103 protein-coding genes, 2 tRNA genes and 2 pseudogenes are annotated in these 115,280 nt (G+C 62.3%); 49 read left to right on the forward strand and 58 right to left on the reverse strand.

Annotated elements, in window-relative coordinates; translation table 11 throughout:
- Positions 1-92: 92 nt before the first annotated feature.
- From QHC67_RS06970 to QHC67_RS06985, 4 genes are all read left to right on the forward strand, one after another.
- Positions 93-512, forward strand: coding sequence for a nuclear transport factor 2 family protein (locus QHC67_RS06970; RefSeq protein WP_319292626.1), 420 nt, complete (start codon positions 93-95; stop codon positions 510-512).
- Positions 513-550: 38 nt separating this feature from the next.
- A complete protein-coding gene (locus QHC67_RS06975) occupies positions 551-1,330 on the forward strand; it encodes an SDR family NAD(P)-dependent oxidoreductase (protein WP_319292628.1) in 780 nt (259 codons plus the stop codon).
- A 298-nt stretch (positions 1,331-1,628) separates the two neighbouring features.
- Complete coding sequence (locus tag QHC67_RS06980; RefSeq protein ID WP_319292630.1) at positions 1,629-2,243, forward strand: TonB-dependent receptor plug domain-containing protein; 615 nt, start codon at positions 1,629-1,631, stop codon at positions 2,241-2,243.
- Positions 2,240-3,835 (forward strand): TonB-dependent receptor, encoded by a 1,596-nt coding sequence (locus QHC67_RS06985; RefSeq protein WP_319292632.1) that lies wholly within the window; start codon positions 2,240-2,242, stop codon positions 3,833-3,835. Before QHC67_RS06980 ends, QHC67_RS06985 begins: the two co-directional genes overlap by 4 nt.
- Positions 3,836-4,104: 269 nt before the next feature.
- On the opposite strand, the gene QHC67_RS06990 is transcribed toward QHC67_RS06985, so the two are convergent.
- From QHC67_RS06990 to QHC67_RS07020, 7 genes are all read right to left on the reverse strand, one after another.
- A complete protein-coding gene (locus QHC67_RS06990; RefSeq protein WP_319292634.1) occupies positions 4,105-5,130 on the reverse strand; it encodes an IS110 family transposase in 1,026 nt (341 codons plus the stop codon).
- Positions 5,131-5,292: 162 nt separating this feature from the next.
- A complete protein-coding gene (locus QHC67_RS06995) occupies positions 5,293-6,366 on the reverse strand; it encodes a phosphotransferase (protein ID WP_319292636.1) in 1,074 nt (357 codons plus the stop codon).
- Positions 6,363-7,559 carry an acyl-CoA dehydrogenase family protein gene (locus QHC67_RS07000; RefSeq protein WP_319292638.1) on the reverse strand — a complete coding sequence of 399 codons (1,197 nt, stop codon included), beginning with the start codon at positions 7,557-7,559 and terminating at the stop codon, positions 6,363-6,365. The genes QHC67_RS06995 and QHC67_RS07000 overlap by 4 nt, the downstream gene beginning before the upstream one ends.
- The gene (locus QHC67_RS07005) at positions 7,556-8,311 is read right to left on the reverse strand and encodes a glucose 1-dehydrogenase (RefSeq protein ID WP_319292814.1); all 756 of its coding nucleotides are present in this window, start codon (positions 8,309-8,311) and stop codon (positions 7,556-7,558) included. Before QHC67_RS07005 ends, QHC67_RS07000 begins: the two co-directional genes overlap by 4 nt.
- A gap of 30 nt (positions 8,312-8,341) precedes the next feature.
- Positions 8,342-9,388, reverse strand: coding sequence for a phosphotransferase family protein (locus QHC67_RS07010; RefSeq protein WP_319292640.1), 1,047 nt, complete (start codon positions 9,386-9,388; stop codon positions 8,342-8,344).
- A 36-nt stretch (positions 9,389-9,424) separates the two neighbouring features.
- Positions 9,425-10,516, reverse strand: coding sequence for an acyl-CoA dehydrogenase family protein (locus QHC67_RS07015; RefSeq protein ID WP_319292816.1), 1,092 nt, complete (start codon positions 10,514-10,516; stop codon positions 9,425-9,427).
- Between the two features lie 23 nt (positions 10,517-10,539).
- Positions 10,540-11,727: an acyl-CoA dehydrogenase family protein gene (locus QHC67_RS07020; protein WP_319292642.1), complete on the reverse strand. Its 1,188-nt coding sequence runs from the start codon at positions 11,725-11,727 to the stop codon at positions 10,540-10,542.
- Positions 11,728-11,922: 195 nt separating this feature from the next.
- On the opposite strand from QHC67_RS07020, the gene QHC67_RS07025 reads away from it, so the two are divergent.
- Positions 11,923-13,125, forward strand: a complete 1,203-nt coding sequence (locus tag QHC67_RS07025; RefSeq protein WP_319292644.1) for an acetyl-CoA C-acyltransferase — start codon at positions 11,923-11,925, stop codon at positions 13,123-13,125.
- A complete protein-coding gene (locus tag QHC67_RS07030) occupies positions 13,125-15,215 on the forward strand; it encodes a 3-hydroxyacyl-CoA dehydrogenase NAD-binding domain-containing protein (protein ID WP_319292646.1) in 2,091 nt (696 codons plus the stop codon). Before QHC67_RS07025 ends, QHC67_RS07030 begins: the two co-directional genes overlap by 1 nt.
- 26 nt (positions 15,216-15,241) lie before the next feature.
- On the opposite strand, the gene QHC67_RS07035 is transcribed toward QHC67_RS07030, so the two are convergent.
- Positions 15,242-16,003: an SDR family NAD(P)-dependent oxidoreductase gene (locus tag QHC67_RS07035; protein WP_319292648.1), complete on the reverse strand. Its 762-nt coding sequence runs from the start codon at positions 16,001-16,003 to the stop codon at positions 15,242-15,244.
- A 274-nt stretch (positions 16,004-16,277) separates the two neighbouring features.
- Here QHC67_RS07035 and QHC67_RS07040 point away from each other — a divergent pair, with 274 nt between their 5' ends.
- From QHC67_RS07040 to QHC67_RS07075, 8 genes are all read left to right on the forward strand, one after another.
- Positions 16,278-16,940, forward strand: a complete 663-nt coding sequence (locus tag QHC67_RS07040) for a TetR/AcrR family transcriptional regulator (protein WP_319292650.1) — start codon at positions 16,278-16,280, stop codon at positions 16,938-16,940.
- 135 nt (positions 16,941-17,075) lie between these two features.
- The gene (locus tag QHC67_RS07045) at positions 17,076-18,293 is read left to right on the forward strand and encodes an acyl-CoA dehydrogenase family protein (protein ID WP_319292652.1); all 1,218 of its coding nucleotides are present in this window, start codon (positions 17,076-17,078) and stop codon (positions 18,291-18,293) included.
- Positions 18,294-18,343: 50 nt separating this feature from the next.
- Entirely contained in the window at positions 18,344-19,141 is a 798-nt protein-coding gene (locus tag QHC67_RS07050; RefSeq protein ID WP_319292654.1) for an enoyl-CoA hydratase/isomerase family protein, read from the forward strand.
- A gap of 27 nt (positions 19,142-19,168) precedes the next feature.
- Positions 19,169-19,876: a CoA transferase subunit A gene (locus QHC67_RS07055; protein ID WP_319292656.1), complete on the forward strand. Its 708-nt coding sequence runs from the start codon at positions 19,169-19,171 to the stop codon at positions 19,874-19,876.
- Positions 19,876-20,511 (forward strand): 3-oxoacid CoA-transferase subunit B, encoded by a 636-nt coding sequence (locus QHC67_RS07060; protein ID WP_319292818.1) that lies wholly within the window; start codon positions 19,876-19,878, stop codon positions 20,509-20,511. Before QHC67_RS07055 ends, QHC67_RS07060 begins: the two co-directional genes overlap by 1 nt.
- 39 nt (positions 20,512-20,550) lie before the next feature.
- A complete protein-coding gene (locus QHC67_RS07065; protein ID WP_319292658.1) occupies positions 20,551-21,543 on the forward strand; it encodes an NADP-dependent oxidoreductase in 993 nt (330 codons plus the stop codon).
- Positions 21,540-23,489, forward strand: coding sequence for an FAD-dependent oxidoreductase (locus tag QHC67_RS07070; protein WP_319292660.1), 1,950 nt, complete (start codon positions 21,540-21,542; stop codon positions 23,487-23,489). The genes QHC67_RS07065 and QHC67_RS07070 overlap by 4 nt, the downstream gene beginning before the upstream one ends.
- Positions 23,490-23,519: 30 nt before the next feature.
- Positions 23,520-24,278 (forward strand): SDR family NAD(P)-dependent oxidoreductase, encoded by a 759-nt coding sequence (locus tag QHC67_RS07075; RefSeq protein WP_319292662.1) that lies wholly within the window; start codon positions 23,520-23,522, stop codon positions 24,276-24,278.
- A 70-nt stretch (positions 24,279-24,348) separates the two neighbouring features.
- Here the strand turns inward: QHC67_RS07075 and QHC67_RS07080 are convergent, their stop codons facing one another.
- The 7 genes from QHC67_RS07080 to QHC67_RS07110 all read right to left on the reverse strand — a co-directional run bounded on the left by QHC67_RS07080 (position 24,349) and on the right by QHC67_RS07110 (position 31,373).
- The gene (locus QHC67_RS07080) at positions 24,349-24,543 is read right to left on the reverse strand and encodes a ferredoxin (protein WP_319292664.1); all 195 of its coding nucleotides are present in this window, start codon (positions 24,541-24,543) and stop codon (positions 24,349-24,351) included.
- A gap of 19 nt (positions 24,544-24,562) precedes the next feature.
- Positions 24,563-25,780, reverse strand: a complete 1,218-nt coding sequence (locus QHC67_RS07085; protein ID WP_319292666.1) for a cytochrome P450 — start codon at positions 25,778-25,780, stop codon at positions 24,563-24,565.
- Positions 25,781-25,877: 97 nt separating this feature from the next.
- The gene (locus QHC67_RS07090; RefSeq protein ID WP_319292668.1) at positions 25,878-27,197 is read right to left on the reverse strand and encodes an MFS transporter; all 1,320 of its coding nucleotides are present in this window, start codon (positions 27,195-27,197) and stop codon (positions 25,878-25,880) included.
- A gap of 35 nt (positions 27,198-27,232) precedes the next feature.
- Positions 27,233-27,565 (reverse strand): YciI family protein, encoded by a 333-nt coding sequence (locus tag QHC67_RS07095; protein ID WP_319292670.1) that lies wholly within the window; start codon positions 27,563-27,565, stop codon positions 27,233-27,235.
- 39 nt (positions 27,566-27,604) lie between these two features.
- Positions 27,605-29,248 carry an AMP-binding protein gene (locus tag QHC67_RS07100; RefSeq protein ID WP_319292672.1) on the reverse strand — a complete coding sequence of 548 codons (1,644 nt, stop codon included), beginning with the start codon at positions 29,246-29,248 and terminating at the stop codon, positions 27,605-27,607.
- A gap of 70 nt (positions 29,249-29,318) precedes the next feature.
- Positions 29,319-29,813 carry a MaoC family dehydratase gene (locus QHC67_RS07105; protein ID WP_319292674.1) on the reverse strand — a complete coding sequence of 165 codons (495 nt, stop codon included), beginning with the start codon at positions 29,811-29,813 and terminating at the stop codon, positions 29,319-29,321.
- 75 nt (positions 29,814-29,888) lie between these two features.
- Positions 29,889-31,373 (reverse strand): aldehyde dehydrogenase family protein, encoded by a 1,485-nt coding sequence (locus QHC67_RS07110; protein ID WP_319292676.1) that lies wholly within the window; start codon positions 31,371-31,373, stop codon positions 29,889-29,891.
- A 363-nt stretch (positions 31,374-31,736) separates the two neighbouring features.
- Here QHC67_RS07110 and QHC67_RS07115 point away from each other — a divergent pair, with 363 nt between their 5' ends.
- Complete coding sequence (locus tag QHC67_RS07115) at positions 31,737-32,597, forward strand: SDR family oxidoreductase (RefSeq protein ID WP_319292678.1); 861 nt, start codon at positions 31,737-31,739, stop codon at positions 32,595-32,597.
- Positions 32,594-33,424, forward strand: a complete 831-nt coding sequence (locus tag QHC67_RS07120; RefSeq protein WP_319292680.1) for an SDR family NAD(P)-dependent oxidoreductase — start codon at positions 32,594-32,596, stop codon at positions 33,422-33,424. The genes QHC67_RS07115 and QHC67_RS07120 overlap by 4 nt, the downstream gene beginning before the upstream one ends.
- 18 nt (positions 33,425-33,442) lie before the next feature.
- Here QHC67_RS07120 and QHC67_RS07125 read toward each other — a convergent pair whose 3' ends face one another.
- A complete protein-coding gene (locus QHC67_RS07125) occupies positions 33,443-34,294 on the reverse strand; it encodes an alpha/beta hydrolase (RefSeq protein WP_319292682.1) in 852 nt (283 codons plus the stop codon).
- Between the two features lie 308 nt (positions 34,295-34,602).
- Here QHC67_RS07125 and QHC67_RS07130 point away from each other — a divergent pair, with 308 nt between their 5' ends.
- Genes QHC67_RS07130 through QHC67_RS07140 form a run of 3 tightly spaced genes read left to right on the forward strand, consistent with a single transcriptional unit; the run spans position 34,603 to position 37,009 of the window.
- Entirely contained in the window at positions 34,603-35,436 is an 834-nt protein-coding gene (locus tag QHC67_RS07130) for an enoyl-CoA hydratase/isomerase family protein (RefSeq protein WP_319292684.1), read from the forward strand.
- Positions 35,433-36,614 (forward strand): thiolase C-terminal domain-containing protein, encoded by a 1,182-nt coding sequence (locus tag QHC67_RS07135; RefSeq protein ID WP_319292686.1) that lies wholly within the window; start codon positions 35,433-35,435, stop codon positions 36,612-36,614. The genes QHC67_RS07130 and QHC67_RS07135 overlap by 4 nt, the downstream gene beginning before the upstream one ends.
- Positions 36,611-37,009, forward strand: a complete 399-nt coding sequence (locus QHC67_RS07140; protein ID WP_319292688.1) for a Zn-ribbon domain-containing OB-fold protein — start codon at positions 36,611-36,613, stop codon at positions 37,007-37,009. Before QHC67_RS07135 ends, QHC67_RS07140 begins: the two co-directional genes overlap by 4 nt.
- Before the next feature lie 154 nt (positions 37,010-37,163).
- Here the strand turns inward: QHC67_RS07140 and QHC67_RS07145 are convergent, their stop codons facing one another.
- The 3 genes and pseudogenes from QHC67_RS07145 to QHC67_RS07155 form a co-directional block, all read right to left on the reverse strand.
- The gene (locus QHC67_RS07145; RefSeq protein WP_319292690.1) at positions 37,164-38,816 is read right to left on the reverse strand and encodes a thiamine pyrophosphate-dependent enzyme; all 1,653 of its coding nucleotides are present in this window, start codon (positions 38,814-38,816) and stop codon (positions 37,164-37,166) included.
- A gap of 105 nt (positions 38,817-38,921) precedes the next feature.
- Positions 38,922-39,071: pseudogene (locus tag QHC67_RS07150) on the reverse strand (CoA transferase); the annotation flags it as partial.
- Positions 39,071-40,255, reverse strand: a complete 1,185-nt coding sequence (locus tag QHC67_RS07155; protein WP_319292692.1) for an acyl-CoA dehydrogenase — start codon at positions 40,253-40,255, stop codon at positions 39,071-39,073. The pseudogene QHC67_RS07150 and the gene QHC67_RS07155, both read right to left, overlap by 1 nt.
- 271 nt (positions 40,256-40,526) lie before the next feature.
- Here QHC67_RS07155 and maiA point away from each other — a divergent pair, with 271 nt between their 5' ends.
- Positions 40,527-41,183, forward strand: a complete 657-nt coding sequence (maiA, locus tag QHC67_RS07160; RefSeq protein WP_319292694.1) for a maleylacetoacetate isomerase — start codon at positions 40,527-40,529, stop codon at positions 41,181-41,183.
- A gap of 56 nt (positions 41,184-41,239) precedes the next feature.
- On the opposite strand, the gene QHC67_RS07165 is transcribed toward maiA, so the two are convergent.
- The 7 genes from QHC67_RS07165 to QHC67_RS07195 all read right to left on the reverse strand — a co-directional run bounded on the left by QHC67_RS07165 (position 41,240) and on the right by QHC67_RS07195 (position 53,165).
- The gene (locus tag QHC67_RS07165) at positions 41,240-45,763 is read right to left on the reverse strand and encodes a beta strand repeat-containing protein (RefSeq protein ID WP_319292696.1); all 4,524 of its coding nucleotides are present in this window, start codon (positions 45,761-45,763) and stop codon (positions 41,240-41,242) included.
- 133 nt (positions 45,764-45,896) lie between these two features.
- Complete coding sequence (locus QHC67_RS07170; protein WP_319292698.1) at positions 45,897-47,711, reverse strand: hypothetical protein; 1,815 nt, start codon at positions 47,709-47,711, stop codon at positions 45,897-45,899.
- Positions 47,712-47,720: 9 nt separating this feature from the next.
- On the reverse strand, positions 47,721-49,025 hold the full coding sequence (locus tag QHC67_RS07175) for an O-antigen ligase family protein (protein ID WP_319292700.1): 1,305 nt from the start codon (positions 49,023-49,025) through the stop codon (positions 47,721-47,723).
- Positions 49,022-50,239: an acyltransferase gene (locus tag QHC67_RS07180; RefSeq protein ID WP_319292702.1), complete on the reverse strand. Its 1,218-nt coding sequence runs from the start codon at positions 50,237-50,239 to the stop codon at positions 49,022-49,024. The genes QHC67_RS07175 and QHC67_RS07180 overlap by 4 nt, the downstream gene beginning before the upstream one ends.
- Positions 50,240-50,320: 81 nt before the next feature.
- A complete protein-coding gene (locus QHC67_RS07185) occupies positions 50,321-51,331 on the reverse strand; it encodes an NAD(P)-dependent oxidoreductase (RefSeq protein WP_319292704.1) in 1,011 nt (336 codons plus the stop codon).
- Entirely contained in the window at positions 51,328-51,696 is a 369-nt protein-coding gene (locus QHC67_RS07190; protein ID WP_319292706.1) for an EamA family transporter, read from the reverse strand. Before QHC67_RS07190 ends, QHC67_RS07185 begins: the two co-directional genes overlap by 4 nt.
- Positions 51,693-53,165: a UbiA family prenyltransferase gene (locus tag QHC67_RS07195; RefSeq protein ID WP_319292708.1), complete on the reverse strand. Its 1,473-nt coding sequence runs from the start codon at positions 53,163-53,165 to the stop codon at positions 51,693-51,695. The genes QHC67_RS07190 and QHC67_RS07195 overlap by 4 nt, the downstream gene beginning before the upstream one ends.
- Before the next feature lie 249 nt (positions 53,166-53,414).
- On the opposite strand from QHC67_RS07195, the gene QHC67_RS07200 reads away from it, so the two are divergent.
- On the forward strand, positions 53,415-55,037 hold the full coding sequence (locus tag QHC67_RS07200) for a glycosyltransferase family 39 protein (RefSeq protein WP_319292709.1): 1,623 nt from the start codon (positions 53,415-53,417) through the stop codon (positions 55,035-55,037).
- Here QHC67_RS07200 and QHC67_RS07205 read toward each other — a convergent pair.
- Both QHC67_RS07205 and QHC67_RS07210 read right to left on the reverse strand, forming a co-directional pair.
- Complete coding sequence (locus QHC67_RS07205) at positions 55,027-56,241, reverse strand: glycosyltransferase family 4 protein (protein WP_319292710.1); 1,215 nt, start codon at positions 56,239-56,241, stop codon at positions 55,027-55,029. The genes QHC67_RS07200 and QHC67_RS07205 overlap by 11 nt on opposite strands.
- Positions 56,196-57,068 (reverse strand): hypothetical protein, encoded by an 873-nt coding sequence (locus QHC67_RS07210; RefSeq protein WP_319292711.1) that lies wholly within the window; start codon positions 57,066-57,068, stop codon positions 56,196-56,198. The genes QHC67_RS07205 and QHC67_RS07210 overlap by 46 nt, the downstream gene beginning before the upstream one ends.
- A 162-nt stretch (positions 57,069-57,230) precedes the next feature.
- On the opposite strand from QHC67_RS07210, the gene QHC67_RS07215 reads away from it, so the two are divergent.
- Positions 57,231-58,652 (forward strand): lipopolysaccharide biosynthesis protein, encoded by a 1,422-nt coding sequence (locus QHC67_RS07215; RefSeq protein WP_319292712.1) that lies wholly within the window; start codon positions 57,231-57,233, stop codon positions 58,650-58,652.
- Here QHC67_RS07215 and QHC67_RS07220 read toward each other — a convergent pair.
- From QHC67_RS07220 to QHC67_RS07260, 9 genes are all read right to left on the reverse strand, one after another.
- A complete protein-coding gene (locus QHC67_RS07220) occupies positions 58,582-60,879 on the reverse strand; it encodes a GumC family protein (protein ID WP_319292714.1) in 2,298 nt (765 codons plus the stop codon). The two genes, QHC67_RS07215 and QHC67_RS07220, sit on opposite strands and share 71 nt — an antisense overlap.
- 79 nt (positions 60,880-60,958) lie before the next feature.
- Positions 60,959-61,546, reverse strand: coding sequence for a response regulator transcription factor (locus QHC67_RS07225; protein WP_319292717.1), 588 nt, complete (start codon positions 61,544-61,546; stop codon positions 60,959-60,961).
- 416 nt (positions 61,547-61,962) lie between these two features.
- The gene (locus QHC67_RS07230) at positions 61,963-62,646 is read right to left on the reverse strand and encodes an HAD family hydrolase (protein WP_319292720.1); all 684 of its coding nucleotides are present in this window, start codon (positions 62,644-62,646) and stop codon (positions 61,963-61,965) included.
- Positions 62,643-63,677, reverse strand: a complete 1,035-nt coding sequence (locus QHC67_RS07235) for an ATP-grasp domain-containing protein (RefSeq protein ID WP_319292722.1) — start codon at positions 63,675-63,677, stop codon at positions 62,643-62,645. Before QHC67_RS07235 ends, QHC67_RS07230 begins: the two co-directional genes overlap by 4 nt.
- Positions 63,674-64,360: a PIG-L deacetylase family protein gene (locus QHC67_RS07240; RefSeq protein ID WP_319292724.1), complete on the reverse strand. Its 687-nt coding sequence runs from the start codon at positions 64,358-64,360 to the stop codon at positions 63,674-63,676. The genes QHC67_RS07235 and QHC67_RS07240 overlap by 4 nt, the downstream gene beginning before the upstream one ends.
- Entirely contained in the window at positions 64,357-65,280 is a 924-nt protein-coding gene (locus QHC67_RS07245) for a formyltransferase family protein (protein WP_319292726.1), read from the reverse strand. Before QHC67_RS07245 ends, QHC67_RS07240 begins: the two co-directional genes overlap by 4 nt.
- Positions 65,252-65,854: a sugar transferase gene (locus QHC67_RS07250; RefSeq protein WP_319292728.1), complete on the reverse strand. Its 603-nt coding sequence runs from the start codon at positions 65,852-65,854 to the stop codon at positions 65,252-65,254. The genes QHC67_RS07245 and QHC67_RS07250 overlap by 29 nt, the downstream gene beginning before the upstream one ends.
- Positions 65,845-67,041, reverse strand: a complete 1,197-nt coding sequence (locus QHC67_RS07255) for a glycosyltransferase family 4 protein (RefSeq protein ID WP_319292730.1) — start codon at positions 67,039-67,041, stop codon at positions 65,845-65,847. The genes QHC67_RS07250 and QHC67_RS07255 overlap by 10 nt, the downstream gene beginning before the upstream one ends.
- On the reverse strand, positions 67,038-68,207 hold the full coding sequence (locus QHC67_RS07260) for a glycosyltransferase (RefSeq protein ID WP_319292732.1): 1,170 nt from the start codon (positions 68,205-68,207) through the stop codon (positions 67,038-67,040). Before QHC67_RS07260 ends, QHC67_RS07255 begins: the two co-directional genes overlap by 4 nt.
- 355 nt (positions 68,208-68,562) lie before the next feature.
- Between QHC67_RS07260 and QHC67_RS07265 the strand changes: the two genes are divergently transcribed.
- From QHC67_RS07265 to QHC67_RS07285, 5 genes are all read left to right on the forward strand, one after another.
- Positions 68,563-70,593 (forward strand): nucleoside-diphosphate sugar epimerase/dehydratase, encoded by a 2,031-nt coding sequence (locus tag QHC67_RS07265; protein WP_319292734.1) that lies wholly within the window; start codon positions 68,563-68,565, stop codon positions 70,591-70,593.
- A 13-nt stretch (positions 70,594-70,606) separates the two neighbouring features.
- Positions 70,607-71,830: a DegT/DnrJ/EryC1/StrS family aminotransferase gene (locus QHC67_RS07270; protein WP_319292736.1), complete on the forward strand. Its 1,224-nt coding sequence runs from the start codon at positions 70,607-70,609 to the stop codon at positions 71,828-71,830.
- Entirely contained in the window at positions 71,820-72,677 is an 858-nt protein-coding gene (locus QHC67_RS07275) for a sulfotransferase (RefSeq protein WP_319292738.1), read from the forward strand. The genes QHC67_RS07270 and QHC67_RS07275 overlap by 11 nt, the downstream gene beginning before the upstream one ends.
- A 56-nt stretch (positions 72,678-72,733) precedes the next feature.
- A complete protein-coding gene (locus QHC67_RS07280; protein ID WP_319292740.1) occupies positions 72,734-73,285 on the forward strand; it encodes a polysaccharide biosynthesis/export family protein in 552 nt (183 codons plus the stop codon).
- A 78-nt stretch (positions 73,286-73,363) separates the two neighbouring features.
- The gene (locus tag QHC67_RS07285) at positions 73,364-74,548 is read left to right on the forward strand and encodes an outer membrane beta-barrel protein (protein WP_319292742.1); all 1,185 of its coding nucleotides are present in this window, start codon (positions 73,364-73,366) and stop codon (positions 74,546-74,548) included.
- Here the strand turns inward: QHC67_RS07285 and QHC67_RS07290 are convergent.
- The 3 genes from QHC67_RS07290 to QHC67_RS07300 are packed head-to-tail and all read right to left on the reverse strand — an operon-like array spanning position 74,496 to position 79,287.
- A complete protein-coding gene (locus QHC67_RS07290; RefSeq protein WP_319292744.1) occupies positions 74,496-75,653 on the reverse strand; it encodes a glycosyltransferase family 4 protein in 1,158 nt (385 codons plus the stop codon). The genes QHC67_RS07285 and QHC67_RS07290 overlap by 53 nt on opposite strands.
- Before the next feature lie 2 nt (positions 75,654-75,655).
- Positions 75,656-77,050, reverse strand: a complete 1,395-nt coding sequence (locus tag QHC67_RS07295; protein ID WP_319292746.1) for an HlyD family type I secretion periplasmic adaptor subunit — start codon at positions 77,048-77,050, stop codon at positions 75,656-75,658.
- Positions 77,047-79,287 (reverse strand): type I secretion system permease/ATPase, encoded by a 2,241-nt coding sequence (locus QHC67_RS07300; protein ID WP_319292748.1) that lies wholly within the window; start codon positions 79,285-79,287, stop codon positions 77,047-77,049. Before QHC67_RS07300 ends, QHC67_RS07295 begins: the two co-directional genes overlap by 4 nt.
- A 240-nt stretch (positions 79,288-79,527) precedes the next feature.
- Between QHC67_RS07300 and QHC67_RS07305 the strand changes: the two genes are divergently transcribed.
- Complete coding sequence (locus tag QHC67_RS07305; protein ID WP_319292750.1) at positions 79,528-79,821, forward strand: hypothetical protein; 294 nt, start codon at positions 79,528-79,530, stop codon at positions 79,819-79,821.
- A 40-nt stretch (positions 79,822-79,861) separates the two neighbouring features.
- Here the strand turns inward: QHC67_RS07305 and QHC67_RS07310 are convergent, their stop codons facing one another.
- The 5 genes from QHC67_RS07310 to QHC67_RS07330 are packed head-to-tail and all read right to left on the reverse strand — an operon-like array spanning position 79,862 to position 85,750.
- Positions 79,862-80,599, reverse strand: a complete 738-nt coding sequence (locus tag QHC67_RS07310) for a PP2C family protein-serine/threonine phosphatase (protein WP_319292752.1) — start codon at positions 80,597-80,599, stop codon at positions 79,862-79,864.
- 2 nt (positions 80,600-80,601) lie between these two features.
- A complete protein-coding gene (gene tagH / locus QHC67_RS07315; protein ID WP_319292754.1) occupies positions 80,602-81,612 on the reverse strand; it encodes a type VI secretion system-associated FHA domain protein TagH in 1,011 nt (336 codons plus the stop codon).
- Positions 81,613-81,621: 9 nt separating this feature from the next.
- Positions 81,622-83,325: a protein kinase domain-containing protein gene (locus QHC67_RS07320; RefSeq protein WP_319292756.1), complete on the reverse strand. Its 1,704-nt coding sequence runs from the start codon at positions 83,323-83,325 to the stop codon at positions 81,622-81,624.
- Positions 83,322-84,071, reverse strand: coding sequence for a LysM peptidoglycan-binding domain-containing protein (locus QHC67_RS07325; RefSeq protein WP_319292758.1), 750 nt, complete (start codon positions 84,069-84,071; stop codon positions 83,322-83,324). Before QHC67_RS07325 ends, QHC67_RS07320 begins: the two co-directional genes overlap by 4 nt.
- Positions 84,068-85,750 carry a putative bifunctional diguanylate cyclase/phosphodiesterase gene (locus tag QHC67_RS07330; protein ID WP_319292760.1) on the reverse strand — a complete coding sequence of 561 codons (1,683 nt, stop codon included), beginning with the start codon at positions 85,748-85,750 and terminating at the stop codon, positions 84,068-84,070. The genes QHC67_RS07325 and QHC67_RS07330 overlap by 4 nt, the downstream gene beginning before the upstream one ends.
- 211 nt (positions 85,751-85,961) lie before the next feature.
- On the opposite strand from QHC67_RS07330, the gene QHC67_RS07335 reads away from it, so the two are divergent.
- Positions 85,962-86,168 (forward strand): DUF2945 domain-containing protein, encoded by a 207-nt coding sequence (locus QHC67_RS07335; RefSeq protein ID WP_319292762.1) that lies wholly within the window; start codon positions 85,962-85,964, stop codon positions 86,166-86,168.
- Between the two features lie 160 nt (positions 86,169-86,328).
- Here the strand turns inward: QHC67_RS07335 and QHC67_RS07340 are convergent, their stop codons facing one another.
- Complete coding sequence (locus tag QHC67_RS07340) at positions 86,329-88,713, reverse strand: TonB-dependent receptor plug domain-containing protein (protein ID WP_319292764.1); 2,385 nt, start codon at positions 88,711-88,713, stop codon at positions 86,329-86,331.
- A 195-nt stretch (positions 88,714-88,908) separates the two neighbouring features.
- Between QHC67_RS07340 and QHC67_RS07345 the strand changes: the two genes are divergently transcribed.
- The 10 genes and pseudogenes from QHC67_RS07345 to QHC67_RS07385 all read left to right on the forward strand — a co-directional run bounded on the left by QHC67_RS07345 (position 88,909) and on the right by QHC67_RS07385 (position 97,309).
- Positions 88,909-89,991 carry a phytase gene (locus QHC67_RS07345; protein ID WP_319292766.1) on the forward strand — a complete coding sequence of 361 codons (1,083 nt, stop codon included), beginning with the start codon at positions 88,909-88,911 and terminating at the stop codon, positions 89,989-89,991.
- Positions 89,992-90,324: 333 nt separating this feature from the next.
- Positions 90,325-90,981, forward strand: a complete 657-nt coding sequence (locus QHC67_RS07350) for an isochorismatase family protein (RefSeq protein WP_319292768.1) — start codon at positions 90,325-90,327, stop codon at positions 90,979-90,981.
- A gap of 186 nt (positions 90,982-91,167) precedes the next feature.
- Positions 91,168-91,407: pseudogene (locus tag QHC67_RS19180) on the forward strand (alpha/beta fold hydrolase); the annotation flags it as partial.
- Positions 91,408-91,432: 25 nt separating this feature from the next.
- Positions 91,433-91,882: an alpha/beta fold hydrolase gene (locus QHC67_RS19185; protein WP_413818503.1), complete on the forward strand. Its 450-nt coding sequence runs from the start codon at positions 91,433-91,435 to the stop codon at positions 91,880-91,882.
- Between the two features lie 24 nt (positions 91,883-91,906).
- A complete protein-coding gene (locus QHC67_RS07360) occupies positions 91,907-92,155 on the forward strand; it encodes a XapX domain-containing protein (protein WP_319292770.1) in 249 nt (82 codons plus the stop codon).
- Positions 92,152-94,080: an amidohydrolase gene (locus tag QHC67_RS07365; protein WP_319292772.1), complete on the forward strand. Its 1,929-nt coding sequence runs from the start codon at positions 92,152-92,154 to the stop codon at positions 94,078-94,080. Before QHC67_RS07360 ends, QHC67_RS07365 begins: the two co-directional genes overlap by 4 nt.
- Before the next feature lie 150 nt (positions 94,081-94,230).
- Positions 94,231-94,731, forward strand: coding sequence for a hypothetical protein (locus QHC67_RS07370; protein WP_319292774.1), 501 nt, complete (start codon positions 94,231-94,233; stop codon positions 94,729-94,731).
- Positions 94,728-95,156 (forward strand): DoxX family protein, encoded by a 429-nt coding sequence (locus QHC67_RS07375; RefSeq protein WP_319292776.1) that lies wholly within the window; start codon positions 94,728-94,730, stop codon positions 95,154-95,156. Before QHC67_RS07370 ends, QHC67_RS07375 begins: the two co-directional genes overlap by 4 nt.
- On the forward strand, positions 95,149-96,510 hold the full coding sequence (locus tag QHC67_RS07380) for an alginate export family protein (RefSeq protein WP_319292778.1): 1,362 nt from the start codon (positions 95,149-95,151) through the stop codon (positions 96,508-96,510). Before QHC67_RS07375 ends, QHC67_RS07380 begins: the two co-directional genes overlap by 8 nt.
- A gap of 103 nt (positions 96,511-96,613) precedes the next feature.
- Entirely contained in the window at positions 96,614-97,309 is a 696-nt protein-coding gene (locus tag QHC67_RS07385) for a YoaK family protein (protein ID WP_319292780.1), read from the forward strand.
- On the opposite strand, the gene QHC67_RS07390 is transcribed toward QHC67_RS07385, so the two are convergent.
- Positions 97,306-97,917 carry a TMEM175 family protein gene (locus tag QHC67_RS07390; protein WP_319292781.1) on the reverse strand — a complete coding sequence of 204 codons (612 nt, stop codon included), beginning with the start codon at positions 97,915-97,917 and terminating at the stop codon, positions 97,306-97,308. The genes QHC67_RS07385 and QHC67_RS07390 overlap by 4 nt on opposite strands.
- Positions 97,910-98,839: a LysR family transcriptional regulator gene (locus QHC67_RS07395; protein ID WP_319292820.1), complete on the reverse strand. Its 930-nt coding sequence runs from the start codon at positions 98,837-98,839 to the stop codon at positions 97,910-97,912. Before QHC67_RS07395 ends, QHC67_RS07390 begins: the two co-directional genes overlap by 8 nt.
- Positions 98,840-98,950: 111 nt before the next feature.
- On the opposite strand from QHC67_RS07395, the gene QHC67_RS07400 reads away from it, so the two are divergent.
- Positions 98,951-99,649 (forward strand): pirin family protein, encoded by a 699-nt coding sequence (locus QHC67_RS07400; RefSeq protein WP_319292783.1) that lies wholly within the window; start codon positions 98,951-98,953, stop codon positions 99,647-99,649.
- Between the two features lie 241 nt (positions 99,650-99,890).
- On the opposite strand, the gene QHC67_RS07405 is transcribed toward QHC67_RS07400, so the two are convergent.
- Together QHC67_RS07405 and QHC67_RS07410 are read right to left on the reverse strand one after the other, a co-directional pair.
- Positions 99,891-99,966, reverse strand: a tRNA-Ala gene (locus QHC67_RS07405).
- 123 nt (positions 99,967-100,089) lie between these two features.
- Positions 100,090-100,428 (reverse strand): TIGR02300 family protein, encoded by a 339-nt coding sequence (locus QHC67_RS07410; RefSeq protein WP_319292785.1) that lies wholly within the window; start codon positions 100,426-100,428, stop codon positions 100,090-100,092.
- Positions 100,429-100,575: 147 nt separating this feature from the next.
- On the opposite strand from QHC67_RS07410, the gene aroA reads away from it, so the two are divergent.
- From aroA to QHC67_RS07440, 6 genes are all read left to right on the forward strand, one after another.
- Positions 100,576-101,925 carry a 3-phosphoshikimate 1-carboxyvinyltransferase gene (gene aroA / locus QHC67_RS07415; protein WP_319292787.1) on the forward strand — a complete coding sequence of 450 codons (1,350 nt, stop codon included), beginning with the start codon at positions 100,576-100,578 and terminating at the stop codon, positions 101,923-101,925.
- Positions 101,922-102,182, forward strand: coding sequence for a CBU_0592 family membrane protein (locus QHC67_RS07420; RefSeq protein ID WP_413818504.1), 261 nt, complete (start codon positions 101,922-101,924; stop codon positions 102,180-102,182). The genes aroA and QHC67_RS07420 overlap by 4 nt, the downstream gene beginning before the upstream one ends.
- On the forward strand, positions 102,179-102,805 hold the full coding sequence (cmk, locus tag QHC67_RS07425; RefSeq protein ID WP_319292789.1) for a (d)CMP kinase: 627 nt from the start codon (positions 102,179-102,181) through the stop codon (positions 102,803-102,805). Before QHC67_RS07420 ends, cmk begins: the two co-directional genes overlap by 4 nt.
- A gap of 181 nt (positions 102,806-102,986) precedes the next feature.
- Positions 102,987-104,705 carry a 30S ribosomal protein S1 gene (rpsA, locus tag QHC67_RS07430; RefSeq protein ID WP_319292791.1) on the forward strand — a complete coding sequence of 573 codons (1,719 nt, stop codon included), beginning with the start codon at positions 102,987-102,989 and terminating at the stop codon, positions 104,703-104,705.
- Positions 104,706-104,949: 244 nt separating this feature from the next.
- On the forward strand, positions 104,950-105,231 hold the full coding sequence (locus QHC67_RS07435) for an integration host factor subunit beta (RefSeq protein WP_319292793.1): 282 nt from the start codon (positions 104,950-104,952) through the stop codon (positions 105,229-105,231).
- Positions 105,232-105,365: 134 nt separating this feature from the next.
- Positions 105,366-105,449, forward strand: a tRNA-Leu gene (locus QHC67_RS07440).
- 162 nt (positions 105,450-105,611) lie between these two features.
- On the opposite strand, the gene QHC67_RS07445 is transcribed toward QHC67_RS07440, so the two are convergent.
- Positions 105,612-105,911 carry a plasmid stabilization protein gene (locus tag QHC67_RS07445; RefSeq protein ID WP_319292795.1) on the reverse strand — a complete coding sequence of 100 codons (300 nt, stop codon included), beginning with the start codon at positions 105,909-105,911 and terminating at the stop codon, positions 105,612-105,614.
- 177 nt (positions 105,912-106,088) lie between these two features.
- On the opposite strand from QHC67_RS07445, the gene QHC67_RS07450 reads away from it, so the two are divergent.
- The 3 genes from QHC67_RS07450 to QHC67_RS07460 all read left to right on the forward strand — a co-directional run bounded on the left by QHC67_RS07450 (position 106,089) and on the right by QHC67_RS07460 (position 109,010).
- Entirely contained in the window at positions 106,089-107,018 is a 930-nt protein-coding gene (locus tag QHC67_RS07450) for a DUF808 domain-containing protein (protein WP_319292797.1), read from the forward strand.
- A 77-nt stretch (positions 107,019-107,095) separates the two neighbouring features.
- Positions 107,096-108,568 carry an ABC transporter substrate-binding protein gene (locus QHC67_RS07455; protein ID WP_319292799.1) on the forward strand — a complete coding sequence of 491 codons (1,473 nt, stop codon included), beginning with the start codon at positions 107,096-107,098 and terminating at the stop codon, positions 108,566-108,568.
- Between the two features lie 19 nt (positions 108,569-108,587).
- Positions 108,588-109,010 (forward strand): DUF4112 domain-containing protein, encoded by a 423-nt coding sequence (locus QHC67_RS07460; RefSeq protein WP_319292801.1) that lies wholly within the window; start codon positions 108,588-108,590, stop codon positions 109,008-109,010.
- A 3-nt stretch (positions 109,011-109,013) separates the two neighbouring features.
- Here QHC67_RS07460 and QHC67_RS07465 read toward each other — a convergent pair whose 3' ends face one another.
- The 7 genes from QHC67_RS07465 to QHC67_RS07495 all read right to left on the reverse strand — a co-directional run.
- Positions 109,014-109,733 carry a ribonuclease T2 family protein gene (locus QHC67_RS07465; protein WP_319292803.1) on the reverse strand — a complete coding sequence of 240 codons (720 nt, stop codon included), beginning with the start codon at positions 109,731-109,733 and terminating at the stop codon, positions 109,014-109,016.
- A complete protein-coding gene (gene nadC / locus QHC67_RS07470; protein WP_319292805.1) occupies positions 109,726-110,571 on the reverse strand; it encodes a carboxylating nicotinate-nucleotide diphosphorylase in 846 nt (281 codons plus the stop codon). Before nadC ends, QHC67_RS07465 begins: the two co-directional genes overlap by 8 nt.
- The gene (gene nadA, locus QHC67_RS07475; RefSeq protein WP_319292807.1) at positions 110,568-111,563 is read right to left on the reverse strand and encodes a quinolinate synthase NadA; all 996 of its coding nucleotides are present in this window, start codon (positions 111,561-111,563) and stop codon (positions 110,568-110,570) included. The genes nadC and nadA overlap by 4 nt, the downstream gene beginning before the upstream one ends.
- 83 nt (positions 111,564-111,646) lie before the next feature.
- Positions 111,647-112,528, reverse strand: a complete 882-nt coding sequence (locus tag QHC67_RS07480) for an MBL fold metallo-hydrolase (RefSeq protein ID WP_319292809.1) — start codon at positions 112,526-112,528, stop codon at positions 111,647-111,649.
- Positions 112,529-112,588: 60 nt separating this feature from the next.
- Positions 112,589-114,088 (reverse strand): M56 family metallopeptidase, encoded by a 1,500-nt coding sequence (locus tag QHC67_RS07485; RefSeq protein ID WP_319292811.1) that lies wholly within the window; start codon positions 114,086-114,088, stop codon positions 112,589-112,591.
- Positions 114,085-114,453, reverse strand: a complete 369-nt coding sequence (locus QHC67_RS07490) for a BlaI/MecI/CopY family transcriptional regulator (protein ID WP_319292824.1) — start codon at positions 114,451-114,453, stop codon at positions 114,085-114,087. Before QHC67_RS07490 ends, QHC67_RS07485 begins: the two co-directional genes overlap by 4 nt.
- A 310-nt stretch (positions 114,454-114,763) precedes the next feature.
- Positions 114,764-115,280 (reverse strand): hypothetical protein (locus QHC67_RS07495; protein WP_319292813.1); only part of this gene is annotated, 517 nt, incomplete at its 5' end.

Raw genomic sequence — 115,280 nt, forward strand, 5'->3', positions numbered from 1 at the left:
ACGCTTCAAATGACCGACGTCAAACTGTCGAAGTCCTCAGATCGATCCCCGAACGACCCTATTTCCGCACCCTGTTAGAGGGGAGGTTAAGCATGTTGAATAGACCGCAGGGAGAGCAGGAGAGCGCGATTGCCAAGATCCTGAGCGCCTATGCCCATGCGATCGACGACGGTGATGTGGACGCTGTTCTGGCTTGCATGAGCGACGATGCCGTCATCGAATATGAAGGGGGCAAACACAGGCTGAGCGGTCCTTCTGAAATACGGGAATTCCTGAGGCGCGCCCTGATCGGCTCCTCCACGCATCTTGTTTCCAACATACTGGTGGAATGGGGCGAGGACGATGCCAACGTACGAGCGTCGGCGATCGTCTGTGTGACGCGTCTGGCCGGATCCGTGCAGGTCCGGGGCGTGGTCTACCGTGCTCGTGTCATTCCTTCCGGCGACGCTTGGCTGATCGCGTCTCTGGCCCACAAATCGACATGGCAATTTTCCGCGCCTGCCGATCCTTAAATCAACAATTTTCCGCTATTTCCACGAGGAGTTATAATATGGCACGTCTAATCGGCAAAGCTGGCCTGATCACTGCTGCGGCTTCGGGCATGGGGCGCGCGGGGGCGCTACGCTTCGCGGCAGAGGGCGCGAAGGTCGCCGTGGTGGACCGCGACGCGCAAAAGGCGGATGAAACCGTCGACGCTATAGTTGCTGCGGGCGGCACGGCCTTTGCCATTGCCGGCGACCTTACCGACGACGCATTCGCCCGATCCATAGTGGCAGAGACCATCGCACGGTTCGGCGCACTGAACTATGTCTGGAACCATGCCGGCCATCCTGGTCCTTCGGCATTCGAAGATGTCGACATGGCGATCTACGAACTGGCGATGGACCTCAACATCCGGGTGCCGACGGTGGTCGCCGGCGCCGCCATTACGCATATGCGCGAACATGGCGGCGGCAGCATCGTGTTCACCGCATCGGGATCCGGTATCGTCGCCTCGCCGTTCAGTCCGATCTATTCGGCCGCCAAATTCGGCGTGGTTGGGTTAACCCGCGCCCTCGCCAAACGGTATGGCAAGGACAATATCCGGTGCAACAGCGTCTGTCCTGGCGCCGTCGACACCCCCATGCTGCGCGAATTCCAGCAGCGGCCCGATGCGCCCAAGACCGGCGTCGACGTTGAAGATACGATTGCCAAATTTGGTTCGATGAATCCGATGGGGCGCAATGGCAGGCCTGACGAAATAGCGGCAGCGGCGTTGTTCCTGGTTTCGGATGACGCATCATACGTGAACGGCGCGACATTGGCCGTCGACGGCGGAATGACCGCCTGATTTCTTGAGCGATGATGCGGGAGGCGGTGGCGTAGGCTACTGCCTCCCGTGTGAGGCTGTCGACGGGCGTTTTCCCATGACGCGATTGCTACCCCGACACGGAAGTTGCCTCCCCATTCAGGTCTTGGATCAGGCTCCGTCTACACTTAAATTAAACTACCGACCGTCGGTTCGGTTGATTTTTGTTTGACATCACCACCCTGCGTTTAATATAACCGATCGGTCGGTTTGGCATTTACCGAATCCGGGCCAGCGAGAAACAAGCGCGCGGCCCAAGATAATCCATGGAGGGGAAGAAATGAGTAACAGACTGAGCCGGTTACATCGCCAGGGCACGACAGGTGCCGCGCTGGTCTCGTTGGTCGCTGGCGGTATGGCCTTGTGCGTGACGCCCGCCAGGGCTCAGGAGGCCTCTCCCCCCGCAGCCGATCAAGCCACCGAAACGGAAGCCATTGTCGTGACGGCCCGCAAGCGCGCCGAAACGCTTCAGGATGTCTCGGCTCCGCTATCGGTCGTCGACTCTTCTCTTCTGGAACGACGCCAGGTCAACGATGTGGGCGGATTGCAGACCCTCGTCCCTACCGTGACGATCGGCGAAACGGTCGGTATGTTGAAGATCAACGTGCGCGGCCTTGGCAACACCACCAACACACGTTCGGAGGATTCTGACGTCGTCATGTATGTTGACGGCGCGGTCGTTTCCCGCATGGAGGCGCAGGCACTCGCCTTTTTCGATCTGGAACGGGTCGAAGTGTTGCGCGGCCCTCAGGAACGCTCTATGGCCGCAATTCCACCGGCGGCACGATCAACGTTATCACGCGCAAGCCCACGGACAGTTTCGAGGGCTATGTCAGTGCGACGCTGGGCAATTACGATCTGGTCAAGATCGACGCTGCGGTCGGCGGTCCGTTGACCGACAAGATCAGCGCCCGCGCGGCAGTGACGTCAACGCAACGTGGCGGCTATGGCAAGAACATCGTCACGGGCAATGATATCGAAGACCAGAAACGATATGCGGCGCGCCTGCATCTTCTGTTCGAGCCCACCGAAAACGTCAAATTCCTGCTGAGCGGCGAATATGGCAAGCAGGATGATTCAAGCGGCCTGTTCGGCTATCTCGCGCCCCTCTTTCCGTCCAATCCCAATTTCGTTCCGCGCGGAGCCGGCGGCTATTCCGATCCGAATTCGCGCGATCTGGCCAGCAGCTACGACCCCCGCCTGAAACGCGACACCTGGTCGATCACCGGCACGCTGGACTGGCAGTTGACCGACGATCTGAGCCTGCGCAACGTCATCAACTATCGCAAGCTCAACTTCCTGCTGGCGCAGGATCTGGACGTGTCGAGCGTCAACAACGCCACTTTCGTGACCATTCCGCTGCACGACAAGCAGTTCAGCGAAGAGTTTCAGCTGGCGTACGAAACTGACAAGATCAGCGCCATCACAGGCCTGTTCTATTTCCACGAATCCTTCCGCGGCCAGACCGATCTGGGCACCGGTCCCACTACTGGCATATTCTTCACACTCACGGGTAAAAGCACGACCGACGCCTTTGCCCCCTTCTTCAATGTCGCCTATAATCTTACCGATGCAATCAAACTGCGCGTCGGCGGCCGTTACAGCAGCGAAAAGCGCACGATCATCAACGATTCCTTCCTGAACGGTGCGCGCATCACGACGGATAACGACATCGCCGACGACGAGCGGAAGATTTCGAAGTACACAGGTGAATATGGCGTCGATTGGAAAATCAGCCGGAACACCCTGCTCTATGCGACCTATTCGCAAGGCTTCCGTTCGGGCGCCGCACTCATCATGCAAAGCGGCGCGGGTATCATCAATCCGACAACTGTGAACAACTACGAAGTCGGCCTGAAATATTCCAATCGCAACCTGTTCGCCAACTTGGCGCTGTTCACCGCCAAGACGAAAAACCTGCAACGCACCCAGGCGACCGTTACCGCGCTGGGCGTGCTCAACACCAAGGTCAACAACGTCAATTCGCTCGAGACCAAGGGCGTCGAGTTGGAGGCTGGCTGGTCGCCGACCACCAACCTGCGCCTGGGCGGGTCGGTTGCCTGGCTCGAAGCCGAGTTTCAGGACTTCGTATCCGACGATCCGATCATCCAGGGCACCAACCTGATCCAGGTCGCGGGCAACACCACCAACCAGGCACCGCGCTGGAAATGGACTACAAACGCGGAATATACGGTTCCCTTCAACAATGGATCGTCGCTGGTTGCCAGTGCCGACCTTGCCTATCAGAGCAAGGTCTACTTCGACGAATTCAACCGGGCACCTTTTTCGGAAAACGCCTACGCGTTGCTGGATGCCAACGTTACTTATAATTTCGTCGGCGACCAGCTCAGCCTTTCGGTCTGGGGCAAGAACCTGACCGGCCAGGATCGGTTCGCGGATGTCTCCTTCTCGGCCAACGGGCAGGTCATCAGCAAGCAGTGGGTCGCGCCACGCACCGTGGGTGCCACACTGCGCTACAAATTCTGACAACCATTCCGCAAAAACGTATGGCTCGCCCCGTCGGCAAGCGGTTTGTGTCTGACGATCTGATCAGTCTGCTAAAACGTATCCGGCCTTTCGACGCGAGGTCGTTGGCCAAGATGGAGATCCGCGCGTTCTGGTCCTCATAAAGGGGCCGGCATCGAGTGCCATTTTTAGCCATAGGGTTCCAGGACACCGGTCGACTGTCAGGCCATCTGTCACTCACCTCCCGCAGACATCATCCGGCCGGTGCACACCGCATCGGCCGATCTCGTTCACGCCGCTTGCGCGACGGGTTCGTAGGTGCGTTCGTGACGCAGCAGCGCCCAAACGATGCGCGCCATCTTGGCCGCCAGCGCCACTACGACTGTGTTGGGGTGGGAGCGCGAAAGCAAACCCCGCAGCCAGGCACCGAGCCGCGTATCGCTCTTGCTCATCGTCGGCAGCGACGCACGAGCGCCCTGGATCAGGTTCTTGCGCAGGTATCGGCTCCCGCGCTTGGTGATCCCGAGCAGCCGCGGCTTGCCCCCAGTGGTCGCCTGGCGCGGTACCAACCCCAGCCAGGCGGCAAGATCGCGACCCCGACCGAAGGTTCGGGCGTCTCCGACCGCTGCCACCAGCGCGGTCGCGTTGAGTGCACCGATGCCCGGAATGGTCAGCAAGCGTCGCGCCCGCTCGTCGGTCCGGGCAGCCTCCGTAAACTCGGCATCAAGATCTGAGATCCGCTCATCAAGGGCGATCCAGCGCAGACGCATATCGCTGACGAGCCGGTGAATGCGAGGACCAAGCACTGGCTCGTCGCCATCCAGCATCTCACCCAATCGTGCAGCAAGCTTTGCGCGCCCTTGCGGAACGATGTAGCCGCGCTCGAGGAGAAGACTCCTGATCTGGTTCATCAGCGAGGTACGGTCACCGACGAGCTGATCACGAATGCGGTGCAACGTCTGCATGTCGAGTTGCTCCTGGGTCTTCAGCTCCACAAACCGCATCGTCGGGCGAGTTGCCGCTTCCGCGATCGCCTCGGCATCGCGATCGTCGTTCTTCTGCGCCTTGACGTAAGGACGAACATATTCCGGCGACATCAACCGCACCGCATGGCCTTGTCGTGCCAGCGCCCGGCCCATGTGATGAGCGCCGCAGCAAGCCTCCATCGCCACGACGCAAGTCGGCAGGCTCGCCGCATAGGTGATGACGGTCTCGCGCCGCATCCGTCGTCGCACAACGACCTTGCCCGTCGCATCCAGCCCGACCACGCTGCAGCTGTTCTTGCCCAGATCAATCCCGAGAACCGATATGTCCATGACCTTCTCCTTCCCCAAACGAACCGACGTCAAAGGATAACAACGGTTCGGATAAGGGGCGAGCCATCCATAAAGGGGGGCGACCAACCACGGTCGCCCCCCTTTTTTGTTGTGCTGCAGGAATCGACCCGCCGCAGCTTCGATGACTCCGGGGTGGATGGATTAACGCGCGCCCGCTCTTTCGGCTTGCGTCCAGGCGAGCCGTATCAATTCAGGCAGCACCTTCACACGTTCGCGTGCCTGGCTGGAGGAGGCGGTGCCGCGGATCACGCGGCCCTTGATGCCGTGGAAGATGGCGGCGAGGCGGAAGAAATTGAACGCGATGTAGAAGTCATAGCCGGGCATGGACGCGCGGCCTGTGCGGGCGCAATAAGCCGCAAGATAAGCCTGCTCGTCAGGGATGCCCAAGGCGTCGATGTCGGCCCCCAAAAGCCCGGCCACAATATGCGGCGGCATGCGATACATCATCGCGTGATAGGCAAAATCGGCACCGGGATGGCCCAGCGTCGAAAGCTCCCAGTCCAGAACCGCCAGCACTTTAGGCTCGGTAGGATGGAAGATCATGTTGTCGATGCGGAAATCGCCATGGGTGATGCCGGTCGCGTCGTCATCCGCCGGAATATTCTCGGGCAGCCATGCGATCAGCCGGTCCATATAGGGATCGCGCCCCGCATCGCCATCTTCCAGATACTGGTTCGACCAGCGGCCGATCTGCCGCTCGAAATAATTGCCCGGCCGGCCATAGTCGCTCAGCCCGACAGCCCGATAGTCGACCATGTGCAGGCGGGCTATCGTCGCATTCATCGCATCGAAGATCCCGGCCCGTTCGGCGTTGGAGACGCCCGGCACAGTCGCGTCCCAGAAGATGCGGCCCTCCACCATGTCCATGAGATAGAACCAGGTGCCGATCACGCTGTCGTCCGTGCAAAGCCCATGCACATGCGCCACCGGAAAGTCCGCGCGGGCTAAGCCGGTCAGCACCTTCGCCTCGCGCTCGACGGCATGAGCCCCCTTCAACAGTTGGCCCGGCGGCTTGCGCCGCAGCACATAGGATTTGCCCGGCGTCACCAGCTTGTAGGTGGGATTGGATTGGCCCCCCTTGAATTGCTCGACGACGAATGGGCCGACATAGCCAGCGACATTGGCCTGCATCCAAGCCGCGAGCGCGGCTTCATCGAAGCCATAGCCCTCGCGAACCGGCGTCGTGCCGACATTCTCCTCGGCCGCGCCACTCACGCCGGATGCCTCTTGAGGAAATCGCGCTTAACCTTCTTGGCCAGACTCCATTTATGGACCTCCGTTGGCCCGTCATAGATACGGAAGGCACGGATCTCGCGGAACACCTGCTCGACGACGGTGTCGCCTGAAACGCCCGTCCCGCCCATGATCTGGACACAGCGATCGGCGACGCGCATCAGCGCCTCCGACACGGCGACCTTGGTCATCGAGCTTTCCACCGTGCCCAATGAGCCTCCGTCCAGCACCCCGGCGCACCAGTCGATCATCAGTTCGCTCTGGCGAAGGTCGATCAGGTTGTCAGCCAGCATGAAGCCAACGCCCTCATGGTCAACAAGCAACTTGCCAAAGGCCATGCGCTTGCAGGCATAGGCGGTCGCGATCTCATTTGCTCGGATGCAGGCACCCAGCCAGCGCATACAGTGCGACAGCCGCGCAGGCGACAGGCGCACCTGCGCATATTGGAAGCCTTCGCCACTGGCGCCCAACATCTGGTCGGCGGGCACACGCAGATTGTCGATGGTGAGAACCGCATGGCCGCCGGGCATGGAACTGTCGATCGTGTCGAGCAGGCGGTCGATGCGGATGGCGGGATCGGGCAGGTCGACCAGGAACATGCAGGCGCCGCCGGTCCCATCGGCCGCTTCGGACCTGGCCATGATGATGCCGACCCTGGCCCCCTGCGCGCCGGTGATGAAGGCCTTGCGTCCGTTGATTACCCAGTGGTTGCCGTCGGGGCGACATGTGGTCTGCATCATGGAGGGATCGGACCCAGCTCCGCCCTCGTTCGCAGGTTCAGTCATAAAGAAGGCGGATCGCGCTTCGCCCGTCACCAGCGGCGCAAGGAAGCGGCGCTGGAGTTCGGGCGAACCGACCTTGCCCAGCAGATACATATTACCCTCGTCGGGCGCCATCGTGTTGCAGGCGACTGGACCGAGCGGCGAGAGACCCGAGCGGATCAGCACCCGCGCCGTTTCGCGTTGCGACAGGTGGCTGCCATCGGCCAAGATATGCGGGGTTATCACGCCTGCCGCCCGCGCCTTACCGCGCAGTTCGGCGACCAGATCTTCGGGTGGACCATGGCCGTGCACCGCAATGCGGAGGTCTTTTTCATAGGGGATGATCACGTCCCTGACGAACGCTTCCACCCGGTCGGCAATTACCTCCGCACGCTCCATGCCAACGCCGCTCATAGCGAACTCACCAGGTGCCCGCCGTCCACGGTGATGGCCGATCCCGTCATATAGGCGGACGAATCGGAAGCAAGCAGCAACAGCGGCCCGTCCAGATCCGGAAATTCGCCAATCCGCCGCTGCGGGATACGTTTGATCATGGTCTTGCCCGCGTCGCTCTCCCAGAAATCGCGATTGAGATCGGTTTTCACATAGCCCGGCGCCAGGGCGTTTACGCGAATACCAAAGCGCGCAAGTTCCAGCGCGAGTTGCTTGGTCATCTGGATGACGCCAGCCTTCGACACGGCATAGGGCAACAGCGCACCGCCCTGCCGGAACCCCAGGATGGACGCGACATTGATGATGTTGCCGCCCCTTCCCGATTCCTTCATCGCACGCGCGGCGGCCTGCGCCATCAGGAACATGCCCTTCAAATTGGTGTCGATCACCGCGTCCCAGTCCGCCTCCGTCTGGTCCAGCACAGGCTTTTCGCGGACGACACCGGCATTGTTGACCAGGATGTCGGTGCCGGCAAGGACGTCTGCAAGAGCGGCGATGCTATCCGGCACGGTGACATCGAGCGCCACGGTCGAAACTGCGCCATGGGCGGCAGCAATATCCGTTGCCACCTGGTCCAGCGCATCGACGCGCCGCGCCGCCAGGATCACGCGCGCGCCATTTTGGGCCAGGACTTTGGCGAAATGCGCGCCAAGCCCCGCCGACGCGCCGGTGATCAGCGCCGTCTTACCGGAAAGAGAGAAATTCAAGGCCATCTCCATTATGATAGTCTGTCACTACCGCGCTTATCCACGCGCACAGGCCCAGCCGACACCCGCGACATAGGCGGCATTGCGGCCGACCTGCAAAGCATCCTCGTTCGCGGCATTGTTCTGCAAGGCGCGCGCATGGATACCTTGCAGGATCGCGGCGGTGCGGAACAGGGCGAAGGCCAGATAATAGTTCCAGTCGGCAATTTCCCCCTGCCCCGACCGCGCGCCGTAATGGTCGAGCATCTCGCGCTCGGAGGGAATGCCCAACGTGCCGATGTCCACGTCCGCAAGGCCAGGAATTCCCGGAAGGCCACTGACGAGGCGATAGGGCAGGCAGTTATAGGCAAGATCCGCAAGCGGATGACCGATGGTCGCCAGTTCCCAGTCCAGCACGGCCCGAACCTGCGTGCCTTGGGGATCGAAAACCAGGTTGCCGACGCGATAGTCGCCATGGGCAATCGTGGCGCGCCCGCCAGCGGGCACATGAGCCGCCAGCCACTGCGACAGCCTGTCCATGGCCTCTATCGGTTCGGTCCGGCTCTTGTCGAACTGCCTGGTCCACAATGCCACCTGCCGTTCGAGATAGGCGTCCGGCCTGCCAAAGCCGTCGAGCCCGGCCGCCCGCCAGTCGACCCCGTGCAGGTCGGCCAGCGTCTCCGCCATGCCTAGATACATGGCACGGCGATCCTGCGGCGCCACGCCAGGCATCGTGCAATCGTGGAAAATGCGCCCCTCCATCGCCTCCATGACATAGAACGCGGTGCCGATGAGTTCCGGATCTTCGTGCAGCACATACATATGCGGCACCGGGACAGGCGTATCCGCGAGCGCCCGCATGACGCGAAATTCCCGTTCGATCTGGTGGGCCGATGGCAGGATGGCGCCGTCAGGTTTCTTGCGCAGCACATAGCGGCCGCCTTCCCCTTCGATCAGGAAAGTGGGATTGGACTGCCCGCCCTTGAATCGACGGATGGTCGGCGTTCCGGCCAGGCCGGGCAGATGGTCCCTCAGGAAACACACCAGCCGGTCCTGGTCGAACGGAAGGGCGCTGGCGGTCGCTGCGATATTTTCTGCGAGCATCAGTTCACTCTCCTTCAGTTAGCGCGACGGAAAGGCTCATGCCGCCACCCCGCACAGGTCGACGAGACGATCAAGGTGAAAGCGGCGGTCGCCCAGACTGGCGCGCAACGCCAGCAATCGCTTGAACCAGTGACTGACGATCAGTTCTTCCGTCACGCCGATGCCGCCGTGCATCTGAACCGCTTCGGCTGCGACCAGTTTGGCCGCGTCGCAGGCCTGCATCTTCGCCATCGATACGGTCTTTGTGCGCTCCTCGGCCGAGGCTTCGCACGACAGCGCCGCGGCGAGCGCCAGCGATCGCGCCTCCTCACACCACATCCACATATCGGCGAGGCGATGTTGCAAGGCCTGGAAACGGCCAATCTCCGTGCCGAACTGGCGCCGCGTCTGGAGATAGCCGGTGGTCTCCCGGATCAGCGCATCCATCAGGCCGACCATCTCGGCAACTTGCGCGGCCTCTGCCTGGTCGGTCGCGGCGCTGAGCATCGCGTCGACGGCGCGATCGGCGATCAGCGCCGACGCCCGGCATCCCACCAGGCGGACGTCTCCTCTGGGCAGGCCGTCGACGCCCGATCGTGCCGTCACATGCAGGCCCGGCGCCTGGGCATCAATGCAATAGAGCCCCAATTCCCCGCCTTGCGCATCGCGTGCGGATACGATCAGGACGTCGGCCTCCTCCGCGAAAGCGACCAGATGCTTTTCCCCATCAAGCAGCCAGCCGTCAGCATCCGGCCGTGCGAGCGTCGCGACCTGGCCGGTCCGGTATCGCGCGCCTTCTTCCTGATCGGCGACGGTAGCGATGACGCTCCCATCCATCAATCCGGGCAGAAGTTCGGCCGCCGCCGGGTTTGGCAGGGCCGCAACAAGAAGCGCGGCGGCATGGATGCCGCTGGCCAGGATCGGTTCGGCCGGGAGGCCGGGCGCCAGATGCTGCATAACGAGCATCCGTTCTACCGGCCCGCCATATCCGCCCATATGTTCGGGAACGGCCAGCGATAGACAGCCCAGTTCCGCGATTCGCCCCAACCGAAGACGATCGAACCGATGGACGCCCGATCGCCCGCCATATTCCTGCTCGACGACACGATCGAGTATCTGCGCGAACTGAACCTGTTCGTCCGTCAACATACTTTCCACGGCTGCCTTCTCCCTCAAAAGCCGATCAGGCTTTTCGCAATGATGTTTCGCTGGATCTCGTTTGAGCCGCCATAGATGGTCACGCATCGCGCCCAGAGCATCCGCGCCATCGCGCCGTTGCGCATGACCTGCGACGGGTCGGCGTCGCCCAGCCCCATTTTCGGCGCATAGACCATGGCCTCCGGGCCCATGATCTCGACCGCGAATTCGGTTAGCGCCTGCTCCAGCTCCGATCCCCGAACCTTGAGCATGGAAACAGCGGCGGCGGGCGGATGCCCGGTCGCGGCCGCGCGCACCGTACGCAACGCGCTCCATTCCAGTGCCAGCAACCGCGTTTCCAGTTCGACGATTCGCGCCTGCACCGCGCGATCGGCAGACAGCGGCGCATCGCCGTCGGCCAAGCCTGACAATATGCTTCGCACCGCTTCCATCAGGCGCTTCTGCTTGCCGATCTCCGCGACTAGAAGGCGTTCGTTTGACAGCAGGAATTTGGCGATGGTCCAGCCGCCATTTTCCTCCCCTACCCGATCCGCCACCGGGACACGCACATCCTCGAACAGCACTTCGTTGAGGTCGTGACGGCCATCCATCGTCATGATCGGGCGAATGCTGATGCCCGGTGAACGCAGGTCGACCAGAAGAAAGGATATGCCGGCCTGAGGCCGGACATCGGGATCGGTGCGCACCAGGCAGAATATCCGGTCGGCCCAGTGCGCCATCGTCGTCCAGATCTTGCGACCAGAGACGATATAATGATCGCCGTCACGCACAGCCCGCATCTTGAGGCCGGCCAGGTCCGACCCTGCCTCCGGCTCCGAATAGCCCTGGCACCAGAAGGTTTGGGCGCTTGCTATCTCGGGCAGATAGCGCGCCTTTTGCTCCTCCGATCCATAAGTGTGGATGACCGGGCCGACGTAATTGACGCCAAAGGGCAAAAGCCAGGGCGCGCCCGCCCGCCCGCATTCCTCGTCGAACAGATAGGCCTTAATGGGGCTCCAGTCATGCCCGCCGTGCGCAGCAGGCCAGGCACCGCACAACAGGCCGCCGCGCGCCAATATCCTCTGCCACTCCACATAATCGTCACGCGACAATTTGACGCCTGTGACCACCTTTTCCGATATTTCGGAAGGCAGGTTATCGGCACAGAAATCGCGGATGTTGCACCGGAATTCTTCTTCTTCGGCCGTCAGCGGAAATTTCATTCCCATACTCCCAAAACTGCCTTCACATTAGCTGCATTAAGAACGACCGTCCAGACGGTCTATGATTTATCGGTCCTGGTATCGAGAGGCCCGGCCTCCGGCTTGACATCGACAGCCTTAGATTATAATTCGTCTACCGTCTATTCGGTTGATTAATAATCTTGCCGGCCTGCCCTGCCAGAATGAGGATACCCCATGCGCGAAGCCGTCATCGTCTCCACCGCCCGCACGCCGATCGGCCGCGGCTATAAGGGCGCGTTCAACAACACGCAGGCGCAGGCGCTTTCGGGCTTTGCCGTGGCGCAGGCCGTGGCGCGGGCACAGGTCGATCCAGCCCGGATCGACGATGTCGTAATCGGCGCGGCGATGCAGCAGGGATCGCAATGCTTCAACATCGGTCGGCAAACCGCGCTACGCGCGGGCCTGCCGGTCGGCGTGGCCGGGATGAGCGTAGATCGCCAATGCGCATCGGGCCTGATGGCGATTGCAATCGCCGCGCGGCAGGTGGTGCATGACGGTATGGATATTTGCGTAGGCGGCGGGGTCGAGTCGATCTCGCTCGTCCAGAACGCCCATCTCGACATCTTTCGGATGGAAGACCCCGCCCTCGTCCAGAGCGCGCCCGACCTTTATATGGCCATGCTCGAAACTGCCGAGATCGTGGCCCAACGCTATGGCATTTCGCGCGAACGGCAGGATGAATATGCATTCCGGTCGCAGCAGCGCACGGCGGCGGCACAGGCTGCGGGCCGGTTCGACCAGGAAATCGTACCCTTTGCCGCAACCATGACGGTCACCGATCGCGCAACCGGCGCCGTGTCGGAGCGCGAGATCCTGCTGGAGCGCGACGAAGGCAACCGCCCCGAAACACGGCTGGAGGACCTGCAGGCGCTCAAGCCCGTATTCAGGAGCGGCCTGCGCCTTAACGAAGGGTATTTCATCACGGCCGGCAACGCCAGCCAGTTGTCGGACGGCGCCTCGGCCTGCGTTATCATGGAAGCCAGGGATGCAGAGCGACGGGGGCTTGCGCCGCTCGGCGCCTTCCGTGGGCTGGCCGTCGCCGGTTGCGATCCTTCGGAAATGGGGATCGGCCCGATTCATGCCGTGCCCAAGTTGCTGGCGCAGCATGGGCTGACGGTCGACGACATAGGTATCTGGGAACTCAATGAAGCCTTCGCCTGTCAGGTTCTGCATTGCCAGGACGTGCTGGGCATTCCCGACGATCGGCTCAACGTCGATGGCGGTGCCATCTCCATCGGCCATCCTTATGGGATGTCCGGCGCACGAATGGCCGGCCATGTGCTGATCGAAGGGGCAAGGCGCAAGGCGCGCTATGGCGTCGTCACCATGTGCGTGGGCGGCGGTATGGGCGCGGCCGGCCTGTTCGAGATTTTCTGATGCGCACCGACATCTTGTCTATCAATGCCGTTACCGCGCTTTCATGGGAAGGGTCGATCGCCGTATTGAGCATCGATTCGCCGCCGGTGAACACTTTGTCGCTCGCCGTCCGCGAGGGCCTGCTGGCCGGGCTGGAGAACGCACTCGAAAATCCCGAGACTGCGGCTGTCGTCCTTTGCTGCCAGGGTCGCACCTTTTTTTCAGGCGCTGATATCGGTGAGTTCGGCAAGCCTTTCCAGCATCCCACGCTATGGGACGTTCTGGATGCCATCGAAGGCGCGTCGAAACCCGTCATCGCCGCCATGCACGGCACGGTGCTGGGTGGTGGCCTGGAGGTGGCGCTTGCCTGCCATTATCGCGTCGCCACCTCGTCCTGCAGATGCGGACTGCCCGAAGTCAAACTTGGCATCCTGCCCGCTGGTGGCGGCACCCAGCGCCTGCCCCGCCTGATCGGCGTGGAATCCGCGATCGACATGATCGTCGGCGGCGACGCGATCAACGGGGGAACGGCGCTGAAGCGCGGCCTGATCGATGCACTGGCGAGCGAGGAAGATCTGCACCAGGACGCCATAGCCTTTGCGCGGCAGCTGGTTGCGCAGGGCGGCGCGTTGCGGCGGGCACGGGACGACGACAGCAAACTCTCGACGGCCGATCAAATCCCGGCCTTGATCAATCAATATAAATCAGTCAACGCGCGTAAGATCGCCGGCTTGGATGCGCCGCAGGCGTGCCTTGACGCCATAGAAGCGTCATGCACCCTGTCGTTCGATGAAGGGCTGGCGCTGGAACGGCGCCTGTTCGACACGCTGGTCGCCAGCCCACAGGCCGCAGCGCGGCGGCACGTCTTCTTTGCCGAACGGAAGGCGGCGCAAATTCCGGGCATCGGCGCCGATGTCAAAGCCATGCCGGTGGGTTCGGTCGGCGTTATCGGCGGCGGCACGATGGGTCGCGGCATTGCCATCTGTTTTCTCAATGCCGGATTCCCGGTGACTTTGGTGGAAACCTCGGGCGAGGCGCTCGAACGTGCGCTGGGCGCCATCCGCGCGACCTATGCCAGCCAGGTGCAGCGCGGGCGGCTAGATGCGGCGGAAGCGGACCAACGGGCCGCACGCGTTACCGGCGCGCTGGCACTTTCCGACCTGTCCTCGTGCGATCTGGTGGTCGAGGCTGTATTCGAGGATATGGGCGTCAAGCAAACGCTTTTCGCCCAGCTCGGCGGGCTGATGAAGGCCGACGCGATCCTGGCGACTAACACATCCTTTCTGGATGTCGACGCCATCGCCGCGGCAACAGGTCGGCCGCACATGGTCGTCGGCCTCCATTTCTTCTCGCCCGCCAATGTCATGCGTCTGCTGGAAGTGGTGCGCGGCGCGGCGACCGACGATCGGGTCCTTGTCACCGCAATGGCCGTCGGCCGCAAACTCGGCAAGCTTGCTGTGCTGGTCGGCAATTGCCATGGCTTTGTCGGCAACCGCATCCTCGCGGCGCGGCAGCGGGAGGCGGAGCGGCTGATGCTGGAAGGCGTGACGCCTTGGGATATTGATCGCGTCCATACGGATTTCGGCATGCCGATGGGGCCGTTTGCCATGTATGATCTGGCGGGGCTCGATCTGGGATGGAGTGCGGAAACGTCGCGCGGCGAAACTGTGATCGAACTGCTGTGCGAGGCGGGGAGACGCGGGCAGAAAAGCGGCGCGGGCTTCTATGACTATGATGAAAAGCGCCGCGGTCGCCCTTCCCCCGCCACGGAGGAGATCATCGCTGCGGTGGCGGCTGCAAAGGGCGTGCAGCCCTGCCCCGCATCGGACGCGGAAATCTGGGCACGCTGCGCCTATCCGATGATCAACGAGGCGGCACATATTCTGGAAGAGAATATGGCGAGCCGCGCGTCCGATATCGACCTCATCTGGATCAATGGCTATGGCTGGCCGGCCCAGACCGGCGGGCCGCTCTTTTATGCCGATATGGTGGGGCTGGACCGGATCGTCACCAGCCTTTCGGCCATGGAGGTGCGCTATGGCGCCGATTTCGCGCCCGCGCCGCTGCTCGAACGACTGGCGCGCGAAGGACGGGGCTTTGCCACACTCTGAAGCAACCAACTGCCGAGCGGCCGGCTTCAACCGAGCGTCAGGCCCCCGTCGATGATCAGGGTCTGGCCAGTCATGTAGCTCGCGGCATCCGATGCGAGGAAGGCGACGGCTCCGGCGATTTCGACCGGTTCGCCCAAGCGCTTCATCGGAATGGACTGGCGGATGGCCTCTACGCGATCTTCCGGAATGGTAAGCGTCAGGCCCGAACGCATCTGCCCCGGCGCCACGGCATTCACGCGGATGCCATCCTGCGCCCATTGCGCCGCCAGATCGCGGGTCAGATGGACGATCGCCGCCTTGGTCGTTGTATAAGGGACGATCTGGGCGACCTCGGGCATGAACGACGTGAAAGCCCCGGTCGACGCCGTGAAGATGATGGAGCCACGCCGCGTCGGCAGCATGACCCTCGCCGCTTCGCGCGCCGCGATGAAGGAACCCGTCAGGTTGACATTGATGATCTTTTGCCAGCCGGACAACGGAATATCCTGGGGCGCGCCCGACCAGGATGCGCCGGCATTGTTGACCAATATGTCGAGCCGTCCAAAGGCACTGGCGGCGCGCGCGACGGCAGCGCGAACCTGATCCTCATCGCTGATATCGCAGGCCAGGGCAGCCGCACAGACCCCGAATTCGGTTTCCATGCGGTGGGCCAGGTCGGCGCATGCCGCTTCCTTGCGCGCACCAAGCACCAGATTGGCCCCGCGGTCGGCCAGCCCTGCCGCAATCGCGCTCGCCAGTTCACCATGGCCGCCCAGCAGCAACGCAGTCCGCCCTTCGAGCGATGCCATCTGGCAAGAAAATCCCTTAGGCGGCAGAATTATGTCCATCTTGGTCTCGCTACACTTTTTTCATTGCCCAGGAATCGTGGCCCCGGTACCTGCCCCAAGAAGATGTTCGGGCCGCAACTTTAGCGGCCAATTTATAATTGTCCGACTAGTCGGTCTAAATCTGCCTATCGCTGGTTGTCAAGCGACGCCGGGAGCCCATTCGTACGTCTGGACGGTTTGCCAATATGTTCCTAAGGAGTCGAAGACGCTCTATGACGGGAAGATGGCGATGGATATGCCCAGCAACGCTGGTGGATCGGACAAGAAGCTGGAGCCGCCGCGCAAGCGCGGCCCCAAGGTGGACGTCGAACTGACACGACGGCGAAAGGCGGACATTCTGCGCGAAGCCGCCAGGCTGTTCGAGCGTGTCGGCTATCACGGCGTCAATATGGAGATGATCGCGGAGGCGACGGGGCTGAAGAAGCCCACCCTCTATCATTATATTCGCAGCAAGGATCAGATCCTCTTCGAAATTCAAGAGATCATTATCGGCACGCTCTTAAGCCACATGGAGGAGCGTCGCCGGGAGAAGGTCGAGCCGGAAAAGATCCTGCAGGGCATGTTCCGGGAGACGTTCCAACTCATGTACGAATATCCCGGCTTCGTCCGCGTCTTCTTCGAATTCAGCCGCGAGTTGCAGGGCGAAAGGAAGGAACAGGTGCGCGAAAGCCGCTCGGCGTATCTGAAAGCGCTGATGGAGGTCGTGGGCGAAGGCATGGACCAGGGTGCATTCGCGCGAGCTGACGTAAGGGTGACCGCGTTTTGCCTGCTGGGAACTTGTAACTGGAGCTATCACTGGTATCGGCCGGCCAAGGACCTGCCTCCGCGGGAGATGGCGGATCAAAGCTGGGCCTTTGCGCTGGCGGGGCTGAAAGGTGGCGCCAGCCAGCGCGGCTAGCGCCCTGCGGGATCTTGTGCAGCGCAGCGAATCAGATGGCTGATCCGGCCATAAATTTTCTAAAGGCCGACTAGACGGTCGGTCATATATCCGGTAGACAGACGGCCACGCCTTGCTGGTTTATCGGAGTCTTGCATGTTTGAATTTTCGGAGCGTTCGAAGGATTTTCAGGCACGGCTGACGTCCTTCATGGACGATCATGTCTATCCCAATGAGCGGCTCTACAAGGATCAGCATGCCAGCCTGCCCGACCGGTGGGACAGCCCGCCGATCATGGACGAGCTCAAGGCAAAGGCGAGGGCGGCGGGCCTGTGGAACCTGTTTCTGCCCGAGAGCGGCGACGGCGCGGGGCTGACAAATTTCGAATATGCCCCGCTGTGCGAGATCATGGGCCGGTCCTATATCGGACCAGAGGTTTTCAACTGCTCGGCGCCCGATACGGGCAATATCGAAGTGCTCGAACGCTATGGGAGCCCGGAGCATAAGGCGAAGTGGCTGGAGCCGCTGCTGGCAGGCGAAATCCGATCCGGCTTTGCAATGACCGAACCGGACGTTGCGTCATCCGACGCCACCAACATCAGCCTGCGCATCGAACGGGACGGAGAAGACTATGTTCTCAATGGCCGCAAATGGTGGACGTCGGGATCAGGGGATAATCGCTGCAAGATTTTGATCGTGATGGGCGTCACCAACCCGGAGGGCGAGCGCCACAAGCGCCATTCGATGATCCTGGTGCCCAAGGCGACGCCGGGCGTGAAGCTGATCCGGTCGCTCAAGGTCTTTGGCTATGAACATGCGCCCTGCGGACATTTCGAGATCGCTTTCGACAATGTCCGTGTGCCCGCCTCCAACATCCTGCTGGGCGAGGGCCGGGGATTCGAAATCGCGCAGGGGCGCCTCGGGCCGGGGCGCATTCACCATTGCATGCGCATGATCGGTGCCGCCGAACGGGGGCTGGACGCCATGATCGCGCGGGTCAAGCAGCGCACCGCCTTCGGCAAGCTGCTGGCCGACCAGGGGACGGTCCGCGAAGCCATTGCGCTGTCGCGCTGCGACATAGAGCAGGCACGGTTGCTGACGCTCAAGGCCGCGCACATGATGGACACGGTCGGCAACAAGGCGGCTGCATCGGAGATTGCGATGATCAAGGTCGTCGCTCCCCGCATGGCGTTCAACGTGCTTGATCGCGCCATCCAGGTTCATGGCGGCGCGGGAGTGTCGGAAGATTTCGGGCTGGCCGACGCATGGTCGTTCGCGCGGGCGGTGCGCTTCACCGATGGTCCCGACGAAGTGCATCTTGCCAGCATTGCCAAGCTGGAACTGAAGCGGGATCTGCCGCTCAAGCCGTGGTGACATCTACGTTCCACAGCAAATGATACAGATACAGGATCGAGGAAAGCGCAATGGATTATAGTGGCTATAAGACGTTGGCGGTCAGCCGTGATGGACGTCTGCTGACGCTGACGATTAACCAGCCCGACCGGCATAACATCGTCGACAGCGCGATGCACCGCGAACTGGCGCGCATTTTTACGGACATCGCGATGGATGACGATGCCGACGTCGTCATCTTCACCGGCGCGGGCAGCGCCTTCAGCGCCGGCGGCGACATCCACTGGATGCAATCCTGCCTCGAGAAGCCCCAAGGCATGGCCGACATCGCGATCGAAGGCCGACGGATCATCACGTCCCTGCTGGACCTGGAAAAGCCCTTGATCTGCCGCCTCAACGGCGATGCAATCGGGCTGGGCGCCACACTGGCGCTGTTCTGCGACATCATCATCGCCGACGAGACCGCACGGATCGCCGATCCGCATGTCCGGGTCGGACTGGTCGCGGGCGATGGTGGCGCGATCATCTGGCCGCATCTGATCGGCGCGGCACGGGCCAAGGCGTTTCTGATGACGGGCGACATGCTGTCGGCCAGCGAGGCGGCCACTATGGGCCTTATCACCAAGGCAGTGCCGGGCGACCAACTCGACGCCGAAGTCGAGCGCATGACCGGAAAGCTGCTGCGCGGCGCGCAGCACGCCATCCGCTGGACCAAACTGTCCGTCAATTTGGGCCTGAAGCAGACGGTCAACGCCGTGCTCGATGCCTCGCTGGGATTGGAGGTCGCCTCAAGCCTTCTGCCCGCGCACCGCGAAGGCGTCATCGCTTTCCTCGAAAAGCGCCAGCCCAACTTCGTCCCCAAAAGCTGAGCAGCGTCACGCGGAGCATAGCGGATCATGGTCCAGAAGATTTTCTCCGATGCGGCGGCCGCGCTAGATGGCTTGCTGCATGATGGCATGACCATCGTCGCCGGTGGCTTTGGCCTGTGCGGCATTCCCGAAACGCTGATCGATGCCATAGAGGTGAGTGGCGTTACGGGCCTCACCGCCATATCCAACAATGCGGGCGTGGACAATTTCGGTCTGGGGAAGCTCCTGCGCACGCGCCAGATCGGAAAGATGATCGCATCCTATGTTGGCGAGAACAAGGAGTTCGAGCGGCAATATCTGGCCGGCGAACTGGCCGTGGAATTCTGTCCCCAAGGCACGCTGGCCGAACGGATGCGCGCTGGCGGAGCGGGCATTCCCGGCTTCTACACCCGTACCGGCGTCGGCACGCTGCTGGCCGATGGTAAGGAAATACGCGATTTCGGCGGCGAACCCCATGTGCTGGAAACGGGGCTGGTGGCCGACCTGGCGATCGTGAAGGCCTGGAAGGGGGATCCCTACGGCAACCTTGTTTTTCGGAAATCCGCGCGCAACTTCAACCCCATGGCGGCGACCTGTGGCCGCGTAACCGTGGCGGAGGTCGAGCATCTGGTCGGGCCGGGCGAGCTGGACCCGGATCAGATTCACGCTCCCGGCGTGTTTGTGCAGCGCATTATCCTGGCAACCAGCAACGAAAAGCGCATCGAGCGCCGCACCATAAGGCAGGAGGCGGCATGATGGGCTGGACCCGCGAAGAGATGGCGGCCCGTGCCGCACGCGAACTGAAGGACGGCTATTATGTCAACCTGGGCATCGGCATCCCGACGCTGGTCGCCAATTACATCGACCCGAACGTAGACGTCACGCTACAATCGGAAAACGGCATCCTGGGGCTAGGCCCCTATCCCACCGGCGCTGAGGTCGATGCTGATATCATCAATGCCGGCAAGCAGACGATCACCGAACTCGATCGCACCAGCTATGTCTCATCCGCCGACAGCTTCGGCATGATCCGGGGCGGCCACATCAATCTATCGATCCTGGGTGCGATGGAAGTGTCGCAGGATGGCGACTTGGCCAACTGGATGGTGCCCGGCAAAATGATCAAGGGACCCGGCGGAGCGATGGACCTGGTCGCCGGGGTGCGGCGGATCATCGTGCTGATGGACCATGTTGACAAGAGCGGCACACCGAAATTCCGCCGCGCCTGCACCCTGCCGCTGACCGGGGCGAGGGTCGTCGATACAATCATCACCACCCATGCCGTGTTCGAACGGCCCAATCGCCAGTCCCGCTTCAGACTGGTGGCGTGCGCGCCAGGCGTCACCCCTGCCGACATAGGCGCCATGACGGAGGCCGAATACGACGCGTGACGAGAGGACCAACAAAGAGAATAAGAGGAGAGGAGAGGGATGAACGGCGTGCAAATGCGGTTGAAGCGTCGGCCGGATGGCCTGCCCGCCGTCACCGATTTCGAGATCGCTGATCAGCCGATAGCCGCGCCGGGCGCTAGTGAAATTCTCGTCCGGACGCTCTTCATATCGGTCGACCCGGCACTGCGGCCACGCATGAACGCCATATCGGAATATGCCGGCGCACTAGCCATCGGCGACGTCATTCCGGGGTCCGGCCTGGGCGTCGTGATCGAATCGTGCGATGATCGCTTCCAGGTTGGCGATCATGTTTTCGGTTTCCTTGGTTGGCAAAGCCATGCCTTGCTCCCGGCCAGTGACTTGCGGATCATCGATCCGTCGCGCGCGCCGCTGCCCAAATGGTTGAGCCTGCTCGGCCTGTCGTCCTTTACCGCCTATATCGGCATCACCGAACTTGGCTGTCCCAAGCCAGGCGAAACCGTCGTCATATCGGCGGCGGCAGGCGGAACCGGCGCCATGGCGGGCCAGTTCGCACGCATCGCCGGCGCGCGGGTGATCGGTATCGCTGGCGGCCCCGAAAAATGCCGCCATGTCGTCGACAATCTGGGATTTGCCCAATGCGTCGATCATGGCGGGCCCGATTTCGAAGCCCGCCTCGATGCCGCCTGCCCCGATGGAGTAGATGTCGATTATGAAAATGTCGGCGGCCGGATACTCGGCGCGGTATATGAACGCATGAACGTCGGCGGCCGGATCATCATCTGCGGCCTGGCGTCCGAATATAGCGACGATGGTTGGGCACCTGGCCCCAGCCTGTGGCCCACGGTGCACAAATCGCTCCGCATCGAGGGATTTCGCGCGTCGCGCCATTTCGATCGTATCCCCCAATTTGTCGAACAGGCGCTGCTCTGGGCGGACGAAGGACGGCTGACCCATAGCGAACATATCTACCACGGTCTGGAGAACGCGCCCTTAGCCTTCATCAACATGCTGCAAGGCCGCAATCTGGGGAAAACGATGGTGCAATTATGATGGCGCCGCAACCGTTCCCCAAATTGCTGGCGCCGTTCCGGGCCGGTCGGCTGGACCTGTGCAATCGTCTGGTGATGCTACCGCATGGCACCTCCATGATCAGGGACGGAGTCCCGACCGATGACGACCTTGCCTATTACGGCGCGCGCGCAAAGGGCATCGGTCTGGTCATCACCGGCGCCATGATCGCGCATGAACATGCCATGGTGCGTCAGCGCAACCGCGTCGAGGCGTTCAATCCGCTGGCCTTGCAGGCGCTAGGCCGACGCACCGAACTGGTCAAAAGCCAGGGCGCAAAGATCGTTGGCCAGTTGAACCACGTCGGACGCGAAACGCTGGGATCGGCATCAGACTTTCCGCCCGTCGGCGCATCCGCCCGCCGCGGCCCGCGCGACCCCTACCCGCCCCATGAGCTGGACGAGATCGAGATACGGGAATTGATCGACGGTTTCTCCACGGGGGCCGCGAACCTGCGGTCGGCGGGCTATGACGGCGTGGAACTGCATTCGGCCCATGGTTACCTGCTCGCGCAATTCTTGTCGCCCGCCACCAACCAGCGTGACGATCGCTGGGGCGGGACGCCGGAAAAACGCTGCCGTCTGCTGGTGGAGACGATCGACGCGATCCGCGCGCGGTGCGGCGACGCATTCGCGATAGGCATCCGGTTGTCGGCAGACGAGGAAAGCGCGGGCGGGCTGGAGGTGCGAGACACCGTGGGTATCGCCCAGACGCTCGCGCGCGCCAGTAATGTCGATTACCTCAACATCACCATCGGCATGCGCGGCGGATATGTGAAGGACGCGAGCTGGCCCGAGGCTCCCGCAGCGCGCGCGGCCCAGATCATCCGACGGGAAAGCGGCCTGCCGGTAATCGTTGGCCAGAAAATCCCCTCGCCTGAACTGGCGGAACGGCTGCTGGAGGAGGATGTCGCCGACATGGTGGGCATGGCTCGCGCCTTTGTCGCCGACCCGCAATTCGCCGCCAAGACCGTGGCCGGGGAAAGCCAGCATATCCGTCCCTGCGTCGGCCTCAACCAGGATTGCCGCGCGTTTGCACCGCACATCCATTGCGCCGTCAACCCGGAAACGGGCCGTGAGCGCGACCCCCTTTTTGGTGCGATCCACCCGGCCCAAAAGCCCCGCCGTGTCGCCATCGTTGGCGGCGGCCCCGCCGGTATGGAAGCCGCCCGCGTCGCCACGTTGCGGGGCCATGGGGTGACCCTGTTCGAAGCGTCCGACGCGCTGGGAGGACAATTTTTGCTCGCCGCCTCGGTGCCCCACCGCGCGGGGCTGACACGCATCATCAATCATATCGGCGCCGAGTTGCGCAGCCTGGACATCCGGCCTCAATTCAACAGCCGGATCACCGACATCGACGCGCTGGCCGACGATTTCGACGCCGTCATCGTCGCTACCGGGGCCACACCGGATATGGCCGGCACGACCGCGAACGCGGTGCGGTGCATGACCTGGTTCGACGTGCTGCAGAACGGCGCCCCTGCCCCGGCCGGCGATGGACATGCGATCTTCGTCGACAACGGCATTGGTTTCTGGATGAGCTATGGCGTCGCCGAAATGCTGACCATCGCCGGTTGGCAACTGACATTCCTGACCAGCACCGGGACGATCGGCGGCAATCTGCCCTCTGAAAGCGTCGGCGGGATGCTGGCGCGGCTCGGACAGGCGGGAACGGTGTTCCGGGTGCTGGCTGGACTGGACGGACTGGACGTTGGCGACCTGCGGCTGCTCGATTTGGCATCGGGGCGGGAAGATCCCGTCGCCGCCGATCTGGTCGTGTTGCAGACCGGTCGCCTCGCCGCGCCGCTCTCGATTGCCGGGCGCTGGCTGGAGCGGCGCGGCGATGTTCATCATGTCGGCGACTGCCTGACGCCGCGCCGAATCAGCCATGCGCTGTTCGAGGCGCAGCGCGCAGCACGAACGATCTGACAAACACATATTCGATTGAGAGGAGAAGGCATGTTGGAAGGAAAGATAGCCGCGGTCACAGGCGGAGCGGACGGCATCGGCCGCCGAATCGCCGAATCGCTGGCGCGTAGCGGCGCAACCGTCGTCATTGCGGACATCCATGAAGAAGCGGCGGGAAAAGCCGCGGCAGCGATCGCCAGCATGGGCGGCGGGGCGTGCGCCTTCAAAACCGACGTGTCAAACCCCGAAGATGTCAGCCGACTGTTCGCCGCCATCGAGGATCGCCATGGCAGGCTGGACATCATGGTCAACAATGCGGGCATCGTGATCCAGGCCAACGCCGAGGATCTGACGTTCGAGCAATGGAACCGCACCATCGCCGTCAATCTGACCGGGGTGTTCCTGTGCAGCCAAGGCGCAGCAAGGCTGATGAAGGCGGGCGGCAGCATCGTCAATATTGCGTCGGTCGGCGGCCACGTCACATCGGCCAGCTTTTCCGCCTATGCCGCCAGCAAGGCCGGTGTCCATGGCCTGACCAGGGCGCTGGCCGTGGAATGGGGAGCGCGCAACATCCGCGTCAATTCGGTCAGCCCAGGCAGCGTCGACACGGCGATGAGCGAGAAGGCACGAGCGTTCAATCCGAAAGCCGCCGCTGACCGCGACAGTCGCGTACCCCTGCCCCGGCGCGGCAGCGTCGACGACATTGCAGAAGCTGTGCTGTTTTTCGCGAGCGACAGGGCGGGCTTCATCAGCGGCCGCGATCTGGTCATCGATGGCGGGATTTTGGCAAAGCACCCCGGCTTTATCTGACCAAATTGGATCAGAACGGGTTTTGGGGCCTGCTGGACTTAGCGATCCGGCGGGCCCCGTAGGCACAGCATCATTCCGACAAACGCAGCGCCCGCGTCGGACAGGCGTAAATCGCCATCTCGATCTCTTCCAACCTTTCCTTGGGAACATCGTCGACCGGCGCGACAACCAGGCCGCTATCTTCATCCTGAGAGAAGAAATCGGGCGCGTTAACGACGCACTGGCCCGCGCCGATGCAGATACTCAGGTCAGCAATCACCTTCATCGTCCATCTCCTCGCAAGATCAGGCCTGGCTCTGCCAGGTTACCGGCAGCCTCTCGACCCCGTAGACAAGCGCATCCTGCTTGAATGCTACGTCCTGCGGCGCGACCGCCAGTTCCAGCGTCGGCATGAGGTTGGGGAGCGTCGCGAAGACAACATCCATCTCAAGCCGCGCCAGCGGCTGCCCCAGGCACTGATGCACCCCAAAGCCGAACGCCACATGCATCGTCCGCTTCTTGCGGATGTCGAAACGATCCGGATCGGGATGCGCTGCCGGATCCCAATTGGCCGCGTTGATAAGTGAAATGACGCCGTCGCCTTCCCGGATCAGGCATCCGTTGATTTCGACATCTGCGGTGGCGACCCGCGACAGCCCATATTGCACGATCGAATGAAAGCGCAGCATTTCCTCGATCGCCCGGCCCGACAGCGAAGGGTCCGCCTTCAGGCATTCATACTGGTCGCGATCCAGCAATAGCGACAATGTGCCGAGCGCGATCATGTTCGCGGTCGTCTCATGCCCGGCCACCAGCAGGAATTCGCAAAGGCGCACCGCTTCTTCGCGCGACAGATGGCCCGGCCGGATCTGATCGTGCAGCAGGCGCGTGACGAGGTCGTCGCCCGGATCGCGTTCCTTTTTGGCAATCAGCCGATCCATATAGTCGCGCATTTCCACCGACGCGGCGAGCGGCACTTCCGGCGGGGCATTGAAGGCCAGTTTTTTGGCCGCCCATTCCTCGAACAACTCATGTTCGGAATAAGGCACGCCGAGCATCTGCGAAATCACAATGGACGGAATCGGCAGCGCAAAGTCGCGATAGAAATCGGCGGGTGGGCCCTGGTCGATCATGTCGGCGACTAATTGTTCCACCGTCTGCTGGATCGATGCGCGCAGCGCCGTCATGCGGGCGGGCGTGAATTCCTTGGCGAGCATCCGGCGCAACCCGGTATGTTCGGGCGGATCGAGCCGGGCGAGCGTCGGTTCTTCGTTCAGCATCAGTTGCGCGCGCGCTTCGCTGACATTCGGATAGCCAGGCCGTAACGGGTTCACGCTGAAGCGGTTGTCGGCCAAAATATTGCGGAAATCTTCCTGGCGGGTGACGATCCAGGCGCTTGCGCCATTCCACAAACGGATTTGTTTCAACGGCTCTTCACGCCTGATTGCTTCAAATTCCGCAGGCGGCGCCAATGGCGCGCGTTCGAACGGAAAACTTGGCTTTGCAGATGCCTCGATCATCATAATCTACTCCTTGATGCTTGCGGTCGCCGTGATCGCACCGCAAGGGGCGGGACAACGCATCGAACCGCATGGGTCCGGGGATATGGTCGAGCCGGGATCATGCCGGCTGCACCTCCGCAATAGGCAGGCTGTCGCCTTCATCGCCCTGGGGCAGCATATCGCCTGACAACGAGCCCGCCGCCTTCCAGAACAGGAAGCTCGCCAGCAGCGCGGGCAGCAGGACGACGATGAGAGCGTAGCGCAAAGAGTCGTCGGCCATGCCGAAATGCGTGATGAACGCATCGCTGATGATCCCGGTGACAAGCGGTCCCAGCCCCAACCCGACGACATTGAATATCACCGTCATCACCGCCGATGCAAAAGCCCGCATATGCGGCCCCACCACCAGCATCGGCACCGCGACGATGGGCGCGAGATAAAAGACCAGCAGCGCCGATGGCAGGAATCCGATAGCCACCGACATCAGGGGCGAGGCGACAAAATATTGCAACATCGCCAGCGGCATCATGATCAGGATCGCCAGCGCGGGCACCAGCAACTGCCACTTCATGTCCCGCCGGCCCAAACGATCTGCAAGCCACCCGCCCACGTAGATGCCAACGCCGCCGCCCGCACCGTTCAGCAGCGCGAGATAGAGCGACACTTCGGTTAGGGATTCGCCATGCACACGCGCATAGAAGGGCGCATTCCAGAGCATCAGCGAATATTGCACAAAGGCATGGACAGCTCCGCCCGCGACGAGATAGCGATAGGTCCTGATCCGCCATAGCGTCAGCAGCGCGCTCTTCAGATCACCGCGAACGGCGGTGCCCGCATGTGCGTCGAACCGACCGCGCGAGGGCTCCTTCATGCACAACATCGCGATCGGCGCAAGCGCCACGCCGATACCGCCGATCACCATGAAGGTCATGCGCCAGCCCAGCGCGTCGGCCATCCGCCCGGCGGCCAGATAGCCAACGATCATGCCGAAGGGCAGGCAAAGCGCCCATGTCGCGATCGCACGGGCGCGTTTTTTGGGCGGATAAAGATCCGCCAGCGTGGAGTGGGTCGCCGGCACACTGCCCGATTCCCCGATCGCCACGCCCATCCGGCACACAAGCAGCAGGACGAAACTGGACGCCGCGGCGGTGAGCGCCGTCATGATGCTCCAAACCGCCATCGACGCGACGATCACCATCTTGCGGCTGGACCGGTCGGCTATGCGCGATATGGGAATGGCCGACACGACATAGAGGGCAGCGAAAGCCAGACCAGTCAAAAGCCCAAGCTGGGTATCTGACAGACCCAGTTCAGTCTTGATCGGCACCTGCAGGACCGAAATGATCGTTCGGTCGATATAGTTGAGCACGCCGACGATGAAGAGAAAGCTGATGGTCAGCCGCCGCTGGCGAACGGATATGTCGAACGGGGCCTTCATCTTCTTCTCCGATTGCGATTATATTGTTATGATTTTCAGCTTCGGTCGATCCGCCCCGGTGCCGACAGGTTCCAGTCTTTCAGGGGAAAGCGGTTGAAGGCCAGGCTCCACTCGATGACCTTGAAGTCGGCATAGAGCCCGGCCAGGAAGAAGGGTTCCTTCCGATACCAGTCCCAGACATCCTCGGCGCTATCCGCCTCGAAAATCTTGAGCGTGCCGCATTGCGCACCGTCATCGGCATAGAGCGCGCCCGCCAGCCGGGTCGGCGCATCATTGGCAAAGCCATAGGCCCGGTGTTCGGCGCGCAATTCTTCCCTCAAATCAGCTGAATTGGGTTTGTCGAAGGCGATGACGGCGAACAGGGGCATGATGTGCAGCTTTCTTCGATGGACGGGCCGGGATGGCGATCAGCGTTTGGAAACCTTGATCGTTGACGTTTCGATGTCCCAGGTTGCGGGCGTGCACCCCTCGTCGCGCAGGACATATTTCAACACTTTGTCCTGTGGATTTTTCGGCAGCAGGGCGCGGAATTCGATGTACCGCGGCACGGCATAATAAGGGACGCGGTCCAGCATCCAGACGCACAATTCCTCTTCTGACAAGACCATGTCGGGCTTAAGCACCGCCGTCACCTTGACATCGTCGTCACCCATGCCGGACGGGACTGCGTGAACCGCAATCTCCTCGATGGCGGGATGCGCCTTGATCGCGACTTCCATCTCGAAGCTGGAGATATTTTCCCCCCGGCGCTTGAGATAATCCTTCTTGCGATCAACGAAGTAGAAAAAGCCGTCATCGTCGAACTTGCCCAGATCGCCGGTATGGAACCACTGGTTGCGCATCGCCGCCACCGTCGCTTCGGGCCGGCGCCAATAGCCCTGAAACATGATGTTGGGCTTGTTGGGGCGCACAATCACCTCTCCGACCTGATTAGGGGCAAGCTCGCGATCATTGTCGTCCACGATCCGCACGTCGAAATCGGAATAGCGTTTGCCCGAGGAACTGGGGGGGGCATAGGCGCCGCCCGGCAGCCAGGTCACGACGGCCGCTTCTGTCATGCCGTAGTCGTTCGACCCAACATTACGCGATCCGAAACGGTCGCGCCATGCCTGCTTAACCGGGTCAGAAAAAGGAACTCCGCGTACGGTGTGAACCTGACCATAACAGCGTTTTGCCGCGTCATTATCTGCCGCATCGGCCAGCATCGTCGCCATCGATCCCACCAGCGACACGATCGTGGCACCGGACCGTTCAACCTCTGGCCAGAAATTGGAGACCGAGAAGCGCCGCGCGATGACGATGCGTCCGCCGCTGATGACTGTGGCGGTTACGCCCGTTGCCAGCGCATTGTTGTGGAACAGCGGCAGGGGCGTGAAGGTGATGTCGTCCGCCGTGGCGGGGTTGGCCGCCAGCCGCGCCCGCGCAAGGTTGCAGAAATAGTTATAGCTCTGGATGCTGCCCTTGGACGGCCCGGTCGTGCCAGAGGTATAGATGATGCAGCCGATATCATCGGGCCGGGGATCGAAGGCGAGCGGCGTGTCGTCGCTGCCGCGATGATCGTCCAACGGCATGATTTTCAGGCTACTGGCCGGCGGCGCACCTTCCAGGCCACGGCACAGGATCGTTCCAGTCGCGCTCAGCCCGCCTTCCAGCGCGATGATCCGCGCGAGATAATCCCGCTCGCAAATAACGATCGGCGCGTTTGCGTCGTCGATCTGATGGCGCAGAAACTCGCCGCGAAGGGCGGTGTTGAGCGGCACGCTGATCGCGCCCAGCTTGTTGATCGCGAACCAGCTCGTCATCGCGTCGATAGTGTTGTCGAGCATGGTCGCAACGGTGACGCCATAGCCAACCCCCAGCGCATCCAGCTCATGGGCAAAGCGGGTCGCCAGCCGGTCGAAGTCCCGGTAGCTGTAAAGAGCCCCGTCCATATCCAGGAAGATCCGGTCAGGCGCCTCGTCGAGCACGCGCCTGAAGGCCGCTATGATCGTGTCCTGCCCATCCCAATGCCATTCATTGCCGCGATTGTCGGTCTGCTCTGCTTCGCTCACGCCAGGCTTATCCTCTACTTCGATCATTGCTCATCCCATCGGCGAATATCAGTCATCCGCTTTCGCGGTCCTATTCGGCCGTCCCCACAGGTGCGGGCCGACATTTGATCATCCGTGTCGGCTCATAGACATAGACGGTCAGGCCATCCTGATTCACGATGTTCACTCGCGTTTTGAGGATGCCGCGGCTCGGGTCGCTGCGACTTAGCCGCGCCTCGATCACTTCGCATTCGGCATGGATGGTGTCGCCCTCGAACACCGGCGATTTCACGTCCAGTTCCAGGTGCAGCATGGCAAGACCGGTATATTGCAGGGTCGCCTGCGCGATCAGCGCTTCGCTGAAACAATAGCATAGCGCCATCGGCGCGAAGCGACGGCCAAAGACCGATTTTTCGGCAATGGCCTCATGGTCGATGAAGAAGACTTCGGTCATGCCGGTGCAATTGACGAAATTGACGATGTCGGCGCCCGTTACCGTCCGACCCACCGTGCGATAACGGCGGCCGACCGGCATCTCTTCGAAATACTGGCCCAAGCCCACCAGTTCCATGGATGAGTCCGTCACGATATGCTCCTTGCCAAACGATCAGCCGCCACTCTCCCATCGGCCTGTCGACGGATAGAGGTCTCGCGGATCATCCTACAGCGTCCACTGGATATGTTGGGGCAAAAGATATTCCGCGATGCCGTCATCGCCCCATTCGGTGCCCACGCCGCTCATCTTCCAGCCGCTGAGGATGGAATCCACTCGGAACGCGCCCCCACCGTTGATGGAGACCGTCCCAGCCTGAAGCCGCGCGGCGACATCGCGGGCCGTATCGAGCGGCCCGAACACGCTTGCCGCCAGCCCGAATGCGGAATCATTCGCGATGGCAATCGCATGGTCGACATCGCGATAGGGAATGGCCACAGCAACCGGCCCGAACAGTTCGCTGCGGCAAATCTCGGCATCATTGTCGAGCCCGCCCAGCAGCGCGCCGTTCATAAACCAGCCCTTGTCCCGATCCGGTCGACCGCCGCCGGCCAGGACCGATCCGCCCGCGGATCGTGCCCGGTCGACGAACCCTTCCACCCGTGCACGGTGTGATTCGCGGATCAGCGGGCCGGAGGTGGTCGCAGAATCGAGCGGATCGCCCACGATGATGTTTTCAAACGCGGCGCGGGCCGCATCGACGAAATCATCAAACATCGCCTGTGGCACCAGCAGACGAGTCGGCGACTGGCACCCCTGCCCGGCATTACGCAGGTAACGACCGTGCAGCGGCATGGACACTTTGGACAGATCGGCCCCGGGCAACACGATACCGGGCGATTTGCCGCCTAGTTCCAGCACCACATCCTTCAGGCCGTCGGCCGCCTGGGCCATCACCTTGCGGCCCACCTCGACCGATCCGGTCATGCTGATCTTGGCGGCGAGCGGATGGAGGGTCAACGCCCGTGCCGCGTCGGGGCCACCGACAATGATGTTGAGAACCCCCGGCGGAACGCCCGCCTCCTGCGCGATCTTCCCGAACAGCAACGCCGTGAACGGGGTCAGCGAACTGGGCATGAACACCGCCGTGCATCCGGCCGCCATCGCGGCGCAGGCCTTGGACACGATGTAGAGCAGTGGGTTATTATAGGCGCCGATCCCTACCGCCACGCCGGCAGGCTCATAACGGATCATGCTTTCGCTGCGCGGGCTGCGCTCGTCGACGCCCAGAAACCGAGTGCGGTCGACCGTCACGCGGCCGGCAAAATAGCGCAGCATGTCGATGGGGCCATCGACCTGGAGGAATTTCCCGATGGAGACGGGCGTGCCGGTTTCAGCCACCAGCGACCGAGCGAACTCCGCGGAACGTTCGGCAAATAGATCAGCCATGCGCCCAAGCACCTGCGCCCGGAACGCCGGATCGCGCCAGACTCCCGATGCAAAGGCGGCGGAGGCCGATCGCATCGCCTGGTCGATCTGCCCTTCCGATGCCTGGGCAATGGTGGCGACACGCTCCTCGGTCGCCGGATTTTCAACGATCAGGGGCGCACCCTCGCCCGCGACATACTCGCCATTGATGAACAGGCCAGGATCGGCGCTGCCGGAGCCAATGTTGGGCGCTGCATCCACAGCCGGGCGAACGGACGGAGTCATGGCACTTCCTCTCATTATATGCGGATGATGTTGTGTGCCCCAACGCTGCCTCCGCCGCCCGGATACAGCTCCTCCGATTCGAAGATCGCCATCCCGTTGTGACCGCGCATGCCGGGCAATTCAGACTGCACCATCTACATTCGACTGTCTAGTCGGTCTATTTGTAATGATATGGCTTTTGCTGTCAAGATGCCTCGTTGAGAAGATTGTTCGACATAGGCCTCCACGTGGGAAGCCAGTTAGGTTCTGCGGAGCCATCCCAACATGGAACCCAATTGGTTTAATTGCAATCCGACTAGACGGCTGTATTTTTATCGAATAGCTTTCCATCGACAGTCCACGAAAGACGGGATCTAAAAGCCGATGACGGAATTGAAGGGAGAGGTGGCGCTCGTCACGGGGGGCGCCTCCGGTATCGGCCTTGCCTTGGCCACTGCCTTGGCAAAAAGGGGAATGCGGGTCGCGATCACCGACGTCAATGAGGCCGCGCTTCAGTCGTCGGCTGAAACGTTGCGCGGAACCGGGGCCGATATTCTGTCGCTGGTGCTTGATGTGCAGGACGCGGATAGCTGGAAACGGGCACTCAATGAGGCCGAAGCGCAGTGGGGACCCATTTTCCTGCTGTGCAACAATGCCGGTGTCGGCTTGGGTGCTGCGCCCAGCGAAGAGGTTGGGCTGGCCGAGTGGAACTGGCTGCTTGGTATCAACTTGGGCGGCGTTTTCCTGGGCGTACGAACCGTTGCCGCCGGCATGAAGGCGCGCGGGCGGGGCCATATTGTCAACACTTCGTCCATTCTAGGATTGTTCCCCAAAGCGAACAATGCGCCCTATACCGCGGCCAAATTCGCTGTTGTCGGCTTTTCAGAGGCCTTGCGCGCGGAAATGGCGCCCCATGGGGTGGGCGTGACCATCCTGATGCCCGGCCTTGTCCGCACGGCCCAGAATGCAAATTCGCGCCCGCCACAACTGGTTGCCGGTGCCACGACGGCCGCAGCCGTGGAAAGGCCGACAGGTATCGAGCCGGACCGGGTGGGCGACATCGTCGTCGAGGCGGTTCTGAAAAACCGGCTCTATGCCATTACCCATCCGGACTATCTGCCCGTGGTGGAAGACCGCATGGGACGGCTGATCGAAGCTTTTCGTTCGTCGCCTGCGCCTGTCACCGGCGAAGACATCAGCTTCCTTGGCCATGACAGTTTGGGCCTGTCGGAGCGAGCAGCATGACGCCCTTCCAATTCGAAAACCGGGTCGCCGTCATCACCGGTGCCGCGGGGGGGATCGGCAAGGCTATGGCAGAACGGTTCGCGCGCGCGGGCATGAAATTGCTGCTGTCTGACGTCGACTCGGACCTGTTGAGGCAAACGGCCGATATGCTGCGAAGGGATGGGACGGAGGTCGTCACCCTGACGGTCGACGTGGCAAAGCCGGACGCCGTTCAGGCTATGGCGGATCATGCCTTCGCACATTTCGGCGCCGTGCATCTCCTGTGCAACAATGCGGGCGTCGTGCCTTCGGGGCGGCACCGGCCGATCTGGGAATATCCGGCGGAAGACTGGAAGTGGGCAATGGACGTCAACCTCATCGGCGTGGTCAACGGGCTGCGCGCCTTCGTCCCGCGCATGATGGTGCAGGATGGCCGGTCGCATATCGTCAACACCGGCTCCATCGCCGGCCTGATCAGCGGGTCAAGGGCGCCGCTTTACAGCGTTTCCAAACATGCCATGGTCCGCGCGACCGAGGCGCTCTACAGCGGGCTGCGCGACCGGGGAGCCAATATCGGCGTGACGATCCTGTGCCCCGGCCTGGTGGGCACGCGGATATACGAGTCCGAGCGCAGTCGCCCGGCGTCGCTGGCCACGGCCACCGCGCAGGACGAAGGCGCGCCGCCAACTGATAGTGGCGCTGTCATGGATGTCGAAACCGTCGCCGAAATGACATTCGACGCAGTGCGCGACAATCAATTCTACCTACTTACCACCCCGCATTTCGACGGGCATATCAGGGAACGCATGGACGCGATGCTCGGCCGGCGAAACCCGGACTTTCCCTGAAACCTAAGGGACGCCTGATCAGGCCGTAACCTGGTGCGCGCGCGCCAGGAAGGGCAGGATGGCATCGGCAAAGGCATCGTTCCGATCCCCCGCCACCATGTGCCCCGCCCCAGCGACCTCGACGATCTCCAGTTGTGGAACACGTGCCTTCATCTGCACCATTCCGGCTTCATCGACGACATCGCTCTGGGCGCCGCGCATCAGCAGCGTCGGGATTGTCACCCCGTCGGCGACAGCAAGAAGGGCGGTCGAATAATCGGGCGGCTCGGGCGTCGGCCTGCCGGCAATCAACGCGGGATCCCAGTGCCAGTGGAGTCGGCCGTCCTCGCGAAGACGCAAATTCTTGCGCAGGCCGTTGCTATCCGATGGCCGAGGTCGATCGGGATTATAGGCGGCGACCGCAGCCACAGCCTCATCAAGCGTCGCAAAACCCTCGGGATTGGCCGTCATGAACCGGATGATTTTCTGGGCGCCGACCGGATTGGGACGCAACGCTATATCCACCATGACAAGCGCGGTCGCAGGACTGCCGGTGGCGGCGGCATAGAAGCTGGCCATGCCACCCATGGACGCACCCACCAGCGCGGCCGGTCGATCCAATGTGGCCAGCACGGCGCGCAAATCGTCCGCCAGCGCAGGCAGGCTATAGTCGCCGTCCGGTGCCCAATCGCTATCCCCATGGCCCCGCGCGTCATAGGCGATCGTGCGATAGCCCGCCTGGACCAGGCGGTGCATCGTGCCGCGCCAGGAGTGACGGGTCTGCCCCCCACCATGCAGCAAAACGACCGGGGGCCGATCCGCAGCCCCCTCGCAATCTGCTGTCAGCGACACGCCCCGCGAACCGGAAATATGCGTAGTTACCAACGTCATCTGCATGCCCTTTGTGGAAACATTATTACCCTATGCCCTGGCCTGGCCTAGCGCCGATGGCGACAGAGGCCCTTGGCGCTTGCCCCGCATTAGTTGGTCCGTCAAACGCGAGATTTATACTACACCGCCTAGTCAGTCGATATATTTAGGACCTCAATGCGCCTAGCGCAAGATTCTATCCTACACCCTCGTATGATGGGTTCGGCGGGGGCTAAGACTTTCAAGATAAGGTGTTGACGCTCGCGAAAGCAGTGATATATTTTTAGACCGACTAGCCGGTCGGAATATAATTAACTGTGAACAGGCGGATGACGAACAAGATTATGACCATTGCAAGCGCTCCGCTGATCGAAACCGAACGGGTGTCCCTTGATGAGCATGGGCGGGAAGCCGCAATTTTGTGGTTCAACCGGCCCGATGCGCTGAATGCCATCAGTTGGGAGGCCATGCGCGATCTTGCCGCCTCGCTGGCTGCCGCTGAACAGGACCATGCCGTTCGCGCCGTATTCATCGCCGGTCGCGGGCGGGCGTTCAGCGCAGGCGGGGATATCAAAGCCTATAAGAAATTGCAGGCGGACGGCGCGGCGTTCACCGCATTTGTCGACGATTATTGCCGCCTGACCGAAGGCATCGCCGACATGACCAAGCCCGTTATCGCGCTGGTGAATGGCCTTTGCGCCGCGGGTGGGCTGGAACTGTTGCTGGCGTGCGATTTCGCATGGGCCGCGGAATCGGCCCGGATCGGCGACATGCACGTAAACTTTGCCCAGATCGGCGGTTCAGGCGCGATGGCCCGGTTGCCGCGCCTGATCGGGCAGGCACGAGCGCTTGAGCTGGTCTTGTCCGGCGAGATGCTGGATTCTCGCCTGGCGCTGGAGTGGGGCATCGTCAATCGGGTGGTCCCCGACGACCGGCTGTTGGAAGAAGGGCTTCGTTTCGCGCGCGCGCTGGCGGCCAAGAGCCCCAACGCGGTGAAATTCGTGAAGCAGTCGATCCGTCACGGCATGGATCAGGATCTGCCCGGCGCGCTCAAATTCGAACGCGACCAGTGCCTGCGGTACTGCCTGACCCTGCCGGACTCGATGGAAGGGATCAACGCCTTCATCGAAAAGCGCGATCCTGTATACGGGGCCGGTCAATGAGCGCGAGCGGCCGCCCGTCATTTCTGGGCCGGACGGCGATCACCGGCGTCGGTTATACCCCCCTCAGCCGTGATTCCGGAATGAGCGTGCACGCTCTCGCCGTGATGGCCTGCCGCGCGGCCTTGGACGATTGCGGGCTGAAGCCGAGCGACGTCGACGGCATCGTGACCTACAGCCTGCTGAACGATTCCGTTTACGGCCAGGCGGTTGCCGCTGGCCTGGGCAGTTCCGAACTGACTTATGCGGTCGACCTCAGCCTGGGTGGCCAGGCGCCATGCGCGGCCGTGACCATGGCCGCCATGGCCGTGGATTCGGGAATGGCGCGCAATGTCCTCGTCTTCCGCGCGCTGAACGGGCGCAGCGGTAAGCGGATCGGTTCGACCTCCTATGAATCGCTGACATCGGAATTTCGCTATCCCATCGGGTTCAACGCGTATCCCCAATATATCGCTATCTGGGCCAGGCGCTTTATGATCGAAACCGGCTTCAGTTATGAAGATCTGGGGCATGTCGTGTCGGTTCAGCGTGACTATGCGGCGCTGAACGAACGGGCGATGCAGCGCAAGCCGCTGTCGGTCGAAGACTATCTGGCCACGCCCTTCATCGTCGATCCCTTCCGCAAGGCGGACTGCACGATAGAGGTCGATGGCGCTTGCGCGGTGTTGGTCACTTCACTCGACGAGGCGCGGTCCCATCGGCAACCGCCGGCGGTCATCAATGGCGCGGCCTGGACGACGCCCAAGGGATCGGGGCTGGATCATGCCGATCTGTTCAGCTGGCCCGACTGGTCCAAAAACTGCCACCATTATCTGCGGGAACGCCTCTGGAAATCGGCCCGGGCCACCCCCGGCGACATTGATTTCGCTGAAATCTACGATTGTTTCAGCATGGTCGTGCCGATGACGCTGGAAGGTCATGGCATCTGCCCCACCGGGGGCGCCGGCGAATTCATCTCCAGCGGCGAAACCCGCCTCGGCGGCTCACTGCCGGTCAACACCCACGGCGGTCTCCTGTGCGAAGGCTATTTGCACGGCATGAATACCGTTAACGAGGCTGTCCTCCAGATTCAGGGGCGCGGCGGTGCGCGACAGGTGAAGAAGAACGACTGCTGCCTGGTAACGTCGGCTGCAATGATGGACGGGTCTGCGCTGGTGCTGACGAAGGACGAGATGCAATGAGCGTCGTAAGTGAAACAGGCATCCAACCCACGCTTGATACTGCGTGGTGGTGGCAAGCCCTGGACCGGGGCGAATTGCTCGTGCCGACCTGCCGGACCTGCGCCCATCGCTTTTTTCCGCCCCAACCCTTTTGCAATAATTGTGGATCGCAGGATTGCTTTGGCGCTCCCAGTGAGGGCACGGGAACCGTATATTCCTGGGTCGTGATCCACCGCGCATTCAGCCCGGAATACGCCGACAAGCTGCCCTATGCCATCGTTGCCGTCGACCTGGATGACGGCGGACGGATGATAGGGCGCTATCTGGGCGATCCGCTAACACTCCGGGACGGGTTGCCCGTTCATTTCCGAATGTTCCGGGATAAAAATCAAGCGCTGCTCGGGTTCGAGACCTAACCTTCATCACGTCTAGGGCGACTCATGACTCGGCGCCCGATGGGCTGCAGGGGGTATCGTGAGTTGTCGGATGGGGAAGCACAAAGGCCGACAGCGCGGTGTTCTGATGTTCGCCGAACAAGTTTGTTGATTAGATGAGAATTTAATCCTTAACTCAGTTGGGCGCGGGCGGGGGTAATCGAACACCAGGTGCGATGTCGAGCACGGACACCTTGACGTGGATGAGCGCCGCTGTGCCGGCTTGCCGTGCAGCGATAAGCGCCGGCTCGAACTCTTCGGTATACTCAACGGTGGTGGCCCACAGGCCAAATGCGCTTGCCATGGCGGCAAAGTCGGGATTGCGGAGGTCCGTTGCGATGACGCGACTGGGAAATTTACGTTCCTGATGCATGCGGATCGTTCCGTAGGAACCGTTGTCGATCACCACGAAGATCACGTTAGCCTGCTGCTGGACGGCGGTTGCCATTTCCTGCCCGGTCATCAGAAAGCAGCCATCACCCGCAAAGCAGAGGACTTCGCGCTCGGGATGCAAGAGCTTCGCCGCGATCGCAGCAGGAACGCCGTAGCCCATTGCGCCGCTGGTGGGCCCCAATTGCGTATGCCAGCTGCGATGTCGGTAGAAGCGATGGAGCCAGGCCGCATAGTTTCCAGCGCCGTTACAGATAATAGTGTCAGACGCGCAGAGTGTTCGTAGCGACGCGTACAGCTCCGAAAGATTGACGTCGGATTTCACCGCGATCGGCGTCGAATACGCTTCGTAAGCGGCACGTGCCTCGGCGCGCCACGTTTCCCACACCCGCTGCAGTGGCAACTGGCTAAGCGCGAGCGCCGCGCTCGCTACATCCGCCGCGGCGCTCTGCGCAGCGGGCCAGACGCGCCCCAGTTCGCCTGGCTCGGCCAGGATGTGGATCAGTTTGCGCGCCGTATCCTCGCGACTGAACAGCGTGTAGCCCTGAGTTACATTCTCGCCCAGCCGCGCCCCGATCGCGAGTATTGTATCGGCGGATTTGACGCGCTCGATGAGAGCCGGATCCGCGCCGAGACCAAGGTCGCCGATATAGCAGCCATGCTCGTTGTCCCACAGATCCTTGCGCCGGAAGGACAGGATCACCGGCAGCGATGCTTTTTCCGCCCAGCTGCGCAGCGCATCGAGCGCCTCTTCGCTCCAACCACTCCCACCGAGCACCAGCAACGGCCGCTCGGCACCATTTAGCCGCGCCACGACCTCCTCGACGAAGGAGGGTGGCAAGCCGGTCGCGGTTGGCGTCACGAGCATGTTATGTGCTGGGCCGACAGGCTCGATCAGCATGTCCTCCGGGAGCGCGATGACCACTGGGCCCTTGCGCCCGTTCTGGGCGGTGGCAAAAACGCGGTGCAAGATCTCATCGACACGCGAGGGATCGTCGATCTCGACCGACCATTTGGCGAGCCGACCGATGCTTCCGGGATAATCAACTTCCTGAAAAGCCTCGCGCCCGCGGTGCCGCCGCGCAATCTGGCCGACGAAAAGGAGTACCGCGGTCGAGTCCTGCTGCGCGGTATGGATTCCAATGGAGGCATTTGTCGCGCCCGGTCCCCGCGTCACCATGCAGATGCCGGGACGCCCAGTCAGCTTGCCGTGGGCGTCCGCCATGTTAGCCGCGCCTGACTCGTGCCGGCAGGTTACGACGCGGATGGATGGCTCGTCGTACAAGGCGTCCAACACCGCAAGAAAGCTTTCGCCGGGAACACAGAATACGTGGTCCACGCCTTGCGCCACCAACATATCGACGACGGCATGGGCCGCGGTTCTTTCAATCCTGGACATCAATCGTCTTCATTCCCGTACAGAATTCGCGAGCATAGGAGCCTTGCTCGCGCGCCCCTATGCTGGATGTGCGGCTCCCACCGAACGGCGCCTGCAGCTTGGTCCCGGCGGTGCCCGCCCGCGTGTGTCGTCGCCCGCCGGACTTTCTACTTTGATGACCTCAGCACCAAGGTCGGCCAGGACCTGCCCTGCCCTTGACCCCGCTAGGATCCGGGCCAGTTCGACCACCTTCAAGTCTGCGAGCGGCGGGGTCATCAGAAAGCCGCGATGCCGGTGATAGCCCGACCCAGGATCAGCGCGTGGACGTCGTGCGCACCCTCATAGGTATTGACCGTTTCCAGGTTCATCATGTGCCGAATAACCTGATATTCCTCAGAGATGCCGTTGCCGCCGTGCATATCGCGGCTCATACGCGCGATATCGAGGGCCTTGCCGACGTTGTTACGCTTGACCATGGACACCATTTCCGGAGCGAAACGCCCCTCATCCATAAGGCGACCAACGCGCAGGCTGCCCTGCAGGCCGAAGGCGATGTCGCACATCATGTCGGCGAGCTTTTTCTGGTACAGCTGGGTGGCTGCGAGCGGACGGCCAAATTGCGTGGGATCCAGGCCATATCGGCGCGCGGCGTGGAAGCAGAACTCGGCCGCGCCCAGCGATCCCCAAGAGATGCCGTAGCGCGCGCGGTTGAGGCAGCCGAACGGCCCCTTCAGACCTTCCACCCCCGGCAGCAGCGTATCGGGGCCCACCTTCACCTCGTCCATCATGATCATGCCGGTGGTGGACGCACGGAGCGACATCTTGCCCTTGATCTTGGGCGCCGAAAGGCCGGCCATGCCCTTGTCCAGAATGAAGCCGCGGATTTGACCATCATGTGCTTCGGACTTCGCCCATATTACGAAGACATCGGCGAAGGGCGCGTTGCTGATCCACGTCTTGGCGCCGCTCAGCGAAAAGCCATCGCCATCGCGCTTGGCGACCGTACTCATACCGCCCGGATCGGATCCAGCCTCAGGCTCGGTGAGCCCGAAACAGCCAATCAAGTCGCCCGACGCCAAACCGGGTAGATACTTCATCCTCTGCTCATGTGAGCCGTAGGCGTAAATCGGGTAGATCACGAGGCTAGATTGGACCGATGCCATAGAGCGATAGCCTGAGTCGACTCGTTCGATCTCCCGGGCGACCAGCCCGTAGGCGACGTAGCTTGCGGCGGCGCCTCCAAACTCTTCGGGCAATGTCACACCGAGCAGGCCCGCCCGTCCCATAATCGGGAATAGCTCCGGTGCATCCACTTCATTGTGGAAGTCAGTTATGACGCGCGGCTGTAATTCGCTCTGCGCGAATTTTTGCGCGGCATCCCGGATGATCCGCTCCTCGCCGGAAAGCTGATCGTCTAGCTGAAATGGATCCGCCCAATCCAAACGTTCCACAGCACTCATATTATCTCTCCCGTCTCTGAAAGGATATGATGCGGATCGAATTCGGCCTAGAAAAATTTGCATGCTTGATCACAAAACGGAATGACGATGCTTGATGCTCTGCCGCGACCAAAAAAAGCTTTGCGGCGTAAAGATGCCGACTCGTTTTCTCTGTCGCGATATCGATGTTTGATCACGTTCCTTGCGCGATCAGAGCGCTCGCATTAGTTTCGGCAGGCAATAATCCGGTGAGAACGATCTGGGGCCTTGCAACGCTTGGAGTCTGCATCGAGTGACGGACAGTATCCATCCCGTGGTCCTGCACGACTACTTCCGGTCCTCCGCAGCCTTTCGCGTCCGGATCGCGCTGAACATTAAGGGCATTGAATATCAAAGCATTCCCCATCATCTGCGCAAGGGCGAGCAAAGCGCAGCCTCCTACCTTGCCGTCAATCCGCAGGGCCTTGTTCCAGCGCTCGAAATAGATGGATCCTGCTTCACCCAGTCTCTCGCGATCATCGAGTATCTGGATGAGGCCTATCCGCATCCTCCGCTGTTACCGGCCGACCTCGTCGGCCGAGCCCGTGTCCGCAGCATCGCGCAGATCGTCGCCTGCGACATCCACCCGTTAAACAATCTCCGTGTCTTGAGATATCTGCGCGCCCCGCTCGGCCACCCGGAGGACACGGTGCGGTCCTGGTACGCGCATTGGATTAGCCAAGGCTTTTCTGCACTGGAGAGCATTCTCAATCGAGGGCCGGAAGGCTCTTTCTGTCATGGCGACAATCCGGGGTTGGCAGATATCTGCCTGGTTCCGCAGCTATTCAATGCGCGGAACTTCGACGTCGATCTGACATCCTTTCCGCGGATTGAGGAAATTGTGGAGCGGGCCATGGCTTTGCCCGCGTTCATGAAGGCGCATCCATCGAACCAGCCCGATGCGGAATGATGGCTTGATATCGTTCGAGGGAGCCCGCCTCACCGTGAAGCGGGCCCTTTAGCTCCTCAGCCGAGAGAGAAGTTCTGAGCTGTCAGCGTGGGCTTGTTCCCCAGAAAGGCGACCTGAACCATGGCAGCCGAGCCGGACCCGTCGGAATCGTAGAACAGGTTGCCCGTCGCGCTATTGTAGATCACATGCTGATCGGCAGTTTGCGCCGCTGCTCCAGCGTAGAACGCGGAACTCGGAAGGCTGCCTATCGGCGTCGTCGCAAAAGCGGCGAAGACGGCTCGGGAAAAGACGAACCTGTCTTCTGTCGCAGAGAAGTCTTTCACTGTATCGCGGTCGGCCGAGACGGTAAGGGAGTCGAACAGGAAGCGGTCGGCTCCAGCGCCCCCGGTCAGTTCATCCAGCCCGGCGCCGCCTACCAGCAGGTCGTTGCCGTCATTGCCCTGAAGAAAGTCGTTACCAGCCTCTCCATAGATTGCGTCGTTGCCGCCCATGCCGACGATCAGGTCTCCGCCCAAACCGCCATAGAAGCTGTTATTCCCGTCATTTCCCGTCAGAGTATTGGCAAAGTCGTTGCCAATCACATTGATGTCGGCAGTTCCAATCTGCGTAAGCTTCTCCAGATTGGCTTCCATCGTGAAATCGACGGACGAGAAGGCCGCGTCCGTGCCCTCGCCAAAAGCTTCGACGATGCGGTCGCCAAGATTATCGATGTAGAAGATGTCGTTGCCGATGCCGCCATAAAGCGTATCCGCACCGCCCCGCCCATCCAGCGTATCGTTGCCCGATCCGCCGTAAATGCTATCGGCGCTTGCATTGCCATTCAGTATGTCATTCCCGCCCAGGCCGTTGATCGTCCAAAGATCGTTGGTTGGAGCAGTGAAGCTGTTCGCGCCATTATCACCCGTGTAGCTTTTGGGTTCGGGGAGATTATTGACGCCGATCGTAAAGCTCGTTTCCACGAACAGCCCGCCGCTGTCGGTCGCGCGAGCCGTGACATTGTGGCTGCTGGCTACCTCGTAATCGAGCAACCCGCCATTGGCTACGGTGATGACTCCGGTCATAGCATCGATGACGAAGCGCCCGTTCGCCGTGTTGGTAAGGCTGTAGCTGAGCACCTCGTCATGGTCCACGTCCTGCGCGGCCAGCGTGCCGACGGCGGTGCCGTTCGCCGCGTTCTCGTTCACCTGCCCGCCGGTCAGCGCCAAAGCTGTCGGCGCGTCATTGGCACCCGCGATGGTCAGCGTGACCTTGGCGCTGGACTGGATGCCCGCCGCATCCTTGATGGTATAGCTGAAGCTATCGGTGGCGCTCTCCCCTGCCCGAAGCGACTGATAGGCCGTTCCCGGCGCGAAGGTGATGATGCCGTTCGTTACCGACAGCGCCGAGCCATTTACGGTTGCCGCCGGAAGTGGCAAGAGCGTGAGAACGTCGCCGGGATCGACATCGATATCATTGCCAAGCAGTGCATTGATCGAGAAAGTCGATCCATCCTCGCTGACGGCGACCTGGTCTGCGACTGCCAGCGGAGCGTCATTTACCGGAGCGACATTGACGGTAACTCTGCCCGTGGCCGTAGCGCCTGCACTACTCGCGATCGAGTAGCTGAAAAGCGCCGCGCCGCTGAAATTGGCGGTCGGCGTGAATACGACATTACCAGCGCCGTTGAGCGACACCTTACCGCCGGAGATCGCGGAAACGCCAGTCAGATTGATGGGGGAACCGTTCGAATCCACGTCGTTGGCCAGCAGCGTGGAAGCAAGGAACGTAGAACCCTGGTCCTCCTGTCCGCTCACCGTATCGGCGGTGCCTATAAGCGAAGGCGGTCCGCCTTGCGAACCCAACGGGCTGAAGATCTTGTATTTGACCGATGTCCCGGAATTATCGCCGCCCTGTGCGCTGTAATCGGTCCACATGACAGCGAAGTCGCCATCCTTGCCACCGGCTATGGCTGGATCGACTTGCGCGCCCAGTGATTGCGTGTTGACGATGAACTCCGCGCCGATGCGGATGCCCTGATCGTCGAAGATTTGCGCCTTGATGCCTGCCGTGCCGCCTTCCGACGCCGCTCCGCTATAATCGGACCAGCTTACCGCGAAACCACCATCGCTGAGCGCCGACAGGACGGGTGCGATCTGTCCCGCCGTGATCGTGGTATTGACGCGCGTTTCAGTACCGACTTTAGCGCCATTGGCACTGAAGACCTGAAGCTTTATGCCATAATAATCATTGTCGCCGCCCCGCAGGCTGGCATCTGCCCATGCAACCACGAAGCCGCCGTTGGAAAGGCCGATGACGGTTTGCTGCTGCTGATTGCTGGCGGTTTCCGTGTTGACCAGGAATTCGCCGCCGACCCTGCTGCCAGCCGCATTGTAGATCTGCGCCTTGACCGAATCCTTGCTGGCGTCGCCGCCCGCCAGGCTGGTGTCGTGCCAGCTTACAACGAAGCCGCCCGAGATCAGCGACGCTACGACTGGCGTATCCTGCACGTTCGCCGTGAAGCTGTTGACAAGAAACTCGCCACCGGTGCGATTGCCGTTCTGGTCGAACATCTGCCCCTTGATGCTTGTACTGCTAGCGTCGCCGCCTTGCAGGCTGGCGTCGGCCCATGTGATGACGAAGCCACCCGACGAGAGCACCGTCACCGCGGGGGTGCGCTGCGCGTTCGCCGTCTCGCTGTTGACCAGGAATTCACCGCCGATCGCGCTGCCCGCCGCGTCGAACATCTGCGCCTTGATCGAGGATACGGAGGCGTCGCCGCCCACAAGGCTGGAATCCACCCAGCTGACGACAAATCCGCCCGATGGCAGTGCAGCCACCACGGGGTTGTCCTGGCTGTTCAACGTCTGCGTGTTGACCAGGAACTCGCCGCCGATCTTCGCGCCATTCGCTCCGACGATCTGACCCTTGATCCCGTAGCTGCTGGCGTCGCCGCCCTGAGTGCTGCCATCGCTCCAAATGAGCACATAGCGCCCGTTGCTAAGCCCGGCGAGTGCTGCCTGCTGCTGATTGGAGGCCGTGGCTGTGTCCGCCAGCAACTCGGGTCCGCCAGCATAGCGCTTTTCGTTGGCTGAATCGGTGAGCGACAGGTTCACGACCTTGTCAAAGCTGTTCCCGAACGTGTCGGTGGCGCGGACGATGACGGTCGCTCCCTGCGCGGACTCGTAGTCGAGGAGCAGGCTGTCCTTCACCACCAGCTTGTCGGCCTGGATCAGGAACGCACCACCTGTGGAATCATCGATGATGGCGTAACTGTAGACTGCATTCAGAGCACCATTGGCGCTAAGGCTCGCAATCGTCGTGTTCTCGACGGCCGTTTCCGAAACGATGGTATTGGAAATGGCCACATTGCTGATCGGCGACGTCGTCGGCATCAATATGCGGGCCCTGATGGACCCGTCGGCATCGCCATTCTGCCCGCTATAGTCGGTCCAGCTCACCACCAGTCCGCCCGATGCGAGCGCAATGATGGAGGGCATCTCCTGATTGCCGGTCGTGATGCCGTTGACCTGGAACTCGCCGCCCAGCTTATTGCCCTGCGCGTCGAATATCTGCGTCTTGATGCCAAAGCCGCTGGCGTCGACGGACAGGTTGCTGTTGTCGCGCCAGCTTATAGCGAAACCGCCGTCGGGCATGGCCGTGATGGACGGCTGATCCTGGGAATTGAAGGTGGTCGTGTTGACCAGAAATTCCCCGCCCACACGCACGCCCGCGGCGTCATAGACCTGCGCCTTTATCCCCGCCGCATTGCTGTCCCCCTGCAGAGACAAGTCGCGCCATGTAATGACGAATCCGCCATTGCTCAGGGCCGTGATGGCAGGCTGGTCCTGCGTGGAAGACGTAGCGCTGTTGACCAGAAATTCGCCGCCGATCTTGCCACCCGTGGCGGAAAACATCTGCGCCTTTATGCTGGAAGCGCTGCTGTCGCCGCCAAGAAGGCTCCCGTCCATCCAGGTCGCGACGAAGGCGCCGGACGCAAGCCCCGCAAGAGCCGGGAACTGCTGACTGCCCGTGATGGTGCTGTTGACCAGAAATTCGCCGCCGACCTTAGCGCCCGCCGCATTGTATATCTGGGCGCGAATGCCAGTGCCCTTGGCGTCAGGAGCCGTAGCGCTGGCATCGACCCAACTGATCACGAACCCGCCTGAAGCGAGGCTTGTCGTCACCGAGTTGGACTGACCAAGTTGCGTGGTCGTGTTGACCAGGAACTCGCCGCCGACCTTTGCGCCGGTGCCGTCGAATATCTGGGCTTTCACGCCGGTCTTGTCGGCATCGGGGCCGGTCGCGCTGTTGTCGGTGAAGGTGACGACGAATCCGCCATTGGCAAGCGCGGTAACGGAGGGCTGATCCTGCGCGTTGAGCGTCGAGGTGTTGACCAGGAACTCGCCACCCAGCGCGACGCCGTTGGCGTCATAGATCTGCGCCTTCACGCCCGATCCGCTACCGTCCGCCGTCGCATCGGTCCAACATATGACGAAGCCGCCGGACGCCAGCGCGGTCATGGTCGAATCCGTCTGCACCCCCGACAGCTTCGTGTTGACCAGAACTTCGCCTGTCGCTCCCGTATAGGCTCCACTCGCCATCCGCTCATCCTCAACCTAGGTTAAATGTTCGATAGCGAAGTTCAGCCCGCCGGGGAGAGATTACGCTTCCACCGAAGCTCGCGGAATAGACGATTCAGGATCGGCACTCCCCATTGGGATAGTAGCCTCTTGGTCAGCGGGCCGATCGCCCCCGCCCCTTTGCGTCCGATGAAGCTTTGCGCTGATGCACGACGACCGAGTCCATCGCATCGCCGCCTGAGGGCCCGACGCAGGAAATCAGATAGGTGGTCGTCTTCTCCGGATATACGAACAATGCACCGCTTCCTGGCACAGGGCGGCCTGCAAGCTTGCAAACCTGAATGTGCTCGCCCTGCCAGATGAGGTTAACTTGCTCTCCCGGCGCGACGGTGGAGGGCTCGGCCCGGATCGTCACATCGGGCAACGGCGGCGCAGTCGCTACTGCAAAGCCGCAGCTCGGGTCGGGATCGGGGCCCGCCGCTGCGTGCTGTGGCCCGCCATCTCCAGCCAGCGCGCCCAGATACTCCTCAAGATAGGTAAAGCCGCTTGCGGCCGTACGATTTCGGTCGGCAGCGTCCTGCGAGGATAGTCCGTGCGCCTTTTCCCAACTGTCCGCAATGCCGTCATTGTCCGCATCGGGTGGTGCAGAAGGTCCGCTCAGCACCGGCCAGCCGCCGACCTGTGCGGGATCATCAATGATGGAACCGCGACATGACGCCACTTCGCGCATCACACGCTGGTCGGTCGTATCCCGTTGCGGCTTGGTTGCCCCGCCCAACGCCAGTATATCGTGATAGGCTTGCCCCGGACCCGTGATCGCCGCAGCATCGACCGACAGCTTCTTGACGGGCGCAGATTTGACATAGCGCCAGTCCTTTGGCTCCAATACCAGCCTCTCGTCGCCGCGATTGGCAGGACGATGCAAGTCGATGTTGTCCTTCAAATAGATCGCAAAGTCCGCGGGATAGTCGCGGAAATAGTTGACGAGATAGAGACGCGTGCTCTTCTCCGATGACGGACCGAGAATGGCGATGTTACCGATTACGTTTGCGCCGACCGCGCCAAACCGCGTGTAGAACTCTCCATTGTAACGCGCCGAATTGTAGATGACGTTATTGATCATGTCGAACTGGCCGCGCGTGTTGATCAACGGATTTCGCCGGACGTTGCTGGCGATCAGATTGTGATGAAAGCTGATGTCGCGCGCGCCATAGCCGAAATAGGTGCCCCGGCTGTGCGGCTCCCGGTTGGCGCGGTTCAATCCTTCGGAGAGGATCGACCACTGGATCGTGACGTTGCGTGTTTCTCCGCATCTGGCCGGTTTTTCGCCGGGACCGACGATGTTGATCCCTTCGTCCGTAGGCCATGATGTCGAGACATGATCGAGGATCACATCATGTGCGCCGCCGCTGATCTGGATCGTGTCGACATTGTCGGACGAGCGTGTCGACGGGCCCGGACGCAGCCGCAGATGGCGGATCACCACGTCATGCGTCTGGATCAGCATCGGTGCGTTCGGTGAATTGCCGATGCGGATCGCTATGCCGCCTGGGGACGTCTGGCCGGCGATAGTGAGATAAGGCTTCATCACCTTGATCCAGTCGTCCACGACGATCGTGCCGCTCACCCGGAATACGCATGTTCGTGGACCGGACGCCTCCGCACAAGCGCGCAACGAGCCTTCTCCGGTATCTGCAAGCGTCGTGACGGGAATGACCACGCCGCCCCGCCCTCCTTTGGCGAAGCGCCCGAACCCTTGAGCAGTAGCAAACGCCTTCTGTCCGGAAGACGGAGCGTCGGCATCGTCGCATTCGATGCTCGCCGGAACGACGGCTTCCGATAGATCATCGCCCCCAGCGAAGGGGAGATTGCCGGTAAGGAGCGTCGTCATCATCAATGCGAATCCCACCACCATCAGCATGATGAGTGCTCCGCCGAACGGGCGCGGCTTGCCTGCACGTGTTGCCATGCCGTCAAATCAGCCGCGGGCACGCTCGAGGCGTTGCAGGCGCGCCGGAGAGTAGCGCCGCCTCAGCCCCAGCCGCATGTCCAGCGGCCCCCCAGCGGTGCGGGCGATGGCCAGCGCCAGGATCACGGGAACGGCCCAGAGCCGCGCATACATATGCGGGCTGGCAGTGGAGAACAGCAGGAACGTCGCTAAGACCGACAGGCAGAGCGCACCGGCCATCCTGTCCCTGCGCAAGGCGGCGAGCGCGACGAGCAGGAAAATGCTCATCATCGTGATCCACCCGGCGAGCGCGATGAATCCGCCCTCCACCCAGAGCAGCAGATACATATTATGCACTGGCGCGTTCTGGCCACTGACCACGCGGTCCTGATCCACGCCCGCCCCCAGCAGGATATGGTCGCCCACGCGATGCCATGCGCCATCCATCAGGGCTACACGGCCTTTGAACGTCCCGGCCTGCGCGAAATCGCCGCTTTCCAGCGCGTTGGCTACGCGCTTCTGGAAAATGCTGGGAAGGCCCAACTCTCCCGGCGCAAGGGCAATGCTCACCACGGCCAGTGCCAGCAGCGTATAGGCTTTGACGCGCACGCCACCTGCAATCACGAAAATCAGCATGGCCGCCAGCGCGCTACCGAATGCAGTCACGGAGGCGGAAAGCATCAGTGCAAAGAACAGGATGGCGGTAGCAAGGATCGCCTGCCACGCATTGATCAGCCGCCGCGCCCGGAGGTAGAAGGTGAACGGAAGCGCCATGGCGATCGTTGCGCCATTCCAGTTGGCATCGGTTACGAATGCGCCCAGCCTGCCGCTGCCCGAGATGAAGTCGAAACCCAGGATCGACCGCGCTTGCTCGAAGGACCCCTGGAAGGTGAAGTAGACGATGACGCCGGCCAATTCCATCAGCACGACACCCGCCAGCAGCGCACGCGCCAACCGGTGCGTTTCGCCATTGCCATGCCCCATCAACAGAAACGGAAGCACCATCCAAGCAAAGCTGTACTGAATTGCCACGATGGGCCAGCGAAGGGGATCGTTGCCGAAAAGCGAACTGACAAGCAGGCCCGCCATCATCAGCACGAAGGCAATCAACCACACCGGAGAAAGCACGCCGAACGGTTGAAGCGGGATATACTGGCGAACCACAAGCTGCGCCGCGCCGAGCAGGAAGCAGGCGTCGCTGATGGTGAAGAGGATATCCAGCGACGGACGCCAGGACAGATAAGGCGCGAGAAATATCGCCGCCAATATCAGGAACGGAGCGCGGACATCGGCTTGAACATGGCCGGCTTGCGGGTTCGCCATCGCGGCAGTCATGCGTGGCTCTCCTGAACGCCCGGCACACTCGGCGGCTGGACGGCTGTCTTTTCCCGATAAATGCGCTGGCGAAAGAAGTGCTGATAAGGCCACAATTCGAGGCTGACATGGACAAGATGCGTGAGCGGGATGGTGATCGCCACCACTACGCAGGAGAAAATCGCGATCGAAAGGCCAACCGAGTCCGTGAAGAGCCCCATCCGGTCGAAAACCTGTCGTGCCAGGAAATATGTATAGGGATGCACCAGATACAGGCTGTAGCTGACGGTGCCGAGATACCGCATCACCGGATTATCCAGCGCTGCTGCGGTCAGGCTGCCCGGCATTACGGCGAAGTAGAAATAGATCCCTGTGAATATGATGATGGGCACGACCACCGGGTTGGCGAAATCGCTCCAGAGATATTCGAAATGCCCCTGGCTCGCGAAGCCGATCATCAGGATCAGGCTCGCGGCCTCGATCAACCGGCGATTGACAGGTACCTGCCATTCATGGCGGCTCGCCAGCCTTATGGCAGCGCCCATGACGAAGTAGATCGCGATCGGAAAGGCGATCAGGAAAGCCAGCCCCGCCAGGACCGCCACGCCCCCGAACCAGTGGCGCCGCCGGACTGCGAAGTGGACGATGCCGTACATCAATATATAGAACATGACTTCGTAGGTCAGGCTCCAGGCATTGGGCGTCAATTGCTCCGTGCCGACGAACAGGTTCAGGAAAAAGAACCCCGCTAACAAGGCTATGACCGTGTTGATCGCGGGATACGCGTTGGTCGCCGCGTTAAGAGCTACGAAAAGGAGAGATAAGACGAAGAACAGCGGATAGAGCCGCAGGAACCGCCGCAGTGCGAATTCGCGGGGCGCATAACGCATTGCGCTTGGCAGGATGACGAAACCACTGATGACGAAGAAAAGCTCCACGCCGAACGTGCCGAGATACCAGGGCGCCTTGACCGCTTCGACATAGGCAGGGTGATCGGCGTAGATATGCTTTGCCGTGCCCCCAAGAATATGGGCGATCAGCACCATCATCGCGGCCAGACCACGCAAGCCGTGCGCGGCCGCGTTGAAGCCGCCTTCCCTGACCTTCTTTCGTGACGCAGGTGCGCGCGTGCCTCCACCAAGATTGTTCAGCAGAGCCGATGATGCTTCGTTCAGACTGACCATCCCCTGATCCCGTTGCCCCTTGACGCCTTCGATGACCGGACTCGTCGCCATGTCACTCGCCCAGCATAAGCTGCAAGAAACAAAAGATATTCAGCGCTTAAGGGGCAAGGCTGCTCATTGGTGGTAGCCCGATCAGCTTCCGGCAGGTGCAAGGCCTGCATTAGGAACAGACTCTGCCCCCATCGTTCGGAAGTGCCGGTACGCATCGAAGATGATATCGGTATCGCTCCGGGTTGGGCTCCAGTCGAGCACCGCTCGCGTGCGCGACGTGTCGAGCACATAGTCGAGATCGGCGATGGCGTACTGCTCCGGATAGAGCAGTGTCATGCCGATTCGATCGAGCCCTGCCAGCACAGCCTGCACCATCCGCGCCGGAGTGGGTATGAGCACAGACCGCGAGCCCGCACGGCGGATCACGTCGGCCAGCAAAGCTCTTACCGTGGGCGGAGACTCGGACCCCAGATTGAAAGGTCCAGGCGGTAAGCCGCGGTCGACTGCCTGTAAGGCTGCGGCGACGCAGTCGTCGACGGCGATCATCTGATAATGGTTGCGTCCGGCACCGATCATCGGCACCGGCAAGCCCAGAGCTATGAGGCGAAAGAGCTTGGCAAGGATGCCGAGCCTCCCGGTGCCGGCGATCAGCCTTGGCCGGAAGATCGTTGCGGACAGGGACGATCGGGCCATGGCTTCGCCGATGAACTGTTCGGCGGCTAGCTTGCTGCGGCCATAGGGGCCTATCGGCGCCTGCCGGTGCGTGGCGGGCACGGGCGACTGATCGGGCCTTCCATACGTCATGTCCGTGGAGAAGAAGACCAGACGCCCCGCCCCGCCCCGCTCCATCGCATCGAGCAGTTTTCGCGTGCCATCGCGATTGACTTCGGCGAACCAATCTTCCCGCCCTTGAGGCGGCACGGGTCCGTGGAACTGTCGGGCGGCGAGATGGTAGACGGTGTCATCCGCCTGCAAATCCAGTTTCGACAGATCATCGGAGTTGCGGATGTCGCCGGGAACGAAGCGGTGCTGCCCCGGAGCAGGCGGGGCGCTATCGAAGATCACGACATCCTCTCCGCGCGCGATGAGCGCAGCGGAAAGGCGGCTACCGACAAAGCCTGCGCCGCCCGTGATGACGTGGCGGCCGCTCAAGCAGTTCGCCCGATCACGATCACGCCGAGGCAGATGAGCGCTATGCCGAGCATCCGCGCAGGCCCGAGGCTCTCGCCGAGCAGGAAAACGCCCATCAGCGCAGCGATGATATAGCCGATCGACAGCATCGGATAGGCGACGCTGACCTGCAACCGGCCCAGCACCACCAGCCAAAGGCCGATGCTGAGCGCATAGCAGAGCATTCCGCCCCACAGCCACACATTGCTGACGAGCGCCGTTCCCAGCGCGATCACTTCGCGCGGTGGCGGCAGGATGCTGACCGTCATGGCCTTGCGCAGGACCACCTGCGCCATTGCGTTCAAAAGGACGCTGACGAGCACGATGCCGAAGGTCGCGGGGTTCACTGCGGCACTCCCACGGCGAACGCCCAGAGCGCAGCCACCGCCGCCGCGTGGAGCCAACTCCCTTTGTCGCGTATCGCATAGACGACCGGGTCGTCGTTCAGCGTACCGCGATGCGCCAGCAGCCATATCCGCATCAGCCACAATCCCAGCACCGCCGGGATGAGGAATAGCGGCCCTTTCTGTGCGTACAGCCCGGTCGGCATGGCGTCGAGCGAGAGGTAGAGGACCATCACCAGCACCGAAACCATGCCCGATGCGATGCCCAGGGCGAGCGTCAGAGGCTCGTCGCCCGGCAGATATCCCCGGCCCTTCACGACTCGCGCGTTGCGTGCCGCCTGCACCAGTTCGGCAGTGCGCTTGGCGAGCGCGAGGGACAGGAACAGCACGGACGTAAACGCCACGAGCCAAAGCGAAACCGGATGGTCGATGACGACCATCCCGGCCGTTATGCGCAACGCGAACAGCGTCGCAATGGCTGCGACGTCGATCATCGGCTTGCTCTTGAGTTGCAGCGAATATAGCAGCGTCAGCCCGGTATAGGCGCTCAGCACCAACCCGAAGGACGCGTGCAGCAGCCATGCCCCGACGAGCCCCCCGATCAGCATGACCGCAATCAGGGGCACAGCCCTGGAAATCGGGATCAGCCCCGCGGCCAGGGCGCGGAAACGCTTCGTCGGATGCTGCCGGTCGGCGGCAAGGTCGCTCAGGTCATTGATCAGATAGGTGGACGACGCGACGATGCCGAAGAACAGCCAGGCCAGCACCACGCGCCCCAGCAACTCGGGCTGAAGATATTCGTGCGCCAGCATCAAAGGCGCGAACAGCAGGAGGTTCTTGCTCCATTGATGGAGCCGAAGCGCCTTTACCCACTGGCGCGCATTTGCGCGGCGGCGGGGCAACAGCGTCGATCCGATGCCGTCCTTCTCCACACGGCGCTGAAGGCCGCGCGCTCCCCCTGCGATGATTGCCTCCCCTCCATGCCGCCATACCGGGAGATCGGCGGCGCTGTCACCGACATAGTCGAAGCCATCCGTGAACCGGCTCGCCAGGCTTTCGGCCTTCGCGACGGATTTTAGATTATCGACGCCGTTGCTGCCGGTCGCGCTGTCGAACAGCCCCAGCGCCTTGGAAACGCCGTCTGCTATGCTCTGATCGGCGGCCGTGACGAGATGCACTTCACCACCTGCCATCTTCCGCCGTTCGATCAGGTCCAGCACTGCCTGGTCATAGGGCAAGGTCGTACAGTCCACCGGCGCTATTTCGGTGAGGCGGCGCTTCATCGCTGCCCGCCCGCGCAACAACTGGAGGCAGGCCCCCGGCAGTTTCAGCGGCTGGCGGAACGCGACCTCGGTAAGATTCTCATGCAGCGTATCGGTACGCACCAGTGTCTGGTCGAGATCTACAATCAGCGGAGCCAGCGCCGTCTGTGGGGACGACTGCGCTGAAAGCACGCGGCTTTCCACCCCCATGCCTTTCCCCCGTTTCCGCCCCCTGTCGAGAAGGGCCTGCCGCCGCGTCATAATGCCGTGTCCCACATGAGGCCATGATGGGGAGCTTGGCGCAAGGCTGTCACGGGCAATGAGGGATAGCCGCATGCCCCACCGGGGAGGGATCGTCCCAACAGGTCTACTACTTCTGAACCGCTTGAGGCTCGCTTGCTTCGCGGACGACGGCGCTCGGTGAGATACTATTCGCGGGGCTTGGACGGAGGAATGCGGATGATCGCGACGGTTCTCAATCGCTCGGCTGAGACTATGGGCGGGGTCCCGCGTTGGGGGCCTCGCGCTGTTCCGGCGGTTCTGGGTGGAGTGATGGCGCTGGCGGTGGTCGGGCTTTTCGTGCGGATCATGGCCTATCCCTTGCGCCACGATGAGCAGATGTATGTTCCGGTTGGCGCTCTTCTGGGACAAGGCGACCTCTACCGCGACTTCGGGTTCAACAACCTGCCCAACCTGCCGTTGCTCATGGCGCTGGTCTTTAACGTCAGCGGTACGGACCATTATCTGCTGACCGGACGGCTGGTGATCTTCGGCGCCTGGTTGCTGGCTGCAACGGCGATGGCACTGATCGCGTGGCGCGCGGCCGGGTCTGTCGCAGCGGCTATTCTGGCTGCCCTGCTGCTGATGACCAATCCGCTCCTTCTGGGACCGGCAGGGATGCTGGCCACCAACAATTTCCTGCCCATGCCGTTCGCGATATTGGGCACGTGCCTGTTCATCGCGGGGCTCGATCGCGAGAGGCCGTCGCCATGGATGGTCGGGGGCGCCGGCTTGTGCCTGGGCGTCGCATTGGGATTCAAGGCAAACTACGTCTTCCTGGTGCCGCCCTTCGCCCTCGCCGCTTTCCTGGCGCCAGGTCGCATGACATTGCCGCAGCGGCTGAGATACGCAGTGCTGCCACTGTTGATCGGCGGCCTCATTGGCTGCGCGCCTGTGCTGTTCTACTTCCTGCGCGATCCCGACGGATTCCTTGCACACGTCATGCGATATCATCGCGGGCCGCATATCGCATATTGGGAAGCCAATCCGTCGCTGGACGGCCCCAAAGTGATGACGCTGGCGGGCAAAGTGAAGCTCGCTGCAAATGTGTGGCTGGGCGGCGGTGGAATAGTCGTAGTGCTCGCAGCCATTTATGGTCTCTGGGCAAATAGGCGACCGGAACGTGGCGCGGCAGTTCCCACCGGACGCCCCCTGTGGCCGATCTTGCTGGTGGCGGCGCTAGCGGTGGGGGGAGCGCTCATCTCCTTCGTACCCACGCCTGCTTTCCCGCAATATTACATTTTGCCGATCCCCTTCGTCATCGCGCTTGTGGCGCTCTCCTACGGACGACTTCCGCGATTACGCCGTACCCGACACGCCCCTTGGCTGATGGGAATAGCGGTCCTCGTCATACTCGCCGGAATGCCCCGGCTGCTGGTGCGACTGCCGCGGATCGTCACGCCGGAAAGCTGGACAGGCTACAGCACGCATGCGGCAGGAAAGGTGGTGGCCGCCGCGGTTGCCCGAAACGGCACTGCCGGACCCATAGCCACGCTCGCTCCGCTCTATCCGCTGGAAGGTGGTCTTCAGCTTTATCCTGAGCTGGCCGCCGGGCCGCTCGTGTACCGCGTGGGGGATCTGATCCCCGAGGCGGACCGCAAGCATTACCGGATGATCTCGCCCACCCGGCTCCCCGACCTGTTCGCCTCACAGCCTCCTGCCGCCATTCTTACCGGACTGGAGGGTGAACTGGACGACCCATTCGTCGCTTATGCCCGCAGCCATGGTTATCGCCCCCTGGCCGAGCCTGTGTTGCGCGATCGCTATGGGACAGCGCAGTTGTATCTAAGGCCTATGCCCTAGCGGCTCGGCGGGCCAGCATGTCGTCGTACAGCGCCATGATGGCGTCGGCGTGACGGCTTTCGCCAAAGCGTGCCAGTGCCTCCGCGCGGGCAGTCTCGGCTATACGAGCGGCGTCCTGGGGAGCGCGAAGCAATGACGCGCAGCCATCGGCCAGCGCCTCGGCATCTTCGGCGGGGACTAGCTTGCCGGTCTCTCCGTCCCGGATAGCCTCTATATTGCCGCCCGACGCCGTGGCCACGACCGGCGTACCCATCAGCATCGCCTCTATGAGGGTCCGGCCGAAGGGTTCATCGACCGCGGGCACCATCAACATCTCGCATCCCGCCAGCCAGAAAGCGCCGGGCGACCTGAAGCCCATCTGATGGATCGCATCGGCCACCTTGTACCGCTCGGCGTGAGCACGCACCTGCGCATCCATTCCATCCAGCGCTTCACCGAACAGGAGGCCGCGCACATCTAGATCCGGGCATTTCCGCCTGAGCGCGGCAATGGCTTCGACGAACAGCAGTGGCCTCTTCCGGTCGATCAGCGCTCCGGAAAAGGCGATCAGCCGGGTATCGGGCGACAAGGAAAGCGCCTCCAATATGGCCTGACGGGCGCTGTCCCTGTCGTAGCTGCGCGAGGTGTCGAACGGGCTGTGGATCACCGCCGTGCGGGCAGCGGCAGAGAAACGCCGCGCCCGAGGGCTGGCGAAATGCGACACTGCCACGACCCGGTTGGCCAGCAGAGGCGCGGCCAGTCTCAGCCCCGCAGCGTCCGGCGACCCCCGATGATGCCAGAGCAGTTTTGCGCGGGCGAGCCGCGTCGCCAGCGCCCAGGTCGCATGCGTGCGGCCATCATTGCTGTGTACGATGGCGACCCCCCGTCGGCGCAGGAAACGCGCCAACGGCACGGCTCCGCCCGCAAGACTAAGGCCACCCAGCGCACTGATCCGATTGCCATGATGGAGAACGGCCGACTGCGGAGCGGCCTCTACGGTGATGCCCGCATCCTCGAACAGTCGCGCGATGGCGCCGCCCGGATGCTGCACGAGCACCAGCGGCTGGAAGCGGCGGCGATCGATCGCCCGGATCAGACCGCAGGCGGAAATATGACTGCCGCCAACAAGATCGCCGACGAACGGGAAACAGACGGTGATGGGTCCGCCGCCGCCGTGCTTCACTTCGCCCATTCGGCAGGCAGAGGCGTTTCCAACACCAGCCACTCCACTTCCGATCCGCCGCAATAGCGGTCGACTACGTTCATGTAGCGGCCATCGTCGGACACGCGGAACAAGGTGCCGACATGCTGCCCCTTCGTCGACCTAGCGACGAGCAGCCATGCGCCCGGTCCCGCCAGATATCGCACCACATTGGCCATCGCCTTGCGCAACTGATCCTCGTCGAAATAGCCGCGGTTGAGGATGTTGGCCGCACGGATGAAATCGAAGCGGCCGCGAAACTCGGCGGTGTCGGCAAAGATATCGTTCTTTTCCACGCGGACATGGGGATGACCGGACACTCTGGGGCTGACGAGCTGAACGGCGGCGCTTCCCCCTTTGCCCTGCATGAGCAGCCGCTTCGCACGACGTCCGATCCAGGCATTGGCAGCAGCGCGAACCAGCACCATGCCCGTCGCATAGTCCGCCCGCCTGCGCCATGGCCGCAGCACCATGCCGAGCACGTCATATTGCAGCGGATAGCCGACTTCATCGGTCAGCACCCGGACGCCCGGATAGGCTGTCACCAAATGGCCGTCCACCGACAGGTCGGTGCCGATGACGTCCGCCGGATGCCCCGCCTTATGGAGCCGGTCGCTGAGCGCCAGTGTGGTCGTGCCAGACGAAATGCCGACATCCAAGACCTTGCCGATCTTCACATCGGCATCGGCGAAGCACCGCACGCAGACTTCGTCAAGATCATGAAAGCGGTCATTGCCGGTGCGCTTGAACGTCGCGTTGCGCGTGCGCAGGTCCGTGAAGAAACGATCCTCCACCTCGGGCGAAGCGCGCCCGGCAGGCGATTGAAAAAACCTGGTGGCAGTCAACGTCATGCGATCTTCCCCGCCTCTTTTCGGTACGTCCTTTCTTTAGCGCGAATGGCGTCGTGAACGGCTGGCAATTAGGGATTAAACCCACGGGAAAGCTGTAACTTCCCCAGTTTCGCCTCATTGGTCAGGCAGCGACGTGCGGACCAAGGGGGTAAGAACATGGCCATGATCGGCATATCAGCGAAAGGCGGTACGGTCCTTGCCCGTCTTCGCGCTGCCTTGCGGCACCAGCGCGTCAAGTCCGTCAGTCATCTCCTGACAGGCACGGCGGCGACGCTGGTGATCACGTTGCTGTCCATTGCTCTGGTCGCGCGGGCATTGGGACCGACGGCTTACGGCATCCTTGCGCTGATCCTGACGCTGGGGCAGGCGTGCGAACGGCTGCTCAGTTTTCAGTCGTGGCAGCCGCTCATCCGATACGGCGCGACGCTGAATGCGGATGATGAAGTTGAGGACTTCTCCGCCCTTTTGAAGTTCGGGCTGCTCCTCGATCTCGCGGGCAGCGCCGCCGCCTGGGCAGTCGCCAGCATCATCGCGATAGTCGTCCACTTCATAGGTGGGATATCGTTCGAGCACACCTTGCTGTCGCTGATGTTCCTCCTGTCGCTCCTCTTCAATTTCAATGGCGTGGCGACGGCGATATTCCGGCTCACCGGCAGGTACCGCACGATTGCGCGGCTACAGGTGGCCAACGCATTGCTGCGTCTCGCGCTGCTGGCGGTGGCTTTCAAATTCGGTGCAGGTCTGACGGAGATGGTCGCGGTCTGGACCGTCACGCAGATCCTCGGCTCGCTGAGCAATCTGGTGTTCGCGTTAAGGGCCGCGCCCTACAAGGCCGGCGTCATCCTTAAGGCGTCGCTAAAGAACATCAGCACCCGCTTTCCGGGCCTCTGGCGGTTCACATGGGGATCGAACATGTCGCTGACCCTTTGGTCCAGCGCGCAGCAAGTCGATACGTTGCTGGTGGGCTGGCTCGCCGATCCCGCCAGCGCTGGCCTGTTCCACATCGCCAAGCGCGTAAGCCGCATCGTGCAGCAAGTCGGCAGCCAGGTTGAATCGGTCGTCTACCCCGACCTCGCCCGGCTCGCGGGAGCAGGCAACCGCAGGGGCTTCCTGCGCGTGCTGCTCCAGACCGAAGCCATTCTCGCGCTGTTCGGCGCGGCCTGCTTCCTGACGATCCTGCTTGCAGGGCAAAGCCTGATACGGCTGGCTCTGGGGGATGCCTTTGCAGGCGCTGTGCCGCTGATGACCATCCAGATCCTCGCCGTGACGATGACCATCAGTGGAGCGGCCAGCCGCGCCAGTCTCCTGGCGCTGGGCGATCAGCGCAGCGTGCTGCGGACGGTGATGGCCTGTACGCTGGCTTTCTACTGCGCCGCGCCGCCGCTTATCCTGACCATCGGCGCAATGGGCGCCAACATCGCCCATCTGCTCTTTGGAGTGATCTGGCTGGGAGGGCTCAGCCTCCACGTCCGCAAGGCAGTGAAGGCTGCCAGTTGGAACGCGCCCTCTGCGCCTATGCCAGATGAAGCGCCCGAGCCGTTCGCCGCGTCGCCCGCCGGAAGGTCCGCGCCCAACGCTCTCTGAACGTCCAGCCGGAGGATGGCGGATCGCCATCATAATATTCCGTCAGGTTGGCAATGTGGTGAATGGCGTCGCCGTAACGGCGGCGGGCATGGACCGGATAATCGACCATGTTGATGACCGCGCCGGTGATCGGCCGCTCGAACATGTCCATCGCGACACGCGCGGCTTCCGGATTGGTGCGGCCCCATTGCAGAACCAGCAGCGTCGAGTCCGCATGTTCGGTCAGCGTCTTGGCGTCGCGCACCGGCAGGATCGGCGGAGCATTCAGGATCACGAAGTCGTAGCGCTCCCGCAGCTTTTCCAGCAGCAGCGGCAGGCGCGGCGAGGCGATCATCGCACCGGGATCGATCGGCGTATCCCCGACCGCAATGGTCGCGAACTGACTGCCCTGCTGGATGACCGGCAAGTCTTCCATCGCCGTGCTGCCCGACAAATAGCCCACCACACCGCTTGCCCTTCCGCCCTGCACTTCGATGCCGGGGCGGCGAAGGTCGAAGTCCACGACCACTGCTTTCCGCCCGACCATGGCAGCGGCGGCGGCAAGGCTGGTGGCGATGGTGTTCTTGCCTTCGCCATCCAGCGGCGATGTCACCACGACGACGTGGGGCTGAGGTCCGTGCCGCGTCTCCAACTCGATCAGGAGATTGCGCATCGCCTCAGCGAAACGGGACCGGGGCTTGGATTCGACCAGAGAATAGACGGGGCCGCCGGTCTGTTCCTGATCTTCGGTCAGGTCCGGAACCATCGCCAGCGTGGGGATGCCCAGCAGACGGCCGACCTGCGCCGAGGTGCGGATCGTCGTATCCATCGTATCGATGACGAAGGCGATGACTACGCCAAGCGCCAGAAAAGCCAGCAGCGCAACGGCCAGCACCCGCTGCGGCACGGGATAGGAGGGATAGACCGGCACGGATGCGGGCGACACGACGGAGATGTCGGGATCGGTGTCGGCTGGCGACGCGATCTTTGCGTTGAGGGCATTCAACAGCGACATGTAGAGCGTGTTGCTGGCTTCCGCATTACGTTCCAGCGCTCGCAGGGGTACTGCCTGCACACCGGAAGCCAATGCCCGGGACTGAAGGCCACCTATGCCGGCCTGCACCGCACCCTGGCGCGCCTGACTGGCCGCAGCCTGACTTTGCAGCGCGCCCTGCACCCGTGCGTTTTCGCTGGCGATGCGGGGAAGCAAGGCAGCCATTTCGGCGCGCGCCTTGGCGACGTCGGGATGGCCGGGGCCGTAAAGCGTGCCCAATTCGCCAAGGCGGCGGGCCAGCGCGGATTCCTGTTGCCGCAAATCGATCAGCAGCGGCGAAGTCGCAGCGGTTCCGCCACCCGTCCGCGCCAGTCGCGTCTCGAACGCGCTGTCCGCCTGTGCCTGAGTGAGCAGGCCAGCCGCTTGAGCGACTTGCATGGCGCCGCTGTTTTCAGGAGTGGAGTCGAGTATTCCCGTCCTCGCGCGATAGGAGGCCGCTGCGCCATCTGCCGATTGCAGGCTGCTGCGCACCTCGGCCACGCGCTGCGATAGATCCTGGATCTGACGTTCACGCGTCTTTTTGGCGTTCTGGATCTGTCCCTGGATATAGGTTTTGATCACCCTGTTGGCGATGAGGGCCGCTTTCTGCGGATCCTCGGATGATGCCGTGATGCTGATCGTACTCGACCTTGCCACGCGCGCGACGCGAAGATTGGCGAGCAACTTGTCGACCACGGCTTCGCTCTTGGCCCGCGCGGCGTCGGTCTGGCGAAGTTCCGGATTGGTCTCCGCGGGCGGCGGACGCACGATGGCGCGCATCAGTCGTGCAATCATGCCCGGCTTGGCGTCCTCTTTCGTCGCGAATTCGGGATCGTCGTCGAGTTGCATCGTGGTCGCAGCGCGTCGGGCAAGCTTTCGCGACTGAAGAATCTCCACCTTCGTCTCGATCCGTGTCTCCTCATTGGGGTTGAGCACGGTCGTCGGCGTTGCGGAGGAGAATTCCGTGTCGGGTGGCTCGACGACGACTGTAGTGGATGCACTATAGATCGGGTCGATACTTGCTAAGACCAGCACAGTGATCAACATGCCCACGCCCGTAAGGGCCGCGATGAGCCGCCATCTTCGCCGTAAAATGCGGAAGAAGTCGGCTACGCCAAAATAGCCGGTCCGCGTTCCGGGCTGGAGTGCGCGGGAAGCCGCCAGCCGCGGCCCTTCATACACAAGGTTCGACGGAACGAGATCAGCATTTCCCATTGGCATGGTCATACCCTTTCAACCGGCAATAGCGGTTACATCCTATGTTGGCAGCACGATCGCGTGATCAGGCGCGTGATTACATCACGGTCTGCGCAGCGGGATGAAATGTCGGCTTGTAGCCATTCACCTCGATCGGCAGATCGTCATCGTTCGTCGGCACGCCAGGATAGCTCCCGGTCAACCCATGATTGAGCGCCCAGATCGCAGCCTGCGTCCGGTTCGCCACTTGCAACTTGCGAAGGATGGATTTCACATGGACCTTGACCGTGGCCAGCGTGATGTTGAGCCGTCGCGATATGATCTTGTTGGGATCTCCCCGGATCAATCCGCGCAGTATCTCGATCTCCCGATCGGAGATGTTGACGTCCTCCATCCGGCCGTCCGCCTCATCCCATCGTTCCGGCGTCTGAAGCCCGACCAGATCGAAGACAACTTGGGAAGGTATCAGCTTTTCACCCAGGGCGACGAGTTTCATCATCTCCGCAAGGCAGGCGCAGCGCGTATCCTTGCTGACATAGCCGTCGATGCCGATACGGAATGCTCGCGCAATGATCGAACTTTCGCAGCTGTGGCCCATCATCACGATCAGCGCATCGGGCGCGGCAGTCTTTGCCTGCCGGCACATCGCCAATGTCGTCTCGTCGGTAAGGGAGTCGATGATCAATAAGGCTCGTGCGTCTTGAGCATCTTCATTTAAGAGAAGGTCGGCGGGACTTCTGAATACACCAGCGACCTGGAAGGATTTCTCAATCAATATTCGCCGCAAGCCCTCCCCTTCGATTTCGTTCCGGTTGATTATCGAGATTATCAGTTCCTTAGACAAGGTCGCCTCCAATCGAATACTAGGGTATTCGCGCGCGGATTGCAGCCTGCACAGCGCAAGCATACCTCGATGCGGTAGTCCCCCGTTAGATGAAAGGCCTACCCTTTTGGGTAATTTGCCCTTCTATATTGAAACGGACCCTAGCTCATAAAGTTAGTCTTAGATCTACTTTAATCAAGAACATATGTTTACTTCTCTAATGGTCATAAGCCTACTTCGAAGGAAGTAAGTATTTACACGTAGATCTATAGCTCTCTCTAAAATTGCTCAAGATTTTCAATGACTTTGGAAGCGTCAATGACTTGCCCCGAAACGTTCAGGTGCAGCCTTTCCGCTCGGGCGATACGGACGGTGTGCCATCCCAATACAGTGGGTGCATGAAAATCCTTGAGAGGGTTATCCGCTATGTATGTGAAGCGTTCGGGCGGCAGCGCGAAAAACTGCTGAAGATGAAGATAGGCCCGTGGATTCGGCTTCCAGCATTCCCGCCCCCAGCAGTCTGTGCAGACGCCCAGCCGAACGCCGCGTCGGTACAGATCCAGTGCACGGATCTTCCGCCGCTGCGCATCCAGGAACCCGTCCGTGATGATCGCGAAGGCCGTGCGTGGCGGGGGGTTGCGCAGGAAGTGATCGGCGTCGGCTTCAAGGGAGATGTCGGGGCGATGCTGGCGATAGACATTCAGCATCCGCTCTATCGTGCCGGGGGGCGGAACCACGTCCAGCGCCGCGAGGCTGTCGTCGAAGATGTGGGTCCGGCTGCCCGCTGCGAAGCGTTCCAGCATGAGCGGCCCCAGTTTTTCCAGCCCGAGCCGCGCATGCGCCCACGCTCCGACGGCCTTTAGCCCGCTTTCAACATAACGGCGCTCCAGATACAGGGTATCGTCGAGGTCGAAGACAATCACCCGGTCGAAACCGGGCTCTCTTCGACCTTCCTCGTTCACAGGAAGATCGCGTCGTCGTACCGCAGCATCCGGACGCCTGCCCGCCACTCTGCAGTCGCGGAGCTCGGCAGGTCGAGCCATTCTTCCAGGGTCCAGCGCGTGAACGTCGCCCCGGCCTGATGCGCGAGCGGGTAGCCACCGCCGAAGCGGGCGTTGATCTCGAACATCGAGGGAAGCCCGGCAGCCGTCATGCGGGTCTGGAAGCACAATGCGCCCCGCGCTCCGTGCAGGGCTTGCGCCAACTGCCGCGCCATCTCCTCCAAGAGCGAGTGTCGAACCGTCGTTCCCTTTTCGACTTCGCCGCTGCGCACACGGAGTCGTTCATGCGGGACCGCGCTTTTGAGCTGGCCTTCGGAGTCGAAATAGATGCTGACGGTGAACTCCGGCCCTTCCAGTATTTCTTGCAGGACATAGGGCTCCTTGGCTTCCAGAGTCCGAATCTGAGTCTCGTTCTCCACGACAGCGATGCCGCGGCTCGAACTGCCGCCCCTTGGTTTGGCGAGAAGAGGGAAGGAAAGCCCGCCCTGGTCGACCAGAAAATCTGCGGCGGCGGCAGTGCGCGGGGACGCAATGCCCGCTTGCGCAAGGAAACGCGCCGTCGCCAGCTTGTCGCGCGCCATCGTCACCAGCGGCAAGTCGCTGACCGCTACGGAAGTGCCGATGGCCGCGAACTGTTCACGCGCCTGCGCATAGGCGACCAGTTCGGTGTCGATGGTCGGGACGATCAGGCCGATCGATTCCTGCTCGCATATCTCAAGCATGGCCGGAACGAAGGCGTCGCTTTCCGCCGGAGGAGCAGTAAAGAATTTGTCCGCGTCTGCGCAGGCCGCGCTCCATTCTGGCTGCAGGTCGCAGGCGAAGATGTCGAGATCGATGCCAAGGTTCTGCGCGGATTCTCGGAAACATCGCAGCAGGCTCACGCGGCGACCGGCCGAGCTGATCATCATGCGCGCCGAACGCTGCGACGCACCTTCTCCGGAAATGCGGGTACGGCCGGCGGCGAGATCCTGCTTCACGGCGATCACATTCATTTCATGACTTCCCTTATGAGCGTGAAGGCTTCTGCGGCCGCGCAGCTGACACAGGAGCCGCGCACCATTGCCAGAGCCCGCAATGTCTCGATGGATCGCTCGTTCGGGAACGCGCGGACCTGAGACTCGAAGCAGCGAAATGCCTCCAATTTAGTGTCCAGATGATCTGAGATATCGACGAACACATTGGGCTGGAAGCTGGGCGCGACGTAAGGCGCGGCCCAATTGGTTTCCGAGACCGTTTCGTAGGCAAGCACGCGCGCGGGATAATCGCTGCCTAGCGGTCGTGCCGCAACCATCGCCGCGTCGAACACCAGCTTATGATCGAAGTGGAGATCGCCGACGAAGGGCAGGAACAGCGTATCCGGCCGCATGTCCCCAACCACTGCAGCAACTGCCTGATTGAGGTCGGCGCAGGCAATCTGATCGAGCCCGGCGGCAGGAAAGTCGAGAAACCGGGTTCGGGAAACGCCGAGCGCGGCATGCGCCCGTAATGCCTCCCCGCGCACCTGCTCCGCCTGCGCGGGATCGAAGCGGGGGGCCATGCCGCGCGTGACCACCACCACTTCCACGGCCCGCCCCATCGCCGTGAGCCGCGCAATTGTTCCTCCGCAGCCGAGCACTTCATCGTCGGGATGGGGCGCAATCACCATGGCGCGCTTGATGCGGTCGATCGCGCTCATATGAGCGCCCCGGACCGGCCCAGCACGCAATGCATCGGCGGCGGGCCGGGCTTGGAACGCTTCCAGCGTGTAACCCGCACGCCCGCCTCGTCCCCGCATTTCACCGTAAAACTATCGGGAGTGCGTTCGATCACTTGGCCGCTAATCGCTGCACTATATCTACTGAGGGGCACAAGCTCCGCTGCATCTATGACCACTTTATCGCCCGCCAGCCACGTCCACGCGCCGGGATAGGGATCGCCACAGGCGCGGATGACGCGCCAGACTGTCGCTGCCGGGGCCGTCCAGTCAAGGACGCCATCCTCGGGCCGCCGCCGGGTTGCCCATGTCGCATATCGATCATCCTGTACGGTCTCTTCCGCAGTACCATGCGCCAATCCTTCGAGCATGGACGGCATTATCGCCTCCAGCGCAGCCATGTGCTTGGCATAGAGGCTCGCGGCAGTCTCGCCGGGCGCCACATGGAAGAAACGCTGGGCAAGTATAGGGCCGCTGTCCACGCCCGCATCTATACGGAACAGAGTGCTCGCGGTGATCGGCTCGTCCAGCAGGATCGTCCACGGAATGACGCCGCGCCCTCGCAAGCGAGGCAGCGCCGCGGGGTGATATCCGACGACCCGGCCATTCGACCGCGCCATGAAATCGGGCCCGCAGATCTGCGACCAGCCGATGACGAACACATAATCCGGGGCAAGTTCTGAGATTATGTTCAGTCCCTCCTCCGAATTCATGTTGGCGACATGCAGCAGGCGAGCGCCGGCCTGCTGCGCGTGCGCTGACAAGTCCACGAAGTCGGAATGGCGATCGTCCAGGCTGGGCGGCAAGGTCAGCACGGCCGACAAGTCCCAACCGGGCGCGCGCACCAGACATTCCAGCGCGATCCTCGTGCTTTCAACCGCCCCGATGAGGATTGCCTTCACGCGCCCTCCTTATGGAAACGGGGTTCGGACGCTCGCCCATGGTGGCGACCGCGATGGTTCGGATGAGTATCTGCAGATCCAGCGTAATAGAACGATTGGCGATGTACCAGACGTCGAGTGCAAGCTTGTCAGCGTCGCTCAGGAGCGCGTTGCCGTTCACCTGCGCCCAGCCCGTCAGACCCGGCCTGACGGTACAGCGAAGTCGGCCCTGCTCGCCTGCCTGCGCAATAGTGGCGGGCAGCAGCGGCCTTGGCCCGATCAGGCTCATTGCGCCGGTTAGGATGTTCCAGAGTTGCGGCAATTCATCCAGCCGGGTGGCGCGAAGGAGCCGGCCTATTGTCGTCACACGCGATGCGTCGGGCAGCAAATGGCCGGACGCATCGCGTGTGTCTCGCATGGTCCGGAACTTGACCACATGGAACGGACGCCCATTGAGCGACACTCTGGTCTGGCGGAACAGGATCGGCTTTCCGTCCAGCATCAGGATCGCGATACCGATGGCGGCCATAACCGGGGACGCTGCAATGAGCGCCGTACCAGCTATGACCAGATCTACTGCGCGCCTTAGGGGCATGGCAGACCCGCCGATAGCGCCGGGGCCGGAACGTGGTGTTGACGTTGCTGCCGAGGCATGTGGCCTTCCGCCAATCCCATTGTGGCCAGCAGCAGCGCATTCACGCGCTCCACACTGAACCGCTCCTCCGCCGTGCTGCGCGCAGCGGCGCCCATCTCGACTGCCAGTCGCGGCTCGTGCACGAACCGGAGCATCGCATCCGCAAGCGCGCGGGCGTTCCGGGGCGGCACGATGTACCCGTTGCGGCCGACGTCCACAGGCTCCCGGCAGCCCGGCATGTCGGTGGTGATGACCGCCCGGCCTACAGCCATGGCCTCCAATATCGTGCGAGGCAGTCCTTCGCGATACCAGCTCGGCAGGACGAACACGCTCGCTGCGCCAAGATGAGGGCGAACATCGCGCGTCTCGCCGCAATATTCTATGATGCCTTCGGCCTGCCACTCATCGATCTCGGCGCGGCTGATCGCCGCCGGATTGAGGTCGAGCGGCCCCAGCAGGCGGCAACGCACCTCCGGATTGGCTGTGCGCACCATCCGCGCGGCTTCGACGAACTCTACCAGCCCCTTGTTCCGCAAGAGGCGGGCGATCATCAGGAAGATCGGCGGGCCTTCCGGGACAGGCTGCTGCGCGTAATGCGTCAGGTCGACGCCGGAGCCCGGCACCTGCACCACCCGGGTCCTGCGCCTCAGAATATTGTGCCGAAGCATTTCTGCCTCGTCATCGCCATTGAACACGAAGAGCGCCTGTGCGCGGGCCAACGCAGAACGGTAGAGTGTGGACACGATGCGGCGCACCAGCGGCAGGAACCTCGAGTCGCCATCGCTGAAGACATGACCCAATCCGCTGACCATTGCGTAAAACCGCGCGCCACCGGCGATCCTGCTGGCGATGCCGCCATAGATGATCGGCTTTTGCGTATAGGCGAGCACCAGTTGCGGCCGTTCGCGTTTGAGGAAGCGCGTGAGCCAAAGGAGAGTCGCGATGTCCTTGAACGGGTTCATGCCGGTTCGCGCCATCGGCATCTGCCGATAGGTGACGCCCATTTCCCGCAGCCGCGCCTCGACGTCCGGATCGCTGTCGGGCGCGCAGGCGACGACCTCATGGCCATTGTCGATCATCGCCGCCAGCAGTCGGCCGCGGAAGTTGACGAGGGAATAAGCGAGGCTTGCAATGACGACGATCTTCATGCGGCTTCACTGCGTTCGGCACGATAGGGATGCGCCAAGTCTACGGGGAGGTTGACGATCTCACGGCATAATGCGGCGTAGCGGCTGGCAATGTCGGCAAGGGCGAAGTTGGTCCGGATGCGCTCCTGCGCCGCTGCCCCAAGTGCTTTGCGTTCGGCTGCGGGCATCGTCAGCAACTCGGTCAAGGCGGCGGCTAGAGCGGCGGGATTGCGCGGCGGCACAGTTCGGCCCGTCGCGCCGATGATCCATTCCATATCGCCGACATTGGTGCCGACGCAGGGCACGGATCTTGCCATCGCTTCCCCGACGATGTTGGGAAATCCTTCTCCCCATGCTGAAGGCAACACTAATATGTCTAGGCCACCCAGCCATTCGCCTACGTCGGCGCGATGCCCGGAAAGCGTCCAGCTTCCTTTGGGCAAGGCCGCAAGTGCCTGCACATGGTCATCCGCTGGGCGATCCATGCCCTCTCCCACCAGAAGCAGATGGGCGGGCATTCCAGCGGCGCATATCCGCTGGAAAGCGGAAAGCAGATTTGCGACGTCCTTCATCGGGTGCGCCCGCGCTATCATGCCGATCAGCGCGACATCGGGGCTGATGGTGAAGAGGCGTCGGGCGGTAACGCTGGCTTGCGGAGTCGGCATGTCGATCCCGTTGGGAATGACTTCCTGCCGCTTCGAGGCAAAGCCATGGGCGCGATACTGCGCTGCTGCGGCATGGCTATTGTAGATGATGGCGGCAGGCATCTTGGAAATCCGCGCCTGAACCCTCAGGACCAGCCGCGTCAGCCACTTTTCCTCAGTGAAGCCGCCCAGCGAATGACGCACGTTCCAGATCACCGGCGTCCGCGTCCGGGCCAGCCAGACAGCGCAGGTTGCGGCAATCTGCGCATGATGCATCCAGGCGATCACGATGTCCGGCCGTTCGCGCCGGATCATGGCGACTAGGCGAAGGAAGGCTGGGACCGCCGAAAGGACACTGCGCATACCCAGCGAACGGACGGAAACGCCCGAGGCCGCCATCCGGCGCCCCACGAATCCCGGAGGCATCAGTGTGGCGACTTCCGCTTCAATCCCCGGGACGCGCTTTTGATGATCCAGCAATCGTGCCAGCATCGTCTCTGCGCCGCCCACATTCGCCCCCGTGATCACGTGCAGAACCTTCATCTGCCGGACCACCAGGCTGCGGACACAATGTGCTGCATTGTCTCTTCCCTGCTCTGTGCAGCTTGAGACTAAGCGAGCCGCTGCCTTGAGCGCTTACGCTATTTCGTGTCCTATCCCACAGGGGAGACTGGACCGCACCAGCCCCTCCCTTGGCATCGTCGGTTACTCCCTTTGGGCAGGCTGGTGCACCTTTGCGGGTTTTACGTACCTCTTATCGGCTGGCCCCTATGCGCACGTTCGCCTTGGTTAGGATGCAGCTAACCTAGCGGAACAGCCATCCTTCTAAATGGCGTAGAGTCGCGGCCAGCTTTCATTTTCGCGCGGTCTGCCGGCGACATCATATAAGGGGGAACCGATGCCACCACTTGGCAGCTACATAGCATCTCCGCGTTTCTGGCGGAAAATGGTCTATCTCGTTTACGATGCCGTTGCCCTGGGGGCGGCTCTGGCGATTGCGCTGATCCTGCGCATGAACGGGCAGATACCCCCGGCGATGATGACCGGAATGATCGACAACATGCCGATCATCCTGGTCGGCGGCCTTATGGTCCTGCAAGTGAGCGGCATCTACAACAGGGTGTGGCGGCTCGCCTCCCTCCCAGATCTCGTCCGGCTGGTCGAAGCGGCCACGTTCGCAGTGGTCATTCCCGTCGGCATCCTGCTGTTGACGTCCAATGCGCGATGGCTGCCGACTTCGGTCCCGATCATCCAGTGCTTCGTCCTGACCGCACTGCTGTCGGCGGGGCGCATGTGGCAGCCGGTGTTGCGGCAGAAGATCCGGCGGCTCCGGATGCCGCGCACCCTCAAGACCAGACAAACGGATATCGTCGTCAGCCAGCAGCGTGCGCTGCTCATCGGGCGTCCAGAATATATCGAAAGCGTGCTGCGTCATCTGGAGCTGGTTCCCACTCCGCCCTATCTGCCGGTCGGCATCCTGGTCGTGGACAGTCCCGAAACGAATATGCGCCTGCGTGGCGTGCCGATACTGGGCGCTATCGACGCGCTGGAGCATGCGGTGGATACGCTGACGGCGCGCAACGTGCGGCCGACCTGCATCATCCTTGCCGCCGGGCCGGAAGGGCTTCCAGGGCAAGCCAAGCTGAAACTCGTCACCGTCGCACAGACGCTCAATCTCTCCGTGTTGCGCGCGCCTGCGGCGACGGAGATCGACAACCCGCTCGATCTGGAGCGTATCAACCTTGCCGATCTGCTGGACCGCCCGCAGACGGAACTGGACCCTGGCGTGGTGTCCCGCGCGATCCGCGGGCAGCGCGTGCTCATCACCGGAGCTGGGGGCTCGATCGGCCGCGAACTGGCGCGGCAAGTCGCAAGGTTCGAACCGTCCGAGCTGCTGCTGCTCGATTGCGGCGAGTTCAACCTCTATTCGGTGGAAATGGAACTGCGCGAAAATTATCCGCAGGTGCCCTGCCGTGCGATCCTGTGCTCGATCCGGCAGAGGCAGCACGTCATGGCCGTGTTCGCCGAGTTCACGCCTGCCTTCGTCTTTCACGCCGCCGCGCTGAAGCATGTTCCACTCGTAGAGACGAACGTCTGCGCCGGCGTGCAGACCAACGTCATCGGCACGCGCAATGTCGCGGATGCAGCGCGAAAGTTCGGAGTGCGCGCGATGGTGCAGGTTTCCACGGACAAGGCCGTCAATCCGGTGGGCGTCATGGGCGCTACCAAGCGGCTGGGAGAACTCTACTGCCAGGCCATGGATCTGGAAGGCGCGGGCCGCCCGTCGTCGCCCCGCTTCATGACGGTCCGCTTCGGCAATGTGCTCGGCTCCAGCGGTTCGCTGATCCCGTTGTTCCAGCGCCAGCTTGACCGCCGCGCGCCGCTCACGGTCACGCATCCCGAGATCACCCGTTTCTTCATGACCGTCCACGAAGCCGTGCAGCTGATCCTGCACAGCACTGCGCGGGCCATGGAATTCGGACTGAAGCGCGGGAGGATCATCGTTCTGGACATGGGCGAACCCGTCAAGATCATCGACATCGCCCGGCGTATGATCCGGCTGGCCGGACTGGTGCCCGAGCGCGATGTGCCCATCAAGATCGTGGGCCTGCGTCCCGGAGAGAAGCTCTACGAGGAGTTGTTCGACGAGCGCGAGACGCAGTTGCCGTCCGAACTGGCCGGTGTGTTCGAGGCCGAACCCGTGCCCGTTCCGCTGGCGACGCTCCAGGCAGGTTTCGACCAGCTCGCAGACCTCGTGCTGGCGCATGACCAGGAGCAGGTCCGCGACACGCTGTTCGACATGCTCGAAAAGGTGACGCGTGGCGAACAGGAGTTCGAGAAGGTCGACCTCCACGTGCGGCCCACTGCCGCGGTTCATCTCAACCCCGCACTGTGGCCGGAAGGCGCTGCAATGCGCCAGGCTCATTAGGAGCATCGGGTCCATGCTCGCATCGCTAGATCTGTCAGAACTCACGCCGTTACAGATGCCGATCGTCTCCCGCTGGCCTGTCTACGCGCCCGACGAGATCGCCGCGGCGGCGGAGGTATTGAGGACCGGCCGCGTCAACGCACTGCATCATGGCGACTGGTGCGGCGCGCTGGAGGCCGGTTTCGCCGAGCTTTGCGAGATGCCGCACGGGATCGCACTGGCCAACGGCACGCTCGCGCTGGAAGTGGCGCTGCGGGCGTTGGGCATTGGTGCGGGCGATGAGGTCATCGTTCCCGCGCGCAGCTTCATGGCGTCGGCCAGTTGCATCATGGCCTGTGGCGCGACGCCGGTGTTCGCAGACGTCGATCCCGTCAGCCAGAGCGTGACGGCCGCGACGATCACGCCGCAACTGACTGCCCGCACGCGTGCGATCATCGTCGTCCATTTGGCGGGCTATCCCGCCCCCATGGAAGAAATTGCCGCACTGGCAGCGACCTACGACATCAAGGTGATCGAGGATTGCGCGCAGGCCCATGGCGCGACGCTCCGCGGGCGGCCCGTCGGCAGCTTCGGGGATGCGGCGGCCTTTTCCTTCTGTACGGACAAGATCATGTCTACGGGGGGCGAAGGCGGCATGTTGCTGCTACGCGATTCCGCCATCTGGCGGCGGGCATGGGCCTTGAAGGATCATGGCAAGGACCCGGAAGTCTATGCGCAGGGGGGAGATGGCATCTCCTTCCGCTGGCTCCACCAGCATTTCGGCAGCAATTATCGGCTGACCGAAATGCAGGCAGCGATCGGGGTCAGGCAACTTGCCAAGCTGCCCCACTGGATCGAGAGCCGTAGGGAAAATGCTCAAGCTCTGCTGGACGCACTACGGGGGCTGTCCGCGCTGCGGCTGATCGAGCCGGAGCCGGAAATCGGCCATGCCTATTATAAGTTCTATGCGTTCGTGCGGCCTGAACGGCTTGGTCCCGGCTGGACGCGGGACAAGATCGTGGCGCAGGCGCGCGCCGTGGGTGTGCCCTGCCAGACGGGAAGCTGCCCCGAGATCTATCTGGAACAGGCGTTTACCGACGCCGCGATCGGCCCGGCAACCCGCTTGCCCATGGCGCAGATGCTGGGAGAGACGAGCCTGCTGCTGCCGGTAGACCCGACGCTCGATCCCGCAAATTGCAGCCTGATGGGCATCATCCTGCACTCCATCATCGAACAGGCGACCATCCGTGACGAATAACGACAGGCAGCCGTCCTTCATGATCATCGGCGCGGTCAAAGGCGCCACGACCTGGGTGGCGCACCAGTTGCGCTGCCATCCCGATCTGTGGCTGCCGGATGCCGAGCCGCATTATTTCAGCACCGAATATGATCGGGGGCCGGACTGGTATCGCGGCCTTTTCGACCCCGCGCCTGAAGGAAGGATCATCGGCGAGAAGTCGGCGAGCTATCTTGCGCATCCCGATGCACCGGCCAGGATCGCCGCCGCGTTTCCGGACATGCGGCTGATCGTGCAACTGCGCGATCCGGTGCAGCGCGCCTATTCCGACTATTGCATGTATTTCCGGCGGGGCATGGTGGGGCCGGACCCCCGCAAATATCTCGACGGAGGTCGGGCGGAAGCGTCGCGCTTCCTGCAGGGCGGCTTGTACGGCGCCCATATCGGGCGATTCCTCGACCATTTCCCGCGCGAACAGCTTTACGTCATTTTTTATGAGAGCATCAAAAGCTCGGCCGATGCGATCGTTGCCGATGTCTGTCGGCATATCGGCGTAGACGTGCATGTTGCGGCGGACGAAATCGCCAGCCGCAAGAATGATAGCACCGCGCCCATGCTGCCGCTGTCGCTGCGCCGCCTGCTGAAGCCCGCGCGTCCGCTGCTCGATCCGTTGCGCTCCAATCCGCTATTTGCGCGAGCACGATCGGCGATGGCCGCACCGGTCCGCTATCCGCCATTGACCGAGGAGCTGCGAGGCATGCTCCGCGACTTCTATCAGGACGACCTCCTGATGCTCGAAGGATTGTTGCAACAGACCCTGCCCGCCTGGTGTCCCCGCGGAAACCGGGCGGAAGCCGGCAGCCTGTGAGGGTACAGAACCGGGATCAAAGCAGGACGGACGGCGCCATGATGAGGAGGGATGACATGAAAATCTGGATTAGCTTCATCGCGCTTTCGATGGCCACGGTGACGACGGCGTGCGCCGGGCCCAGCGCCGGACTGCCGCCGCTGGCCTCAACTGCGCCGGGGCCGTATCAGTTGGGCCCGGGCGATCAGATCCGCGTCAGCGTGTTCGGTCTGGATGCGCTCAACAACACCTATCTGGTGGGGGACACCGGCGCGATTTCGCTGCCGATGATCGGGACAGTCGAGGCATCGGGCAAGACCATCGCGGCTTTCGAAGCCGACGTCGCCAATTCGATCCGCGCCAAGCAACTGATGCTCGACCCGAAGGTCAGCGCCCAGATCCTCGCCTATCGCCCGTTCTTCATCATGGGCGAAGTGCAGCGGCCGGGCCAGTATCCCTATGTTCCCGGCATGTCGGTGATGACCGCGGTGTCGGTCGCGGGCGGCTACACCTTCCGCGCGAATACCAAGGCCGTGACCGTGACACGCAGCGCCGCAAAGGGACGCGCCGCGCCCGACAGCAGCGTGCAGCCGGGGGACCTGATACAAGTGCAGGAGAGCTGGTTCTGACCGGTGCGCAATAGGGTGCATTGCCAGCACAGGCCATTGGTCTCCAGGAGCGCCGCGCTTCTCAGTCTCGCAATTCTGATGTGCTCCTCGCACGCTGTTGCGCAGCGCATAGAGCGGGATACCAGCATCGAGGACCTGCCCCGCCCCGGCTATGAGCCGCGCACCATCCGCGCCGGATCGTTCGTCCTCATGCCCAAGATCGAGGCGGGAGCGCGTTTCGATAACAACATTCTGGCTGCGCAGGACAACAAGCGCTCCGACGTGGTGTTCCTGATCGACCCCAGTATCGATGCGCGCCTCAACAGCGCCAATTCCAAGTTTAGGGGAAGAGCCTATGCAGGCTTGTCCCGCTATGGACGGACCAAACGGGAGAACACGACCGAGTTCGGAGGACTGCTCGACTATCGCCATCTTCTGGGCAAGCGCCAGTCGATAGCCACCATCTTGAGCTTCGATCGGACATTCGAGCGGCGGAGCGATCCGGAGGCGGAGTTCGCCCGCTCGCGCCGTCCGTCGCTGATCAATGTCGCGACGGCTGAACTGGAATATCGCTATGACGGGCCGAGGGTCGGCGTCACGGCGAACGTCGCTGCAACCAAGTTAAACTATCTGCCGGTGCAAGATGCGGATCGCGACATGGTGACATATCGCGCGTCGATCAGGGGTCAGGTCCGTCTGTCGGAACGTATCGCGGTGTTCGTGCAGCCCTATGTCAATCGCCGCGACCCGCGTCTCCGGATCGACAGGACGGGCGTCGATCGGCAGAGCACGACTTATGGCGCTCTGGGCGGTGTTTCCCTTGCCCTGGGCGATCGCCTCCGGGGCGACATGGGCGTAGGCTTTTTTCATTCCGATCCGGGCGACCTGGGACTGGAGGCGTTCAATGGCGTGGCGGCGAGCGGGCGGCTTACCTGGCGTCCGCGAACCCGGACAGCGGTCAGCGTGGATGTGTTCCGGGGCGATGTGGCGACTGTGCGAGCGGGCGCCATCGGTCGCGTGGATTCGCGCTTCAATCTCAACATCGATCAGGAGGCGCGCCACAATCTGATTCTTCGCGGGTCAGTCGGCCTGCGCCATATCCAGTATCGCGGCGATTTTGACCAGAACCAGCGCTATGCAGTGGCCGAAGCGAGCGCGCGTTACCTGCTCAACCGGCATGTCTGGGTCGAAGCGACCGGCAATTACAGCCAGCGAACGACGCCTGACAATTTCAATGAATTCCGCCGCTGGCAGGGGTTTCTGAAGATCGGGCTGGTTTACTGATCGTCGCCTCCAGCACGTCCTCGATCAAGGCATCCCACCGGGCGATGATGCGCGGAGGCGAGAAGCGTTCTGAAGAGATCTTCGCGGCCCTGCCCAGCCTCTCGCGCAACGCACTATCGGCCATGACTTGACTGAGCGCGACCGCCATGGCCGCGACATCACCGGCAGGCACGAGTAGTCCGTCGACGCCATGCGAGATCATCTCCGCCGGGCCGAAATCGCAATCGAACGCGACGACCGGCAGCCCCGCTGCCATCGCTTCGCCCAGCACATTCGCGAACCCCTCATGGCGGGAGGAGAGCACCATCACGTTCGCCTGCTCCACCCAGCTTTCCGGGTTCCGGCTCTTGCCCGGCAATTCTACCCGGTGCGTGAGGCCCAGCCGCGCCACCTGCTGCTCCAGAGCGGGGCGCATCTCGCCCTCCCCCCATATGCGCAACGTCCAATGGGGATGCTTGGGGGCAATGGTGGCGAAAGCGTCGATCAGGAGGTCGAAGCCTTTCTGATAAGCGAGGCGACCTACCGCCGTTAGAACATGCTTCTCGGCCGGGGGGAGCTTGGGCGAAGCCATCGCGATCGGGTTGTTGATCACGATAGCCCGCGCCCGCACTTTTGCGGGGAGACAGTCGAGACTGGCGCGGGTTTGCATGACGATGGCGTCAGCCCTCGGGTAGAGCCGGGCGAGCAGCGCGTTCCAACTGGCGCTTGCCTGTTGCGCACGAGGATTGTTGCGTTCCGATACGATGACGCGATGCCGCGTGCCTGCCGTCGCAAGCAGCGTGAGGACATTGATCTTCGTCAGGAAGGAAATCGCGATATCGGGCTGTAACCGTGCGAGCGTCCGGCGGATCGCCAATATGCGCCTGCCCTGCACCAGCAGCGATCCGGCAGGGCCTCCAACCGTGGGGAGCAGCCCCAATCGCACGATCTTCACTGCCGGATCGAACGCATGGTAGACAGGATCGTTGGGGCTGTCGAACGCGAGGATCTTCACGTCCCACCCCCGCTTCACCCATGCGCCCGACATCAGGCTGATGACGCGTTCGGCCCCACCTGCGCCCAGGCCTGCAACGATGAACAGGATGCGCCGGTGCAGCCCCGACATGCTCAGCGTTCCCGGCCTGCTTCAAGGCCCGCCGCCTGGATGGGGCTCAGCAGATAGCTGCCGATGCTGCGTTGTCCGGTGCGGACATCGGCGATCACTTCCATGCCCGGAGTGAGGACCATGGCGCGCCCGTCCTGCCCGACCCAATGCCGGTCGAGCGCAATGCGGGCCGTGTAGACCAGGCCCATCTTCTCGTCCTGCACCGCGTCGGAACTGAGGCTTTGAACGCGGCCGGGCACTGCCCCGTAGCGGGTGAACGGAAAGGCTTCGAGCTTGACGGCTACGGCCTGCCCGACACGGACGAAGCCGACGTCGCGGTTCAATATCCTGACTTCCGCCACCAATTCGCCGCCAGCGGGCACGATCAGCATCAGCGGCTTGGCGACTTCCACGACGCCGCCCAGCGTGTGGACGGAGAGTTGCGCGACGGTTCCATCGACGGGACTGACAAGCCGTTGCAGGCTGGATTTGCGGCTCGCCTTCACCATTTCCTCACGGCGCAGCCGCGCCTCCGCCTCCGCCTTCGTCAAGTCATCGAGGATCTTCGCGCGCGCCAGACCATCCGCCTGCACCAGCGTGCCGCCCGCCGATGCGATCTGCGCCCGCGCCTTGTCCGCGGTTTCCAGCGCGATCTGCCGATCCTTGATCAGCGCGAGCCGCTGCCGCTGCATCTCTATGACGCGCAGTTTCGACACGAAGCCCTTGGCCAGCATCGCCTCGTTGGCGGCGATCTGCTGGTCGACGAGCGGCAGGGTCTCGGTGAGCTTTGCGGCCTGCAGCCTTGCCTCGCCCAGCGCAGCCATCGCCGCCTGCCGATCCGCGCCGTGCACCGATGCGCCGCCCCGAATGGCCTCCAGTTCCGCCCGAGCCAGCGCGGTTTGCATCGCCACGACCTGCGCCGATGTCCCCGGCGGCGACACGAAGACCAGTCCGCGCCCATCGAGGGAGGACAGCATCGCCCGTCCGCGCGCGGCATTGAGTTCGGCGGTTTCCAGCGCCTTTTGCGCCTGCACCGCCTCCGCGGACGATACCGTGGGATCGAGTTCCAGCAGCGCCTGCCCCGCACGCACTTTCTGGCTGTCGCGCACCAATATGGAGCGCACGGTGCCGCTGTCCGCCGCCTGTATCACCTTCACATTGTCCGCAGGGATCAGGCGACCCGGCGCTGAAGCGACCACATCGACCTGGCCGAAGATCAGCCAGATCATCGTCAGCACCAGCGCGATCATCAGCACTCTTGCCGTCATGCGCGCTGTCGGCGAAACCGGGCGTTCCACAATCTCCATCGCGGCAGGCAGGAAGTCCACTTCCTCCACCCGCGTCAGCCCCGCCGCGCGCGCTTTCTCTTTGTGGAGCGCCTCCTTGGCCGATGCCCAATGGTCCGCCAGCGCGATCATGACGCGACGGCCTCCAGCCCTGTTTGCAGGCGATAGAGGCTTGCATAGCGCCCGCCTCTGTTGAGCAGTTCGCGATGGTTGCCCCGTTCCACGATCCGCCCCTGCTCCATCGTCAGGATGCAATCGCAATCGCGGATGGCCGACAACCGATGGGCGATGATGACGACGGTGCGGCCCGCTGACATGCCCTTCAGATTGGCCTGGATGATGCCTTCGCTTTCCGCGTCCAGCGCCGATGTCGCTTCATCGAAGATCAGGATGCGGGGCCGCGTGACGAGCGCGCGGGCGATCGCGATACGCTGGCGCTGGCCCCCGGACAGGTTCACGCCGCGCTCCTCGATCATCGTGTCATAGCCGTGCGGCAGCGACACGATGAAGTCGTGCGCGCCCGCCAGCTTCGCCGCCGCAATCACTTGTTGCAGCGGCGTCGCAGGGTTGGCGAGCGCGATATTCTCCCGCAGGCTGCGGTTGAACAGCAGGTTCTCCTGCAGCACGACGCCGATTTGACGCCGCAGCCACGCAGGATCGACCTGGCCTATGTCCACGTCATCGATCAGTATTCGGCCCGCGTCAGGCACGTAGAGGCGCTGCAGCAGCTTGGCGAGCGTCGACTTGCCCGATCCCGAGGACCCTGCAATGCCCAGCGTGCCGCCGGGTGGGAGCGCAAAGCTGATATCGTCCAGCGTCCAAGGCCCCTCCCTGCCATAGCGAAAACGCACGGCCTCGAAGCGGACTTCGCCTTTCATCGGCGGGGGCGTTATCCCGGAACGGGAAATCTGTTCGGCAGGCGCATTCAGCACGTCGCCCAGCCGGTCGATCGACAGGCGCACCTGCTGGAACTCCTGCCATAGTTGCGCCATCCGGATGATCGGCCCGGATACACGTTGCGCGAACATGTTGAAGGCCACGAGCCCGCCGACCGTAAGCGCGCCCGCGATGACTTCACGCGCGCCGAAGAACAGGATCGCCGCCAGGCTCAGCTTCGACACAAGCTGCACCATCTGGCTACTGCCGTTGCCCAGGTTGATGACGCGCTGATTGGCGGCGCTATAGGCCGCAAGCTGCATCTCCCAGCGGTTCTGCCACTGCGGCTCGACGGCGGCGGCCTTTATCGTCTGCATGCCCGACACGCTCTCGACCAGCAGTGCGTTGTTGGCGGAGCTGCGCTCGAACTTTTCGGTGAGCCTGTGCCGCAGCGGCCCCGTCACCATCAGCGATACCAGCACATAGGCCGGGAGCGTCAGCAGCACGACCAGCGCGAGCACCGGCGAATATATCCACATCGCAATCAGGAAGATGATCGTGAATGCCGGGTCGATCAGTACCGACAGCGACGCGTTGGTAAGGAACTCCCGGATCGATTCCAGTTGCCGGACGCGCGTCACCGTGTCGCCGACGCGCCGTTCCTCGAAATAGGCGAGCGGCAGGCGCAGCAAGTGCCGGAACAGACGAACGCCCAGCTCGACATCGATCTTCTGGCTGGTTTCGGAATAGAGCCGCGTGCGAAGCCAGCCAAAGGTGACTTCCCAGCAGGAGACGATCACGAAGCCCAGCACCAGCACCTGCAATGTCGCAAGGGTGTTGTGGACCAGTACCTTGTCGATAACGTTCTGGAAGAACAGCGGCGCGGCGAGGCCCAGCAGGTTCAGGCATAAGGTAATCAGAAGCACTTCGCCGATCAGCCTGCGATAACGGACGATCTGCGGAATGAACCAGCGGAAATCGAAGCGCGCGGCGATTCCGGGAATCCCGGCCCGTGTTGCGACCAGCACCAGTTCCCCGGACCATATTTCGTCCAGCGTTTCCAGCGTGCGCGTCTCGACGGCATGTCCGGGCCGGTGGATCACCACCCCCTGCTCGGTCGCGCGGCCGATGATGAACCATTCCTGCGTACCGTGCGCCAGTGCCGGAAGCGCCAGCCGGCGCAAACGATCGAAGTCGGCAGTGACGCTACGGGCGCGAACGCCCTCTATCCGTTGCGCAAGGCGCAGAATGTCGCGCTTGTCGAGAGGTTCGGCATGGCCGAGACTATGCCGCATCTGCTGAGGATCGGCGGCAATCCTATGCATGCCGAGCAGCGTCGCCAGCGCGATCGGCCCCGTTTCCGACGGCGGAACGGCGCTTCCTCCGGCCCGCTCCCCGATAGCGGACGCGGGGGCGTTCGCATCGGAAGAGTTCCCGGGCGACACTTTTGAATTATCCTGCCCCGTCGCCTCCGGAACCGTCACCGCGACCATGGTTCCTCCCCGAAACACATCCTAGCGTTTCAGGATAAGCTTCATCGCGGCCTTGCCCACGTACCATTGCGAATTGCAGAAGGGCCTTACGTATTACCCCCAAAGATGCAGGCTCCGCACCAGAGCATTCCTAGACGTGTGGAAGGCATGCGTTGTGAAATCGGCCGTCTTCCGCAATGATGTCATTGAGGGAGGTCAACGGCCTCTCCGAACGTCAGCGTCGAGCAAGGAGTGTTCCTTATGGCAATCGCAAAGACTTTCTCCGGCCACGGATCAGGCTGGGGCCGGGCCGCATTGTGGTTGGCGATCGGTGGACTTCTGCTTCTTCCGCTCGTTGCGATGCAATTCACGGATGAGGTCAATTGGGACGGCAGTGATTTCGCAGCCGCAGCCGCTCAGCTCTTTGGCCTGGGCGTGGCGCTGGAGTTCGTGTCACGAATTAGAACTCGCAGGCTGTATCGATATGCGCTGTGCTTGGCAGTGGTCGGCTTGACGGTCCTGATCTGGGCTCATGCAGCGGTGGGAATATTCTAGTCGTTCACGAGGCAGGATAGACCGAACCGCGGCTTGTGCGCTACACGCCACTCGCCAGAATGAGCGACACATTGTCCGTGCCGCCAGCGTCCAGAGCCTTCGCAAGCAACTGGTTCGCTGTAGCGCACAAGTCTGCGGCGAACGTCGAGCTTATAGCATCATCGTCCAGCAACCCCGACAGCCCGTCCGAGCACAAGAGGAAGATGTCTCCGGCCACCATGTCGCATTCCGCGTAATCGACCGCGAGTTCCGCGCTTGCGCCGACGGCACGCGTGATCACATGGGCGCGGGGATGAACGCGGGCCTGTAGCTCGGTCAGAACGCCCGCGTCGGCGAGTTCCTGCACGAAGCTGTGGTCCCGGCTCAGTCGCACGAGGTGTCCGTTGCGGAGCCGGTAGACACGGCTGTCACCCGCCCAGAATATCAGGCATTGCGATCCCGTTACGTGCAGCCCGGCCACGGTAGAGCCACAGGTCTGCCTGGCCTTGCTTCCCATTGCCATGATTGAGCGATTTGCCATTTCCAGCGCCCGGTCGATGGCGGACCGCTCGATCCGTTCAGGTCCCTCCGCCAGGTCGGCAAGTGCCCGGATGACGATGGTAGCCGCCTGATCGCCAAGGCTGTGGCCGCCCATGCCGTCCGCCACGGCCCAAAGACCATGTTCGGGGCAATTGAGCAGGCGATCCTCGTTGACGGTGCGCACATGGCCGATATGGCTGCGCGCCACCGACTGGAAGTGCGATGGCGCAACGGGCGTCGCGACGCGCCTTGCGAACATGTTCAGGCGCACTCGGCTTCCAGTTCCAGAGCGGCGGCATCGTAAGCGCCGACGAACACTTGGTTGAGGGAGCCGTCCTCCCCCTCGACGATCTGGCGCACCAGATCCGCATGCCTTTCGCAGGCGGTTTCCCAGTTGGTGGCGGCACGACTTTTCAGGAAGGAGCCTCCCGCGGTGGCAGACGCTATGTCGGCGGGATCGAAGGCTTGCACGGCAGCGCGCAAGGACGCACGCAGGCCGCCAAAGGTTGCGATCAGATGCTTCTTGATGTCGCGAAACGACGCGGCGATGGCTGACGGGCCGCTCAGGAACCCATGATCTTCGGCCAACAGAAGATCGATGGCGAGCCTTTGCGTCGGCGCCCATTTGAACGGGTTGTTGTTCGTGCCGCCGATGGTCGTTCTGGCAAGCTGATACTGCCCACGCACACGCTCGCGCTCCGCCATCAGGTCGCCCAGCCCAAGCACCATCTGGCGATAGACGGCGCCAGCACGGCGCATCACCTGCTCCGGGTTTTCGGCGGAGAAAGCGGAGGCGTCGATAGCTGCACCTTCGCAAAAGGCTTCGAACAACGATCCATTCTCGGCGCTGCCGATGGGTGCCGAACCGTCGGCCCACTCAGTCGGAACGGCGATGGATGAGCCAAGCGGCGGCGACAGGATCAGGGTCTGCCCTTCATCTACCGTAGCCCTGCCCTGCACCGCATGGTCCGCCACCAGCACATAGCGGCCAAACCTTATCCTGTTCGGCACCGTGATGCATATCTCGCTGTCCAGCGGGAGGCGCGCGCCGGATTTGCCATCGAAAACGCCGTTCGCGCCCATGCAGCGCAGGAAGAGATCGCCCTCACGCGCGTGGTACTCACAGTGCCAGCGCGAAATTTCGCAGGACGGATCGTTCATGACCCAATCGGCCTGCGGGTCCCGCCCGATACGCAGTGCTCCGTCCTGCAGCATACGCGCATCGACGGCCTGCTGCATGTCGTCCTGCTCGAACAGCTTGAAGATATACATTGGCGGTTCCTAAGCCACTTCGCGGTTTTCGGCCGCAGCCCCTATCCGTGTCCGCAACATCGCCTGTGCCTCGGCAACGGGACCGCCGGGTCCCGTACGTGCATCAAGCTCGCCAGCCATGGTGTTGAACGTGTCGAACAGGCGGCCCATTTCGTCATTGCGCCGGTGCGACAGTCGAAAGTGCAGATTGCCCTGCGCGACATCTTCCATCGCGTTGCGGAGCCGCCGGATTGGCATCGAAAGCTGACGCGCGCTGAGGAAGCCGATCCCGGCGACGACGGCGATGACAAAGCAGGATAGCGCGATCAGCAATATCCGTGTGCGCGCCATGGCGGCGTCGAGATCGCTGCGGTCCAGCGTTATATCCACCTTGCCGAAATCAGCGCCCGCATATTGGACTGTCCGGACCAACCGAATGCCGTCGTCCCGCACGTCCGTAAAACCATCCGCACCATGAGCAGGCGCGCGATAGCTTGTGCCGACAAGCGCGCTATCGCCCGCAGCCCGCACCAGTCCGTGATCGTCAGCGACGATGAGATGGCGAACGCCCTTGTCCTTTGCCGCGGTCTCGACAAATGCCTGCAGCGGCAGCCAATCCTGCTCGGCAGCGGGCAGACCTGCATTGTCGGCGACGCGCAAGGCGACATTCCTGGCGACGAATTCGGTCATCGATGCGCCCGACTTCACGGCCATGGCAACCATCGTTTCATTCTGCCGGTCCAGCACCAGGCCCACGCTCAGGAGCAATGCCACGGCCGCCGTCGCAGCGAGCGTCAGCGGTAACTTGATCCGCAACGCCAATCCACGGCGGCGCGACTCCACGTGCTGCGCAAGCGCCTCCTGCTCGCGCAGCAGCGCCTGCCGCAGGAGAGCGGCATCAGAGAAACGGTCTTCGGGCTTCTTGGCCAGCAGCTTGCCGATGATGAACTTGAGCCCCCGTGGGCAGGAGGATACTTCCTGTTCGATGGGCGCTGGCTGCTGTTGCGTGATCTGGATAGCCAGAGTGGCGAGCCCCGCACCCCGGAAGGCCGGTTTGCCAGCCACCATTTCGTAGAACACCGCACCTAAAGAGAAGAGGTCGCTCCGGGCATCGAGCGGTATGCCCATCGCCTGCTCGGGGCTCATGTAGCGGGGCGTGCCCATGACCTGGCCCGCCTGCGTCCGCTGCGCGTCCTGCGCGCCCCGTGCATCGTCGCGTGCGTCGACCCGCGCTATGCCGAAGTCGAGCAGCTTGGCGGTCCGGCCATCGTCGCAGATCAGGATGTTGGACGGCTTTATGTCCCGGTGAACGACGCCGCATTGATGCGCGTAGGCCAAGGCTCCCGCGATCTGCACGCCTAGCGCAAGAACCCGCTCGATGGTCATCGCACCTTCGTTGGTGAGCAGTTCGTCCAGTGGACAGCCGCGAAGATGCTCCATCGCGATATAGGGTACGCCATCGGCTTCACCGACATCGTAGATGGTGACGATGTTGCTGTGGGACAGCATCCCGGCCGCCCGCGATTCGGCGAGGAAGCGGTGAACCACCTCACTGTCATTGCGAAATTCCGGCTTCAGTACCTTGATAGCCAGTGGCCGGTGGATGCTCGGGTCATGCGCGCGATAGACATAGGCCATCGCGCCCTCGCCGATAGCGGCTTCCACCCGATATCGACCGATCCAGCTCAACTGTTCCGCCCGCGGCTGCAAGAGGGGTGAGGATGCGTTCGTCATTGCTTGCCTTTCACGGTCCTGCGAATGCGCAAGGCCCGCTGGAGGTCACGCTTGATCAAGGGATTGGCGGGATCGAGCGCCGAAGCCTGACCCAGCAACACGACGGCGCGGGAGACCTGGCCCTGGTTGAGCGCCGTAAGGCCGGATGCTCGCATCTGCGCTGCGCGCGCAGGATTAAGCTCTGGGGTTTTTGCGCGCGGCGCAGTTGTGCCGACCGCTGGTTTGGAAGGAGCCGCGCGCGGGCTATCCGCGCGCGCTGGTCTTGGGGCAACTACCGAGGGAGGCGGTGCGTCGCCCGGTATGCGGATGACCTGGCCCGCCTTGAGAGAGGCAGGAACCTTGATGTCGTTATAGCGGGCAAGCGCATAGAACTTCAGGCGGCTGCCGAGGAAGCGCTGGGACAGCGCCGGGAGGCGATCGCCGGGTTGCACGCGGTATTGGAAGTCTTTGGCGCCGAGAAACATGACTGGATCGGCCGTCAGGCTCTCCAGCAGCAGCGCTGCGTCGGCATCGGCAGGGTTGCGCTTGACCATCTGCTGCAACGCCCTTTGCGCGGATTTCTCGTCACCTTTGTCCAGCACGTCGAGAACATCGTCCATCTGCTGCGCATTGTTGATCTGCTGAATGGTCGCGGGTGCAGACGGGCGATCGCTCACTTTGGTGGCGCAGGCCGACAGCCCCATCGCAGCGATCGCGGCAACCAGCGCCGCACGGAGATGTCTGTCGAAGTTCGGCGAGATTATCATAGTGCACTCGTTCTAAGCCGCTCTTGCAGCGCCGTGGGGGAAAGGTCGGTCAGCATCCGGATAGCGTCCTTGTCCTGAGCGAACCGCTCGAACGCAGATGCCTCCAGCGGTGGTGAAAAGTAGAAGCCCTGGAACAGCGTACATCCGTGTCGATGAAGCCAGGCATATTCCTCCGGCCGCTCCACCCCTTCCGCAAGGAGAGCGATGCCGAGACCTCTCGCCAATGCGATGATGCTCTGGCAGATCGCCTGACTGTCACGCTGGCGGTCGACCATCGAGACGAATTCCCGGTCGATCTTCAACTTGTCGAAACGCAGCTTCTTCAGATAGCTGAGGCTCGAATATCCAGCGCCGAAATCATCGATCGACACGGAGACGCCCAACGCGCGGAGCTTGTCGAACAGAGACTTCGCATTGACGGAATCCACTGCCGCTACGGTCTCTGTAAGCTCCAGTTCGAGGAGGGACGGGGACAGGTGGTGGCGCTGCAAGGTGCGTTCCACCATCTGGTCGATGTCGCTGCGCTCCAGTTGATGGCCCGACAAATTGATGGCGATCTTGAGGGGAGTATGGCCATCGCGGCTCCAGGCCTTGGCCTGTCGGCAACCCGCATTGAGCGTCCACATGCCGATTTCCTGGGCGAGCCCGGCCGTTTCCATGATTGGGATGAAAGTCGTGGGCGACACCAGCCCTCGTTCAGGATGGTGCCAGCGCAGCAACGCCTCCGCGCCGCAGATCTCCTGCGTGCCGGCGTCGATGAAAGGCTGATACCACAACTCGAGTTCATTGCGGCTGGCTGCATGGCGCAGATCCTGTTCGAGCGAAAAGCTTTCCCGGGCGTAGTCGGCCGCGCTGCCCTCATCCTGCTCGGTCGCTCCACCCTCAACTGCGGAGAGTGCCGCGATGGCACGCCCAAGGAGCGTTGCGCCGTTGAAGGCCTCGGGTGAGTGCTGCACACACGCCGATCGTATTTGCGGCAGCATGTCCACGCCGGGCATGACGATGCGATTGCGCAGAGCATAGGAGACTGCGTTCAGTTCCGCGCGGGCCGCCTCCGCCGACGTGCCGCCATACCATATGGCCAAGCGTGCGCGATCGACATGCGCAACGAACCGATCCGGGCCGGTCATCCGCACCAACCGGCTCGCCAACTCGACAAGAACCTTGTCCGCAACCGTAATATCGAACGCACATAGCCTGTCGAAATCGCCGAGTTCGACGATGCCAAGCAGGCCCGTTTCGGTTTCCTGTTCAAGCAGCGCTATAAGCGGTTCACGCGTGGGCAGGCCTGTCAGGCCATGGCATTGCGCAAACCGGTGCTCCATGGCTTGAACGCGCGACATCAATGCGTCTGCATGCCGCGTGAGGCGATCTGCGACTGGCTCGTCCTTCCTTGACGGGGGATTGGCTCCCCCCGTTCGCTCCAGGCGATCGGCGAGGGCTTCCATGAACCGGCGCTGGCGGAGACCGATAATAAGTAAACCAGCCAGCACCATCAGGAAGATGGCTGACACCACCGGCATAGGCACCGGCTCGCTCGTCAACCAGAGGCTGGCAACGCTGACGGACAGGATCGTCGTCAACAGGAGACACATGCGGCCAAAGCGGTTCGTGCGCACAAACCGCTGCGTCCTCTCCTTGTGCCGATGAACGGCCTCTGCAAGGTCCACCTTCTTCATTGCAGAGGTGGATTAGGGGAAAGAGGAAAAAAATCTGTTAAGCAGGGCGCTGAGGCGTTGAAAGATAGAGATAATCTTAATCTGGATCAAAGCACCGGCTATCATTCGCTGTCTCACCCCACGCGAAATGATGAACCCGTCCTGCTCAGCCCCCTCGAACCCTTCGGAACCGTCGCAAGAGTCGAGGGTTGGCCGTCCAAGGAGACAGATGATGGCAGATGATCTTCGCAAGGGCGACAAGGTGTCCTGGAAAAGCCATGACGGCACCGCTCACGGCAAAGTCGTGAAGAAGCAGACCACCCCGACCGAGATCAAGGGGCACAAGGTCGTCGCGAGCAAGGATGATCCGCAATTCATCGTCGAGACGGACGAAGGCAAGAAGGCCGCGCACAAGCCCACCGCTCTCAAGAAGGCGTGAGGGAGATGGGAGATTGCACCTACAGATCCACGCTCAAGATGGCGGCCGACGCGAAGCGCGTAAGCCAGGCGTGACCGCCAAGCTGAACACGTAGCGCCCTTTCCGCGCTACGCATCCCCAAACCCAGTGCCGATAATGACAGGTGAAAGGCTGCCCAACCTCAGAAGGCGTAGCGGGCAATGACCTGAAAGACCGGCCCGGCACGCTCGCTCTCCAGTTCATATTCATCGAACTTTCGGTCGGCCTGGTCCGCAAGATTGTCGAACTTGTTGAACGCCTCCTTCTTCTTGCCATCCAGCAGGTTCGATCCGACCGCACGGATCGTGAAGCTCTTGCCGAAGCGCTTTTCCACGAAGATTTCGAGGTCCGCGCCATACGTAGTGGTTACCTCCTCCGCGATCACGCGGCCGAAAGCGCTACCCTGCTTGCGGTAGGTGGCGCCGAAGGCTGCGCCGTAGCTGGGGATGTCCTGAATGAAGCCGAAATTGTAGACGTACTTGGATTGGTCATTGAAGCGGCGTTCTCCGGCGAAATCGGTCACTTCGCTGTCGAGATAGGAGAAATTGCCGAACACGCCAGTGTTGGGCAGGCCAATAAAGCCCAGATCGGTGGATAGGTCGAACTCGATGCCGTAGACTTTGCCATCGCCGACATTGCGCGGCTGGAACACGAAGGTGCCCTCGCCTTCCGATCCTTCTTCGCCGGTGTTGGTAAGCTCGATCAGATCCTTGACGTCGCGGTAGAAGATATTGACGCCGACGATGCCGCCACGTCCGATCCGGCGCTCATAGCCCAGGTCGAAGCCCCATGCGGTTTCCGGATCGAGCTGCGGATTGCCGAGCAGATCACTATCGCCCACTTCCTCTTCCAGCAGCGCGGGCGAGAGGAAGTTGAAATCGGGGCGGCGATTGGTGCGCGCTACCGACCCGATGATGCGGTCGACGCCTGTGAGATCGAGCTTGAAGGACGCCGAGGGCAGCAGCTTGTTGTAGCTGTTCTTCTGCATCGGTATCGCCGCGGCTTCGGTGAAGTCCGTGATCTTGAGATCGGTCGTCTCATATCGCAGCCCGGCTTCCCAGGAAAAGCCGCCGCTCTTGCCCTCGACCAATGCAAAGACGTCGCGTCGATCTTCCTTGATCGTGTTCACGCCGCCGTCAGTGGGCTCCAGATCGGCCCGCGAGAGTCCGCCGGAAAGCGTAGTAGGGTTGTTGCTGAACTGATTCCATGTGGACGCAAGGCCCGGAAATTCGTCTTCCTCGTCCGTGTCGAGAATAGCGGTACGGCGCTTCTTGTTCTGGAGATAGCCTCCGATCACGAAGTTGATCTGGTCGGACAGCTTGAACTCATGTTCCAGCTTAACGGAAAATTCCTTGTCGACGATATTGGTGCTTGTCAGCGTGCCTTCGAACCCGACCGGGTCTCCGGCGTCCACGTCGAGATCCGCCTCATATTCGGTCTCCTTCCGTTGTTCGTCGAACTTGGCATAGCCAACCCGTATGGACGTCTTCCCCAACGACCATTCCTGCGAGAGCTTGCCGTCGATGCCGTAATTTTCCTGGTCGATATCCGCGACATTGGCGTTGTCGGACAACAGGTTGCCCGTGGGCAGCGGGCCAGTGATTGCAGTCGGATCGTCATATTCGAACGACCGCTCGGTTTCGGTGCGATCGGTGCGGACGTAGAAGCCGTTCAGCTTGAAATCAGTCGTGTCGCCGTCGATCTCATAGGTGCCGTTGAAGGAATAATCCTTGCCATCGCGCGTGTCGGTCTGATCCTCGCGATTGTTGAATTCCTGCGTCCCATAGTCCGGGTTGTTCTCGGGAGAATCGTCGTAGCGCAGGCTCGTCTTCTTCTTCGGATTGTGCCGTCCCTGAAGGTTCGCGCCAAGCAGCAGACGGCCCGGACCGACCTGCCCGCCGAACACCGCGCCCAGGCTGGGTTCAAGTTCATTGTCATCATAATGCAGCGCACCCGCCCGGACGTACCCGCCATCGAGCTGATAGCCATCCCGCAACACTATGTTGAGCGATCCCGCGACGGCATCGCCAGTGCGCCGTGCAGAAGACGATCGGATGATTTCAACGCGCGAGATCAGTTCGGCAGGGATGCGATCAAGGAAGAACGAGCGATCGGTCGCGGAGCCGGGCACGCGATCCCCACTGATAAGGATCTGCGTGTAGCCCGGCGGCAGGCCACGCAGCCGCGCCCCGTCGCTTTCGATGACGTCGGACAGGAAGGTGACGGAGGGAACGCGCTTCAATGCGTCGCCTGCGGTCAAGGGTTCGAACCGCTGAAAATATTCGGTGTCATATTGCAGGATCGGTTCGGCGTTCTCGCTGCGATTGCGGAAGCCGATGCCCGCCTGCACCACGATGTCATTCGACGTGATGATCGGCCCGTCCCGTTGCTCGGCATCCTCCGGCGATGGCGCAGCCTGCGCCTGCGCGTCGGCAGCCATCATGGCGAATGGCGCAATCCCGCAGGCGAGAACGGCACGGGATATGCGAAATGCTACGCCGCTACGGCGCGAGATGGTTCCGGTCATGTGAGCCCCCAATGTTCAACGTCTTGAGGCGGGGCGTTAGGGGCATTGATTGACAGTAGCGGGTCGTCTGGTTGACGTTTTTGTGACGAAAGCTCCCTCGATTGTGACAACTACGCCCGAGGGCATCGCCAATTCGTCATCAACCTGAAATGATGCGCTCCCAACAGCCGCTCTTAACATTGGGGGAGACTATTCATGCAGACATTGGCATCTTCGCTTATCGTTCTGGCCCTCGCGGCATTGGCCGGCTTGTCGGCCTGTGCTCCACAGGAAGTTCCAGTGGAAACCCGCATAGCCAACGCCGCGCCAGCCGTCAGCGTACGCGCGCGCGGGGAAACGGCTCCCGTGGGCACCGCCAATGCCGATGCGGCCGACGATCCGGCGATATGGCGCAACGCCGCCGATTCTGCCGCCAGCCTGATCGTAGGCACGGACAAGAAGGCGGGCCTCTATGTCTATGGACTGGACGGCAAGGTCCGCGACTTCTTCGATGCGGGCGCAGTGAACAACGTCGATCTGCGTGACAACGTGCTCATCAACGGCGTTCCGGGCATATTGGTCGCGGCGAGCGACCGCAACGATCTGGCCCAAGCGAAGCTCGCGCTGTTCCGCCTCGACCCCGCAAGTGCGAAGCTGACGCCATTGGGCAAGATCGATGCTGGAGCCGGAGAAGCCTATGGCGTCTGCTTCTATCGCGATGCCACCGCGCTCTATGCGTTCATGGTGGCGAAGGACGGGACGATCAATCAGGTCGCCATCGATGCCTCCGGCGCCGCCCCGACCGGACGGATCGTCCGCACGCTCAAGCTTGGCACCCAGTCGGAAGGCTGCGCTGCCGATGAGCGGACCGGGCGGCTCTATGTGGCGGAGGAGGATGCCGGACTGTGGCGCTTCGATGCTGCCGCCACCGGCTCGACCACGCCAGTGAAGATCGCCGCCGCCGACAATCGCAACATCGTCGCCGATGCAGAGGGCGTTGCGGTCGCGCCGATGGGACAGCGCGACGGCTACGTCATCGTGTCGAGCCAAGGTGACAATGCCTATGCACTCTATCGCCTTTCCGATGAGAGCTATGTCGGGCGGTTCCGCATCGTCGACGGATCCGTGGGTGGCAGCGAGGAAACCGACGGCATCGACGTAGCGCTAGGCGATTTCGGACCGGATTACCCGCAGGGGCTTTTCATTGCGCAGGATGGCCACAACGCGGCAGCTGCACAGAATTTCAAGCTGGTGTCTTGGGGCGACATCATGCGCGCCGTCGTCCCGCAGGAAAAATAGGCACAAAGATTTGGGTGTGCGTAGCTTGCGTTCCAAGGCAGCCCTGTGCGCCTTTAAGTCTTTATAGTTCATAGATAAGGCAAGGCGACCAGCGCTGCTCCAAGGGGGCGAGATCGACATCCGCGGGGGTAGCGATCACCTCTTCTTATCCGCCATCGCCCTCGCGGTCACCATCATCTTCTGTCTTGGACCCAAGCCCGGACCCCGCGTCACTATTCGATTTATTCGAATGATGGACCAAATTTTATAAGACTGCGCAGCAGAGCCCTATCCCACTAAACCCCCAATCACACCGGAACGACCCGAGTGCACGAAATTCGATTGGAGACCGACATGACCATCAAAGCGACCCCGACCCCCGGCAAATCCCTGATCACGCCGGCCGATCACACCCTCGTAATGATCGACTTTCAGTCGCAGATGGCCTTCGCCACCAAGTCAATTTCGACCGAGCTTCTGCGCAACAACGCTGCTCTGGTCGCTAACGCAGCCGCTGGCTTCAACGTCTCCACCATCCTGACCACGGTTGCCGTCGACAGCTTCTCCGGGCCGATGTTTAGTGAGATCACCGACGCCTTTCCAAGCCAGCCGCTGCTCGACCGCACCTCGATGAATACTTGGGAAGACGCCGCCGTCATCGACGAGGTGAACCGCATCGGCAAGGAGCGCGTGATCTTTGCGGGCCTGTGGACCTCGGTCTGCATCGTTGGCCCCGTCGCCTCAGCTATTGACCAGGGCTTCGACGTCTATTTCATCACGGACGCTTGCGGCGACATTTCCGAAGAAGCGCATGAGCGCGCCGTCGAGCGGATGATCCAGCTGGGTGCCACGCCGATGACGTCTCTCCAGTATCTCCTCGAACTGCAGCGTGACTGGGCAAGGACGGAAACCTACGACATGACCACCGGCTTCGCGAAGAAATGGGGTGGCGCCTATGGCCTCGGCATCACCTATGCCAAGAAGATGTTCAACGCCTCCGAGGCGCATTGATCCAGCCCGGCGGCCGGGCATCCCCCCGGCCGCTCCCCCCATCGTGCCAAGGATTTTCCCATGAGCTATTTCGTCACCACCGCTGACGGCGTCGACATCTTCTACAAGGACTGGGGAGCCAAGGACGCCCAGCCGATCATGTTCCATCATGGCTGGCCGCTCTCATCGGACGATTGGGATGCGCAGATGCTGTTCTTCCTTTCGAAGGGCTATCGCGTCGTCGCCCATGACCGCCGAGGCCACGGCCGGTCGGCTCAGGTCGATTTCGGTCATGACATGGATCACTACGCCGCCGACGCCGCTGCCGTCGTCGCGCATCTCGACCTCAAGAACGCCATTCATATCGGTCACTCCACCGGCGGCGGTGAAGTGGCGCGCTATGTCGCCCAACATGGCCAGTCCCCGGGGTCGCGTCGCCAAGGCGGTGCTGGTCAGTGCGGTGCCGCCCCTGATGGCGAAGACCGATGCCAATCCCGATGGCCTGCCGATGGAGGTGTTCGACGGTATCCGCACGGCACTGGCAGCGAATCGTGCGCAGATGTTCCGCGATTTTCCTTCCGGGCCATTTTACGGCTTCAACCGGCCAGGCGCGACCGCTCTATCCGGCGTGATCGACAATTGGTGGCGGCAGGGCATGATGGGCAGCGCGCTCGCCCACTATGAGGGGATCAAAGCCTTTTCGGAAACAGACCAGACCGAGGATCTCAAGGCGATCACCGTGCCCACACTGGTCCTGCAGGGCGATGACGACCAAGTCGTGCCGTACAAGAATGCCGCCATGCTGCAGGCGCAGTTGCTGTCCAACGCGACGCTCAAAATCTACCCAGGCTATTCGCACGGCATGCTGACGGTGAACGCCGACGTGCTGAACGCCGACATCCTCGCCTTCATTCAGGGCTGATCCAGACAACGCCGGAGAACGGACATGAAAGCCTACATCCTCTCCCTTGGCGCCGGCTTGATCGTCGGCATCGTCTACAGCCTGATGGGCGTCCGTTCTCCCGCGCCGCCGGTTATCGCGCTCGTCGGGTTGGCGGGCATCCTGCTCGGAGAACAGCTGATCCCGGTGGCCAAGAGGGTTTCGACCCTGCCGGAATTGACCCGTTTCGTCCGTCAGGATTGCGTCAATCACGTACGGGGCAAACTGCCCGCTCACGGAAAGCGCAACGCATGATGACCCGCCGCCAGCTGATCGCAAGCGCCGCCGCAACAACCGCCCTGACTGCTACCACGGAAAGTTTCGCAATGACCCAGACCGATCTCATCTTCACCAACGCCAAGGTGACGACGCTGGATCGCGAGAACCCGCAGGCACAGGCGGTCGCGATCCGCAATGGCAAGTTCCTCGCCGTTGGCACTGAGCAGGAGGTGCGCGCCGCCGCCGCGCCCAACGCACGCGTCGTTGACGCTGGCGGCCGCCGCCTGATCCCGGGCCTCATCGATAGCCACATCCACGTCATCCGCGGCGGTCTGAACTATAATATGGAACTGCGCTGGGAAGGGGTTCCCACGCTTGCCGATGCCATGGCTATGCTGAAGAAGCAGGCCGAGAATACTCCCCCGCCGCAATGGGTGCGCGTAGTCGGCGGGTTCACCGAGCATCAGTTCGCCGAGAAGCGCCTGCCCACCATCGCCGAGATCAACGCAGCGGCCCCCGATACGCCGGTCTTTATCCTCCACCTTTATGACCGCGCCCTGCTCAACGCGGCGGCGCTCCGGGCGGTAGGCTATACGAAGGACACGCCCAATCCGCCGGGCGGCGAGATCGTCCGGGATGCGCAGGGCAATCCCACGGGGCTACTGCTGGCCCAGCCCAATGCGACGATCCTCTATTCGACGCTGGCAAAGGGTCCGAAGCTGCCTCAGGACTATCAGCTCAACTCCACCAGGCACTTCATGCGCGAGTTAAACTCCCTTGGCGTCACCAGCGTTATCGACGCGGGCGGCGGGTCGCAAAACTACCCCGACGACTATGAGGTCATCGACAAGCTACACAAGGATGGCGAGCTGACGCTGCGCATTGCCTACAATCTTTTCACGCAGAAGCCGAAGGAGGAACTGAAGGACTTTGCGAGCTGGTCGACCCAGATCAAGCCGGGCGACGGCGACGACACTTATCGCCACAATGGTGCCGGCGAGATGCTGGTCTATTCGGCGGCCGACTTCGAGGATTTCCGCGTCCCCCGTCCCGACATGCCGGCAGAGATGGAGGGGGATCTCGAACCCGTTATCCGTCTGCTCGCCGAGCGCCGCTGGCCCTGGCGCCTCCACGCCACCTACGACCAGACCATCTCTCGCGCGCTCGACGTGTTCGAGAAGGTGAACCGCGACATTCCGCTCAAGGGCCTCAACTGGTTCTTCGATCATGCCGAGACGATCAGCGAGCGCAATATCGACCGGGTCGCGGCATTGGGCGGCGGCATTGCCGTGCAGCACCGCATGGCGTTCCAGGGTGAATATTTCGTCGAACGCTATGGTGCGAAAGCGGCCGAGGCTACGCCGCCGATCAAGCGAATGATAGATGCCGGCGTGCCAGTGGGCGCGGGGACCGATGCTACCCGCGTTGCCAGCTACAACCCCTGGGTCTCTCTGAGCTGGCTGGTGACGTCGAAGACGGTGGGCGGTCTGACGCTATATCCGATCCGCAACCGGCTCGACCGTGAGGCAGCGTTGCGCCTGTGGACTGAAAAGAACACCTGGTTCTCGAATGAGGTTGGCAAGAAAGGGCAGATCATCGCCGGCCAGCTTGCCGATCTGGCGCTGCTCTCTGACGATTATTTCAGCGTGCCCGAAAGCGAGATCGCGCATATCCGGTCGGTGCTGACCGTACTGGGCGGCAAGATCGTGTATGGCGAGGGCAGCTTCGACCCGCTCGCGCCCGAAGCGCCCAAGGCAATGCCCGACTGGTCTCCGGTCGCCACGTTCGGCGGGCATTGGCGTCGCGACGATACGGCCATGAAGATGGCGTCGGCATGCGGCTGCGCCTCTTCCTGCAACGTGCACGGCCATGACCATGCTGCGGCGCTGGGTGCAAACGTGCCCGCTGCCGACGTTCAGAGCTTCTGGGGTGTCATGGGCTGCGGCTGCTGGGCTGTTTGAGAGAAGCAGCGCCCGATGGGGGGCTCCCATTATGTTCGACAATCTGGGACGCTGCCTCTGACTTTATGCGGATCGTTGAGGCGGTTCTGGCCGCGTAGAGCGGACTTGCGATCGACCGAGCGCCCGATTTACATTGACGGAGATACTAACATGAACCGCATCTGCCCGATGATGGCGACCGCTCTGATCGCCATCAGTCCCGCCGCCGCGCCTGCGCAATCCTCGGCACCCGCGCAAAATTCGGGCAACAACTTCTTGGTCGGCCCGCAATATGACACCACCCATGTCTATGTTGCGCCGGAGGACTTCGATCGCTTCGTCACCAGCTTCATAGCCACTTTCGGGCGCACCGCGAGCAAGCAGGGCGTCTTCCAGGTCACGCCAACGGACAGCAAGAGCTATCGCCGCCTTAGGATGACGTCTGGCTATGGCAAGATGAACGTGATGGTGTCGGGCGGTCAGCTTCCCTGGCCCTATGGCCGCGACATGACGGGGTATGAGGTCGGGGATCTGACCGCGACACTCGCCAAGGCAAAGGCAGCAGGCGTCGAGACGCTCGTGCCTCCACATGCGGAGAGCAACCGCACGTCCGCAATCGTCCGTTTCCCTGGCGGCTATATCGCCGAAGTTCATGCGCCGGTGAAGCCGTGACGGGTGCGGATGAACCCCGCTTCGTTGATGCGATCCTCGACTGGCGCCCGACATGGTTCTTGGCTCGCCTCGCGCTGGTCAGTGCTTATCTGCTGGGCGGTGTGGTCAAGCTGATGAACTGGCCTGCGGCAGTCGCGGAGCAGGCGCATTTCAGCATGAGCCCGCCTGCCTTTTGGGCGTCGCTGACCATCGGCGTAGAGCTGGTCGGGCCGATCCTGATCCTGAGCGGCCGCTTGATATGGTTGGGCGCCGGTATGCTGGGCGTCTTCACGCTGCTGGCAGCCTTCACCGCCAACGCCTTCTGGGCCATGCCGGCGGGGCAGGAACGCTTCATGGCGACTAATGCCTTTTTCGAGCATGTTGGGCTGATCGGCGGCTTCGTGCTGGTGGCACTTGTTGCCGAACGTGAGCAGCGGTGTGCTTAGGATCCTTGTTGCGGCCGGACTGCTGGCGGGAACCGTCTCGGTGCCCGCCAGCGCCCAGCAGCGCGAGGCCTGGCAGGCACCAACTCTAAGCATCACGCGCTACGACGAGGATTGGTCCGATCTCGCCGATACGGAGAAACGCGCGCAACACTGGACTGGTCCGCTCAAGCATATCCCGCTCGGCGACGATAGATGGATCACGACGGGCATCGAATTGCGCGCACGCAGCGAGAACTATCAGAATAATCTCTGGGGCGCTGCGGATGCACCGGACGACAGCTATCTCTGGCTGCGCGTTCTACCCTATGCTGATCTGCACGTTGGCAAGGTTCGGGTTTTCGTGCAGCCCATCCTGGCCTACGCAGTCGGCCTCTCCCCCGCCGCCGGCCCGATAGATCAGACGAGGGCCGATCTACTCCAAGGGTTCGGCGAAGTTGATCTAGGCCCGGTCAGCCTGCGCGCCGGCCGCCAGATGCTGTCGCTCGGGACCGAGCGGCTGGTCGGGACGCGCTACGGCCCAAATGTCCCGCTCGCCTTTGATGGAGCGCGGGCCGACATCGCGATTGGGCGTGCCAAGATCAGCTTACTGAACATGCAGCCCGTCCAGCCCGGACCCGGCAGCTTCGACGATGCAACCTCTAAGACCAAGGCCCTATGGGGGGCTTATGCCACACTGCCGGAACTGGACCTTTATTATCTTGGCTACCGCAACCGGCTCGCACGCTTTGGCGGGCTGACGAAGCGCGAAGTCCGCCACAGCGTCGGCCTGCGCTCCCACGGGGTTCGCGGCGATTGGCACTGGAATGTCGAAGGCGTGGCGCAGTTTGGCCGTTTCGAGGAGCAACGGATCGCCGCCTGGACGCTCGGCACGGAAGTTGGCCGCAGTTTTCCGACTGCTCTCTTCGCGCCGGATGTGACGCTGCGGGTCAATGTCGTAAGCGGCGATGGCAAAGGGGGCGACGGCAAACTTGGCACGTTCAATGCCCTCTTCCCCAAGGGCAAATATTTCGGCGAACTTTCTCCGGTAGGTCCGGCTAACATCGTCAGCGTCAATCCGCGCGTCAGCGGTGCGCTGGGCGCGGGTATTTCGTTCAGCCTCGCCGCCATGGCCTATTGGAGGTACAGCATTGCGGACGGCGTCTACGATATTCCCGGCAATCTGATCCGTGAAGCAAGTGGCAGCAAGGCACGTTTCATCGGAAAGGAAGCCGAAGCGACGATTGCCTGGCAGGCGACGCCCGAGTGGGAGTTATCGGGGTCTTTGTCCGTCTTTTCGCCGGGTGCCTTTATTCACGAAACCGGTCCAGCAAAGACGATCACGATGCTGGGCTGGGAAAGCAACTTCCGCTTCTAATCCGGCCTTTCCAATTTATCGAACAACATCATCTATCTTATTCGACTGCATCTACGTCGAGTCCGCGTCTAGGCATTAGCCATACACATTCACGGAGACCGTTATGACCGCCAACAAGCCTGCGACATCGCCGCTCCCCTGGCTCCTCCTGCTCCTCTCCGTAACGACTGGGCTGGTCGACGCCATTTCGGTGCTGGGCCTTGGCAAGGTCTTCACGGCGAACATGACCGGCAACATCGTCTTCCTCGGTTTCGCCGCCAGCGGCGCGCCGGAGTTCATGATAGCGCCTTATGTCTTCGCCATCGCATCGTTCATGGTCGGCGCACTAGTTGCCGGACGCATCGGCAAGCACCACGCGGGCTCACCCCTACGCCGCTGGTTGCTCATCGCGGCGTCGATCGAAGCCGTCCTCCTTTGGACCGCAGCCGGTGTCGCGGTCGGGTTCGACGTGACAACGCAATCACCTGGCTCAAGCGTGTACATCATTATCGCACTGACCGGACTCGCCATGGGCTTCCGCAACGCGACGATCCGCCAGATGAAGGTTCCGGACCTCACCACGACTGTTCTTACGCTCACGATCACCGGACTTGCGGCCGATTCCAGCGTCGCAGGCGGTTCCAACCTGAACTGGGCACGCCGCATTGGCAGCGTTGCCGCTATCTTCCTCGGCGCGGCCGTCGGCGCATATCTCGTCAGGCATGGCGGTCTGGTCGCCCCGCTCATCCTCGCTGGTGGCCTGATCTTCGCGGGCACGCTCGCCTGCATGCTTCACCCCGCCGCCTCCAAGCCTCTCTAATGCCCCAGTTCGCGCTCGATCCTGCTGTCGGGCGGTAGCCAAAAGATCAATACAACTACATAGAGAATGATCGCTACTGGTCGGGCGAAGAACGCGGCCGGAACGGCGACGACATACAGGGCAAGACTGATCTTTCCCTTCCAATCGCGCCCAATGGCCTTCGCCACAGCCGACTGACGGCCATTGCAAGCAATGATCGATCGTTCGGTAAGCTCGTAGCCGATCGCCGCCATCCCCAGCACGACGCCATAGGACGCTGTCGCCATGGCAGAAAAGGCGCTGGCATCCAGCCACCGGATGACAAATGGGACGAGCGACAACCAGAACAGCAGAAAGAGGTTCGCCCACAGCACGCGACCGTCAATCCGCCCCGTGGCCTGCATCAGATGGTGATGATTGTTCCAGTATAGTCCAACGTTGATAAAGGACAGGACGTAGGCGAGCAGGATCGGCATGCTGGCTGACAGCGCTTCAAGCGTTCCTTCCTGCGGCACTTTCAGCTCGAGCACCATGATCGTGATGACGATCGCCACCACGCCATCGGTGAAGGCTTCAAGTCGACCCGATCTCATGCCGCGCTTCGGTCTGCCCTCGGCCTGATCAGACATCGCCCATGCCCTCCAGTTCCTTGTCGTCCGCGCCCAGCGCGACGAACTGATCCAGTAGCCAGGAGGCGGCAGGTCCCGGTGGTGCGTCTCGGCGCCAGACGCCTGCAAAGCGATATGTGCCACCCGTATGATCCGGCATGACGAGACGGACCAGCGAGCCATCAACAAGATCGGGTTCGATCATCGGCAGCGGCATGTTACCCCATCCGATCCCCTCGCGCAGCAGAGCATGCTTTGCGCCCAAATCGGCTAGACGCCACGTTTTGGGACTAATGACCGAATAATCCTGCCCCTCGGTGAAGCGGGAGCGGTCCGTCAGCACCAATTGGGTATGGTCACGCCCGGCGCCCGGCGGGATGCGCTCCATGCGCCCGAGCGGATGATCGGGGGCCGCAACTGGCACCATTGGTACAGATCCGGCCGCGATGCATTCGACTCCCTCCACGCCGGCTGCCAGCGGCCCGGAAATGCCGATTGCCGCGCCGCGATCCAGCACCATGGCAGTGATTGCGCCAAGTGCCTCGACATGCAGGCGAAGCTGGACCGTTGGAAACTCGACCGCGAAATTGCGCAATACCTTTCCAAGCCGCTCGGACGGAAGCATGACATCGACGGCCAGGTCAACTTCCGCCTCCAACCCATCGAGCAGGCCCTTCACCTTCGCGCGCAGTCCATCGAAACCGTGCGATATGCTGCGTGCCTCCGCGAGCAGAGCGCGTCCTTCGACGGTCAACTGGGGCTTACGGGTGCCCTCCCGGTCGAACAGCGTCAGGCCGAGCTGCGCCTCCAGATTGGCGATGCCATAGCTGATCACCGAGACGGCGCGATTGAGCTTTCGCGCGGCCGCCGCGAAGCTGCCCAGGTCGACGATGGTAAGGAAGATACGAAGCTGGTCAAAGGTCGGGGTTCCGGGAGACTTCATCATTCCACTTTCTCGAACGAACGCATCGGTTTTATCTATCTACATCGAAGTTTCCGCAAGGCGTAAAAGACATCCAACGACAGCCCGACGCTGTTCGAAAGGAGACATCACATGATAGAAGTTCGCCCCTTTGCCGATCTCGGCGGCGCCAACCACGGCTGGCTTGACGCCAAGCATCACTTCTCGTTCGGCGGGTATCACGATCCGGCGCGCATGAACTGGGGTAACCTCCGGGTCTGGAACGACGACACGATCGCGCCGAAGACCGGCTTTCCGCCGCATCCGCACCGCGACATGGAGATCATCACTTACGTGCGCGAAGGCGCCATCACGCACGAAGACAGCCTGGGCAACAAGGGCCGGACTGAAGCGGGTGACGTTCAGGTCATGAGCGCCGGATCCGGCGTGCGTCACTCCGAATATAATCTGGAGGATGTCACGACGAAGATCTTCCAGATCTGGATCGTGCCTACGAAGAACGGCGACGCTCCAAGCTGGGGCGCCCGCCCCTTTCCAACAGGCGATCGGACGGGGCAATTCGTCACGCTGGCATCCGGCTACGAAAACGACAATGACGCGCTAACGATCCGCACGGATGCCCGCATTGTCGCAGCGACGCTAAGAGCAGGCGAGAGCGCCGAATACCCGATCGGCAGGGAGCGAAAGGCCTATCTTGTCCCCGCCACCGGCGCGATCAGGATCGATGACGTACGGGTCAACGCCCGTGACGGAGCGGCGATCAAGGATGTCGACGTCATTCGTGTAACTGCAGTCGAGGATAGCGAGATTGTCATGGTCGACGCTGCCTGAGGACGTTCTGGGAGGGGCGAAGGCCGCGTAGATGGGCGCCACTTCCGAAGAATGGCGCGGTCATCGTCAAAGCAATGCACCTCTTTCGAGGTAAAGAGGAGTCCGGTGAAATGTAGCGAGAACGCCTTTTGTGCTTTGGTCAGCCACCAACTATCGTGGCGAGCGCGCGGCGTCCTCGTCTCCCTAGCGGGAAGCGGGGTTATTTGGTCCAACGCATCAAACACTGGAATTTTAAACTTGATGGTGGAGCCTAGCGGGATCGAACCGCTGACCTCCTGCATGCCATGCAGGCGCTCTCCCAGCTGAGCTAAGGCCCCAAATCACTGCCGCGCCGCTTGGGTCGCGGCCGCATTTCCGCCAGGGCAAATCGCATCGATAAGGATGCTGACTCGCTGGCGAGGCGCTGCCTTTAATCGAGCAGCGCCCCCCTTTGCAAGGGCTTAATTGTCGTCGTCGCCTTCATCGCCGGCTGCTTCGACCCCAAGGTCGTCGTCGCCGCCAAGATCCACGTCGTTATCCGGCGAGTCGTCATCCTCATCGATGTCCAGATCGACATCCAGATCATCGTCCACTGCCTCGATCTCGCCATCGGCGGTCTCGACGACCTTCTTGGGCACCACTTCCTCATAGGGAAGCGGCTGCTTCGATTTCAGCACAGGCTCGGGATCCCACGGATTATTGCAGTTGATGCAGACAACCGGGTTATCCTTGCCAAGATCGTAGAAGCGCGTCGCGCATTTCGGGCAAGTCCGTTTCGTGCCCCATTCAGGCTTCACCATGTGCCGCCGTCCATCCTTGATAATAATAATAGATAAAGCGCGCGACAGCGGGGCTGCGCACGAAGCGACGCGGGCATTGCCATAGCAGGACCGCGCTGTCAAAAGCCGGGACGCATTTTTTGACCCTTTGATGACGTTCGGACTTTCATGGCTCACGATCTGGCGCATAGCGACGCCCCCACTCCCACGACCTTCAGGGCCGCTAACGCGCTTTCGGGGACGGTCACAGTGCCGGGCGACAAGAGCATCTCGCACCGCGCACTGATGCTGTCTGCGCTGGCAGTGGGGGAGAGCCGAGTCGAAGGATTGCTGGAGGGCGAGGATGTGCTGGCGACCGCCGCCGCGATGCGGGCAATGGGCGCGGATATCGCCCGCGACGCTGATGGCGTGTGGCATATCCATGGCGTCGGCGTCGGTGGTCTGATGCAGCCCGAGGTGGCGCTGGACATGGGCAACAGCGGCACCTCTACGCGGCTCCTGATGGGGCTGCTGGCGAGTCACGATATCACCGCGACCTTCATCGGCGACGCGTCCCTCAGCAAGCGGCCGATGGGACGAGTCATCGACCCGCTGTCCACAATGGGCGCGGAGTTCACGGCGTCGCCAGGCGGGCGGTTGCCGCTGACCATGCGCGGCATCTGCCCCGCCGTGCCGATCGAATACCGCTTGCCGGTCGCATCGGCGCAAGTGAAGTCGGCCGTACTGCTGGCAGGGCTGAATACGCCTGGCATCACGCGGGTGATCGAACCCATACCGACGCGGGACCACAGCGAAGTGATGCTGCGGGGCTTCGGCGCTGATCTGACTGTGGAGATCGATAGCGACGGCGCGCGCGTCATCAGCCTCGTCGGCGAAGCGGAACTGCGTCCTCAGCACATTGTGGTGCCGGGCGACCCCTCGTCCGCGGCGTTCCCCATGGTCGCGGCGCTGCTGGTGCCGGGGTCGCAGGTCACGATCAACAATGTCGGATTGAACGGCACGCGCGCCGGACTGATCGACCTGCTGCGGGACATGGGTGGCAATATCCAGATCGTGAACGCGCGCCACGTAGGCGGCGAACCGGTGGGCGACCTGATCGTCACAGCCTCTACATTGAACGGCGTGGAACCCGATCCCGCCCGCGCGCCCAGCATGATCGATGAATATCCCGTGGCGTTCGTCGCGGCCGCATTGGCGCAAGGACGCAGCATATTTCGCGGCCTCGAAGAACTGCGCGTCAAGGAGTCGGATCGCCTCACTACCATGGCGACGGGGCTGCGCCTGATTGGCGCGCGAGTCGAGGAACTGGAGGATGGCCTCGTCATCGAAGGCACGGGCGGGGAGCCGCTGGCAGGTGGCGGTCCGGTCGCAACGCTGCTCGATCACCGTATCGCGATGAGCTTTGCAGTTGCAGGGCTGGTGTCGCGCGATGGCGTGACGGTCGACGATATGCGCCCGGTGGCGACGAGTTTTCCGGGGTTCGTGGATTTGCTTCGTGCTATGGGCGCAGTCCAGTGACCGGCGTCCTATCACCCCTTGCCGCCAACATCGTGGGCCTGATCGGCAGCGCGATGATGGTCGTCGCTTATGCCTATTCCAACATGGCGGCTAAGATGAACTTCCTGTTCTTCAACCTGCTCAACCTGGTGGGATCGCTGCTGCTGATCGCTTCCCTGACCGTACACTTCAACATCGCGTCGATGGCCCTGGAGATCGTCTGGGCCGCGATAGCCGTGCTTGGCCTCATCAAGGTATTGCGGAGCGCCAAGGCATGATCATCGCGGTCGATGGTCCCGCCGCCTCGGGCAAAGGCACGATCGCCAAGGCGCTGGGGCAGCATTACGGCCTCCCCTGCCTGGATACGGGGCTCCTATATCGCGCGGTCGGTCTTGCCGTGCTGAGAGCAGGGGGAGATCCGGACCTTGAAGAGGATGCCCTCGCCGCCTGCGATTTCGACGACAACCTGCTCGCCGAGCCCACCTTGCGGACCGAGGCGGTCGGGTCGCTGGCCTCGCGCGTGTCCGTTCACCAGAGCGTGCGTGCGGCGCTGATTTCCCGCCAGCGCGACTTTGCGACTCAACCGGGCGGCGCGGTGCTCGATGGCCGCGACATCGCCACCGTCATAGCGCCCGATGCCGACGCCAAGATCTTCGTGACGGCCAGCGTACCGGTGCGGGCGGAGCGGCGCTTCGCCGATGCCATGGCGCATGGTGGCCATCCCGACATGGACACGCTGATCGCAGACATCCAGGCGCGCGACACACGCGACATGAGTCGCGACCATGCCCCATTGCGGCAGGCCGACGGTGCAGACTTGCTAGATACCAGTAACTTGACTATAGACGCGGCCGTCCGACAGGCCATTGTGCTGGTGGACGCACAGCTGGCAGGTCGCTGAAAACAGTGGCCGATGAGGCGCTCGGCTACACCGGAGGCGCTTTTTTCACTTGCCCACTTCTGCGTTTTCCTTGGCTGATAGTCCGCCGGATGCTTGCTAAACGTTCGGTTTTGCAGGCGTTTTGGCCAAAGACCGCCGGAGACAACCGGCCGGCCAGCAACGTACGAAGAAGGACTACCATATGGCCTCTACGGCATTTCCGTCGCGCGACGATTTCGCAGCGATGCTCAATGATTCTCTCGGTGGCGAAGACGGCGGCTTTGAAGGCCGCGTTGTAAAGGGCACCGTTACCGCCATCGAAAACGACCTCGCCGTCATCGACGTGGGCCTCAAGAGCGAAGGCCGCGTTCCCTTGCGCGAATTCGCGATGCCCGGCCAGAAGGCCGACATCAAGGTGGGCGATGAAGTCGAAGTCTATGTCGACCGCGTCGAAAACGCCCATGGCGACGCCATGCTTTCCCGTGACCGCGCCCGCCGCGAAGCCGCATGGGACAAGCTGGAAGCGGAATTCTCCGAGAACACCCGCGTCGAAGGCGTCATCTTCGGCCGCGTCAAGGGCGGCTTCACGGTCGACCTCGACGGCGCCGTGGCCTTCCTGCCCGGTTCGCAGGTCGACATCCGCCCCGTGCGCGATGTCACTCCGCTGATGGACATTCCGCAGCCCTTCCAGATCCTGAAGATGGATCGCCGCCGCGGCAACATCGTCGTATCGCGCCGCGCCATTCTGGAAGAAACTCGCGCCGAACAGCGCACCGGTCTCATCCAGACGCTGGCCGAAGGTCAGATCATCGAGGGCGTGGTCAAGAACATCACCGATTACGGTGCGTTCGTGGACCTGGGCGGCATCGACGGCCTGCTGCACGTCACCGACCTCAGCTACAAGCGCATCAACCACCCCAGCGAAATGATCAACATCGGCGACACTGTCCGCGTGCAGATCATCCGCATCAACCGCGACACGCAGCGAATCTCGCTCGGCATGAAGCAGCTTGAGAGCGATCCGTGGGAAGGCGCGATGGCCAAGTACCCGATCGGCGCCAAGCTGTCGGGCCGCGTGACCAACATCACCGAATATGGTGCGTTCGTCGAACTGGAACCGGGCATCGAAGGCCTGGTCCATGTCAGCGAAATGAGCTGGACCAAGAAGAACGTCCACCCCGGCAAGATCGTTTCGACCAGCCAGGAAGTCGAAGTTCTGGTCCTCGAAGTCGACAGCGAGAAGCGCCGCATCTCGCTTGGCCTCAAGCAGGCACAGAGCAATCCATGGGATGCCTTCGCAGAGAAGCACCCGGTCGGCTCCGTCGTCGAAGGCGAAGTCAAGAACGCGACCGAATTCGGTCTGTTCATCGGCCTGGACGGCGACGTCGACGGCATGGTCCACATGTCCGACATCGCATGGGGCATTTCGGGCGAAGACGCTCTGGCGCTGCATCGCAAGGGCGAAGCCGTTTCGGCGATCGTTCTCGACATCGACGTCGAGAAGGAACGCATCTCGCTTGGCATGAAGCAGCTTGAGAAGGGTGCGCCTGCCGTCGGCAGCGCTGGCACTGCCTCCTCGGGCGCCGGTCTCAACAAGAACGCGATCGTAACCGTGACCGTCCTTGAAGTCCGCGACGGCGGTCTGGAAGTCCAGGCTGGCGAAGACGGGGCAACCGGCTTCATCAAGCGCAGCGACCTTGGCCGCGACCGCGACGAGCAGCGCCCCGAGCGCTACCAGCCCGGCCAGAAGTTCGATGCGATGGTCATCGGCTTCGACCGCGCGAAGAAGCCCAACTTCTCCGTCAAGGCGATGCAGATCGCCGAAGAGAAGCAGGCCGTAGCGCAATATGGTTCGTCGGACAGCGGCGCGTCGCTGGGCGACATCCTGGGCGAAGCGCTCAAGGCCAAGAACGAAGGCTAAACACATGTTCGCATGACGCCGCGGCAAGTGGCGTCATGCACCGTAAGTAAGAGGCGCAACGGAACCCCGTTGCGCCTCTTTTTTTGCGGCTTTTACGGCCTTCTACCTAGTGCATTGCCCAAATTTGGCACAGATCGTTGATTTTGCACAATAGTCTCTCAAGTTCGTTCCATTGTCAGCGGGTTAGCTTTTGATTAAGGCTAAACAACAGGCATGCGGGGTGCTGATATAGTGGGGACAGGTAATGATCCGCTCGGAATTGATTCAGAAACTGGCAGATGAAAACCAGGAACTTACCTTGCAGGAAGTCGAACGGATTGTAGATCTGTTCTTTCGCGAGATTATAGAACGACTTGCCGCGGGGGGTCGCGTCGAGTTGAGGGGTTTTGGAGCGTTCACCACGCGGGATCGCGATGCGCGTACCGGCCGCAACCCAAGGACTGGAGAGACGGTGCCTGTCACTGCCAAGCGGGTGCCCTATTTCAAGCCGGGCAAGGAAATGCGCGAGCGTCTCAACGCGAAGTAAAGAACGCCCGTTCCGCTCGACCACATCAGAGCGGAGGGGATTCTTCTTTTTGTCCTGATTAGCGGACGCATGGCGTTTTCAATCCGCCGAAATGCCGTTAAGGCCGAGCCGCGACGCGGGACATTCCTGTAGATGCGGACGTGGCGAAACCGGTAGACGCGGCAGACTTAAAATCTGCTTCCTATGGAGTGCGGGTTCGAGTCCCGCCGTCCGCACCAGCGTCGTTCGACCTCAGACACCGAGCGATTGCGTCTGCGATCGCGGCTTTCCCTACATAAGGTTGGCCGGCCGGATGGCGTACTGCGAAGCTCCTGAGGTCGACAACGCTGGTTTCAGCCCACTTACCTAGATAAACGTCGGCTACTTGCGCCGCACCCAGATCAGGCCTTCGTGCGCCGCGTCTCCCAACCCTTCTTGGCTGCTGCGGACCTGTCCGCGGCAGAGCGCTTGGCGGATGCCGCGCCGCCGCGCTTGCCGCCTCTGCTGGACGAAACATGCGTGTCCGGCTTGCCCCGGCCGGACCCGGATTTGTTGCCGCCGCCGGACTCCTTGTTGACCGTGGCCCAGGCGCGGCGTTCTGCTTCGTCCTTCGGCACGCCACGCTCCTCATATCCTTCCTCGATATGCGACGCCTTACGCTTCTGCTTATCAGTGTAGCTGCTCTTGTCACCCTGTGGCATGTGTCACTCCTTCGCGACCTCCGCTCAAGTGCTCAACGCAGCAACACCCGAGGGTTTCCCCACACATAGACACCACCACAAAGGGAACGGCAGATCGACCCGAACGTTCTTTGCCATGCCCGTGGATAGCCGCTAGGGGGCGTCCAAGACCGGGCCGCACAGGGGGATAAATACGACATGCCATCGGGATTAATCGCGCTGCTGGACGACGTAGCGGGAATTGCCAAGCTTGCGGCCTCATCGCTCGATGACGTGGGTGCTGCGGCCGGCAAGGCGGGGGCCAAGGCTGCGGGCGTAGTGATCGACGATGCCGCAGTCACGCCGCGCTATGTCGTGGGGCTGACTCCGGACCGTGAACTCCCGATCATCTGGAAGATCGCATTGGGATCGCTGCGCAACAAGCTGCTGTTCCTGCTTCCTGCGGCGCTCGCGATCAGCGCGCTGGCGCCATGGGCGCTCACGCCGTTGCTGATGATAGGCGGCGCCTATCTCTGCTTCGAGGCGTCGGAGAAGTTGTTCGAGGCTCTGCAAGGTGGCACAGCCCACCCGATCGAGGAGGTGGCCGACGAAATCGATCCCAAGGTGCTGGAAGACCGTCAGGTAGGCGGTGCAATTCGGACCGACTTCATCCTTTCGGGCGAAATCATGGCCATCGCACTGGCATCTGTAGCCGACACCCCTTTGTGGGAGCAGGCGATCGTCCTTGCCGTCGTGTCGCTGCTGATAACGGCAGGCGTATATGGCGTGGTGGCGCTGATCGTGAAGATGGACGACATCGGCCTCCACATGGCCAAACGCCCGTCCACCGCCAGCCAGACCATAGGCAGGCTGCTGGTCAACACCATGCCGGTCCTGATGCGCGCGTTATCAGTTATCGGCACCGCGGCGATGCTATGGGTCGGCGGCGGCATCCTTGTCCACGGGCTTGAGAGTTTCGGCATGCACATGATACCCGGAACGCTGCACCATATCGCCGTGGCGGCAGGCGAGGCGATGGGGCCTCTGCACGCCGTCACGGAATGGGCGGTTACTGCGCTCGGCTCCGGGATCGCGGGGCTGATCGTGGGCGGCATCATCGTCGCGGTGCTGCATAAGTTCAAACATTAAGCGCATACGGGTTGGCGGGGGAGCGGCCAGCGGCTAGATCAGCTACTTGGCAGCCGCCTTCAGGAACCGCCTCGCTCATGCTCCGCCGCTTCAGCCTGCCCGTACTCGCACCGTTGCTCGCGACCTTCGCGATGAGTGTGGCGGGCTGCTCGGAAAAGCAGTCGGGGCCGGTCGTGGTCAGCGTCATCGGCACCGGCCAGCAGCTTACACAGCCTTTGCGCGACGTGCTGAGCCCTGCATCCAAGCTGATGCTGGAGTCCACGGCGCAGGGTCTGGTGGCCTTCGATGCGCAGGGCGACGTGCTGCCCGCGCTTGCCCAACGCTGGATCGTGCAGGACGATGGCCGCAGCTACATATTCCGCCTGCGCCGCCTGCAATGGCCGAATGGCGCGCCGATCAAGGCCGAGGACGTCGCATTTCTCCTCCGCAACCGCATCACCGCCAATCTGAAGCTCGACGTTCACGGCGACCTTGCCGCCATTCAGGAAGTCAACGCCATCACCGGAGAAGTGCTGGAGATCCGCTTGTCGGCCTCTCGTCCTTATCTGCTGCAAATGCTCGCCCAGCCGCAAATGGCCATCACCCGGCGCGATGGCGGCACAGGACCCTATCGTAAGGAGAAGCGCCCGGACGCCTGGTTCCTGCGTCCCGTCGTCGATGATGACGGCAATGAAGACACGGCCATTCCCGCTTGGGAGAACCGCGTGCTGCGAGCGGAGCGCGCGGCAATGGCTATCGTGCGGTTTCGCGCGGGCCTTGCGTCGCTGGTGCTCGGGGGGCGCTACAACGACCTGCCGCTTCTGAACCGGGCAGGACTGGATAATCGCGTCGTGCGAGTCGATCCGGCTCAGGGGCTCTTCGGGCTGGCGGTCGTTGGCACGGGGACCTTCCTTGACGATGCCGCCGTTCGGGCGGCTCTGAGCATGTCCATCGATCGGGACCGGTTGCCTTCAGCTTTCGCGCTGGGCGGCTGGGTAGTCACGGATCGCTTGCTGCCACAGCAACTCGACCTGCCCCGCCCGCCCACCGTACCCGCGTGGACCAATGTATCCATGGAGGATCGCCGCGCCACCGCTCGCGCCGCGATCCAACAATGGCGCGGCATCAATGGTGAAGTGCCCTCGCTTCGTATAGCCTTGCCCCTGGGTGCTGGCTCCAGGTTGCTATACACGCTGATTGCGCGCGATCTTTCACAGATCGGCGTGCCGAGCAGGCAGGTCGGGCTGGACGAAGATGCCGACTTGCGCCTTATCGATGAAGTCGCTGCCTATGACAGCGCCCTGTGGTATCTGGGCCGGATCGGCTGTGCGCGCAAAGTGCATTGCGATGCACTTGCTCAGGAGCGGCTGCAGGAGGCAGGAATGGCGACGTCCGTGCCGGAGGCGCAGGCGCGCCTTGCTGACGCAGAGGCGCTGACCACAGCGCACAATGGCTATATCCCGCTGGGCGCGCCCGTGCGTTGGTCGCTGGTTGCCCGTGTGCTTAACGGATTTGCCCCGTCAACGCGCGCGCGCCACCCATTGAACCAGTTGTTCCGCACCACCAACTAAGGTGAGAGGAGTAATCACGTTGCCTATCTCACAGGATCAATTCGACCGGATCGCACGCGACTTGCCCGGCTTTGGCCGCGACCCTGCGTCCGTACGGCGTCGGATAGAGGCAATGGAGCAGATCCTGGAAGGGCTGTTCGTCATCCCCGGCACCAACCGCCGCGTGGGAGTGGACAGCCTCGTCGGCCTGATCCCGGTCGTCGGCGACATCGCCACGGCCGCCATGGGCGCTTGGATGGTATGGGAAGCGCGGAACCTTGGCATGTCGAAATGGCAGCTGACGCGCATGGCCGCCAATGTCGGTGTCGACACAGTACTGGGCGCGATCCCTTTTGCGGGCGACGTATTCGATTTCATGTTCAAGTCGAATACCAAGAACCTGAAGCTCATCCGCAGGCACCTGGACAAGCATCACCCCGGAACGGTGACAATAGACGGCTGAGCGCTATTGCGCGCGCACCCGTAGCGTCTCGGCAGGCTTCAGCCCGCCCTGATGGGCCGGGCAGCGCGCATTGCGGAAGCCTTTGTCGAGGCACAGCCAAATCTCGTCCAACCAGCCGTCACGTGTCGCCGTCACACGCATCATGTCAGGCCGAAATCCCGGATTTGCGTCCGCAAACGCATTAGCGAGCGCGCCCGCGGTAATGCTGCCCCGCTTGGAGATAGCTGCCATGTCGGGGAACCGCAGCTTCCGATAGAGCGCCCGCGATCGGTCGAAATAAGTGTTCGGCCGGATCGGCTGACCGTTGGCGCTCATGCAGGTGCCATGCTTGGCCCACTCATGCTGGATCAGTTGCGCCGATGGCGTCACGCACAGATTCTTGGCAATAGTGGCGCGCGGCAGGATCGACGTGGCGCGGCAATATTGCGGCCAGTCCTTGCCCTCGCCATCCGGCCACAGGCCATGCAGCGTGAAGCCGAACCTCGCCTTCCGATTGTCGCACTGGAAAGCATCGCGCCCGCCGCTCTTGCCCGCGCAATATTGCGGCGACCAGGTAATCGCGAGCGTATAGCCGCCGATTGGAAGCACACGCTTCGGCTGGCCGTCCGAGGGCAAATCGGGCCGCGGACGCGGGATGTTGTGAGGGATGGTGCATTGCTCCACCTGCGCCAGCGCGACGCCCGGAGCGAGCATCAGGACGGCTGCGGCGAGTTCCTTAAACATGCGCGAAGTCCAGCCCTACATCGGCGGCGGGCGCGGACTGCGTGAGCCGCCCGACACTCACATATGTGACGCCTGTCTGGGCAATGGCATGGATCGTATCCAGCCGCACGCCGCCAGAGGCTTCGGTGGGCACGCGTCCGCCGACCAGTGTAACAGCGCCGCGCAACGTCGGCGGGTCCATATTGTCGAGCAGCAAATGCGTGGCGCCAGCCTCCAGCGCCGGTTCGATCTGATCCACGCGGTCGACTTCCACGATGATATTCGCAATGCCCGCAGAGACTGCCCGCCGCGCCGCTTCACCCACCGATCCGGCGACCGCGACATGGTTGTCCTTGATCATCGCCGCGTCCCACAGGCCCATGCGATGATTGGCCGCGCCGCCCATCCGCGTCGCATATTTCTCCAGGCGGCGCAGGCCTGGGATCGTCTTGCGCGTGTCGAGCAATGTCGCGCCGGTGCCGATGATCGCATCGACATAGGATCGCGTCAGGGTCGCGATTCCGGTCAGATGCTGCACCGTATTCAGCGCAGAACGTTCCGCCGTCAGCATCGCCCGTGCCTTGCCGCGCAACCGCATCAGCTCCGTGCCCGCCGCGACCTGCTGCCCGTCCTCCACCAGCATCTCGATTTCCACGTCTGGGTCGAGCGCACGGAAAAATGCCGCCGCTATCGGCAGCCCCGCGACCGTCACGGCATCGCGGCTGTCCATCACGCCTGTAAACAGCGCATCGGCAGGAATGACAGCGGCGGAAGTGATGTCGCCCCCGTCACCGAGATCCTCTGCCAGCGTGGCGGCAATGAAGGCGTCCAGATCGAAGCCCGCCAGAGCGAATGTCATCGCGCGCCCAGATCCCCCTGACCCACAGTGCCGCTCGCCATTTCCAGCATGCGGTCGAGCGACTTGCGCGCCTGCAACCGCAACGTCTCGTCCATTTCGATACGCGGCTGCAGATCGCGCAGCGCGACGTACAGCTTCTCCGTGGTATTGAGCGCCATGTAGGGGCAGATGTTGCAGTTGCAGTTGCCGTCGGCACCCGGCGCACCGATGAAGGTCTTCTCCGGCACCGCGCGTTCCATCTGGTGGATGATGTGCGGCTCGGTCGCGACGATCAGCGTGTCGCCCGGCATCGACTTGGCGAACTCCAGGATTCCGCTGGTCGATCCGACATAATCGGCATGATCGACGATCGCCGGCGGACATTCGGGATGCGCAGCGATGGGCGCGCCCGGATATTGCGCCTGAAGCTTCAGCAACTCGGTTTCGCTGAACGCCTCGTGCACGATGCAAACGCCCGGCCACAGCAGCATCTCACGCCCCAGCTTGCGCGCCAGATAGCCGCCCAGATGCTTGTCGGGTCCGAAGATAATCTTCTGCTCCTTCGGTATCTGACTCAGGATCTTCTCCGCCGAACTGCTGGTGACGATGATGTCGGATAATGCCTTCACTTCGGCCGAGCAGTTTATGTAGCTCAATGCAATGTGATCGGGATGCGCCTCCCGGAAGGCCTTGAACTGCGCGGGTGGGCAGCTGTCCTCCAGCGAACAGCCTGCGTCCATATCGGGCAGAATCACGATCTTCTCAGGCGAGAGGATCTTCGCTGTCTCCGCCATGAAGCGCACGCCGCAAAACGCGATCACCTCCGCATCGGTCTCCGCCGCCTTGCGTGACAACTCGAGCGAGTCTCCGACGAAATCCGACAGGTCCTGGATTTCCGGCTTCTGGTAATAGTGACCGAGGATCACGGCATTGCGCTCCTTGCGCAGCCGGTCGATCTCCGCGCGCAGGTCCAAGCCCTTCAGGCTCCCGCCGATTCCACCTCTGGCATCCATGTCAGTCGTCTTCCTTGTTCGTCATCGACGTTGGGTTGGCGCTGCCTTTATCCGCACCGCGCGCGAAGGCATAGAGAAACCGCTCAGGCTGCGACAGCTTCCCACTGCCCGGCCTGTTCACGCGCCAGTCCCCGCGCCTGCAAGTCGATCAGATGAGCCAGCACCGACCTGCCCGCAGCGGGATACAGCCGCGGATCGACGCCTTTGTACATCTCCGAAACCATGTCCGGGATAGCTGCTGCACCGCTGCCTTGCAGATAGCGGATGATCTGCCCTTCGCGGTGGCGGCGGTGACCCATCATGGAGCGGGCAAGACGTTGCGGCTTATCCACCGGCTCGCCATGCGCGGGGTAATAAATCACGTCGTCCCGATCCACCAGCAGCTGCATGGACCGCATATAGGCGGCCATGTCTCCATCCGGGGGTGAAACGACCGAGGTGGACCATCCCATGATATGATCGCCGGTAAACAGCGCCTGCTCCTCGATCAGGGCAAAGCACAGATGGTTGGAGGTGTGCCCCGGCGTCGCCAGAGCCTCCAGCGTCCAGTCCGTGCCGCTCACTCGCTCGCCATTCAAGAGTACGCGATCCGGCACATAATCAGGATCGAACGCTGCGTCGGCACGTGGGCCGTCATCCTCCAGCGTCAGCGGCGCGCACCCGATGATCGGGGCGCCCGTCAATTCCCCCAGTCGTGGCGCGGCCGGGCTGTGATCGCGATGCGTATGCGTACACATGATGGCAGTCACAGGACGGCCACCGATAGCCGCTTCTAATGCGGAGATATGCGCCGGATCAGCGGGTCCCGGATCGATCACCGCGACATCCTCGCGCCCCACCACATAGCTTTGCGTGCCGGTGAAGGTGAACGGCGAGGGATTGGGCGCAAGCACGCGCGCCACAAGCGGCGAAAGAGTCATTGCTACGCCAGTGGGAAGAGCCGCGATATCAAAAGGAGCATCCATTGCTCCCATGTGCCACTTCGCCTTCCAAATTCAAGGACTCTCGATGAGAGCCCAGGAACCTCAGTGGATCTCAGCCCGGCTCCGGTCGATCTCGCGACGGGCTTCCTCCCGCGCCCGGGCCATTTCCGCGCGCGCTTCTGCAAGGTCCGCCTGTGCGTCAGCCATGGCTTGGGCACGATCCTGAGCCGACATCACGCGCGCCGACGCCACGGCCCGACGCGCCTCGGCCATCTCGGCACGCGCTTCGGCCATCGCTTCGTGCTGGATCGCGGCGGTACAAAGCGAGACGTGAACGTGGCGCTTGCCCGACGCATCTGTGAAGTCCTGCGTCGTCGCCTCACGCCTCCCGGTGCAGCCATGATCCACCCGGACATCCGGCACCATGGCAGTGAGTTCAGCCTGTGAAGGCACCCTCACGTCAGGATGGAAGCTCTTACTGTCGATCCTGACGACCGGGACCCCGTGCGGCACGGAGGGAGGCGCGGCCCAGGCTATCGCAGCAGGTTCGGCGGGCGGAGCGGGTGGTGCCGGAGCGGCGGGCGCTTGCGGCGCCCTCGCTTCGACCGGGTTCCTCGGCAGCAGCGCGGTGAGCCGCGTCAGATTGGCATTGCCCAGAGGACCGGATACGCTTGCCATTTCCCTTGCGGCACCACTTCCCGATGCAGTGAGCGCTAGTCCGGCCACGGTCACGACAGCTACGGCTCCCATGCCCCAGGTAATATGGCGCAGCGATGCTGAGTGGTTCGAAAGCATTTTCAACCTCCCCTTCAGAGTTTCGACTTTATTGAGATGACAGATATTGAAGCGATTTCCGGTTGGATGTGCCGCTGCGGTCGCCGCCTTCAAGATCGCACGCCCATAAGCTTGCGCCTGGCCATGGCTGGCCAGCACCTGCGCGTCGCAAGCTAGTTCCTGATCCATTCGGAAGGCGCGATAGGCGATCCAGGCAATGGGATTGCACCAGTGCAGCGCCAGCATCAGCAGCGCCAACAGGTTTGCGACCAGATCGCCGCGCCGATGATGCGTCACCTCATGCGACAGAGCCAGCACCTGCTCATCGGGCGTATAGCGGTCGCGGAAATCGACCGGCACCATTACTCGCCTGTGCACGATGCCGAACGCCAGTGGTCCTCTCGCGTGAACGCTCTCCAAGATCGCGATCCCGCCATCGTGGCCGATCACGACGCCGTCAGACAGCATCAACTGCTTGAAGCGAAAATAGGCGAAGGTTTGCACCAGCAAGAACAGCACTGCGCCGCCGATCCACACCGCCAGGAGGGCTTCGACCCATGGGAATTGCGCAGCGGGCGCCTGCACCGCTTCGCGAACGTAGCCGATAGATACGACCTTACCCTGCACCGGGAGCAACGCAGCCGGAGTTGCGGCTTGCGGTAGAGGCGGTAGCAGCAGCCGCAACAAGGGAAGCGCCCACAAGGCATAGGCTGCGCGCGCGCCAAGATACTGCGCGACCGGCCGCCGCAGCAACATGACGAGAGCAAGCAAAAGCGCCGATGCGATCACAGCCTCTGCAATCCATGTGTAAAAGCCCGGCGCGCTCATGATTTAAGCGCCTTCAACAGCGCCTCGATCTCGGCAATATCCTGACGGCTAAGTTGATCCTGCTCGGCAAGGTGCGCCACCAGCGGCGCGGCCCTGCCGCCGAACAGCCGATCCACGAGCCGCCGCGACTCGCCTGCCACATAGGCATCGCGCTCCACCAATGGCCGATACAGAAAGCGGCGGCCATCCTGCTCCGTCGCGACTATATCCTTGGCCAGCAGGCGCGAGAGCAGCGTCTTCACGGTCTGGATGCTCCACCCCCGCGCTTCCCGAACCCGCTCGGTCACATCGGAAGCACTCAGCGGCGACGCTTCCCAAAGGGCTTCCATAACGGCATGTTCGGCGTCGCTGATCTTCTCGGTCATGGAGTCACCTCTCGACGAACTCATGCACCTCCTAAGCCGTCGTTACGACTACATATGTAAACGACAACCTGAACGATGGATGAATGTCGGCGCGACTTGCACTGTAACGCGTGCGTGCCGTCCTGTTAATCGTCATAACTGCCAAAACTACCTAGAAGGTCTGTTGATCCTCGGAATCCATCGCGCCCGACGCTTCGATCCTTTCTTATCTCCACAGGGCGCGCTTGGTTCAAATACTGGTGATCGGCCGCCCTCTCTGTTGGGAGCGAGCAGGCGATACGTGCCTCTCGCTCGGGCGGCCCTCCAGACATCAAGTCTGCGTATTATTGCGCTGCTGGATCGCAGAAACAGCCGAGGTCTGCGGCAGGCTGGCCAGCGGGCGCATCGCGATCGCCCTCGCTTCTTCTTCAGGCAGCCCCAGTGCGTTCAGCAACAGCTCGAGCATGTTCGAGGCATAGTCTTTTCCGTGATCCTGCTCCAGAACGCTCCGCAATGCCCGGCGCAATGCGCTGACGACAAGATCGTTCGCGCAGGCCAAGCTTGTGAACTTGAAGCGGCCATTGCGATGCCCGACAACAAGATCGGTTCGAGGAAAGCTGAGCAGGTCGTCCGGTACCCTCCCGCGATCCGACATACTATAGATGAGCCACCCCCAGATATGGTCCTGCGAGGCTCGTTCGAGAATATGCCGTGCCTCGGTCGCAAGTCGCTCAGCCGGGTCAGCGATCGCTTGCGAGGCCTGTTGAATATTGATCTGCCCCCTTCTGAGTGGTCCAGAATCTCTGTTATTTTGGATTATGAAGGAGTTTGGAAATGGGCAAGAGGCA

This window comes from Sphingobium sp. (assembly GCF_033795625.1).
Lineage (GTDB): Bacteria > Pseudomonadota > Alphaproteobacteria > Sphingomonadales > Sphingomonadaceae > Sphingobium.

Excerpts from the sequence above, each read along its gene's own strand:
- QHC67_RS07195 (WP_319292708.1), bottom strand. The coding sequence starts at position 53,165 with ATGGGGGTGGAAAGCCGCGTGCTTTCAGCGCAGTCGTCCCCACAGACG.
- QHC67_RS07270 (WP_319292736.1), top strand. The coding sequence starts at position 70,607 with ATGCTCGCATCGCTAGATCTGTCAGAACTCACGCCGTTACAGATGCCG.
- QHC67_RS07025 (WP_319292644.1), top strand. The coding sequence starts at position 11,923 with ATGCGCGAAGCCGTCATCGTCTCCACCGCCCGCACGCCGATCGGCCGC.
- QHC67_RS06990 (WP_319292634.1), bottom strand. The coding sequence starts at position 5,130 with ATGGACATATCGGTTCTCGGGATTGATCTGGGCAAGAACAGCTGCAGC.
- QHC67_RS07450 (WP_319292797.1), top strand. The coding sequence starts at position 106,089 with ATGCCATCGGGATTAATCGCGCTGCTGGACGACGTAGCGGGAATTGCC.
- QHC67_RS07295 (WP_319292746.1), bottom strand. The coding sequence starts at position 77,050 with ATGATCGCGCTGGCGGACCATTGGGCATCGGCCAAGGAGGCGCTCCAC.
- QHC67_RS07090 (WP_319292668.1), bottom strand. The coding sequence starts at position 27,197 with ATGAAGGCCCCGTTCGACATATCCGTTCGCCAGCGGCGGCTGACCATC.
- QHC67_RS07070 (WP_319292660.1), top strand. The coding sequence starts at position 21,540 with ATGATGGCGCCGCAACCGTTCCCCAAATTGCTGGCGCCGTTCCGGGCC.
- QHC67_RS07085 (WP_319292666.1), bottom strand. The coding sequence starts at position 25,780 with ATGATGATCGAGGCATCTGCAAAGCCAAGTTTTCCGTTCGAACGCGCG.
- rpsA (WP_319292791.1), top strand. The coding sequence starts at position 102,987 with ATGGCCTCTACGGCATTTCCGTCGCGCGACGATTTCGCAGCGATGCTC.
- QHC67_RS07135 (WP_319292686.1), top strand. The coding sequence starts at position 35,433 with ATGAGCGCGAGCGGCCGCCCGTCATTTCTGGGCCGGACGGCGATCACC.
- QHC67_RS07055 (WP_319292656.1), top strand. The coding sequence starts at position 19,169 with ATGGTCCAGAAGATTTTCTCCGATGCGGCGGCCGCGCTAGATGGCTTG.
- QHC67_RS07120 (WP_319292680.1), top strand. The coding sequence starts at position 32,594 with ATGACGCCCTTCCAATTCGAAAACCGGGTCGCCGTCATCACCGGTGCC.
- QHC67_RS07050 (WP_319292654.1), top strand. The coding sequence starts at position 18,344 with ATGGATTATAGTGGCTATAAGACGTTGGCGGTCAGCCGTGATGGACGT.
- QHC67_RS07145 (WP_319292690.1), bottom strand. The coding sequence starts at position 38,816 with ATGTCCAGGATTGAAAGAACCGCGGCCCATGCCGTCGTCGATATGTTG.
- QHC67_RS07400 (WP_319292783.1), top strand. The coding sequence starts at position 98,951 with ATGATAGAAGTTCGCCCCTTTGCCGATCTCGGCGGCGCCAACCACGGC.
- QHC67_RS07480 (WP_319292809.1), bottom strand. The coding sequence starts at position 112,528 with ATGGATGCTCCTTTTGATATCGCGGCTCTTCCCACTGGCGTAGCAATG.
- QHC67_RS07075 (WP_319292662.1), top strand. The coding sequence starts at position 23,520 with ATGTTGGAAGGAAAGATAGCCGCGGTCACAGGCGGAGCGGACGGCATC.
- QHC67_RS06975 (WP_319292628.1), top strand. The coding sequence starts at position 551 with ATGGCACGTCTAATCGGCAAAGCTGGCCTGATCACTGCTGCGGCTTCG.
- QHC67_RS07220 (WP_319292714.1), bottom strand. The coding sequence starts at position 60,879 with ATGGGAAATGCTGATCTCGTTCCGTCGAACCTTGTGTATGAAGGGCCG.
- QHC67_RS07260 (WP_319292732.1), bottom strand. The coding sequence starts at position 68,207 with ATGAAGGTTCTGCACGTGATCACGGGGGCGAATGTGGGCGGCGCAGAG.
- QHC67_RS07115 (WP_319292678.1), top strand. The coding sequence starts at position 31,737 with ATGACGGAATTGAAGGGAGAGGTGGCGCTCGTCACGGGGGGCGCCTCC.
- QHC67_RS07030 (WP_319292646.1), top strand. The coding sequence starts at position 13,125 with ATGCGCACCGACATCTTGTCTATCAATGCCGTTACCGCGCTTTCATGG.
- QHC67_RS07285 (WP_319292742.1), top strand. The coding sequence starts at position 73,364 with ATGTGCTCCTCGCACGCTGTTGCGCAGCGCATAGAGCGGGATACCAGC.
- QHC67_RS07365 (WP_319292772.1), top strand. The coding sequence starts at position 92,152 with ATGATGACCCGCCGCCAGCTGATCGCAAGCGCCGCCGCAACAACCGCC.
- QHC67_RS07445 (WP_319292795.1), bottom strand. The coding sequence starts at position 105,911 with ATGCCACAGGGTGACAAGAGCAGCTACACTGATAAGCAGAAGCGTAAG.
- QHC67_RS07435 (WP_319292793.1), top strand. The coding sequence starts at position 104,950 with ATGATCCGCTCGGAATTGATTCAGAAACTGGCAGATGAAAACCAGGAA.
- QHC67_RS07455 (WP_319292799.1), top strand. The coding sequence starts at position 107,096 with ATGCTCCGCCGCTTCAGCCTGCCCGTACTCGCACCGTTGCTCGCGACC.
- QHC67_RS07335 (WP_319292762.1), top strand. The coding sequence starts at position 85,962 with ATGGCAGATGATCTTCGCAAGGGCGACAAGGTGTCCTGGAAAAGCCAT.
- QHC67_RS07255 (WP_319292730.1), bottom strand. The coding sequence starts at position 67,041 with ATGAAGATCGTCGTCATTGCAAGCCTCGCTTATTCCCTCGTCAACTTC.
- QHC67_RS07095 (WP_319292670.1), bottom strand. The coding sequence starts at position 27,565 with ATGCCCCTGTTCGCCGTCATCGCCTTCGACAAACCCAATTCAGCTGAT.
- QHC67_RS07080 (WP_319292664.1), bottom strand. The coding sequence starts at position 24,543 with ATGAAGGTGATTGCTGACCTGAGTATCTGCATCGGCGCGGGCCAGTGC.
- QHC67_RS07410 (WP_319292785.1), bottom strand. The coding sequence starts at position 100,428 with ATGGTGAAGCCTGAATGGGGCACGAAACGGACTTGCCCGAAATGCGCG.
- QHC67_RS07165 (WP_319292696.1), bottom strand. The coding sequence starts at position 45,763 with ATGGCGAGTGGAGCCTATACGGGAGCGACAGGCGAAGTTCTGGTCAAC.
- QHC67_RS07485 (WP_319292811.1), bottom strand. The coding sequence starts at position 114,088 with ATGAGCGCGCCGGGCTTTTACACATGGATTGCAGAGGCTGTGATCGCA.
- QHC67_RS07330 (WP_319292760.1), bottom strand. The coding sequence starts at position 85,750 with ATGAAGAAGGTGGACCTTGCAGAGGCCGTTCATCGGCACAAGGAGAGG.
- QHC67_RS06970 (WP_319292626.1), top strand. The coding sequence starts at position 93 with ATGTTGAATAGACCGCAGGGAGAGCAGGAGAGCGCGATTGCCAAGATC.
- QHC67_RS07350 (WP_319292768.1), top strand. The coding sequence starts at position 90,325 with ATGACCATCAAAGCGACCCCGACCCCCGGCAAATCCCTGATCACGCCG.
- QHC67_RS07395 (WP_319292820.1), bottom strand. The coding sequence starts at position 98,839 with ATGAAGTCTCCCGGAACCCCGACCTTTGACCAGCTTCGTATCTTCCTT.
- QHC67_RS07340 (WP_319292764.1), bottom strand. The coding sequence starts at position 88,713 with ATGACCGGAACCATCTCGCGCCGTAGCGGCGTAGCATTTCGCATATCC.
- QHC67_RS07320 (WP_319292756.1), bottom strand. The coding sequence starts at position 83,325 with ATGACGAACGCATCCTCACCCCTCTTGCAGCCGCGGGCGGAACAGTTG.
- QHC67_RS07390 (WP_319292781.1), bottom strand. The coding sequence starts at position 97,917 with ATGTCTGATCAGGCCGAGGGCAGACCGAAGCGCGGCATGAGATCGGGT.
- QHC67_RS07035 (WP_319292648.1), bottom strand. The coding sequence starts at position 16,003 with ATGGCATCGCTCGAAGGGCGGACTGCGTTGCTGCTGGGCGGCCATGGT.
- QHC67_RS07000 (WP_319292638.1), bottom strand. The coding sequence starts at position 7,559 with ATGAGCGGCGTTGGCATGGAGCGTGCGGAGGTAATTGCCGACCGGGTG.
- QHC67_RS07005 (WP_319292814.1), bottom strand. The coding sequence starts at position 8,311 with ATGGCCTTGAATTTCTCTCTTTCCGGTAAGACGGCGCTGATCACCGGC.
- QHC67_RS07300 (WP_319292748.1), bottom strand. The coding sequence starts at position 79,287 with ATGGTCGCGGTGACGGTTCCGGAGGCGACGGGGCAGGATAATTCAAAA.
- QHC67_RS07265 (WP_319292734.1), top strand. The coding sequence starts at position 68,563 with ATGCCACCACTTGGCAGCTACATAGCATCTCCGCGTTTCTGGCGGAAA.
- QHC67_RS07280 (WP_319292740.1), top strand. The coding sequence starts at position 72,734 with ATGAAAATCTGGATTAGCTTCATCGCGCTTTCGATGGCCACGGTGACG.
- QHC67_RS07290 (WP_319292744.1), bottom strand. The coding sequence starts at position 75,653 with ATGTCGGGGCTGCACCGGCGCATCCTGTTCATCGTTGCAGGCCTGGGC.
- QHC67_RS07180 (WP_319292702.1), bottom strand. The coding sequence starts at position 50,239 with ATGGCGACGAGTCCGGTCATCGAAGGCGTCAAGGGGCAACGGGATCAG.
- QHC67_RS19185 (WP_413818503.1), top strand. The coding sequence starts at position 91,433 with ATGGCGAAGACCGATGCCAATCCCGATGGCCTGCCGATGGAGGTGTTC.
- QHC67_RS07130 (WP_319292684.1), top strand. The coding sequence starts at position 34,603 with ATGACGAACAAGATTATGACCATTGCAAGCGCTCCGCTGATCGAAACC.
- QHC67_RS07140 (WP_319292688.1), top strand. The coding sequence starts at position 36,611 with ATGAGCGTCGTAAGTGAAACAGGCATCCAACCCACGCTTGATACTGCG.
- QHC67_RS07060 (WP_319292818.1), top strand. The coding sequence starts at position 19,876 with ATGGGCTGGACCCGCGAAGAGATGGCGGCCCGTGCCGCACGCGAACTG.
- nadA (WP_319292807.1), bottom strand. The coding sequence starts at position 111,563 with ATGGATGCCAGAGGTGGAATCGGCGGGAGCCTGAAGGGCTTGGACCTG.
- QHC67_RS07360 (WP_319292770.1), top strand. The coding sequence starts at position 91,907 with ATGAAAGCCTACATCCTCTCCCTTGGCGCCGGCTTGATCGTCGGCATC.
- QHC67_RS07045 (WP_319292652.1), top strand. The coding sequence starts at position 17,076 with ATGTTTGAATTTTCGGAGCGTTCGAAGGATTTTCAGGCACGGCTGACG.
- QHC67_RS06980 (WP_319292630.1), top strand. The coding sequence starts at position 1,629 with ATGAGTAACAGACTGAGCCGGTTACATCGCCAGGGCACGACAGGTGCC.
- QHC67_RS07385 (WP_319292780.1), top strand. The coding sequence starts at position 96,614 with ATGACCGCCAACAAGCCTGCGACATCGCCGCTCCCCTGGCTCCTCCTG.
- QHC67_RS07235 (WP_319292722.1), bottom strand. The coding sequence starts at position 63,677 with ATGAATGTGATCGCCGTGAAGCAGGATCTCGCCGCCGGCCGTACCCGC.
- QHC67_RS07020 (WP_319292642.1), bottom strand. The coding sequence starts at position 11,727 with ATGAAATTTCCGCTGACGGCCGAAGAAGAAGAATTCCGGTGCAACATC.
- QHC67_RS07215 (WP_319292712.1), top strand. The coding sequence starts at position 57,231 with ATGATCGGCATATCAGCGAAAGGCGGTACGGTCCTTGCCCGTCTTCGC.
- QHC67_RS07345 (WP_319292766.1), top strand. The coding sequence starts at position 88,909 with ATGCAGACATTGGCATCTTCGCTTATCGTTCTGGCCCTCGCGGCATTG.
- nadC (WP_319292805.1), bottom strand. The coding sequence starts at position 110,571 with ATGACATTCGCTCTGGCGGGCTTCGATCTGGACGCCTTCATTGCCGCC.
- QHC67_RS07040 (WP_319292650.1), top strand. The coding sequence starts at position 16,278 with ATGCCCAGCAACGCTGGTGGATCGGACAAGAAGCTGGAGCCGCCGCGC.
- QHC67_RS07465 (WP_319292803.1), bottom strand. The coding sequence starts at position 109,733 with ATGTTTAAGGAACTCGCCGCAGCCGTCCTGATGCTCGCTCCGGGCGTC.
- QHC67_RS07175 (WP_319292700.1), bottom strand. The coding sequence starts at position 49,025 with ATGACTGCCGCGATGGCGAACCCGCAAGCCGGCCATGTTCAAGCCGAT.
- cmk (WP_319292789.1), top strand. The coding sequence starts at position 102,179 with ATGATCATCGCGGTCGATGGTCCCGCCGCCTCGGGCAAAGGCACGATC.
- QHC67_RS07305 (WP_319292750.1), top strand. The coding sequence starts at position 79,528 with ATGGCAATCGCAAAGACTTTCTCCGGCCACGGATCAGGCTGGGGCCGG.
- QHC67_RS07310 (WP_319292752.1), bottom strand. The coding sequence starts at position 80,599 with ATGTTCGCAAGGCGCGTCGCGACGCCCGTTGCGCCATCGCACTTCCAG.
- QHC67_RS07370 (WP_319292774.1), top strand. The coding sequence starts at position 94,231 with ATGAACCGCATCTGCCCGATGATGGCGACCGCTCTGATCGCCATCAGT.
- QHC67_RS07110 (WP_319292676.1), bottom strand. The coding sequence starts at position 31,373 with ATGACTCCGTCCGTTCGCCCGGCTGTGGATGCAGCGCCCAACATTGGC.
- QHC67_RS07125 (WP_319292682.1), bottom strand. The coding sequence starts at position 34,294 with ATGACGTTGGTAACTACGCATATTTCCGGTTCGCGGGGCGTGTCGCTG.
- QHC67_RS07250 (WP_319292728.1), bottom strand. The coding sequence starts at position 65,854 with ATGCCCCTAAGGCGCGCAGTAGATCTGGTCATAGCTGGTACGGCGCTC.
- QHC67_RS07200 (WP_319292709.1), top strand. The coding sequence starts at position 53,415 with ATGATCGCGACGGTTCTCAATCGCTCGGCTGAGACTATGGGCGGGGTC.
- QHC67_RS07210 (WP_319292711.1), bottom strand. The coding sequence starts at position 57,068 with ATGACGTTGACTGCCACCAGGTTTTTTCAATCGCCTGCCGGGCGCGCT.
- aroA (WP_319292787.1), top strand. The coding sequence starts at position 100,576 with ATGGCTCACGATCTGGCGCATAGCGACGCCCCCACTCCCACGACCTTC.
- QHC67_RS07155 (WP_319292692.1), bottom strand. The coding sequence starts at position 40,255 with ATGAGTGCTGTGGAACGTTTGGATTGGGCGGATCCATTTCAGCTAGAC.
- QHC67_RS07490 (WP_319292824.1), bottom strand. The coding sequence starts at position 114,453 with ATGACCGAGAAGATCAGCGACGCCGAACATGCCGTTATGGAAGCCCTT.
- QHC67_RS07010 (WP_319292640.1), bottom strand. The coding sequence starts at position 9,388 with ATGCTCGCAGAAAATATCGCAGCGACCGCCAGCGCCCTTCCGTTCGAC.
- tagH (WP_319292754.1), bottom strand. The coding sequence starts at position 81,612 with ATGTATATCTTCAAGCTGTTCGAGCAGGACGACATGCAGCAGGCCGTC.
- QHC67_RS07015 (WP_319292816.1), bottom strand. The coding sequence starts at position 10,516 with ATGTTGACGGACGAACAGGTTCAGTTCGCGCAGATACTCGATCGTGTC.
- QHC67_RS07170 (WP_319292698.1), bottom strand. The coding sequence starts at position 47,711 with ATGGCAACACGTGCAGGCAAGCCGCGCCCGTTCGGCGGAGCACTCATC.
- QHC67_RS07240 (WP_319292724.1), bottom strand. The coding sequence starts at position 64,360 with ATGAGCGCGATCGACCGCATCAAGCGCGCCATGGTGATTGCGCCCCAT.
- QHC67_RS07325 (WP_319292758.1), bottom strand. The coding sequence starts at position 84,071 with ATGATAATCTCGCCGAACTTCGACAGACATCTCCGTGCGGCGCTGGTT.
- QHC67_RS07065 (WP_319292658.1), top strand. The coding sequence starts at position 20,551 with ATGAACGGCGTGCAAATGCGGTTGAAGCGTCGGCCGGATGGCCTGCCC.